Annotated in this window: 98 protein-coding genes and 1 pseudogene (1 of these 99 running past the window's edge); 42 read left to right on the top strand and 57 right to left on the bottom strand. The window is 46.8% G+C overall.

Going from position 1 to position 115,343, the window contains the following annotated elements; translation table 11 throughout:
- The 5 genes from QUA70_RS07400 to QUA70_RS07380 form a co-directional block, all read left to right on the top strand.
- Nucleotides 1–65: the 3' portion of an adenylate/guanylate cyclase domain-containing protein gene (locus tag QUA70_RS07400; RefSeq protein WP_333324939.1), read on the top strand. The gene continues 1,411 nt to the left of window position 1, outside the view; only the last 65 of its 1,476 coding nucleotides appear in the window; its start codon lies beyond the left edge, outside the window; its stop codon occupies nt 63–65.
- Between the two features lie 273 nt (nt 66–338).
- Nucleotides 339–491: a helix-turn-helix transcriptional regulator gene (locus QUA70_RS07395; RefSeq protein WP_333346005.1), complete on the top strand. Its 153-nt coding sequence runs from the start codon at nt 339–341 to the stop codon at nt 489–491.
- Nucleotides 492–533: 42 nt separating this feature from the next.
- Nucleotides 534–5,372: a PAS domain S-box protein gene (locus tag QUA70_RS07390; protein ID WP_333345871.1), complete on the top strand. Its 4,839-nt coding sequence runs from the start codon at nt 534–536 to the stop codon at nt 5,370–5,372.
- Between the two features lie 165 nt (nt 5,373–5,537).
- Nucleotides 5,538–7,187, top strand: a complete 1,650-nt coding sequence (locus tag QUA70_RS07385; protein ID WP_333324945.1) for an ABC transporter substrate-binding protein — start codon at nt 5,538–5,540, stop codon at nt 7,185–7,187.
- Between the two features lie 161 nt (nt 7,188–7,348).
- A complete protein-coding gene (locus QUA70_RS07380; RefSeq protein WP_333345874.1) occupies nt 7,349–8,008 on the top strand; it encodes a pentapeptide repeat-containing protein in 660 nt (219 codons plus the stop codon).
- A gap of 335 nt (nt 8,009–8,343) precedes the next feature.
- Here the strand turns inward: QUA70_RS07380 and QUA70_RS07375 are convergent, their stop codons facing one another.
- Together QUA70_RS07375 and QUA70_RS07370 are read right to left on the bottom strand one after the other, a co-directional pair.
- A complete protein-coding gene (locus QUA70_RS07375) occupies nt 8,344–8,724 on the bottom strand; it encodes a cupin domain-containing protein (RefSeq protein WP_445251617.1) in 381 nt (126 codons plus the stop codon).
- Nucleotides 8,725–8,809: 85 nt separating this feature from the next.
- Nucleotides 8,810–9,013 carry a hypothetical protein gene (locus tag QUA70_RS07370; RefSeq protein ID WP_333324949.1) on the bottom strand — a complete coding sequence of 68 codons (204 nt, stop codon included), beginning with the start codon at nt 9,011–9,013 and terminating at the stop codon, nt 8,810–8,812.
- Between the two features lie 509 nt (nt 9,014–9,522).
- Between QUA70_RS07370 and QUA70_RS07365 the strand changes: the two genes are divergently transcribed.
- A complete protein-coding gene (locus QUA70_RS07365) occupies nt 9,523–9,699 on the top strand; it encodes a hypothetical protein (protein WP_333345876.1) in 177 nt (58 codons plus the stop codon).
- Complete coding sequence (locus tag QUA70_RS07360) at nt 9,672–10,175, top strand: YetF domain-containing protein (RefSeq protein WP_333324953.1); 504 nt, start codon at nt 9,672–9,674, stop codon at nt 10,173–10,175. The genes QUA70_RS07365 and QUA70_RS07360 overlap by 28 nt, the downstream gene beginning before the upstream one ends.
- A 162-nt stretch (nt 10,176–10,337) precedes the next feature.
- On the opposite strand, the gene acnB is transcribed toward QUA70_RS07360, so the two are convergent.
- Entirely contained in the window at nt 10,338–12,953 is a 2,616-nt protein-coding gene (acnB, locus tag QUA70_RS07355) for a bifunctional aconitate hydratase 2/2-methylisocitrate dehydratase (RefSeq protein WP_333345879.1), read from the bottom strand.
- 152 nt (nt 12,954–13,105) lie between these two features.
- Between acnB and QUA70_RS07350 the strand changes: the two genes are divergently transcribed.
- Both QUA70_RS07350 and QUA70_RS07345 read left to right on the top strand, forming a co-directional pair.
- Nucleotides 13,106–13,429, top strand: coding sequence for a hypothetical protein (locus QUA70_RS07350; protein ID WP_333410354.1), 324 nt, complete (start codon nt 13,106–13,108; stop codon nt 13,427–13,429).
- A gap of 94 nt (nt 13,430–13,523) precedes the next feature.
- A complete protein-coding gene (locus QUA70_RS07345; RefSeq protein ID WP_333345882.1) occupies nt 13,524–17,654 on the top strand; it encodes an EAL domain-containing protein in 4,131 nt (1,376 codons plus the stop codon).
- A gap of 429 nt (nt 17,655–18,083) precedes the next feature.
- On the opposite strand, the gene QUA70_RS07340 is transcribed toward QUA70_RS07345, so the two are convergent.
- The 5 genes from QUA70_RS07340 to QUA70_RS07320 form a co-directional block, all read right to left on the bottom strand.
- Nucleotides 18,084–22,643, bottom strand: coding sequence for a PAS domain S-box protein (locus QUA70_RS07340; protein WP_333324959.1), 4,560 nt, complete (start codon nt 22,641–22,643; stop codon nt 18,084–18,086).
- A gap of 874 nt (nt 22,644–23,517) precedes the next feature.
- Nucleotides 23,518–24,471 (bottom strand): malate dehydrogenase, encoded by a 954-nt coding sequence (gene mdh / locus QUA70_RS07335; RefSeq protein WP_333324961.1) that lies wholly within the window; start codon nt 24,469–24,471, stop codon nt 23,518–23,520.
- A gap of 109 nt (nt 24,472–24,580) precedes the next feature.
- The gene (locus tag QUA70_RS07330) at nt 24,581–24,796 is read right to left on the bottom strand and encodes an NAD(P)H-quinone oxidoreductase subunit O (RefSeq protein WP_015178120.1); all 216 of its coding nucleotides are present in this window, start codon (nt 24,794–24,796) and stop codon (nt 24,581–24,583) included.
- A gap of 180 nt (nt 24,797–24,976) precedes the next feature.
- On the bottom strand, nt 24,977–25,909 hold the full coding sequence (locus QUA70_RS07325) for a DNA-formamidopyrimidine glycosylase (protein ID WP_333324963.1): 933 nt from the start codon (nt 25,907–25,909) through the stop codon (nt 24,977–24,979).
- A gap of 2 nt (nt 25,910–25,911) precedes the next feature.
- Complete coding sequence (locus QUA70_RS07320; protein WP_333324965.1) at nt 25,912–26,295, bottom strand: photosystem I reaction center subunit IV; 384 nt, start codon at nt 26,293–26,295, stop codon at nt 25,912–25,914.
- Nucleotides 26,296–26,581: 286 nt separating this feature from the next.
- Between QUA70_RS07320 and QUA70_RS07315 the strand changes: the two genes are divergently transcribed.
- Nucleotides 26,582–27,313: a dihydrofolate reductase family protein gene (locus QUA70_RS07315; protein ID WP_333324967.1), complete on the top strand. Its 732-nt coding sequence runs from the start codon at nt 26,582–26,584 to the stop codon at nt 27,311–27,313.
- Nucleotides 27,314–27,419: 106 nt separating this feature from the next.
- Nucleotides 27,420–28,616 carry a GNAT family N-acetyltransferase gene (locus QUA70_RS07310; protein WP_333345885.1) on the top strand — a complete coding sequence of 399 codons (1,197 nt, stop codon included), beginning with the start codon at nt 27,420–27,422 and terminating at the stop codon, nt 28,614–28,616.
- Nucleotides 28,617–28,950: 334 nt separating this feature from the next.
- Here QUA70_RS07310 and QUA70_RS07305 read toward each other — a convergent pair whose 3' ends face one another.
- Both QUA70_RS07305 and QUA70_RS07300 read right to left on the bottom strand, forming a co-directional pair.
- Nucleotides 28,951–29,517: a hypothetical protein gene (locus tag QUA70_RS07305; RefSeq protein WP_333324970.1), complete on the bottom strand. Its 567-nt coding sequence runs from the start codon at nt 29,515–29,517 to the stop codon at nt 28,951–28,953.
- A gap of 182 nt (nt 29,518–29,699) precedes the next feature.
- Nucleotides 29,700–31,064: an ATP-binding protein gene (locus tag QUA70_RS07300; protein WP_333345887.1), complete on the bottom strand. Its 1,365-nt coding sequence runs from the start codon at nt 31,062–31,064 to the stop codon at nt 29,700–29,702.
- Nucleotides 31,065–31,326: 262 nt separating this feature from the next.
- Here QUA70_RS07300 and QUA70_RS07295 point away from each other — a divergent pair, with 262 nt between their 5' ends.
- The 5 genes and pseudogenes from QUA70_RS07295 (at nt 31,327) to QUA70_RS07275 (ending at nt 36,130) form a co-directional block, all read left to right on the top strand.
- Nucleotides 31,327–32,172: a M48 family metalloprotease gene (locus tag QUA70_RS07295; protein ID WP_333345890.1), complete on the top strand. Its 846-nt coding sequence runs from the start codon at nt 31,327–31,329 to the stop codon at nt 32,170–32,172.
- A gap of 112 nt (nt 32,173–32,284) precedes the next feature.
- Entirely contained in the window at nt 32,285–32,758 is a 474-nt protein-coding gene (locus QUA70_RS07290) for a tryptophan-rich sensory protein (protein WP_333410352.1), read from the top strand.
- Between the two features lie 195 nt (nt 32,759–32,953).
- Nucleotides 32,954–34,822 (top strand): ATP-dependent zinc metalloprotease FtsH4, encoded by a 1,869-nt coding sequence (gene ftsH4, locus QUA70_RS07285; protein WP_333345896.1) that lies wholly within the window; start codon nt 32,954–32,956, stop codon nt 34,820–34,822.
- A gap of 309 nt (nt 34,823–35,131) precedes the next feature.
- Nucleotides 35,132–35,575: pseudogene (locus tag QUA70_RS07280) on the top strand (Tse2 family ADP-ribosyltransferase toxin).
- Nucleotides 35,576–35,605: 30 nt separating this feature from the next.
- Nucleotides 35,606–36,130 carry a hypothetical protein gene (locus QUA70_RS07275; RefSeq protein ID WP_333345902.1) on the top strand — a complete coding sequence of 175 codons (525 nt, stop codon included), beginning with the start codon at nt 35,606–35,608 and terminating at the stop codon, nt 36,128–36,130.
- A 181-nt stretch (nt 36,131–36,311) separates the two neighbouring features.
- On the opposite strand, the gene QUA70_RS07270 is transcribed toward QUA70_RS07275, so the two are convergent.
- From QUA70_RS07270 to QUA70_RS07215, 12 genes are all read right to left on the bottom strand, one after another.
- Nucleotides 36,312–37,208 carry a M48 family metalloprotease gene (locus QUA70_RS07270; RefSeq protein ID WP_333345904.1) on the bottom strand — a complete coding sequence of 299 codons (897 nt, stop codon included), beginning with the start codon at nt 37,206–37,208 and terminating at the stop codon, nt 36,312–36,314.
- A gap of 304 nt (nt 37,209–37,512) precedes the next feature.
- A complete protein-coding gene (locus QUA70_RS07265; protein ID WP_333324984.1) occupies nt 37,513–39,105 on the bottom strand; it encodes a B12-binding domain-containing radical SAM protein in 1,593 nt (530 codons plus the stop codon).
- 371 nt (nt 39,106–39,476) lie between these two features.
- The gene (locus tag QUA70_RS07260) at nt 39,477–40,442 is read right to left on the bottom strand and encodes an NAD(P)-dependent oxidoreductase (protein WP_333324986.1); all 966 of its coding nucleotides are present in this window, start codon (nt 40,440–40,442) and stop codon (nt 39,477–39,479) included.
- Between the two features lie 337 nt (nt 40,443–40,779).
- Complete coding sequence (hemE, locus tag QUA70_RS07255) at nt 40,780–41,844, bottom strand: uroporphyrinogen decarboxylase (protein WP_333345907.1); 1,065 nt, start codon at nt 41,842–41,844, stop codon at nt 40,780–40,782.
- A gap of 26 nt (nt 41,845–41,870) precedes the next feature.
- The gene (locus QUA70_RS07250) at nt 41,871–42,014 is read right to left on the bottom strand and encodes a hypothetical protein (RefSeq protein WP_333202345.1); all 144 of its coding nucleotides are present in this window, start codon (nt 42,012–42,014) and stop codon (nt 41,871–41,873) included.
- Nucleotides 42,015–42,179: 165 nt separating this feature from the next.
- Nucleotides 42,180–42,449, bottom strand: a complete 270-nt coding sequence (locus QUA70_RS07245) for a ParE family toxin-like protein (RefSeq protein WP_333345910.1) — start codon at nt 42,447–42,449, stop codon at nt 42,180–42,182.
- Nucleotides 42,446–42,643, bottom strand: coding sequence for a hypothetical protein (locus QUA70_RS07240; RefSeq protein ID WP_333255008.1), 198 nt, complete (start codon nt 42,641–42,643; stop codon nt 42,446–42,448). The genes QUA70_RS07245 and QUA70_RS07240 overlap by 4 nt, the downstream gene beginning before the upstream one ends.
- A gap of 320 nt (nt 42,644–42,963) precedes the next feature.
- Nucleotides 42,964–43,749: a hypothetical protein gene (locus tag QUA70_RS07235; protein ID WP_333324989.1), complete on the bottom strand. Its 786-nt coding sequence runs from the start codon at nt 43,747–43,749 to the stop codon at nt 42,964–42,966.
- A gap of 165 nt (nt 43,750–43,914) precedes the next feature.
- Nucleotides 43,915–44,844: an LD-carboxypeptidase gene (locus tag QUA70_RS07230; RefSeq protein ID WP_333345913.1), complete on the bottom strand. Its 930-nt coding sequence runs from the start codon at nt 44,842–44,844 to the stop codon at nt 43,915–43,917.
- A gap of 238 nt (nt 44,845–45,082) precedes the next feature.
- Nucleotides 45,083–45,844 (bottom strand): type I methionyl aminopeptidase, encoded by a 762-nt coding sequence (gene map / locus QUA70_RS07225; protein ID WP_333345916.1) that lies wholly within the window; start codon nt 45,842–45,844, stop codon nt 45,083–45,085.
- Between the two features lie 135 nt (nt 45,845–45,979).
- Nucleotides 45,980–47,065, bottom strand: a complete 1,086-nt coding sequence (locus QUA70_RS07220; protein WP_333345919.1) for a glycosyltransferase family 4 protein — start codon at nt 47,063–47,065, stop codon at nt 45,980–45,982.
- Nucleotides 47,066–47,170: 105 nt separating this feature from the next.
- Nucleotides 47,171–48,358 (bottom strand): HEAT repeat domain-containing protein, encoded by a 1,188-nt coding sequence (locus QUA70_RS07215; RefSeq protein WP_333324995.1) that lies wholly within the window; start codon nt 48,356–48,358, stop codon nt 47,171–47,173.
- A 914-nt stretch (nt 48,359–49,272) separates the two neighbouring features.
- Here QUA70_RS07215 and QUA70_RS07210 point away from each other — a divergent pair.
- Nucleotides 49,273–51,027, top strand: a complete 1,755-nt coding sequence (locus QUA70_RS07210; protein ID WP_333345922.1) for a CapA family protein — start codon at nt 49,273–49,275, stop codon at nt 51,025–51,027.
- 79 nt (nt 51,028–51,106) lie between these two features.
- Here the strand turns inward: QUA70_RS07210 and QUA70_RS07205 are convergent, their stop codons facing one another.
- The gene (locus tag QUA70_RS07205; protein WP_333345925.1) at nt 51,107–52,198 is read right to left on the bottom strand and encodes a PfkB family carbohydrate kinase; all 1,092 of its coding nucleotides are present in this window, start codon (nt 52,196–52,198) and stop codon (nt 51,107–51,109) included.
- A gap of 290 nt (nt 52,199–52,488) precedes the next feature.
- On the bottom strand, nt 52,489–53,040 hold the full coding sequence (locus QUA70_RS07200; protein WP_333345928.1) for a response regulator: 552 nt from the start codon (nt 53,038–53,040) through the stop codon (nt 52,489–52,491).
- 194 nt (nt 53,041–53,234) lie between these two features.
- Between QUA70_RS07200 and lipA the strand changes: the two genes are divergently transcribed.
- Nucleotides 53,235–54,191, top strand: a complete 957-nt coding sequence (gene lipA / locus QUA70_RS07195; RefSeq protein WP_333345931.1) for a lipoyl synthase — start codon at nt 53,235–53,237, stop codon at nt 54,189–54,191.
- A 126-nt stretch (nt 54,192–54,317) separates the two neighbouring features.
- On the top strand, nt 54,318–54,464 hold the full coding sequence (locus QUA70_RS07190) for a photosystem I protein PsaX (protein WP_333046472.1): 147 nt from the start codon (nt 54,318–54,320) through the stop codon (nt 54,462–54,464).
- A 253-nt stretch (nt 54,465–54,717) separates the two neighbouring features.
- On the opposite strand, the gene QUA70_RS07185 is transcribed toward QUA70_RS07190, so the two are convergent.
- On the bottom strand, nt 54,718–55,083 hold the full coding sequence (locus tag QUA70_RS07185; RefSeq protein WP_333325012.1) for a hypothetical protein: 366 nt from the start codon (nt 55,081–55,083) through the stop codon (nt 54,718–54,720).
- 78 nt (nt 55,084–55,161) lie between these two features.
- On the opposite strand from QUA70_RS07185, the gene QUA70_RS07180 reads away from it, so the two are divergent.
- A complete protein-coding gene (locus QUA70_RS07180; RefSeq protein ID WP_333325014.1) occupies nt 55,162–55,779 on the top strand; it encodes a DJ-1/PfpI family protein in 618 nt (205 codons plus the stop codon).
- 128 nt (nt 55,780–55,907) lie between these two features.
- Here QUA70_RS07180 and QUA70_RS07175 read toward each other — a convergent pair whose 3' ends face one another.
- Nucleotides 55,908–56,798 carry a sugar ABC transporter permease gene (locus QUA70_RS07175; RefSeq protein ID WP_333345934.1) on the bottom strand — a complete coding sequence of 297 codons (891 nt, stop codon included), beginning with the start codon at nt 56,796–56,798 and terminating at the stop codon, nt 55,908–55,910.
- A 59-nt stretch (nt 56,799–56,857) separates the two neighbouring features.
- Between QUA70_RS07175 and QUA70_RS07170 the strand changes: the two genes are divergently transcribed.
- The 3 genes from QUA70_RS07170 to QUA70_RS07160 all read left to right on the top strand — a co-directional run bounded on the left by QUA70_RS07170 (nt 56,858) and on the right by QUA70_RS07160 (nt 59,337).
- Entirely contained in the window at nt 56,858–57,433 is a 576-nt protein-coding gene (locus tag QUA70_RS07170; protein WP_333345937.1) for a GNAT family protein, read from the top strand.
- A 130-nt stretch (nt 57,434–57,563) separates the two neighbouring features.
- Nucleotides 57,564–58,235, top strand: coding sequence for a phosphoribosylglycinamide formyltransferase (gene purN, locus QUA70_RS07165; RefSeq protein WP_333345938.1), 672 nt, complete (start codon nt 57,564–57,566; stop codon nt 58,233–58,235).
- A complete protein-coding gene (locus tag QUA70_RS07160; RefSeq protein WP_333325023.1) occupies nt 58,228–59,337 on the top strand; it encodes a class I SAM-dependent methyltransferase in 1,110 nt (369 codons plus the stop codon). Before purN ends, QUA70_RS07160 begins: the two co-directional genes overlap by 8 nt.
- Before the next feature lie 102 nt (nt 59,338–59,439).
- On the opposite strand, the gene rlmN is transcribed toward QUA70_RS07160, so the two are convergent.
- Nucleotides 59,440–60,549, bottom strand: a complete 1,110-nt coding sequence (gene rlmN / locus QUA70_RS07155; RefSeq protein WP_333345940.1) for a 23S rRNA (adenine(2503)-C(2))-methyltransferase RlmN — start codon at nt 60,547–60,549, stop codon at nt 59,440–59,442.
- Between the two features lie 338 nt (nt 60,550–60,887).
- Here rlmN and lgt point away from each other — a divergent pair, with 338 nt between their 5' ends.
- The 4 genes from lgt to QUA70_RS07135 all read left to right on the top strand — a co-directional run bounded on the left by lgt (nt 60,888) and on the right by QUA70_RS07135 (nt 64,363).
- Nucleotides 60,888–61,781 (top strand): prolipoprotein diacylglyceryl transferase, encoded by an 894-nt coding sequence (lgt, locus tag QUA70_RS07150; RefSeq protein ID WP_333345943.1) that lies wholly within the window; start codon nt 60,888–60,890, stop codon nt 61,779–61,781.
- 120 nt (nt 61,782–61,901) lie between these two features.
- Entirely contained in the window at nt 61,902–62,708 is an 807-nt protein-coding gene (cobM, locus tag QUA70_RS07145) for a precorrin-4 C(11)-methyltransferase (protein WP_333345946.1), read from the top strand.
- Between the two features lie 183 nt (nt 62,709–62,891).
- Nucleotides 62,892–63,728, top strand: a complete 837-nt coding sequence (locus tag QUA70_RS07140) for a dienelactone hydrolase family protein (RefSeq protein WP_333345949.1) — start codon at nt 62,892–62,894, stop codon at nt 63,726–63,728.
- A 152-nt stretch (nt 63,729–63,880) separates the two neighbouring features.
- Complete coding sequence (locus QUA70_RS07135; protein ID WP_333046458.1) at nt 63,881–64,363, top strand: flavin reductase family protein; 483 nt, start codon at nt 63,881–63,883, stop codon at nt 64,361–64,363.
- A 77-nt stretch (nt 64,364–64,440) separates the two neighbouring features.
- Here QUA70_RS07135 and QUA70_RS07130 read toward each other — a convergent pair whose 3' ends face one another.
- Nucleotides 64,441–65,004 carry a pyroglutamyl-peptidase I family protein gene (locus tag QUA70_RS07130; RefSeq protein WP_445251618.1) on the bottom strand — a complete coding sequence of 188 codons (564 nt, stop codon included), beginning with the start codon at nt 65,002–65,004 and terminating at the stop codon, nt 64,441–64,443.
- Between QUA70_RS07130 and hisH the strand changes: the two genes are divergently transcribed.
- Entirely contained in the window at nt 64,994–65,629 is a 636-nt protein-coding gene (gene hisH / locus QUA70_RS07125) for an imidazole glycerol phosphate synthase subunit HisH (RefSeq protein WP_333345952.1), read from the top strand. The genes QUA70_RS07130 and hisH overlap by 11 nt on opposite strands.
- Here the strand turns inward: hisH and QUA70_RS07120 are convergent.
- Nucleotides 65,598–65,792 (bottom strand): hypothetical protein, encoded by a 195-nt coding sequence (locus QUA70_RS07120; protein WP_333345955.1) that lies wholly within the window; start codon nt 65,790–65,792, stop codon nt 65,598–65,600. The two genes, hisH and QUA70_RS07120, sit on opposite strands and share 32 nt — an antisense overlap.
- Nucleotides 65,793–65,857: 65 nt before the next feature.
- Here QUA70_RS07120 and rsmD point away from each other — a divergent pair, with 65 nt between their 5' ends.
- The 8 genes from rsmD (at nt 65,858) to hpsP (ending at nt 73,979) form a co-directional block, all read left to right on the top strand.
- Nucleotides 65,858–66,400 (top strand): 16S rRNA (guanine(966)-N(2))-methyltransferase RsmD, encoded by a 543-nt coding sequence (rsmD, locus tag QUA70_RS07115; RefSeq protein WP_333345958.1) that lies wholly within the window; start codon nt 65,858–65,860, stop codon nt 66,398–66,400.
- Nucleotides 66,401–66,656: 256 nt separating this feature from the next.
- Nucleotides 66,657–68,117 carry a phosphoglucosamine mutase gene (glmM, locus tag QUA70_RS07110; RefSeq protein ID WP_333346011.1) on the top strand — a complete coding sequence of 487 codons (1,461 nt, stop codon included), beginning with the start codon at nt 66,657–66,659 and terminating at the stop codon, nt 68,115–68,117.
- 229 nt (nt 68,118–68,346) lie between these two features.
- A complete protein-coding gene (locus QUA70_RS07105; RefSeq protein ID WP_333345961.1) occupies nt 68,347–69,993 on the top strand; it encodes a glycosyltransferase family 39 protein in 1,647 nt (548 codons plus the stop codon).
- An 18-nt stretch (nt 69,994–70,011) separates the two neighbouring features.
- Nucleotides 70,012–70,986, top strand: a complete 975-nt coding sequence (gene hpsN, locus QUA70_RS07100) for a hormogonium polysaccharide biosynthesis glycosyltransferase HpsN (RefSeq protein ID WP_333345964.1) — start codon at nt 70,012–70,014, stop codon at nt 70,984–70,986.
- A 30-nt stretch (nt 70,987–71,016) separates the two neighbouring features.
- Entirely contained in the window at nt 71,017–72,186 is a 1,170-nt protein-coding gene (hpsO, locus tag QUA70_RS07095; RefSeq protein ID WP_333345966.1) for a hormogonium polysaccharide biosynthesis glycosyltransferase HpsO, read from the top strand.
- A gap of 43 nt (nt 72,187–72,229) precedes the next feature.
- Complete coding sequence (locus QUA70_RS07090) at nt 72,230–72,577, top strand: hypothetical protein (protein ID WP_333325045.1); 348 nt, start codon at nt 72,230–72,232, stop codon at nt 72,575–72,577.
- Nucleotides 72,574–72,753, top strand: coding sequence for a hypothetical protein (locus tag QUA70_RS07085; RefSeq protein ID WP_333254950.1), 180 nt, complete (start codon nt 72,574–72,576; stop codon nt 72,751–72,753). The genes QUA70_RS07090 and QUA70_RS07085 overlap by 4 nt, the downstream gene beginning before the upstream one ends.
- 47 nt (nt 72,754–72,800) lie before the next feature.
- Nucleotides 72,801–73,979, top strand: coding sequence for a hormogonium polysaccharide biosynthesis glycosyltransferase HpsP (hpsP, locus tag QUA70_RS07080; protein WP_333345969.1), 1,179 nt, complete (start codon nt 72,801–72,803; stop codon nt 73,977–73,979).
- 12 nt (nt 73,980–73,991) lie between these two features.
- On the opposite strand, the gene QUA70_RS07075 is transcribed toward hpsP, so the two are convergent.
- The 5 genes from QUA70_RS07075 to QUA70_RS07055 form a co-directional block, all read right to left on the bottom strand.
- Nucleotides 73,992–75,971 carry a TerD family protein gene (locus QUA70_RS07075; protein ID WP_333410349.1) on the bottom strand — a complete coding sequence of 660 codons (1,980 nt, stop codon included), beginning with the start codon at nt 75,969–75,971 and terminating at the stop codon, nt 73,992–73,994.
- Between the two features lie 153 nt (nt 75,972–76,124).
- Complete coding sequence (locus QUA70_RS07070) at nt 76,125–76,340, bottom strand: hypothetical protein (RefSeq protein WP_333325051.1); 216 nt, start codon at nt 76,338–76,340, stop codon at nt 76,125–76,127.
- 33 nt (nt 76,341–76,373) lie between these two features.
- Nucleotides 76,374–76,940, bottom strand: a complete 567-nt coding sequence (locus QUA70_RS07065; RefSeq protein ID WP_333325053.1) for a TerD family protein — start codon at nt 76,938–76,940, stop codon at nt 76,374–76,376.
- Between the two features lie 227 nt (nt 76,941–77,167).
- Nucleotides 77,168–77,575 (bottom strand): DUF4359 domain-containing protein, encoded by a 408-nt coding sequence (locus tag QUA70_RS07060; protein WP_333410347.1) that lies wholly within the window; start codon nt 77,573–77,575, stop codon nt 77,168–77,170.
- A gap of 238 nt (nt 77,576–77,813) precedes the next feature.
- Nucleotides 77,814–78,779, bottom strand: a complete 966-nt coding sequence (locus QUA70_RS07055; protein ID WP_333214360.1) for a M48 family metallopeptidase — start codon at nt 78,777–78,779, stop codon at nt 77,814–77,816.
- A gap of 226 nt (nt 78,780–79,005) precedes the next feature.
- Here QUA70_RS07055 and QUA70_RS07050 point away from each other — a divergent pair, with 226 nt between their 5' ends.
- Complete coding sequence (locus tag QUA70_RS07050; protein WP_333325143.1) at nt 79,006–79,557, top strand: acireductone dioxygenase; 552 nt, start codon at nt 79,006–79,008, stop codon at nt 79,555–79,557.
- Nucleotides 79,558–79,642: 85 nt separating this feature from the next.
- On the opposite strand, the gene QUA70_RS07045 is transcribed toward QUA70_RS07050, so the two are convergent.
- A complete protein-coding gene (locus tag QUA70_RS07045; RefSeq protein ID WP_333325059.1) occupies nt 79,643–81,262 on the bottom strand; it encodes an NAD(P)/FAD-dependent oxidoreductase in 1,620 nt (539 codons plus the stop codon).
- A gap of 177 nt (nt 81,263–81,439) precedes the next feature.
- Here QUA70_RS07045 and QUA70_RS07040 point away from each other — a divergent pair, with 177 nt between their 5' ends.
- Nucleotides 81,440–82,045 carry a chorismate lyase gene (locus tag QUA70_RS07040; RefSeq protein ID WP_190738647.1) on the top strand — a complete coding sequence of 202 codons (606 nt, stop codon included), beginning with the start codon at nt 81,440–81,442 and terminating at the stop codon, nt 82,043–82,045.
- A gap of 175 nt (nt 82,046–82,220) precedes the next feature.
- On the opposite strand, the gene QUA70_RS07035 is transcribed toward QUA70_RS07040, so the two are convergent.
- The 15 genes from QUA70_RS07035 to QUA70_RS06965 form a co-directional block, all read right to left on the bottom strand.
- Nucleotides 82,221–83,519, bottom strand: a complete 1,299-nt coding sequence (locus QUA70_RS07035) for a cytochrome P450 (RefSeq protein ID WP_333345977.1) — start codon at nt 83,517–83,519, stop codon at nt 82,221–82,223.
- A 201-nt stretch (nt 83,520–83,720) separates the two neighbouring features.
- Nucleotides 83,721–87,131, bottom strand: a complete 3,411-nt coding sequence (locus QUA70_RS07030; protein ID WP_333325063.1) for a PAS domain S-box protein — start codon at nt 87,129–87,131, stop codon at nt 83,721–83,723.
- A 901-nt stretch (nt 87,132–88,032) separates the two neighbouring features.
- Nucleotides 88,033–90,066 (bottom strand): ABC transporter ATP-binding protein, encoded by a 2,034-nt coding sequence (locus tag QUA70_RS07025; RefSeq protein ID WP_333325065.1) that lies wholly within the window; start codon nt 90,064–90,066, stop codon nt 88,033–88,035.
- Between the two features lie 58 nt (nt 90,067–90,124).
- Nucleotides 90,125–91,336, bottom strand: coding sequence for a transposase (locus tag QUA70_RS07020; RefSeq protein ID WP_333325067.1), 1,212 nt, complete (start codon nt 91,334–91,336; stop codon nt 90,125–90,127).
- A 230-nt stretch (nt 91,337–91,566) separates the two neighbouring features.
- Nucleotides 91,567–92,076 (bottom strand): hypothetical protein, encoded by a 510-nt coding sequence (locus QUA70_RS07015; RefSeq protein WP_333325068.1) that lies wholly within the window; start codon nt 92,074–92,076, stop codon nt 91,567–91,569.
- 330 nt (nt 92,077–92,406) lie between these two features.
- On the bottom strand, nt 92,407–92,673 hold the full coding sequence (locus QUA70_RS07010) for a hypothetical protein (RefSeq protein ID WP_333325071.1): 267 nt from the start codon (nt 92,671–92,673) through the stop codon (nt 92,407–92,409).
- A gap of 99 nt (nt 92,674–92,772) precedes the next feature.
- Entirely contained in the window at nt 92,773–92,847 is a 75-nt protein-coding gene (locus QUA70_RS07005) for a hypothetical protein (protein WP_333410360.1), read from the bottom strand.
- Nucleotides 92,848–92,912: 65 nt separating this feature from the next.
- Entirely contained in the window at nt 92,913–93,209 is a 297-nt protein-coding gene (locus QUA70_RS07000; RefSeq protein WP_333325072.1) for a DUF3574 domain-containing protein, read from the bottom strand.
- Between the two features lie 317 nt (nt 93,210–93,526).
- On the bottom strand, nt 93,527–93,874 hold the full coding sequence (locus QUA70_RS06995) for a hypothetical protein (RefSeq protein ID WP_333325075.1): 348 nt from the start codon (nt 93,872–93,874) through the stop codon (nt 93,527–93,529).
- Between the two features lie 333 nt (nt 93,875–94,207).
- Nucleotides 94,208–95,290 carry an ABC transporter ATP-binding protein gene (locus QUA70_RS06990; RefSeq protein WP_333325077.1) on the bottom strand — a complete coding sequence of 361 codons (1,083 nt, stop codon included), beginning with the start codon at nt 95,288–95,290 and terminating at the stop codon, nt 94,208–94,210.
- A gap of 125 nt (nt 95,291–95,415) precedes the next feature.
- Nucleotides 95,416–96,279 carry a carbohydrate ABC transporter permease gene (locus QUA70_RS06985; RefSeq protein WP_333325080.1) on the bottom strand — a complete coding sequence of 288 codons (864 nt, stop codon included), beginning with the start codon at nt 96,277–96,279 and terminating at the stop codon, nt 95,416–95,418.
- Nucleotides 96,280–96,350: 71 nt separating this feature from the next.
- Nucleotides 96,351–97,259, bottom strand: a complete 909-nt coding sequence (locus QUA70_RS06980; protein ID WP_333325083.1) for a sugar ABC transporter permease — start codon at nt 97,257–97,259, stop codon at nt 96,351–96,353.
- A gap of 192 nt (nt 97,260–97,451) precedes the next feature.
- Complete coding sequence (locus QUA70_RS06975; protein ID WP_333325086.1) at nt 97,452–98,765, bottom strand: ABC transporter substrate-binding protein; 1,314 nt, start codon at nt 98,763–98,765, stop codon at nt 97,452–97,454.
- A gap of 185 nt (nt 98,766–98,950) precedes the next feature.
- On the bottom strand, nt 98,951–99,082 hold the full coding sequence (locus QUA70_RS06970; protein ID WP_333325088.1) for a hypothetical protein: 132 nt from the start codon (nt 99,080–99,082) through the stop codon (nt 98,951–98,953).
- A 382-nt stretch (nt 99,083–99,464) separates the two neighbouring features.
- Nucleotides 99,465–100,799 carry a DUF4912 domain-containing protein gene (locus QUA70_RS06965; RefSeq protein ID WP_333325091.1) on the bottom strand — a complete coding sequence of 445 codons (1,335 nt, stop codon included), beginning with the start codon at nt 100,797–100,799 and terminating at the stop codon, nt 99,465–99,467.
- A 761-nt stretch (nt 100,800–101,560) separates the two neighbouring features.
- On the opposite strand from QUA70_RS06965, the gene cysS reads away from it, so the two are divergent.
- Nucleotides 101,561–103,348 carry a cysteine--tRNA ligase gene (gene cysS, locus QUA70_RS06960; protein WP_333345980.1) on the top strand — a complete coding sequence of 596 codons (1,788 nt, stop codon included), beginning with the start codon at nt 101,561–101,563 and terminating at the stop codon, nt 103,346–103,348.
- Between the two features lie 91 nt (nt 103,349–103,439).
- Here cysS and QUA70_RS06955 read toward each other — a convergent pair whose 3' ends face one another.
- Together QUA70_RS06955 and QUA70_RS06950 are read right to left on the bottom strand one after the other, a co-directional pair.
- The gene (locus tag QUA70_RS06955; protein ID WP_333345983.1) at nt 103,440–104,390 is read right to left on the bottom strand and encodes an alpha/beta fold hydrolase; all 951 of its coding nucleotides are present in this window, start codon (nt 104,388–104,390) and stop codon (nt 103,440–103,442) included.
- A gap of 84 nt (nt 104,391–104,474) precedes the next feature.
- On the bottom strand, nt 104,475–104,729 hold the full coding sequence (locus QUA70_RS06950; protein ID WP_333345986.1) for a helix-turn-helix transcriptional regulator: 255 nt from the start codon (nt 104,727–104,729) through the stop codon (nt 104,475–104,477).
- Between the two features lie 80 nt (nt 104,730–104,809).
- Between QUA70_RS06950 and QUA70_RS06945 the strand changes: the two genes are divergently transcribed.
- The gene (locus QUA70_RS06945) at nt 104,810–105,922 is read left to right on the top strand and encodes an AI-2E family transporter (RefSeq protein ID WP_333345989.1); all 1,113 of its coding nucleotides are present in this window, start codon (nt 104,810–104,812) and stop codon (nt 105,920–105,922) included.
- A gap of 63 nt (nt 105,923–105,985) precedes the next feature.
- Here the strand turns inward: QUA70_RS06945 and QUA70_RS06940 are convergent, their stop codons facing one another.
- Nucleotides 105,986–106,921: an OmpA family protein gene (locus QUA70_RS06940; protein ID WP_333345992.1), complete on the bottom strand. Its 936-nt coding sequence runs from the start codon at nt 106,919–106,921 to the stop codon at nt 105,986–105,988.
- A 240-nt stretch (nt 106,922–107,161) separates the two neighbouring features.
- Here QUA70_RS06940 and QUA70_RS06935 point away from each other — a divergent pair, with 240 nt between their 5' ends.
- The gene (locus QUA70_RS06935; RefSeq protein WP_333325108.1) at nt 107,162–107,833 is read left to right on the top strand and encodes a hypothetical protein; all 672 of its coding nucleotides are present in this window, start codon (nt 107,162–107,164) and stop codon (nt 107,831–107,833) included.
- A 5-nt stretch (nt 107,834–107,838) separates the two neighbouring features.
- Nucleotides 107,839–109,917 carry an abortive infection protein gene (locus tag QUA70_RS06930; protein WP_333345995.1) on the top strand — a complete coding sequence of 693 codons (2,079 nt, stop codon included), beginning with the start codon at nt 107,839–107,841 and terminating at the stop codon, nt 109,915–109,917.
- 165 nt (nt 109,918–110,082) lie between these two features.
- Here the strand turns inward: QUA70_RS06930 and QUA70_RS06925 are convergent, their stop codons facing one another.
- The 4 genes from QUA70_RS06925 to QUA70_RS06910 all read right to left on the bottom strand — a co-directional run bounded on the left by QUA70_RS06925 (nt 110,083) and on the right by QUA70_RS06910 (nt 114,999).
- A complete protein-coding gene (locus tag QUA70_RS06925) occupies nt 110,083–111,285 on the bottom strand; it encodes a DUF4335 domain-containing protein (RefSeq protein ID WP_333325113.1) in 1,203 nt (400 codons plus the stop codon).
- Nucleotides 111,286–111,288: 3 nt separating this feature from the next.
- The gene (locus QUA70_RS06920) at nt 111,289–111,915 is read right to left on the bottom strand and encodes a DUF3038 domain-containing protein (protein ID WP_333345997.1); all 627 of its coding nucleotides are present in this window, start codon (nt 111,913–111,915) and stop codon (nt 111,289–111,291) included.
- A gap of 283 nt (nt 111,916–112,198) precedes the next feature.
- Nucleotides 112,199–112,705, bottom strand: a complete 507-nt coding sequence (locus tag QUA70_RS06915) for a hypothetical protein (RefSeq protein WP_333410345.1) — start codon at nt 112,703–112,705, stop codon at nt 112,199–112,201.
- 89 nt (nt 112,706–112,794) lie between these two features.
- Nucleotides 112,795–114,999, bottom strand: coding sequence for a cation:proton antiporter domain-containing protein (locus QUA70_RS06910; protein WP_333346003.1), 2,205 nt, complete (start codon nt 114,997–114,999; stop codon nt 112,795–112,797).
- Nucleotides 115,000–115,343: the final 344 nt, after the last annotated feature.

Raw genomic sequence — 115,343 nt, 5'->3', positions numbered from 1 at the left:
ATCAGGTAGCTCGCATTTACCTGAAACGCTGTCGGGATTGGCGATCGCTCCTCAAAGGAATTTAAAGCAACTTAGTCTATTTTAGATTTAAGATTGACTCCATATAGCAATCCTCGCATCATTTGTGAATTTCTTACTTTGTCAGAGCGGGTTCGGGGAGGGTTGGGGTGGGGTAAAAAATTTACGACTCCTGTAAGGATTGCTATAGATATTGAGAGAGATGACTGAGCTCTGGAATCTGTCAAAGGTGTAAAATATAAACAGCTTTATGCCTGTTACTTCGCAGGCTTCTCAACATAGAGCGGCTTAGGGCGGAAAAACCAGCGATCGGTAATTTGGTGCGAGAACGGCGGCCAGCGCTGAACCTGTCTCAGAAAAAGTTGGCGGATGAATTAGGGATGACCTTTCCCACGATTAATCGTTGGAAAAAGGGACACTCTAAGCCTTCTGGCTTGGAACTAAAGCAAATTTACATCTTGCTGGATGAGTAAGGCGCGGCGAGCAAGATATTTTTCGGATAAGGAGTACAAAGGGTGAGTTTTGAGGGAATCAACAGTATTTTCAGAGTTAGACTACTTCCCTATGGTGTGGCGACCCTCTCCGTGGCACTGGCACTGGGGCTAACGCGATTGCTTTTACCGTGGCTTTACCCAACCACGACGCCCCTGTTTTTCATCGCGGTGATTGTAAGTTCCTGGTATGGCAGTTTCGGGGCTGGGTTGCTGGCAACAATTTTATCCACGCTGGCAATCAACTATTTTTTTATTGAGCCGTTCTATTCCTTACAGATCGCTAATGTAGAGACAATTCTTCGGATCGGTATGTTTTCGATCGCCGCAGGATTGAGCGCTTCACTCAATCTATCGTGGCGCACTGCTATAAAAAATGCGAAAGCAGCCTTGCAAACTTTACAGGAGGCAAGGTCCCTAGAACAAAAGGCCCAGCTTCGGGGCCAAGTAGCACAAACTGCGGCGACTGCGGCAAAAGAACAGTTAGAAACCGTACTGTCTACCATCAACGATGGATTTTACATCCTCGATCGCGATTGGCGCTACACCTATGCCAACGATCGCTACTGTGAAATCGTTGGAATGCCGCGGTCAGCGATTCTGGGTCAGAACGTTTGGGAGTTATTTCCCGCTGCCGTTGACACCGATGCTTACGTGCAGTTTCATCGGGCAATGCGCGAACAAACGCCGCTCCAGTTTGATTATCTCTACTCACCTTGGAAGAGTTGGCATGACCATCGAATTTACCCTTCGCCCAGTGGGCTGACCGTTTTGCTTGCTGACATTACCGATCGCAAACAGGCAGAACTCATCCTAATCGAGCAGAAACGACTGCTGGAGTTGATCGCATTCGGACAGCCCCTAGACGACTGTCTGGCTGCCGTGTGTGACTCAGTATCCAGGCTGAATCCGGGTACCCGCGCGGGCTTCCTGCTAGCCGATGCTCAGCGGCTGACGTTTAAGAGATCCATTACTCCAGACTTTCCGCCGTCTTTTGGTGAAGGACTCCAAGGTGCTGCGATTAACGATTTGTGCATTGGAACCTGCGGCGAAGCAGTGTATAGCGGTCAGCCCGTGACCTGTGCCGACATGGCTAATGACGATCGCTGGTCGCAAGCATGGCGAAATTTATGCGTGGATCATGGCATTCTAGCCTGTCATTCTCAGCCCGTGTTCAGGCACGACAATCTACCTATGGGCTCGCTGATGCTGTGCTTTAGCGAGGCGCGGATGCCCACTGATTGGGAACATAAACTCGCCGAGTTCGGCACCCAAGTTGCCAGCATCGCCTTAGAGCGCGATCGATCGTTCCAGGCGTTGCGTGAGAGCGAAGAACAACTCCGACTGGCTTCCGAAGGCGGCAATTTGGGTTTGTGGTATTGGGATCTGGAAACAGACACGCTGAGTTTGACGGACATAGCCAAGGCGATGTTTGGTTTACCCGTCAATACGGCAATGTCGATGCAGGTGTTTTTAGAAGCCGTGCATCACGACGATCGCCCATTCGTTCACAGCGTCCTCACTGAGCTAAAAGCGAATCAACCGCTTACTGAAATTGAGTATCGGACGCTGTGGGCAGATGGCACGGTTCGTTGGATTTTGGCAAAGGGCGATTGCGCCTACAACGCTGATGGCATCATAATTTCGACGCGGGGCGTATTAATCGACATCAGCGATCGTCAACAAGCCGAAGAAGCGTTGCGTCAAAGCGAAGAGCAGAGTCGCAACATTCTAGAGAGTATTGATGATGGATTCTTTTCCCTTGATGAGAATTGGCGTTTCACTTACGTGAATCGGTCAGCGGAAATTCTGCTAGACCGCACTGCAAGCGATCTGATTGGGAAGAATGTGTGGGAAGAATTCCCCGGACTCAATGGCAGCGAGTTTGAGCGGGTTTATCGGCGTGTGGCAAACGAGCGCGTGGCTTTATCAGTCACGGCGTTTTATCCCTATCACGATCGGTGGTATGACGTTCGCACCTACCCTGCCGCGAACGGGATTACCATTTATTTCCGAAATGTTACCGATCGAAAACTGGCAGAGGAGGTATTGCAACAACGAGAAGCAGAACTTCGTTTAGTCACCAATGCCGTGCCTGCCTTGATTTCCTTTGTAGACTCAGACCAGCGCTATCGCTTCAACAATCGAGCATATGAAGAATGGTTTGGACATCCGGCAACGGAAATCTATGGCAAGCACCTCCAAGAGGTTTTAGGCGAAACTGGCTATGAAGGGATTCGTCCTTATGTTGAGCAAGTCTTGGCAGGACAGGAAGTGACCTTTGAAAGCCAAATTCCCTACAAAGATGGTGGAACTCGTTATATCAATGCGACCTATGTTCCCCGCTTCAATAGCCAGGGAAAAGTTGAAGGGTTTGTAGCGCTGGTCAACGATATCACCGATCGCAAACAAGCCGAAGCCACACTACGGGAGAGTGAGGCACGGTTCCGGCTGATGGCAGATGCCGCCCCGGTGCTGATTTGGATGGCCCGCACCGATAAACTCTGTAATTACTTCAACCTCCCGTGGCTAAACTTTACCGGACGGACGATCGAGCAAGAAAGTGGCAATGGTTGGACAGAAGGAGTCCACCCCGACGACCTCGATCGCTCTTTAGACACCTATGTGACTGCCTTTGATGCCCGTCAACCGTTCAAGATGGAATATCGCTTGAAACGCTGTGATGGCATATACCGTTGGGTGATGAATCAAGCTGTTCCTCGCTACGGATTGGAAGACCAGTTCTTGGGCTACATCGGCTCCTGTGTTGATATTGAAGACCACAAACAAGCTGAGGAAGCCCTGCGCGAGAGTGAATCCCGCCTCCGTCTGATCATTGAAAGCGCCAAAGATTATGCCATCTTCACCATCGACCTTAACGGCATCATTGCCAGTTGGAACTCAGGGGCAGAACGGCTGTTGGGCTATACCGAGACAGAAGCAATTGGTTGCCCCGCTCGGATGATCTTCACACCCGAAGATAACGAACAAGGACAATCCGAGTACGAGAGGCAAACGGCTCTACTGCAAGGACGGGCCGAAGACGAACGCTGGCACCTCCGCAAAGATGGGAATCGCTTTTGGGCCAGTGGATTGATGATGCCCCTGCTTAATGAAGCGGATTGTCCGCAGGGATTTGTCAAAATCATGCAGGACAAGACCGCACAACGGCAAGCAAGTGAGCGACTGCAATTGCTGTATGAAACTACCCGCGATCTGATGCAGACAGAACAGCCTCTGGCTTTGATGGACACGCTATTCCGCAAACTTGCAGTGCTACTCGATCTGCACTCTTACTACAACTTCATGGTGGAAGAAAAAGACAACCGCCCGATGTTGCATTTGAGAAACTATGATGGCATCTCTGAAGAAAGGGCGCAGGCGATCGCATGGATCGGATTAGGGGAATATCTCTGTGGATTGGTTGCCCACACGCAGCAGCAACTTGTCTTGAATCAAGCCCAACTCTCCACTCATCCGAAAGCTAAAGCCGTCTGTGAACTGGGCATCACGGCTTACGTGGGTCAACCGTTAATCGCTCAAGGACGATTATTAGGAACGCTCTCATTTGCCAGTCTGACTCGGACGCACTTCACGCCTGCTGAAATCGAGCTGCTGGGATCTATCTGTGACCAGATCGCGATCGCTCTGGAACGGGCAAACCTGAACGATTCACTCCAGCAGCAAGCGGAACAGCTAAGGCAGGCAAATCGCATCAAGGATGAGTTTTTAGCGGTACTATCCCATGAATTGCGATCGCCCCTCAATCCTATTTTGGGGTGGTCAAAGCTGCTGCAAACTGGCAAGCTGGATGCGGCCAAAACTGCACAGGCGTTAGCGACGATCGAACGCAATGCCAAGCTGCAAACTGAATTGATTGAAGATTTGCTTGATGTCTCGAAAATTCTCCAAGGCAAGCTCAGTCTTAATATTCGTCCAGTCGATTTAGCTTTAACTGTGGAATCGGCGATCGAAACTGTCAATTTGGCTGCTGTTGCCAAATCCATTGATATTCGGACTGTGTTAGATCCTCAGATCGGACAAATTTTGGGGGATTCGGGCCGTTTGCAGCAGATTGTCTGGAATCTTGTTTCCAATGCGGTCAAATTCACCTCAGCCGGGGGGCGCGTTGAGGTGAATTTGACTCGTGTTGGCAATCACGCTCAAATTACTGTGGCGGATACAGGGATTGGCATCGCACGGGAGTTTTTACCCTACGTGTTTGACTACTTCCGGCAAAAAGATGGCGCGACAACCCGCAATTTTGGTGGCTTGGGATTGGGGCTGGCGATCGTGCGGCATCTAGTCGAACTGCACGGTGGCAACGTTGGGGCAGAGAGCCAGGGTGAAGGGCTAGGGGCAACCTTTACCGTAAGACTGCCCCTATCAGGGAAGGTAAAGGGACAAGAAAACTCTCTTGCAGGACTTTCGGAACGATCGACTGCGGATGAACAGTTATCCGGGATGCGGATACTTGTGGTAGATGATGAGCCGGATATGCGAGAGTTGATTTCCTTTTTGCTAGAAGATGCAGGTGCAGAGGTACTGACTATTGCTGTCCCTCAAGAAGCCGTGACAGCGTTGACTAATTTCCAGCCCGATGTCCTGTTGAGCGACATTGGAATGCCGGGGATGGATGGCTATATGCTGTTGCAGCAAGTGCGAGCTCTGCCGCCCGAACGGGGTGGGCTGATTCCGGCGATCGCCCTGACTGCCTATGCGGGCGAGTTTAATCAACAGCAAGCTTTGCAAGCTGGATTTCACCGACATCTGGCAAAGCCGATCGAACCGGATCAATTAATTAAGACGATCGCCGCACTTCTTAGCAAGAACACTGATGACCCCGCAAGCTATAAAGAGTGAGCCGAAGGATCTCAAACCGATCGAACATCACCAAGCTTTTAAGTTGCTCTGGTTAGGCAGCGATATTTGTATTACAGGAGAATTTATCAATAAATCCGGTTTCTAGTCTAATAGTGCGTAAGTCCTGATAATATAATCAATAATTTGGAGTGTCAAAAAAAGACGATGGGAATTAACAAGCAGCAGCCTAGAATACATATAAAACCTTCAGTGATTAAAGCGATAGCTCTGTTCTGTCTGTGCTGCTTGTTAACTGCAAGTTGTGGACAAAGAACACGTCCATCGGTCACTGCGAGCGGCGAAAATGCTAATAACCGCGTTACTATTGGCACAACCTTGAAGTTGCGGACGATCGACCCTGCGGACGCTTACGAAATTATATCAGGGCAATTGCTGCAAAATTTGGGCGACACTCTCTATACTTACAAGTCGGGAACTACTGAGTTAATCCCCCATTTAGCTACAGCAATGCCAAAAGTTAGCCAAGACGGATTGACATATACAATCCCCTTGCGTCAAGGAGTTATTTTTCACGACGACACACCGTTTAACGCCGCAGCAATGGAGTTTTCCTTGCAGCGGTTTATCAAAAATGGCGGTCGTCCGGCTTTCTTGTTGAGTGATGCAGTAGAATCTGTGAAAGCGACGGGCGAATACGAATTAACTTTTCAACTCAAAAAGCCTTTTGCTGCTTTTCCTTCTCTGCTGACATTTGCTGGTAGTTGTGCAGTTTCTCCAAAAGCCTACGAGATTGGGGAGGGTAAATTTAAACCCGATACGTTTGTGGGAACGGGACGCTACAAGTTGGCGAAGTACGGCAGCGATTCTCTCAAGTTTGACGTGTTTGACAAGTATTGGGGGGAAAAGCCCGCTAATCAAGGAATTGACCTGTTGCTGCTTTCTAGTTCCTCAAATTTGTTCAATAGTTTTCGGACTGGTGCAGTTGATGTGGCTTATTTGTCTCTGGATGCAGACCAAGTTCAAAGCTTGGACGAGGGAGCAAAACAAGGGAAATGGCAGGAAATCGCGGGGGAAAGTAGTACAGTTAGTTACATGACGCTGAATACCAAGTCTAAACCGCTGGATAAGTTAGAAGTGAGACAGGCGATCGCTGCTGCGATGGATCGCCCCCTGATTAATGAGCGGGTACTGCGGGGACAAGCACAACCGCTTTACAGCCTGATTCCCACAACCTTCGACGTTCAAAAACCAGTTTTTAAAGAACTGTACGGCGATGCCAACAGCGCAAAGGCTAAGGAACTTTTAACGAAAGCGGGATACTCGGCAGCAAATCCTTTTGTTCTGCAACTTTGGTATCCTTCAGCTTCCACAAAACGAGCTTTAGTGGCGAGTACGATCGAGGCGCAAGCTAAACTCAAAATGGACGGGATAATGCAGGTAGAAATTAACAGCGTTGAATCTCCGACTTTGTTTCAAAACATAGAGAAGGGTATTTATCCTGCGGTTTTAGTGGATTGGTACGCCGACTTTTTCGATGCCGACAATTACATTCAGCCGTTTTTGGATTGTGCCACGGGTTCTGCCGCCGGGGGCTGTGAAAAGGGTGCTAGTCAAGGTCAGGGTTCGTTTTATTATAGCGATCGGGTAAATCAACTGATCGACAAGCAACGAAAAGAAGCAAACCCCCAAACCCGCAAAGCCCTGTTTGCCGAAATTCAAGACATACTGGGTCAAGATGTACCTTTCATCCCTCTTTGGCAGGATAAGGACTATACTTTTGCTCAGAACAGCATTACCGGCGTCCGTCTCGAACCGACGCAATCTTTTCCTTTTTGGTTCCTGAAAAAGCAATAATTCTTTACAAGAATTTCTAGGAGTTGAAACGTCAATAATTATTGCATAGTTTGTGCACAATAGGGTGATGATTGTCACAGTTTATCAAAGAGACTGATCACCCTAACCTCTTTAATGATGTGGGATATTATTAAAAGAGAGATATTGCTGAGGGTGGGTATATGAAACTTGGAATTTTAACAACAACAGGGCTGCTAATTGCGATGGGGTTGGCATCGGGAGTAAAGGCAGAAAACGTATCCCACGTCAAGCAATTATTAGAAACTAAAAAATGTAGCCAATGTGACTTGACAGGAGCGCAGCTTGCTGGTATGAATCTGAGCGGGGCAGATTTGAGCGGTGCGAATCTCAGAGGTGCAAATTTGAATGGTGCAAATTTGGACGAAGCCAAACTGAACGAAGCAAATCTGAAACAAGCTAAATTGCAAGGTGCGAGTTTAATTGGGGCTAAAATGCACGGGGCTAATTTGGAGGGTGCTGATTTGAGTCGCGCTAATCTGAGTCTGGCAGGTTTAGTGATTGCCACTTTGAAAAATACCAACCTCACCAGCGCTAATTTAATCGGCGCTAATTTAGAAAGTGCCAATTTGGCGGGTGCGAACCTGAAAAATGCTCGTCAGTCTGTAGCGAATTTAGCTAATGTCAGCCTCAGAGGTGGCAGTTTGTCGGGAATAGACGTACAGGGAGTCAACTTGCGGGATGCAAATTTGACCAATGCAAATTTGAATGGTGCAAATTTGAACGGCTCGGACTTGACTGGTGCTAATTTAAAGAATGCCAATATGGCAAATGTAGATTTGAAAAACGCTTCTTTGCCGTAGGACGATCGCCAATTGCTATATCAAATTCTGGTGCTTAAAAAACTTAATATAATAATGTAGGGGCAATTCTGAAATTGCCCCTACATTTTTAATGGTAGGATTTATCTGAGTTCCGATCGCTGCGTAGGTCAATCGATTTTAGATTTTAGATTTTAGATTAAAGAATTGAAGCATTGACCCCACGGATAAATTCGGGGGGCAAGTTTCATCGGATACAGGTTTTTTATTTTTCGACGGATGAATCCGGGGGCTTGTATCCTGGATGATGAAGGTCATGGTTCGGTGTGCGACGCTTTTCCCTGGCCTCTGCGATTGTTTCATATTTTGATGTCGGATCAATCTTCCTCGTGAGCATCTAGGGCAAAGCGGATAATGTCATCATCGCCGAGGTATTCGCCATTTTGGATTTCAATCATCACCAGGGGAATAACGCCGGGATTTTCTACGCGATGAGCAGTATTCATCGGAACGTAGGTTGACTGTTTCTGCATGAGAATCGTCTCTTTGTCGTCGCAGATAACTTTAGCGGTACCGGAGACGACTACCCAGTGCTCGCTGCGGTGATAGTGCATTTGGGTGCTGATGTGATGCCCCGGCTTGACTTCAATGCGATTGATCTTGTAACGATCGCCCGCGTCTATGACTGTAACTTGACCCCAGTAGCGGGTTTGTGTGCGATCGTCAATTTTTTCGCTTGTCTCCACTGTTTCCACCATCCTGTTTATTTCGCCAACGGTGTCTGTAAAAATATCTTTAGTTGAAAGTATAGCAGGGATAGGGTAAGTGCGATCGATTTAAACATTACTCAATTAGCCGCCACTCGCGAGCATCAACAAATTGCGACCAATGCCCCACATTTTTTGTAGCAATTATCAACTCATGCCCTTCATTTGCTACCGAAATGGGCTGAGCTGCCAAAATCACGTCTGCCTCAAGTGCCTTGGGGTCAGCAGTTGGTCTTACTCTCCGTCGTGCTTGCGCCCACAACTGTGCCACCAGAAGCATTGTTTTTGTGGAAAATAGGAAGGTAGCTAATCGCTATTTTGAGTTGGTCAAACCGTGATATACCAGCCATTTAGTCCGCACGAATTAACTCGCGACGCACCTCATAATCAGCGCTTTTAGGTAACACGGCTTCCTAGCCTCTGTCTGGCAAAAAGTCTAACCAAAAATGATCTCAAGTAAATTCGGCCAGTATTCTTTGGGGAGTTTCTCAATTTCCCGAACTAGCCAAGGCATAGAACTTTCTGAGGCTAAAACAGAATTAGCTTGACAAGATTCGCTTTCTTTACCCTGTTATGAGGTAGCTGGGGATGCTTGGGGAGATGAAGCAAATCTAGCTTGCGGGAGTTCGGTTCCTTTGATTTGGTCTGTCAGAATTATCTGCCTTTTATTCATTCATATTGTAGTCGATCGCGACTTACGCACGTGGAGGTCAGAAACCCGGTTTTTTTGCATCCAGGACTGCATTAACAAGGTGCCTCCGATCGCAAAATCCCAATAATCGCCCCAAAATGAAAGTCGGATGCACCCTACAACTTGACATCGACCCTTCTGCTACACTGACAATGGAAACTAACAGAGCCCGCGACATCAAGCAGACGAAGCATCTAGCACTGGCGCAGCAGCAAAGTGCCCAAAATAATAACGGCGAAATAAAAATATGTTTGTTGACAATTGGTTTGAATTGATTCGGATTTTGACGATCGGCGTTTCCGCTTACGTCGTGCTGATTTGTTTGTTGCTAGTCTCCGGCAAGCGAACTCTGTCGAAGTGGAATGCCTTCGATTTCATCGTTACCATCGCCCTCGGTTCGACGCTGGCGACTGTCATCATGTCAAAAGACGTTTCGCTCGTCGAGGGCATTTTCGGACTAGGCTTACTCATCGGGCTGCAATTCATCGTCACGTGGCTTGCGGTGCGGGTAAAGTGGGTAAAAAATCTCATCAAAGCCGAACCTACTATGCTGCTCAGCCAAGGCCAATTTCTGCCTGTGGCGATGCGGCAGCAGCGCGTGGGTGAATCGGAAATTCGGGCGGCGATTCGGGGGACTGGCAGCGCGTCGATCGAAGAAATCGAAGCAGTCGTGCTGGAAACCGACGGCAGCATGAGCGTTGTCAAAAAATCTCCGAACAATTCGCGATCGGCTCTCAAAGATGTAGCTTAGTCGATCTTTAAATTCAATGGATGCTCGAATTATTTGTGAGCTTGCCATTGACAGTTAAAGATAGTCTCTACAGGAATTACGATCGATGGACGGGCTCTGATATTAATAATTTTATAAACAAAAAGCTTATAAACAAAAGGCGGGCAATTGCCCGCCTTTTACTTACTTGCTCAACACACCATCTGGAATTCCCAAAATATCCTCAATTCGAGGCATATCTTCCAAAGCAATCACTCTGCCTTCATCCTCAAAACCAGCAATTTGATCGAAATTCAAATACCGATACAAATCACCAGCAAAAGGATCGATTCTCTTCGACACAACGTCATTGTATTCTTGGACTGTAGGAATGCGACCTAACAGCGAACAAACGGCCGCCAATTCCGCCGAACCGAGATAAACTTGTGCATCTTTGCCCATGCGGTTGTTAAAGTTACGAGTAGAAGTTGAAAAAACCGTTGTCGCATCTTTAACCCGCGCTTGATTGCCCATACAAAGACTGCAACCGGGCATTTCTGTACGCGCTCCAGCAGCTCCAAAAATACTGTAATAACCTTCTTCTTTGAGTTGCTGTTCGTCCATCCGAGTTGGCGGACAAATCCACAGGCGAGTTTTCACTTCTCCTGCACCTTCCAACACCTTCGCAGTGGCGCGGTAGTGACCGATATTTGTCATGCAGGAACCGACAAATACTTCGTCAACGCGATCGCCCGCAACCTCACTCAACAACTTAACATTATCCGGGTCATTCGGAGCAGCCACAATAGGCTCTTTAATCTCGTTTAAATCGATCTCAATTATCTCCACATATTCCGCATCAGCATCAGCCTCCAGCAGTACCGGATTTGCCAGCCATTCCTCCATCTTCGCTACCCGGCGCATCATCGTCCGCGCATCTTGATAGCCCCGCGCCACCATGTTTTTCAGCAGCGCGACATTGGAACGAATGTACTCGGAAACAGTCTCCACACTCAATTTAATCGTGCATCCGGCGCAAGAACGCTCGGCGGAGGCATCGGTCAATTCAAAAGCCTGCTCGACCTTCAAATCGGGCAAACCTTCAATCTCCATAATCCGCCCAGAAAAGACATTTTTCTTATTCTGTTTCGAGACTGTCAGCAAACCTTTTTGAATGGCTACATAGGGAATTGCATTCACAACATCCCTGAGCGTTACTCCCGGCTGCAATTCACCTTTAAACCGCACTAAAACTGATTCCGGCATATCCAAAGGCATGACGCCCAAGGCCGCAGCAAATGCCACCAATCCCGAACCCGCAGGAAAGGAAATTCCTAAAGGAAAACGAGTGTGAGAATCGCCACCAGTTCCCACTGTATCCGGCAATAACATTCGGTTCAGCCAAGAGTGAATAATGCCGTCTCCGGGACGCAAAGCTATGCCGGCGCGCTGTGACATGAAATCGGGCAATTCATGGTGAGTTTTGACATCAACAGGTTTTGGATAAGCGGCGGTGTGGCAGAAACTTTGAATTACCAAATCGGCGCTAAATCCCAAACAAGCAAGTTCTTTCAATTCGTCCCGAGTCATCGGCCCGGTGGTATCTTGCGATCCGACTGTTGTCATGACTGGTTCGCAGGATGTACCGGGACGAACCCCGGACAAACCGCAAGCTTTGCCTACCATTTTTTGTGCTAAAGTGAAGCCTTTGCCCGTATCTACTGGGATTGTAGGGCGGGTAAAAATAGTGCTGGGTTCTAGTCCTAAAGCTGCGCGGGTTTTGTCGGTTAAAGTTCGTCCAATTAATAGGGGAATTCGGCCACCGGCGCGAACTTCGTCTAGAATTGTGTCGGGTTTGAGGGTGAATGTGGAGATAATTTCTCCGGCTTCATTGGTGATTTCGCCTTTGTAGGGATGGATGGTAATTACCATTCCTGTTTCCATTTTGGAGACATCGCATTCGATCGGCAAAGCGCCGGAATCTTCAGCGGTATTGAAGAAAATCGGGGCGATCGCACTTCCTAAAATATAACCGCCACTGCGCTTGTTCGGCACAAACGGAATATCATTGCCAATGTGCCACAGCACAGAATTAATCGCCGATTTCCGCGACGAACCAGTACCGACAACATCACCAACATAGGCTACGGGATGGCCTTTTTGCTTCAATTCTGCAATGGTTTGCAAAGCCCCTGGCATCTTACTTTCCAGCATCGCCAAAGCGTGTAGGGGAATGTCCGGCCGCGTGGTAGCATGAGGTGCGGGCGACAAGTCGTCAGTATTGGTTTCTCCAGGAACTTTGAAGACTGTAACGGTAATCGCTTCTGGCAACACAGGACGACCCGTAAACCACTCGGCATCCGCCCAAGAATCGACTACTTGTTTGGCGTAGGGATTGGTATCAGACAAAGCTATAACGTCGTGGAAAGCGTCGAATACTAACAGGGTTTTGCTCAGTGCCCGGGCGGCGGTGGCGGGAATGGCGACTTCGGCAGTGGGATTAAGTAAATCGATTAAAGATTGGACGTTGTAACCGCCCATCATTGTTCCCAGCAGGTAAACTGCCCATTTGGGAGCAATTAGGGGGCTGTGGATTTCGCCTTTAGCAATGCCAGTTAAAAAACCAGCTTTGACGTAGGCGGCGCTGTCTACTCCGGGCGGGACGCGATCGCGCAATAATTCTATTAAGGTTTCTTCTTCTGTTGCCGGCGGATTTTTCAGCAGTTCACACAGTTCTGACGTTTGCTGGGCGTCTAGCGGCAGGGGTGGAATTCCCTCATGGGCTCGTTCGGCAGCGGTACGGCGGTAAGATTCAAGCATTTCTCCTCTCTCCTGGGATAGTATTCGGTGGTTGTTTGTAGGTGACTTTACTTTTTAGATTAGGAGCTTCCGCTGCACATTGGGTAAAGTACCTCGCTCTTATCAAAACTTAACGCAACTTTAAAAACAGTAGATTGTCATACCAAAGACAGATGTGGTCTTTAACGGGAGAGCAGCGTATCAAACTTCAGCCGAGCAGTTTAGGGGCGTTGATTTGCATAGTTCTGGTTAAGATTAATGTGTTGTGGGCTACTGTAGATCCTCCTCTGCATCCATCCCTGACAACTAAAGCTAGGGAAGCATTTGTCAATCAGCAATTATGCTCAAAATTTACTCGGATTTTGCGTCGAAAACTCAGATTGGGGCGATCGAGGAATCATGCCGATCGCAATATTTATGCCCACTCACTCCCAAATCGCGAATTTTCCACTCCTAGAAAAGCAGTTATTTTGAGTAATCTTACTGATTGCAAATGAAATTAAGTCTTCAGTTGTTACCAATGCTCTGCACCTGAAATCGTCATTTACCACAAGTTTAAAAAAGTTGTCCTGCTAATGGATCGATTAAACAATGGAAAGTTTTATCCCTAAAAACTCTGAAGACTGTCACGGCTGGGCCTCCAAGCCAGACTTGTACAAAGAGCCGCAAGGAACCAAAGAATTACTGCTGACGATCGCCCACTCGATGCCGATGCCCCTGATCGTCAGCAGTCTGGCGGACAGCACAATTCTTTATAGCAACGATTTATGCCGTCAGGCTTTCGGGTTCACAGCATTCAAGTCGATCGAGCGCCAAAAAGCCGAAATGCTCTACCACAACCCCGCAGACCGTCAGGAACTGCTGGTGCGGCTCGCCCGCAACGGACTGGTCCGCGAGACAGAAGTCCGCCTCAAAAAAGGTGACGGCACGCTGTTTTGGGCAAGTGTATCGATGGGATATGTGACATTGCTGTCAGGAAAAGCTGTTCTGTCGGTGTTCAGCGATATTACGGATCGCAAGCGAGCGGCCGCGAAGGAGCAGGAATTGCTCACGTCAATCCACTTGCGGGCCCGCCAGCAAGCGGCCGTCGCTTACTTGGGGCAGCAGGCCCTGGCAGAAACAGATTTATCTGGACTGATGGACAAAGCGGCGGTTTTAATTGCTCAAACCCTGGACGTTGATTATTGCCAGTTGTTAGAACTGTTGCCCTCTGGTCATGCTTTTATGCTGCGAGCGGGGGTTGGCTGGCAGCCGGGCCTCGTCGGCAGCGCTACTGTTGCCGCTTCTGCCCGATCGCAAGCCGGTTACACATTGCTAGTGGGCGAACCGACAATCGTCGAAGATTTGCGGGTGGAAACGCGCTTTAGCGAGTTGCCACTGCTGCACAACCACCGGGCTGTCAGTGGCGTTACTGTGATCATTCCCGGCAATCGAGGACTGGGGAGCAACTGGGGACAACCAGAACCAACGAACAGTTCCTCCTCGCAGGCCTGGGGCATTTTGGGGGTTCATACCAGCCAAAGGCGGGTTTTCAGTCAAGATGATGTTTATTTTGTAGAAGCGATCGCCAACGTGTTAGCTGCGGCGATCGAGCGCATTTTATCGCAAGAGCGCTTACAAATGATGGAACGGGCGATCGAAAGTTGCAGTAACGGCATTGCAATCACCGACGCGACCGTTGCAGATAATCCGATTATTTATGTCAATCCCAGTTTTGAGCGGATCACCGGTTATCGCAGAGACGAGTTAATGGGAAAAAATTGCCGATTTTTGCAGGGCACCGACACGGACACCGCCGCTGCCAAACAATTGCGAATTGCGATTGAAGAAGGCAGAGAATCTCAAGTTATCTTGCGTAACTTTCGGAAAGACGGCACGCCTTTTTGGCACGAACTGTCGATCGCTCCGGTGTACAACTCGCGGCGACACTTAACCCACTTTATTGGAGTGCAAACAGACATTACCGACCGCCAGCGATCGGAAGAAGAATTATTTTTAAATTCTCAAGCTTTAGCAACTTTTAGCGCTAATCTCAAACACTTGCACCGGATTACAACTTATCATTATCAAAACTTTGAAGAACTGGTTGAGGATTATCTAACAGCAGGCTGTTTGATGTTTGGACTTTCTATGGGAATCATGGCTGAAGTTGACAGCGAGACTTTTATTGTCCGAGCAGCGAAAACAGATTTACAATACTTCGTGCGAGGCTTAGAATTGAACCTCAGCGATACTTACTGCGCGGCCGTCATTAAACTTAATAAAACAGTTGCGTATTCTCATATAGGAGGAGATATTGAGATGCGCGAACATCCTGCTTATCAGAATTGCCAGTCGGAATCTTACATCGGAACGCCGATATTTGTTAACAATAAAACTTACGGTACCTTGAGCTTTAGTTCGCGAGAGATCAAAAAAAGAAAGTTCAAGTACGAGGAAATAGAAATTATAGAATTGATGGCTCAAAGTATTGGCAAAATTCTGGCAGTTCACCTAATGGAAATCGAACGCCAGCAAGCCGAAAAAGAGCGCTGCGAGTTGATAGTATCTCTCAAAGAAAGTGAAGAACGCTATCGCCGTTTAGTAGAACTCTCTCCCGAAGCGATCGCCGTTCACAGTCAAGGGAAAATCGCCTACATCAATGCTGCCGGCGCGAAACTCCTCGGTGCGAGTTCTCCCGAGGCGCTAATCGGCTTTCCGGTACTGCATTTCGTCCATCCAAACTATGTGGAAACAGCCAGAGAGCGCATTCGGCTAGTCGAGCAAGAAAATCAGCCGCTCGACCTTGCCGAACAAAAACTGATGCGGCTCGACGGACAAATAATAGACGTTGAAATGGCCGGCATCCCCGCTACTTATCAAGGCTCCACTGCCGCCCAGATTATCATCCGAGATGTCACCGAGCGCAAGCGAGTAGAACAGCAACTGCTGCACGGCGCTTTTCACGATGCGCTGACGGGTTTGCCCAACCGCGTTTTGTTCATCGACAGGCTAGGACAAGCCATCCGCCGAGCCAATCAGTCCCCCGATTACAAATTTGGTTTACTTTTCCTAGATTTAGACCGCTTCAAAGTAGTTAATGATTCTTTAGGACACGTTTTAGGCGACAAACTGCTAATCGCCCTCGCGGAGCGACTGCAAACCTGCGTCCGGGTTTCTGATACCGTCGCCCGGCTGGGGGGAGACGAATTCACCATTCTGCTAGACCACATTCCGAGCCTCAGCGACGCTATCCTGGCAGCTAAAAAAATACAAAAAGAACTGACTAGGCCGTTTCATATCGAAGCGCACGAAGTATTTACCACCGCTAGCATTGGCATTGTTTTCAGTAGAGGCGAAGGAGCCGACAGTGGCCAATCGAATTCGTACACTCACCCCGAAGAATTCCTACGCGATGCTGACATTGCTATGTACCGTGCTAAAGCTTTGGGCAAGGCCCGGCACGAAGTGTTTAATTTGGCGATGCACGACCACACTATGTCGCTGTTGCAGTTAGAAACTGACCTGCGGTTGGCTATTTTGGGCAAGGAGGAATTAGGAGAGAGCAAGGATCAATGTTCGCACTTTATGTTGCACTACCAACCGATTGTTTCGCTCGCCAGCGGTGCGATCGAAGGTTTTGAGGCTTTGGTGCGCTGGTACCACCCGCTTCGGGGTCTAGTTCCGCCGTCTACTTTTATCCCTGTAGCTGAAGAAACAGGTTTGATCGTGCCTCTGGGAGCCTGGGTGCTGCGGGAAGCTTGTCAGCAATTGCGGATTTGGCAAGAAATGTTAACCGAGGAACAGGGAAGAAGTCGAATGGAAGTCGGAACAAGGCACTTCGACTCCCTTCGCCTTCACTCAGGGCAAGTCGCTCAGGGTAACAAAAAGGAAGAAGGCGCTTCGACTTCGCTCAGGGTAACAACAGGGAAGAGAGCAACGGGCAATGTAGGGGATTTAACTGATGTAACGGATACAGGGAATGAGGAACACGGAACTTGTACTGAGCGTAGCCCAAGTATTGGTCACAGGGAAGAAAGAATCGCTAAAAAATTACCAATTCCCGGTTACCAATTCCCGATTACCGATTTCCACTCCGCTATTACCAATTCCCAATTCCCCATTACCAATACTTCGGCTACGTTCAGTACAAGTTCCCAGGTACCAATTCCGAATTTTAAATTACCCATTATTGATCCTTCGCAATTAACAATGAGCGTCAATCTCTCTCCTAAACAGTTAGGTATGCCGAATTTAATCGAGGAAATCGATGACATTTTAGCAGAAACGGGCTGCGATCCAAGCTGTTTAAAATTGGAGATTACTGAAAGTGCGATCGTGGAAAATGTGAAGAAAGCCAATATTGTGCTAGCCCAATTAAAAAGTAGAAATATTCGATTGTCGATCGACGATTTCGGTACTGGCTATTCGTCTTTGAGTTACTTGCACCGTTTTCCGCTGGATACACTGAAGATCGATCGCTCTTTTGTGAGCCGCTTGGGGGCTGCCGAAAATGGTGACGACGGGGGTCAGCCTTTGCAGATTGTGAGGGCGATCGTAACTTTGGCTCACAATTTGGGATTAAATGCGATCGCCGAAGGTGTAGAGACAGGCGAACAGTTAGCACAGCTTCGAGAACTAGACTGCGAATTAGCTCAGGGATATTGGTTTTCTAAACCTTTGGACAGTTCCGCAGTGACAGAAATGCTGACCAATCTCGGTAATAGAGCAATTATGGACTGAGTGAGGGACAGATTGGTAAATAGTGCGTCACCCTGTGAAGACATTTTTGCTACAAACTCACAATCTCAAAACAGATGCACCAGGGAATAAATGGTGCATCAAAATTAGATTGTCGGTAATGATATCAAATCTGTTAGCATCGGAATTATTCATATATCTATTCTCTTCATCTGCGTGAATCCGCGTTAATCCCTTGTTATCTGCGGCCCGATAAATTCTCTTTTTTTAACCGCAGATGAGGGCAGATAAACACAGATTTACGCAGATGAATTCTATCAATTCCGGCTGCACCGTCCGTGATTGTTGACTATTGACTGGATTTTACGCCTGACGATGCTACCGGATTTGAGATGGTTGAAAATTCCCAGACTGACGCACAGTAACGCTTTCGCAATTGCCAATTGCCGATTACAACTTACCAATTCCCCATTAACAAGTAGCTTTGAGGGGAATCTCGATCGCCAATTCTGCACCCTGTCCCGGCGAAGAAGTGCATTTCAGCGACCCGTTGTGTCTGTCTGTAACAATTTGATAGCTAATCGACAAGCCCATCCCAGTGCCTTTACCCACAGGTTTAGTGGTAAAAAACGGGTCAAAAAGCCGAGTGCCGACAGTCTCCGGTATTCCCGGCCCGTTGTCAGCAATCCGAATGATTACCTTGCCCGCTGGCGATATTTCAGTGCGGATGCGGATGTGGCTCGGCTGTTCCCGCATTTCCTCAGCAGAACGCCGCAGATCCCGTTCTTCCAAAGCATCCAAAGCATTGCTCAAGATGTTCATAAATACTTGATTTAACTGTCCGGCATAACATTCTACTAAGGGCAGTTGAGCGTATTCTTTAATCACCTCAATTTCGGGATGATTGTGTTTAGCTTTGAGCCGGTGCTGCAAAATCATCAGGGTGCTATCTATGCCGTCGTGGATGTTGACTGCTTTCATTTCCGCTTCGTCCATGCGGGAAAATGTGCGGAGAGAAGCAACTATTTGTTGAATTCTGTCTGCACCGACTTTCATTGAAGAAAGCAACTTTGGTAAGTCTTCCATCAGAAATTCAAGTTCAATATTGTCTATTTCCTCTTGAATTTCCGGGACGGGATCGGGATAGTGATTTTGGTAAAGTTCGATTAGGTGTAGCAAGTCTTGGGTATAGTCGTTGGCGTGGGTGAGGTTGCCGTAAATAAAGTTAACTGGGTTGTTGATTTCGTGGGCTACTCCTGCCACCAGTTGACCGAGAGATGACATTTTTTCGTTTTGAATTAACTGCGATTGAGCGCTGGTTAATTGCTGCAAAGTTTGCTCTAATTCGCGAGCTTTATTGCGAGTTTGGGCGTAAAGATCGGCTTGGTTGAGGGCGATCGCCAATTGAACTGTAACTGCTTGCAATAATTCTACTTCGCCCTCACTCCAGGGTCGCACAGCAGCGGAGTGGGCGCAGGTAACAACGCTCACTACTCCCGAAAGTGCCTGTATCGGAATTGCCAACACAGATCGGTAGCCCAGAGAGTTAAGAGACCTTCTCCAAACATGATCTGCCACTGTTTCGACATCATCCACCTGCAGCATTTCCATATGCAAGAGCTTTTCTCCCATAGAAGCTAAGTCGGAAGCTTGATAGCAACCTATTAAATCGGGAAGTTCGGGGAGGCGAGATTCTTTAATAATTTCCCAGAAAGCATCCTCCCCGTCGCCACGATACCAGGCAAAATTGCAGCGATCGATCTGCAGGAAAGCGCGAATTTCTTGGACGGCGACAGCAATAATGCTGTCGAAATCGAGGGAATTGCGAATTTGAGCGGTGAGACTGTTGAGCAATTTTTCTCGCTCTGCCTGCTGTCTGAGTCGGGCTTCCGATCGCCTCAAGGCAATTTCTCCCCGCTTGCGATCGGTAATGTCTTCAGTGACAGCTAATAGATATTGCGGTTTGCCATCAGCATCGAGTATTGCTGTTTTCTTTGTGTGAAATATTCGCGATTCTCCTTGGCCCGTTTCAATCTCTTCTTCGGCGATTTCTACAATTTGCCCGCAGTTGAGCACTTCCCGGTCTTTGGCGGTGAAAACATCAGCTTGTTCTTTTGGGAAACAGTCGTAATCATTTTTGCCCATAACTTCTGCTGCACTGAAACCAAGCAACTCTTCGGCTACTGGGTTCCACAGTACAAACCGCAGTTCTTGGGCCTCCTTGGCAACTACTGCGACGGGTATGGTGTTGAGCACGGATTCCATAAACTGTTGAGCCTGTTGCAGTTCTGCTTCTGCCTGTTTGCGATCGCTAATATCTCGGACGTTGGCAATGATGCTGAGATTGCCGTTGAGATGAATTCTGGACAGGGCAATTTCTGCATCAAAAGTTGAACCGTCGTTGGGACGCCTCGCTTTCCATTCCACGCGGGGTGTTTCGCCTGCTAATACTCTTTCCCACAGTTCTCCCATTTGTTCAATGGGATTGTCGCCGCTTGAATAGTCGTTTTTAATTGATAATTTTGTTGCTTGTTCGGGGCTAACTCCGTACATTTCTAACATTCGATTATTGACATCGAGAATGTTGCCTTCTAAATCGTGAATCAAGATAGCATCGTAGACATTGTTAAATATTGTTCGCAGGTTTTGCTCGGAAACTTGCAGCGCTGCTTCTGCCTGTTTGCGATCGCCAATTTCTTGTTCTAACTGGGCGACTGCTTGGGAAAGTTCGGCCGTGCGATCGCTCACTCTGTCTTCTAACTCGACTGCTGCTTGCCGTAGTGCTGCTTCGGCGACTTTGCGATCGGTAATGTCAAGCGCCGTACCGAACAATTTTAGCACTTTGCCACTGGCATCGGTTTCGGCGCGGCCTACGGCGTTGAGATGCCGCAGCGTGCCGTCGGGACGGCAAAGGCGGAGGTCCAAATCAAAGGGGATGCCTGCTGCGAGTCCCCGCTGCACTTGAGTCTGCCACAATTCCAAATCTTCTGGATGGATCAGAGCGATCTGTTCGGCTAGGTTGGGGGCAAAGGCGGCCGGTTCGAGTCCGAAGATGCGGAAGAGTTCCTCTGACCAAGTGACGGTTCCCATTGTTGCGTCGAGTTCCCAATTACCGACGTGGGCGAGTCTCTGGGCTTCTTTTAGCTGCCGCTGGCTGTTGCGGATGGCTGTTTCGGCAACTTTGCGATCGGTAATGTCGAACAATACGCCACAAAATATTATTTCGCCACTCTCGTTGCGGGTGGGCATGGAGTCGCCCTGCCACCAGCGAATTTCGCCGTCGGGCTTGACTAACCGCCCTTCATAGTGCCACAGGGAAAGGTTTTCTACGGCTTCGGAGACGGAGGCGATGTAGCTTTCCAAGTCTTCGGGGTGGACGCGGGAAATGAATGTATTCATGTCTTGCGTCATTTCGGCTGCTGTGACGCCGCTGATATCGAAGATGCGATCGCTCATGTAGTCAATGCGCCAAACTCCGTCGCGGTTGCAAAACTGGAACAAGGCTCCGGGCATGGTGGCTGCGATCGTCCGAAACTTGGTTTCGCTGACGCTGAGTGCGGCAAAAGTCTGTTGCAGTTCGGCCGTGCGTGCTTCTACTCTGCGCTCTAGTTCTGCGTTGGCGTGTTGCAATGCGGCTTCTGCGCGCTTGCGATCTGTAATGTCGGTGGCTGTACCGGTGGTGCCGAGGAAGTTGCCGGTTTCATCGTAGAGGGCGATCGCGTTAAACATCAAATGTTTCATGCTGCCGTCTTTGGCAAGGTGGGTGCTTTCGTACTGGAAAACTGATTCTCCGGCAAACAGGCGGGCGAAAACTTCTAAATCTTTCTGGCTTTGTTCTGGTGTCGCAAAGTCGGAGAACGGCCTACCGATCATTTCTTCTGGTTCGTAACCGTAGATGTACTTAACTGCTGGGTTGACGAAGGTGTAGCGTCCTGAAGCATCGACCGACCAAATCATGTCTTGGGAGGTTTCTACCAGGCTACGGTATTTGGTTTCGCTGGCTTTGACGGCTTCTTCTGCTTGTTTGCGTTCCGTCATGTCGCGGGATACACCGACAGTCATGGCAACTTGGCCATCTTGATTGCGGATGGGTGTTTTGACTGTGCTGAACAGCCGCACTTCTCCGTCGTAGCGCGTCACCGGTTCTTCGGAAATGTGCAAAGTCTCTCCAGTTTCAAAAACGAAGGCGTCATCTTTGATGTACTGGAGAGTATTGTCGGGATCGGCGAAAGGTGCGTCTACGAGGCCTTGAAGTTCCTGTTCAGTCATGCCGTAATAGTGGCGGAACGCTTGATTTGCCCAAAGAATTTTGGATTTGGGGCCTTTGACTAATACCATATCGCCGATCGAGTCGAGAATTTGGTGATATTTTTGCTCGCTGTCGCGGAGTTTCTGCTGCGCGACTTCGATTTCTGCTATTTGCCTCTGGGTTTGCAAGTGCAGTTCGGCTTGGTGGATGGCAATTGCTAAATGGTCGCCTACTTGTCTAGCAAATTCGATTTCGTCTTCTTGCCACTGGCGGGGTTGACCGCAGGAGTGAATGCACAGCAATCCCCACAAATGTTTTCCTTGCAGTAGGGGTACGACTAAGTTTGCTCGGATTTGAAATCGCTTGAGGATTTTGAGGTGGCACGGGCTCAACCGGGCTTTGTAGATGTCCGTGACTGCTTGAACGTAACCTTTGGCATAGTGGGTGGCAAATTGTTCGCCGAAGCAGTAGTCGCGGACTCTGGTTCCCAAAGATGGGCTGTATTGGGGCAGTACGTCTTCGGACACTACTTCGCCCTCATTCCATTCCGATTCGGGAAGAAAGCGGTAGACGGCGACTCGATCGGCATTTAGGAGTTGCCGGACTTCGGTGGCTGTGATTTTGAATATTGTTTCTAAGTCTAGGGATTCACGAATTTTGCTAATAACTCCCATCAGCGCTTGCAGCTTTTTGAACCAGGTTTGAGACTGCGTTTCTCTTTCTAGGTGAGCTAGTTTCTCCCGCAGGTTGATTACTTCGTGATACAGGTATTCATGAAACATAATTCTTTTTATTTAGTTATTTTGCGTTTTGGTATCGAGGTTGATGGCATCTCAATAGCGCTCTGCAAGTTGAGCCTGGTAACTCAAAAAGGCAAAGAACATATTCTCTTCCTTCTGCTCCACTTAGCAGCTACTCACGCTGCATTTCCGTATTTTTTCTAGATTGAATGGTCAATCGAGCATCTTAGCTCCTGTATATTTACTGAAAAAAGGCATAACTTGCTACGTCATAAATTGTCAATTATTGATAAGTATGATAACAAAACTTACACATAAACCCGGTTTCTTAACGTAATTAAGTCCGGGAAGTTCCGAAAGTGGAAACAAGAAACCCGGTTCCATTGCGCGATCGGGAGGAGCGTCCCTGACTAATGTTGACATTTTTTTTGCTTCCCTTCGGTTGCAATTGTCACCTTTTTATTATTACCGCCAAAAGGATAATTTTCGTATAAACTCGCATTTCCCTTTCTACCTTTAAAGTGCAACCGTGTGGTTCTGCCATACTATCGCGAGTGAGAGATAACCCAAAACCAACTGCTTGTTGGTTTAGTCAAGAAAACATGGAAGATTATTGCTTAAATTTTTAGAGAAATTCCGATGCCATTGTCGCGAAGAAAAAATTTAACTGGTTTTGCCAATTTTTGCTCTATTACCAAAAATTTTAGAGTACAATGTTGTGTTTATCGCTCGGTTCATTGCTACCCATTTTTCTGCTTTTGAAATACAGCATAACAAGCATGATTAATAATATTTATCAAAGCGAAGTTTAAATCCTCGAAGCCAACTTACGACAGCGCTCGCCCTGTCATACTCAATATAAGTTATTATATTGAAGTGGCTAGCAGGCTGCTGTGATCGACGAATTGCTACAAGCTTAAGAAGCAGTTTTCAGTATTGCCTTCGCTTCCTCAATATTTTGGGCAACCAATTTGCCCGACTCGATAAAGGCTGCTCTTTCAGTATCGCTGAGTTCGAGTTCCACTATTTGTTCGACTCCCTGATATCCCAAGCGGGAGGGCACTCCTAAAAAGATATCTTGCACGCCGTATTCGCCGTGCAAATAAACGCAGCAAGGCAACAGTCGCGACTGATTAAATAAAATAGATTCTACCATCAAACAGACAGAAGATGCGGGGGCAAAATAAGCACTACCACTCTTCATCAATTCTACAATTTCTGCGCCGCCGTGGCGAGTCCGCTGTACGAGTCGATCGATCGCCCCAGCATCCATAAGTTGATTGATGGGAATACCGTTGACAGTAGAATAGCGGGGCAAAGGAACCATCAAATCGCCATGAGAACCGATGACAGTTGCATTGACTTCAGCATTTGAAACGCCCAATTCCATGGCAATAAAAGTTTGAAAGCGGGCGGAGTCGAGAACTCCCCCCATACCCATGACTCGGTTTTTTGGCAAATCCGCTGCTTCCCAAGCTAAATAAGTCATGATATCTAGGGGATTTGTGACTGTGATTAAGATTGCTTCGGGAGAATGCTCGATCGCCTGTTTTGTAGCTTCCGTGACAATTCGAGCATTGATTTTAATTAAATCTTCTCGATTGATACCGGGTTTGCGCGGAACTCCGGCGGCAATTACTATGATATTTGAGTTTGCCGTATCTGTATAATCATTTGTACCGACAATTTGGCGATCGTGGCGTTCCACTCCCCTGGCTTCCATCAAATCCAAAGCAACGCCCTGTGGCCAACCCTCCACAATATCTAGCAATACTACATCTGCCAGATTTTTCTCAGCAATTCGCTGGGCTAACGTACTGCCGACTTTGCCTGCACCAATAATTGATACGCGGTTTGATGGAGAATTCATTGGATTTTAGATTTTAGATTTTAGATTTTAGCAATCAGCTTAATTCGGGAAAGGTGCGCGGTGTGCACCCTTCGCTACATTAAGAACCGTGATGTTTAGTTTTGGTGAGTTACTTAAAATCTTCGAGTTGGTCTACCCGCAGCCAAATATTGGGGGTGGGTACTTTGCCAAATTTGACGAAGGCATAGTCGCCGCGAACATCCATCACTTCGCCCTTTGTTTCAAATATATACGAGGAAAAGCGCTGGTCGCTGGCTTTGGCTTCTAGACTGTTTTCCAATTTTTCGCGTACAGCGCGAACTATACTGCCTTTTTTGATTGCCATAACTTGCTTTGTTTAGTTTAAAAAACTATACAAATTTTAATCTAGATTGGCCTTGAAAGTCACTCGGCGATTGAAATCGCTACTAAACAAACGAAGTCCGCCTACGCGGACTAATGAATAAAGGGGTGCGATTCCTGAGGTAAATCTAAAATCTAAAGCCTAAAATCCATTGACTGCTTCCTATGTCTGACAAATGGGGCAAAAATGAGTCGATCGCCCTGCTAATTTTATCCGATCGATAGTTGTGGAGCAAGTGCGGCAGGGTTGACCGGCGCGATTGTACACCCAAGCGACGCCACCGTAGTTGCCGTTGACACCTTGGACGTTGAGAAAATTGCTAAAAGTGGTGCCACCGGAGTCGATCGCCTTCTGTAAAACTTGAATAATAGCTGTATGGATGCGCCCAATTTGCTCTGCGGTCAAATCCGCGCACAGAGTTGTGGGCATCACTCCCGACAAAAACAAAGTTTCGTCTGCGTAAATATTGCCCAAACCAGCTATCAGTGCCTGGTCTAGCAAAGCTGTTTTTATGGGTCGCGCCCGCCGTTGCAGCTTGCGGGTCAAATATTCTGTTGTAAACTCGTCGGAAAACGGTTCGGGGCCTAAGAGTTTCAGACCGATGACAGTGCTGGAAACCTCGGTTTCTGGCGGCACGTACCACATTTGCCCGAAGGTGCGCTGGTCTACAAACCGCAGTTCTTGGTTTCCCTCAAAAAACAGCCGCACTCGCGCGTGTTTTTGCAGGGGTTCGGATCGGTTCACCCACAGCAGTTGCCCGGTCATTCGCAGGTGAACGCCCAACCAACCGGCTTTTGAAGGAAGGAGGAAGGAAGAAGGAAGAGGGGAAGACCTTGGAGTTTGATCCCTAAATTCTCCCCCTTTCCCCTTCTCTCTTTCTCCTTCTGGGAATTGAGATAGTTCTGCCAGTAGATATTTGCCGCGTCTGTACCAGCGGGCGATCGACTTTCCTTTGAGTTTTGTCAAAAAATCGGTCGCAGAGATTGAGCGGGCGATCGTGCTGTTTAACAACACGTCCCCGCCCAACATTTCTCGATCGAGGGTTGCTTGATTCAAACCCCGGCAAATAGTTTCAACTTCTGGCAGTTCTGGCACAATTAGCGTTGTTCTGTTCCTTGACCTTGAGGCGAACCTTGGACGGTGCCGGGGGTTTCGGAGCCCGCTTTGCTGTCCGCGGTAGTTTTCGGCTGCTGCGAGGGGCTACCCTGGCCGGTTTGCCGAGTTTTCTCGTCGAGCGTGGTTTGTTTGCCGCCGGAAGCTACTGGAGTCCCTGTTTTCGATTTTGCTGTAGGTCCTGCCACTACCACTAATTCGCTTTCGGCGTAGTTGTTGGTGTTGACGCCTGCATAATTTACGTTGTTAAAGCGAACGATAACTGGGTATTTAATGCCGCTTTGGTCTACCGTAGCAACGGTGCCCACTTGTTGATACCAGTAGGATTCTTTGCGGAGAATCCGGACTGTAGAACCGCGTTGAACCATGAGCTTTTTTTCCTTTGCGATGAATAAACGGATCAAGCCATTTTTTTTACTCTAGTCGATCGCGCGACGCATTTAAAGTCTGCAACGGATTTTTTACCTCTCACGTCGTTTTTTGTCTGCTGTTTGTAAAGAAAAGTAAATACTTTGCTAGGGCGATCGCTGCGGTTGCAAAATAAATAAACCCACATTATCCGTCAAATAAAAGCAGTACGATCGAGTTGAAAACAAACTTTACAAATAGTTGTGAATTGCTACAGTTTAATGTTCTGGGAAATTCTGATAAGTTATGACTGAACCTCACGCAACAGTAATACTCGCGATTAGTGCGGACGGTAAAATAGCAGATGCAGTCCGATCGCCCGCGAGATTCGGTTCTGCCAACGACAAATCCCACCTCGAACAGCAAGTAGCAGCAAGTGACGCCGTTTTGTTCGGCAACGGCACGTTACAGGCTTATGGGACGACGATGAGAGTGATTTCGCCGGAATTGCTCAAACAGAGGGAACTGCAAGGGAAGCCCCCACAACCGGTGCAAATTGTGTGTTCGCGATCGTCCCAATTTGACCCAAACTTGCGATTTTTTCAGCAACCGGTACCTCGCTGGCTGCTGACGGGGCAAGACAGTAGGGAAACGGCATTGCCGTCTCCTCTTCCGACGAAAGACGGGGAAACGGCGATGTTTCCCTACCCCATGACAAACAGTAAGTTCGATCGAATTATCTATGCGAAAACCGCAGGTGGAGAGATTGATTGGATTGATGCGTTTCAACAGCTAGCAAGCTTCGGTATCAAACGCTTGGCGATTCTGGGTGGGGGAAAACTCGTAGCGTCTGTGCTGGCTGGAGGCTTGGTAGACGAACTTTGGCTGACGGTGTGCCCGTTAATTTTGGGCGGGGCGGATGCACCGACACCAGTGGAGGGAAAGGGTTTTTTGGCGGATGTAGCTTTGAAATTGGAACTGTTGGCGGTTAAACAGGTGGGACAAGAGGTATTTTTGCATTATCGGGTCGATCGGTAGTCCCGCATTTTAACTGGTTCCCCGGCAGAGGCTGTTAACAAATGTCGAACAGGGGAAATTATATTAACTTAAATGAAGTTCGATCGCTCTACGCTCAAATCTCCCTATGCTGAAACAGCCAAAACCTGAATATTCTGTAGCCTGGATTAGCAAAATAGGCGAAATCCCGCAAGCGTCGTGGGATGCCTTGGCGATGCCACTAAAAACTCCATTTCTCGAATGGGATTGGCTTAACAATCTCGAAGTCTCGGGCAGTGCGACAGGTAAAACCGGTTGGCTACCGCATCACTTAACAGTCTGGCGAGACAAACAGTTGATTGCTTGTGCCCCACTTTATGTCAAAAGTCACAGCTACGGCGAATTTGTATTCGATAATCAGTGGGCCGATTTAGCCCAACGTTTGGGTGTTCACTATTATCCGAAATTGATGGGAATGACGCCGTTTACTCCGGCTGAAGGCTATCGGTTTTTGATTGCCGAGGGGGAAGATGAAGACGAGTTAACGGGAGTAATGGTAAGCGCGATCGACCATTTTTGCGATCGCCACAATATCTCCGGTTGCAATTTCCTTTATGTCGCTCCCGAATGGCGCGAAAGAATGGAACGCCACGGTTTCAGCAGTTGGCTGCACCACAGCTATATTTGGCAAAATCAAGGCTATCAAAATTTTGACAATTATTTAGGCGCATTTAATGCCAACCAGCGCCGCAATATCAAGCGCGAACGCAAAGCAGTTGACCAAGCTGGTTTGTTGGTAAAAACGCTGACTGGCGATGAAATTCCACAAGCCATGTTTGGTCAAATGTATGCTTTTTATGAGAATACTTGCGACAAATTTGGTTGGTGGGGCAGCAAGTATCTGACTAAGCGATTTTTTGAACAGTTGCACCACAATTATCGCGATCGAGTTTTATTTGTAGCCGCCTACGACAAGGAAGATGAGAGACAGCCGGTGGGTATGTCTTTTTGTTTGTATAAGGGCGATCGACTGTACGGGCGTTATTGGGGAAGTTTGCAGGAAATCGACTGCTTGCACTTCGATGCTTGCTACTATACGCCGATCGAATGGGCGATCGATCACGGCATCCAAAGCTTCGATCCGGGGGCCGGTGGCAGGCACAAAAAACGGCGCGGCTTTCCAGCTACGCCAAATTATAGTTTGCACCGATTTTATAACAACCGTCTTGCCCAAATTCTCAAGTCTTATATCGGTCAAATCAACGAAAGAGAACAGGAAGAAATTGATGCAGTCAACGAGGATTTACCTTTTACTAAGTTACCTCCTTTGTTACTCGGCGAGTGACGGTTGACTGGGGATTGGGAAGTGGAAATTAGTAACAGCCCCTCGGTGTCAACCTAATACTAAAACCCTGTGTATATCTCGTTTGTATCGAAGTTTCGATCCCCCTAAATCTCCCTTAAGAAGGGGACTTGGAATGCTCTTTCCCCTTTATTAATGGGAGTTATAGGGGAGGTAAGAATAGTCTTGTCCCACCCCCTACTCCCCTTATTAAGAGGGGCTAGGGGGGATCGAAACTCAAATATAAACGATATTTATTATGGATTTTAGTCTTAAGTTGACACGAATGGTAACACTCAACAGTCAACAGTCAACCGTCAACCGTCAACTAATTAAACTAATTCAAAATTACCTTGCCATCTTCCTGAATTTGCAGCGATTTTGTATCAGCGTCCAACTCAGTTGTCGCGCCGAAACTGACTTGCAACATTCCCGGCATCGCGGTTGCTTGGGGGCGAACCAGCAGCAATCCGCCGTCTGGGCGCTGGTAAGTGAGGGTGATTGGCACTTGGATGGTTTTCAGCAAAATTTCCGATTGTTCGCCCAGAGTGCGCGGCTGGGTCACGCCTACAATTTGATAATTGATGACAGCATTGGTGGTATTCACCAGTTTAATTACTATCATGCCTTCGGCAGGCGTAACTCGCGCACTGGGCATGGGGAAGCGGGCAGGCGCGTCTGTGGGTGTAGAGGGCATCCCGCTGAGGCCCGGACTTGCAGCCGGAGTTGGTTCGCTGACGGGTTCTTCAGTGGCTGCGGGAGTCTCAGCAGGTTGGGAAACGGGTTTTCCTTGTTGGGGCGGTGGGCCGCCGGCCTGGGAAAGTGTTGCGAGACTAACGAGTAAACCTCCGCAGGTGGCTGCTAGCAAGCTGATTTTTTTTAACGGTAGATTGTGGCGAAACATAAATAACTCCTCACAAGTTCGATCGAGGTTTTCCAACAACGTTTATGTTAATCTATGGCGGAATTGAATTTTAATAGTTGGGTTTGGCCGCGAGGTAGGAAGAATAAGGGTTTGAGGGGTAGATTTTTTTTAAACCGCAGAGGGCGCAGAGGGCGCAGAGGAAGAGAGGAGGAGGGGAAGTTTTAGGGGTGAGATGCTTCTGATTTGTGGGCGGGGAGGGTGACGATAACGGCTGTACCTCGATCGACTTGGCTGTCAATGCGGATTTGGCCGCGGTGATTTTCGACAATTGCTTTGGCGATGGCTAATCCTAAACCGGAACCGGCGGCGCTGCGGTGGGTTCGGGCGGGATCTGCGCGGTAGAATCGATCGAACAAATGCGGCAGGGCTTCTGCGGAAATCCCGATGCCGGTGTCTGTTACTTTGATTTGCAGCGCTGGATTTAAGATCGGCGAATTTCTTTTGTTTTTAGCTGCAAGTTGCAATTCTACTTGAATTTGACCGCCAGAGGGCGTGTACTGCACGGCGTTGCTGATGATATTGGTAAACAGTCGGGCTAGTTGATCCCAGTCGCCCAAGAGTGTAAAGTTGTCCTCAGCCTTGGGCAGATCGACAATTTCCAAAGAAAGAGAGAGATTTTGGGTTGTGGCGATCGCCTGTTGTTCTTCAATTACCTCCATCAGCAAAGCATCGAGGGGAACCTCAATCCACTGCTGCTGCACGATACCGCTGTCTTGTCTGGCTAAAAACAGCAAATCATCAACCAAGCGCCCCAAGCGGCGGGTGAGGCGTTCGATAACTTGTAGCTGTTGGTGTTGCTGCGGTTCGATATCCGGTTCGGCCAAAGCTACTTGGACGTTGGTTTGAATAGTGGCGATCGGATTTCTGAGTTCGTGAGAAGCATCAGCGGTAAACTGTTTGAGACGCCCGTAAGACTCCCGTATCGGTGCCATCGCCAATCCCGACAGCAGCCAGCCAATAGCTGCAACGCAAATTAGAGTTAAACCCGCGCCCAAAATCAAATCGAGAATTAATTGGCGGATGGGTTTTGTCACTTCAAACCAAGGATGGCTGACTCGTAAATATCCCAGGACTTGGCGGCCGGTTTCTACTCGCTGCGTTACTTGTCTGAGGGAATAGTTTTGATCGGACTGCAACTTATTATTAATTATCCAAACTGTTTCGCCGGTGCGGTTAGCGTGAATGGGAATATTCAGCGGTTCCGATAATGTAGACCACAGCAATTCGCCCGTAGGACTGAACCATTCTAAATCAATGTGGTCATCTTCTACTGCATCGGTGCTATCTCGAAAACTGGCTTGAATATTAACTTGCAACTTATTTTGATCTTTGGTAGTAGGGAAAGTTGGCGGCTCAATAACGAGAGTTCGCTCTATTACTTCGACAACATGATTGAGGGTGTCATCAATGCGATCGATCAAAGTATTGCGGACGTAGAAATAGAAACCTGTGGCGAATACAAGTAATAATACAGCAGTAACGGCAGTGTACCAAATAGCGAGGCGGCGGCGGGTAGCTTGAAACATATTGCGAAGGAAGTTCGGCAACGGATTGTGTAATTGATTCAACAGATTTAACCGATTTAATAACTATAACGTCCTTCTATTATCTTCTTCTCTTCTTCTCTTCCTTCGTGCCCTTCGCGCCTTCGCGGTTAGTTAAAAAAAGCCTTGTTCGCAAATCATCAAAAAAAATGTCTAACAAGTTTCCATTTTTGATACTTCAGACAGATGTGGAGAGAGCTGTCACCCTAGTATTCTAAGCGCGAAACTTTTTAGGTAAAAGCCTGTGACCAAGTTTTTATTCCGGGCCGCGATCGGGCTATTAATGGCATTTTTTGGGGCAATCACCTATTTTACAAACGACGTAGAAAATCCGGTAACTGGAGAGAGACAGCGGGTGCAGCTTTCTCCCCGCCAAGAGATAGTTTTGGGATTGCAGGCGCGAGATCAAATGGCCGCCAAGCACGGGGGGCTTTATCCCAGCCAGAGTATTCAGCAGTATCTCGATCGAGTCGGCGAACGAGTTGTCAACGGTTCGGTGGCGAAACAAGCGGGTTATCCGTTTGAATTCCACCTGCTGCGAGACGCCCAAACTGTCAATGCTTTTGCTTTACCGGGGGGACAAGTTTTCATTACTGCGGGGCTGCTGCGGCGGCTGAATTCGGAGGCTCAGTTGGCCGCTATACTCGGACACGAAGCCGGTCACGTTGTGGGGCGCCACGGTGCAGAACACTTGGCAAAACAGCAGTTCGGCAGGTCTTTGGTAACGGCGGTTGGGGTGGCTACTAGCGACGATCGCGGGGGCGGGCAGCAGGCAGCATTAATTGCTCAAGCTGTCAATCAAGTTGTCGGTTTGCGGTACGGTAGATCGGATGAACTTGAGAGCGATCAGCTCGGTTTTCGGTTTATGACGGAAGCGGGTTACGATCCTAGAGCTATTGTTGAGGTGATGCAAATTCTCGGTGCCGCTAGGAAGGGCGAAGCGCCGCCGGAGTTTTTGAGTTCTCACCCAAACCCTGAAAACCGAGTTGAAAAGTTGCAAGCTTTAATCGCGCAAAATTTCCCTAACGGCGTTCCAGCTAATTTGGTGTCTGGACGCGATGAGTTTGCTAAGAATGTGTTGTCTCCCTAGCAAGAATTACATCGAGCTTCACAAAACTTCATGCTAAAGGCCGATATAAGTTGGATGGTAATTTGGCACGATCGACTTAATGAGCGATCGAGCAATTGGAAAGTTGAAAACCATGATTGAATCTTGGATGATTATCGGCGGCGTGACTTTCTTAGTCGCGTTCGGTACTCTGTTTTTTAAACTGCGCGATATTAACTGGGCAGTCAAACTTGAAAGACCGGATTGGATGTTTTTTGAGCCTGCTATTCCGTTAATTTGGACGGTGATTTTTGCTTGCGGGGCCGGCAGCGCTACTTTCGTGTGGGAACATGAGCCAGGGAGCATTAAAACTTGGCTGCTGATGGCTTTGTACTTGCTTTTAGAAGTTGTAACAGTTGCTTATATTCCCACTACTCTCAGAGCCAAAAGTCTCAAAGTAGGGACAATGTTGGGAGGGGCTGGCGAGATTGTGGGAGCTGTGTTGACATTGGCTGTTTTGCCGATTTCTCAAACCGCGGGTTTGTTACTTTTGCCTTACGTGATTTGGGGTGCGATCGGCACTTATACCACTTGGGAAATGATTCAGCTAAACCCAGAATCTGCATAAATATTCGGTGTGGAAGGCGCACCCTACTAAGGCACATCGCAGCGGTTAGTTAAAAAAAACATTGTTAATAGTAGCACATTCTTGCTGCTGGGTTAACCGACCGATCGAGTGAGGAAATCCGCTTAACAGTGTGTGCGTAGTTGATGAGAAAATAGATGAATTAAACTGGTTAAAGTTAAAGGATGATAGTTATCAATGGCAATTAAAGACCAGCCCCAACCACCTCGTTTTCGACAAATTAGCAATATCTTGTTATTGCTCTCAAGTCTGTTTATACTGGCAAATATCTTTTTGCCAAATTTGTTCGGGCCACAAATTCCGCAAGTGCCTTACAGCTTGTTCGTTCATCAGGTTCAAGAACAAGATGTAGCGCGAGCTTCGGTAGGCCAAAGTGAAATTCGCTACCAACTAAAAGGCGAAGGCGACCAACCCGGTCAAGTGCTGTCAACGACACCGATTTTTGACCTAGAACTGCCTAAACTTTTACAAGAAAAAGGCGTTGAATTTGCGGCAACTCCTCCTTCCAAAAATGGCTGGATTGGCAGTGTTTTAAGCTGGGTGGTGCCGCCGCTGATTTTTGTGGCGATTTTTCAATTTTTTATGAACCGGGGCGGTGGCGGGCCACAGGGTGCACTTTCGATCGGCAAAAGCAAAGCTAAGGTCTATGTAGAAGGCGAATCGGCGAAAATTACTTTTGCTGATGTGGCCGGAGTTGAAGAGGCTAAAACTGAATTAGTCGAAGTTGTGGAATTCCTGAAAACTCCCGACAGATTTACGGCAATCGGTGCGAGAATTCCGAAAGGCGTGCTGTTAGTTGGGCCTCCGGGAACTGGCAAAACTCTGTTAGCAAAAGCAGTAGCTGGTGAAGCTGGCGTGCCGTTTTTTAGCATCTCGGGTTCGGAGTTTGTTGAACTTTTTGTAGGTGTTGGTTCTGCAAGAGTGAGAGATTTATTCGAGCAGGCTAAGAAACAGGCTCCTTGTATTATTTTCATTGATGAATTGGATGCGATCGGCAAATCTCGTAGCAGTAACGCTAGCTTCGGTGGGAATGACGAACGCGAACAAACTCTCAATCAATTGTTAACTGAAATGGATGGTTTTGCTGCGGGCAATACTACGGTAATTGTGTTGGCTGCAACTAACCGCCCAGAAAGTTTGGATGCTGCTTTGTTGCGTCCTGGTCGTTTCGATCGCCAAGTTTTGGTCGATCGCCCCGATTTATCTGGCCGCGAAGAAATTTTGAACATTCACTCTCAAAAAGTGAAGTTGGGCCCGGATATTGACTTGAAGGCAGTTGCCACTCGCACCCCTGGTTTTTCGGGCGCAGATTTGGCAAATTTGGTCAATGAAGCTGCTTTGTTGGCGGCCCGCAACAAACGACTAACTGTAGCGCAGGAAGACTTTTTTGAGGCGTTTGAGCGCGTTGTGGCCGGCTTGGAAAAGAAAAGCCGGGTGCTCAATGAAAAAGAGAAAAAGATTGTGGCTTACCACGAAGTCGGACACGCGATGGTTGGTGCCGCACTGACCGGCGGCGGCGAAGTTGCGAAAATCTCGATCGTCCCGCGCGGTATGGCAGCATTGGGTTACACGTTGCAAGTACCGACAGAAGACCGTTTCTTGTTAGATGAATCGGAGTTGCGCGGTCAAATTGCTACACTGCTTGGAGGGCGATCGGCTGAGGAAGTCGTTTTTGGTAGCATTACTACTGGTGCTTCAAATGACTTGCAAAGGGCGACTGATTTAGCTGAACGGATGGTGACAACTTACGGGATGAGTAAGGTTTTGGGGCCTCTAGCTTACGATCGAGGTCAACAAGCAATGTTCCTCAACGATGGTATGGGAAATGCCCGCCGCGCTGTAAGTGCTCAGACTGCTGAGGCGATCGACCAAGAAGTGAAGGAAATTGTCGAAACTGCACATCAGCAAGCTTTGGATATTCTGAAAGCAAATCGGGAATTGTTGGAAACAATTACGCAGAAACTGTTGGAAACTGAGGTGGTGGAAGGTGATGCACTTCGCGAATTCCTCGGTCAAGTGCGGCCTTTAGATAAGGTTGCGGCTTGAGTTTAATAGGGTTTAATTAAACCGCAGATGAACGCAGATGATTCCAAATCATCTGCGTTTTGCGATCGCACTCCAGGATGAGCCGACTGAAACAGACAACGGCAAACGGACAAACCCGCGTTTGTGCGATCGCAAGTAATTGTATTAAGGGAGAGCAATCACAGGGCGCTCTCCCTGATACTCAAATCAAAATAAATGAGCAGTGACATCTCACGAATTAGCTGCAACAACAAAGAGCGATCGCATCCAACCAATACAGAAATTACATTATGATTGGTTGGGCGATCGAGTTGGGCTGATAAAAGGCTAATGGCAAGACTCTATTATCGAGGCATGGCAGAAGAAAACGGTAAACCCAAAATGGGACGCAGCGCGAGGCTACTGGGAGTCAGACCCAGTATTGACATTGATGTTTAGCAAGTACCCAAAGACTGGTTGGATGAACAAGGTTATTTACTACCAGAAACAGGGCGCAAGTCTTCACAGGAGTCTGTCACTGTAGCCATTACAAACACAAAAGGAATGTCTGTATCCCTCTCTATCGAAGGCTTACAACAATTCCGCAAACCCCCAAAATTTGGCGGAACAGGAAAAGATCCTCTTTGGCAGATTGACGACAGCAAGATCGTCGGAGATATTGAAGCTGTGCAAGATAGTCCAACTCATGTCAGTATTTTGCCAAGCGCTACAATGCTTTTAGAGAAATATGAAGCAGCCCTGGCCCAGACACAGAACGAATGGGAGAAAGTTTGATAGTTTAATTTAGTCAACGGGAGAACAGCAATGGCATGGGTGTTTAGCTTATCGGCTGAATGTGGCACAAAGCAATCTGAAGCACAGCAATTTGCTCAATATTTCAATGAAATTTCCTGGGTAATCTCAAACGGTAGACATTCCCAATGTCGGGCAGAAAGTTTTCAGGATATAGAAGAAAATTGGTGGTGTCGTGTTTGTCCAAGTGGCCTCAGTGAGATTGGGATTGACACTCCAGAAAGTGCTTATTTAATGACGGAAATAGGTATACTTCTGTATCAGAGTTTGCGGTTTTCTCCACCGTTTCGGTATGCTTTAGTTGGTATGGAAGTAGATGAGTTTAGAACCTACAGCGAATTGATTAAAGAGCCTGCCTTGGTTTTTCCTGGATTGGTTTTAGCTGAAGCTGTTTGGCAAGCAACGGGAGCATCTTCGGTTTTTCGATCGTTCAGCCTTGGATATGTTTGGAAGCCCTATGAAGGTGAAGTTTATAGACCACTACTAGCATCACCGGACTTAAAGAACAAGCTTGATGAATTGCTGAGCGTGGGGTAAATCCTTTCAATGGAGGCATCACCCCTCACAGTAAATACCAAACTGTGCGATGTTTGCAGAAATAGCGATCGCCCCTACCTATCGAATTAGTCGCTCCATACAGTTACCATTATAAACATACAGAAACCCGGTTGCTTCAAAACACCGGGTTTCTCCATATTGTTGCTGCATTGTCGATCGCTCAAACTCCGTTTATGTAAGCCATAACTGGAGTACCTTGCTGCTGCTGCGCGATTTCCAAAAGGCGCTGAATCCGCTCCTCTGTCGGTGGGTGAGTGCGGAAAAGTGACTGCAAACCTTTAGTCGAAAAAGGATTCACAATGAGCAGCGGCGACATCGCAGGATTGCCGTGCATGGGAATTTCATGACCCATTTTCTCCAATTTTTGCAGCGCGTTTGCTAAGCCGATCGGGTTATTGGTAATTTCCACCGCACCGCTGTCTGCTGCAAATTCCCTCGTCCGAGAAATCGCCATTTGAATTACGGTTGCTGATAGCGGTGCTAAAATGATTAAAAATAGCAAACCAAACGGATTCGGGCCTTGTCTGCTATCCCGCGTTACCGGGCCGTAAAGTGCTCCAAAAGTCAGAATTCGCCCGATAAATGTAATTGCACCGGCAATTGTTCCTGCAACTGCTTGAGTGAGGGTGTCGCGGTTGCGGATGTGCGTCAGTTCGTGCGCTAAAACGCCTTCTAATTCTTCGCGAGAAAGCAGTTTGATGATGCCTTCAGTAACTGCTATTGTCGCGTGTTCCGGGTCTCTCCCTGTGGCGAATGCGTTCGGAGATTGAGTAGGAACTAGAAATATTTTCGGCACCGGAATTTGCGCTTTTTCGCTCAGCGATGCTACCATATCGTAGATTTCTGGTGCTTCACTGCGGGCGATCGGCTGAGCGCGGTAAGCCATTAACGCTGCCGTGTCGGAATAGTACCAAGAGCTAAAACTTGAGAAGGCGGCTAGTGCTAAACCGATGTAAAGTCCTTGCTCGTTGCCGATTAAATAATAACTTCCTAAAACGAGAAGGCCGCTTAGGAGTCCTAAGAGAGCGGCTGTTCTGAGTTGATTTGTTCCTAACATGGCGGGTGGAGGGCGATCGATATTTTGATATTTTTGAGCTTATTATTAGATTTTCATACTTGGGGGCGATCGCGTCTCTATCTGCCGAAATAACTGCTGCCGCCAATAGTAGTATTTCACCTTTTCAGTGAAAAACGGGGAATCCGTCGGAAGGCTCTCTCGCCTGCTCTCAAGAGGCTGCTGAGCCGCAGGATATGACATTTCCAGCCAGAACCTGGAAACGAGATTAAAAATAAAATAAACGCAGACTATCTTACATTCATCTGCGTTTACCTGCGTTTATCTGCGGTTGAATTCTCGAACCCTAAACCGCTTGCACTTGCTTTTCCTCAACAGAAACAGGTTCTTGATATACAGTTTGAGACTCATTAGCCAAAAACTCAGCCAATTGAGCTTCGATTTCATCCCTCACAATCTGGCGGTATTCGAGGAAATGCTCGTTGTGAGCACACACAGTTAAGTAATGATCCCAAACCGCAGGATTGCGCTTGAAAATGCTGAACAAATGATGCCAGAACTTCCAGCGAGTGCTGCGCTTGACTCCTTGCCGCCAAACCACAGTTAGCAGCGCCCGCAAATCGATCCAACTGGGAACTCTTGCAGGTATATTTGCTGTAGGCGCACCCAGCATCAAGAAGTGGCGATAGGTGCGGTCTAAATATTTCTCAGCATCGTACACATCAGAAAATGCTTGGACATATTCCCTAGCGATATCTTCTAGCGGCCGCGTGGGAATGAAGTTCATCAAAGTAGTCTGGTTGAGGTTGCCCGATTTGTCGCGCAACCGCCCTTCTTTTGCGAGTCTGTGGGACAATGCAGTATGAGGCAAAGCTTGGAGCATTCCAAAGGTTGTACTCGGAATTGCAGCAGCTTCGGCAAAGTCTACAATGCGCTGACCGGCACCGGGTTTTTCGCCGTCGAATCCAATGATAAATCCGGCCATTACTCGCAAACCAGTTTTCGCAATCAACTCTACCGATTCTATCAGGGAATTGCGGGTATTTTGGAATTTCTTGGTCATTTGCAAGCTTTCTTCATCGGGAGTTTCAATTCCCAGAAACACTGCATTGAAATTGCAAGCTACCATCATCTCCATCAATTCTTGGTCTTGGGCTAAATCGATGGATGCTTCGGTGTTGAAAGTAAACGGGAATTTGTGTTCCTCTTGCCAAACTTTTAAGTCTTTTAGTAACAGTTTGACACTTCGTTTGTTGCCGATAAAGTTGTCGTCTACCATGAACACGCCGCGCCGCCAGCCCAAGTTGTAGAGATAGTCTAATTCTGCGATCAATTGTTGGGGGTTTTTGGTGCGGGGTTTGCGCCCGTAGAGGACGATTATGTCGCAGAATTCGCACTGGAAAGGACAGCCTCGGGAAAATTGAATTGACATTGAGTCGTAGGCGTCTAATTCCAGCAAATCGAAGCGGGGAACTGGGGTTGTGGTAACATCTGGTTTTACGCCGTCCGATCGATAAATTCCACTTTTTTCGCCCCGTTGTATTGCTTCGACGAACATCGGCAAGGTGATTTCGCCTTCGTCGAGAATCAGGTAATCTATGCCCGCTGCTTGAGGTTCTTCGGGTACTGAAGTCGGGTAAGGGCCGCCGCAAGCTACGGATTTACCGCGCCGTTTTGCTTCGCGAATTATGTCTAGCAAATCTTCTTTTTGGACAATCATGGCGGAGAGAATAACGAGCTCTGCCCATTCCCATTCTGCTTCGGTGATTTGTCTGATGTTGCGATCAACTAACTTAAACTCCCATTCTTGGGGTAAAATAGCGGCTACTGTTACCAAACCCAGCGGTGGCAGCAGAACTTTACGATCGACTAATTCTAGGATTTTCTCGTAAGACCAAAATGTTTTCGGAAACAGCGGGTAAACTAGAAGAACTCGCATTATATGTTAAACCTCACATCAGTAAACAACTTGCGATCGGCCTGGCGTGTTTGAGAGTTCGATCGACTCTCAAGACTTAATGTTAAGGCTAAAATTACGATCTTGCACTCGATCGAATATCGGGCGAGGGGTGAGACCCCCTAAGACAAAGATCGTCAGCGCAATTTTTAGCTTGCAGTTCCCTGTTAAAGTTTGCAAATGCTGATATCTTATCGTATTTGACCCTTAATTGACGATAATCGCATTTAAAAAGCATGGGACTAAGGCAAAAAAGAATTTGAAAAACTTACATTATTCGTAAAATGCGCCTCGGCGCACCCTATATATATCTCGTAAGGTACACATTCCCTCTTCCCTGTTCCCTTTTCCTTCTAATTTGAATCTTTGCCGGGAATCCCGCTAGTTCTTAACATATCGGCAACTGTGCCGCAGTAACTCGGCATTCCTATGCTTTCGGGATTCACAAGATTTTGATAGGTAAAATGGCGGTAGCTGATGCAAAATCTATCCCAAGCAGCCACCTGAATTCGGAACAGCCAAATAAAGAAATCCGCCAGCCAAGGTGACAGAGTAATCCGAAAAAATATGTTTTTATTCAAATACTGGCAAGCTTGTTCTACCACTTCGTTAGCTGTAATCGCCGGATTTCCTAGCACAAAATGTCGCGGTTCCTCGGAAGCCGGCGGATGTTCAACTAAATAATTAACTACTTTAGCAATATCTGCGCCGTGGATGAAGTGAAAACTGCCATCTGCCTTAAACCAGCGAATCAAACCAATCCATTTGGCGACAAGTGGCAGGCCAGATGACAAGTGAGAGACTGGTTTTTCTGCGTCTCCTCCCAATACTAATGTCGGGTAAAGTGCGGTAATTGGAGGCACATTTGTCAAAGCTGACAAATGCACCATGCAGTTGTATTTTGAGCTAATATAATCCGTCCCCAGTTCCCCGGCTTCTTTGAGCAAATTGTTGTCTCTACCGAGAATACTGGCCGTTGAAAAATAAATTACTTGTTGGCAAGTCTGTGGGGAAAGTAGTTGAATTAGGCGCAGAGTTTTGGTTACGTTAACGTCAAACACTTCTTGAGTTCCTCCCCAAGCAGTGGCAGCTAAAATTGCGACATTAATTGTTTGCAGAAGTTCGGCGTGTCGATCGATATCTCGCATATCGCCTTGTAATATATGGATGCCAGGGCGGGCTTTCCAATCAAATTTTAATTTTTCGGGGTTGCGAACTAATAAGTAAAGTTCGTGGTTTGTCTCTTGAATCAAAGTTTCGGCCATGTAGTGACCGATACAGCCACTTGCACCCGTCACAAAAATTTTTTTGGAGTTCATTTTGCCGCAGGAGAAGAGGGAAGGATTCGACGCTTTTTCAACGGTAGGGATAGGGCATTGCCTATTAGTGTCAACTTAAGCCTAAAGTCCATGAGGAATATCGCTTTTATTCGAGTCCTGATCCCCCTAAATCCCCCTTCTTAAGGGGAGTAGGGGTTGACTTTGAGTCCTTCCTGTCCCCCCCTTATTAAGGGGGGCTAGGGGGGATCTAGACTTTGATACAAACAAAAGAGACGGTCGGTTTTACGTTAAGTTGACACCAATGGGCATTGCCGTCTCCCTACAAATATCAGGTGCAATTAACCGGATGCGATGGGATTCTACAATCGAAATCAAATCAAGCAGCAACTGCAAGCAATTTGTCGGCTTGTTTTGCGGTTTCAAAGAAGAAACGCACGTTATCTTCGGGAGTTCCGGGTAACACGCCGTGTCCCAAGTTGAGGATGTGTCCGCGATGGCCGGCTTTGCGAATTGTATCAAGAATTCGATCGCGAATAAACGCTTGAGAACCAAACAACACGCCGGGATCGAGATTTCCCTGAACGTTCATGTTTGGGCCCAAACGCTTGCGCGCGTCGGCCATATCAACTGTCCAATCGACGCTGATAATATCAGCGCCGGATTTTGTCATGCGTTCGAGGAGGCCGGCACTTCCAGTGACTAAGAGAATTAGCGGTGTGTCGGGATGGGTTTTTTTGACTTGCTCGAATACTTGTTTCTGGTAAGGTAAAGCGAAGGTGTCGTAGTCCTGCGGGGAGAGTTGGCCGGCCCAGGAGTCGAACATTTGCACGACTTGCGCGCCGCAGTCGATTTGATAGCGCATGTAAACGGCGATCGCATCGGCGAATTTTGACAGCAACTGATGCAGTAAAGTTGGATCGGAAAATGCCATGTTTTTGATGATGGCATAATCCTTAGAACCTTTGCCCTCAACCGCATAGGCCGCCAGCGTCCACGGCGCGCCCACAAAACCGAGCACGGTGGATTTGTTGCCGACTTCCTCGCGCAGGGATTTCAGGATTGTTTTGATAAACGGCAAGCTTTCTTCCGGGTTCAGCGGTTGCAGGTTGTCGATTTGCTGCTGAGTGCGGATGGGTGCGTGGATAATCGGGCCTTTGCCTTCGGCGATGTCCATGTCGATGCCCAAACCCGGCATGGGGGTGACAATATCGGAAAACAGAATTACGCCGTCGGGTTGAAACGCGCGCCACGGCTGAAGGGAAACTTCGATCGCAACTTCGGGAATTTCGGAACGTTCGCGAAACGAGGGATACTTTTCTCGCAAATCTCGATAAGCCTTCATGTAGCGGCCGGCTTGGCGCATCATCCACACGGGCGGGCGGTCTAGGGTTTCGCCGCGGGCTGCCCGCAACAACAAGGGAACTTCATTTAATGCCGACATTTTAACTTTTCTCTACCTTAGATATTTCAATGCCTTTGGTAGCTTACCACTGTGCGATCGTCCTTTTTGACAAAAAATTCATCTGTCAGCGGGGAGGGAGATGAGGGGAGTGGCTGAGTTCGATTTTGGGCGATCGGGATTTGGTTGGTTGCGAGGCTGGCAAATGACATCTAAAATCCTTCCACTGTAGGGGGTTTATAATGGAAGTCTCCTCACTCGCAGGGCAAACTAATTGAATGGAAACGCTACGTGCAAACCGCACATTTTATTTACTTTACCTCTCTACTCGCCGGGGAGACTAATTAAACGTCTATTATCACACTCGATCGGCGGCTTTATTTCTGAGCTAATATTGCATCGTAATCCCCATGAGTCCCTATCCAAAACCCGACAATACCTTCAGGTTTCTCAACTCCCAAAGCTCTGTAACTATCGCCTACTCGCACCGATTGCAATTGCTTTAGCCTGCCAACTTTTTTAAAATGCAGCGAAGGGTGATACGGGTCGCCTTTGAGTAATTCGTAATTTTTATCGGCTAAGGCTTGTATTTCTTTAGGTAGCTGGTGATAGCAGTGCCAAGAACGCGGTAGAGTCAGATGCTTCATAACACTTTAGCCAATCCCGCTTCATACTCTGCATCGACTTCATCAAGTAGCGCATCTAACCGCCCATCCTCCAAATCGTCTTCAATTTGCCTATCCCAAACCTGTTGGCGATACTCTATCAGCCAAGCAGTGAGTTCGGATAGTTCCTTAACTGACAAGTTCATAATTGCTGTTTCAAGTTCTTTAACGCTCATACATTTTGCCACATCATTAATATTATTAATTAACCAATAATACTGAACGCACGGGTAGTCATAAACCAGGTTTTTTCCGAAAGACGCGTTGCAGCCCACAGATGAGCGTAAAAAACCCGGTTTCGAGGAGTCGGAGTGCGTCGATAAGCTGTCACGCATTTAAATTGTATATTCAGGGCGGGCGGGCCGCCAAACCCCTACTCCCCACAAGACTTTGATTTTTTTTGACAGACATTTTAAATGCCGCAACAGCTTACGCAAAGAAACCGGGTTTCTACGAAGAAACCCGGTTTCTGATCCCGCGCTAGAGTTTGACCTCCTTACCTCGTCACGCACACTCCGCCCACGGATACGCGACATTGATCGCGGCGCTCATCGAACCTCCTATTATCATCCAGCCTCGCCGAATCTAAATCTCTAGTCCGCGAATTGTAGTAATAATCTCCCGCCGGAAAGTTTCTAGTCGGCACAGCGCAGTAAGTCGAGTCTTGATTATTATCGTCAAACCTGACTCTCACCATAGAACGTCTCTCGCGACAATCAACAGACCGCAAGCCAAAATCATCTTGCAGAATCTGTGCTCTGTCATATTGACCGTCATATCGATCGTTATCTCGCCCGGTGTACCAATCGTCCCGCGAATTGCGAGATCGTCTGTCGCCCCCATCAATTCCCGCAACTTCCAGGGTATAGCTACCGCCTCTGGCAGCATCTTTTGCTAATACTAAAAGCTTGTAATCGCCACTACGGGGAATTTGATAATTAAAAGAACGGTCTTGCGTAAAAGCGACTTGTTTGTTGTTCCCGTAAAACAGCACCATGACGGGAGTAAAACCGCTACTTCTATCTGTATCTAAAAACACTTCAATGTTGTCGCCTTCGCGAGCGCTGAATGTGTATTCTTGACCACGCAATTCTTCCGTCGGAGAACCCGGAACCCACATATTCCGAAAACGGTAGATGGGGGAAGTGCGGCGAATTACTCCGGCAACGCGATCGTTATTCCGTATCTGTTGGCCAATAGCACTTGAGGAAATCCCCGTAAGTGCCAGTCCGGTAACTAGCACAGCGGCAGCAATACTGTTTAACAAGTTGTGTGTTCTCATATCAACCTCTGGAAAAATTTAAAATCTTTTTGCTTTCTTTGCGCCGACATTTGCATACACAATCCATTTTAAATGTAATTTCTGCCAACCGTGTCAACCTCACCTAACGGGACTATTGAGCGGGTGCAAAATCTCATGTTAAAGTTATAGACGTTGATCCCTAATTTAAAGTTGCGATCGATCGCCGCAAATCAGCAATCCCGAATCAGCGTCGAGACTCGCCATAATTCCCATAGGTAAAGCAGCGTTAACTCCCTCGTGCCCGAAGGGCAAATCCGAGACAATGGGAATATTCAAGTCCCCCAGCCGATCGCGCAAAACTTCTTCAATGCTAAAACTGGGAATACTCGGGTCAATCTCGCAGCGGCTGAAACGCCCCAAAGCAATGCCCCGCACGCCTGCGAAAGCCCCTGCCATCCGCCACAAAGTCAGCATTCGATCGACCCTGTAAGGAGCCTCAGAAACATCCTCAAATGCGAGAATAACCCCGGTCAAATCCGGTTGATACGGGGTTCCGAGCAAATGAGAAGCAACCGTCAGATTCGCCGGAAATAGAGGCCCGGTGGCTTGTCCGCTGCCCCATCCTTTACCTTGCAAAGATTGTAAGGGACGACCTTCTATGCAGTCAAAAAGTCGATCGACAGACCAATCCGGTTCCGCAGCCAAAGTTGTCAGCATCGGCCCGTGAACACCCCAAACACCCAATTTAGCCTGATTCCACAGCAAAGCAGTAATATCTGAAAAGCCGATTAACCATTTCGGCGAATGGGAATCGGGAGTTGGAAACTGGGACTTTTCCGCCTTTCCCACATTTCCTTTTTCCAAAAGTCGAGTGCTGCCGAAACCGCCTCGAACACAGAGAATACCGCGACAATCCGGGTCATTGAGGGCATCTGCCAACTGTCGGACGCGGTTTTCGTCGGAACCTGCCAAATAGCCCCAGCGATCGTCAAAACCCGGTGTTAATTCAATTCGATAGCCGCGGGATTTCCAAATTTCTACACCCTTTTCAAAGTTGGTTGATTCTCGCAAAGTGCCACTAGGGGCAATTACTTTGAGCAAATCTCCTGGTTGCAGAAATTTTATGTTAGTCATTAGTAGGTTGATTGTTGACTGTTGACTGTTGACTGTTGACTGTTTGCTGTTGATTGTTAACCTTTGGCTTTTTGTTTTAGTGAGTTAAGATAGGCATTAAGTTGTGGTGAAAGTTCATTTAATAAAGGATGCACTCGATCGATTTGTTCTTGAGTCAAAAGATTGCGAGCGATAGTTGAGGGCAAACCATTGACGGTTAACCGTCAACCGTCAACGGTCAACTGTCAACCGTCAACAATTAAGGTAAAGTCAGAATTTCTACCCCAGAATCAGTCACAGCCAGAGTGTGCTCGAATTGAGCCGAAAGCTTTCCATCTTGCGTGATAGCAGTCCAACCATCGGCGAGAATTTCCACTTCCCAAGTGCCCTCATTAATCATTGGCTCGATCGTAAAAACCATGCCTTGTCTGAGCTTCTTCCCCGTGCCCCGCTTACCGTAGTGCAAAATTTCCGGTTCGGTGTGAAAAACGCGGTGAACGCCGTGTCCCGCAAAATTTCGCACTACCGAAAAACCCTGTGCTTCAGCATATTCTTGAATCGCTGCACCGATGTCACCGGTACGAGCACCCGGTTTGACTTCGGCAATTCCTCTTCTTAAACATTCCTCGGTTACTTCAACTAACTTTTTCGCTACAGGTGAAGGTTTTCCCACAAAAAAAGTCTTGGAAGCATCCCCATGATAACCATCAACTAAAGGCGTTACATCAATATTAATAATGTCCCCTTCTTTAAGAATTTGTTTCGCATTGGGGATGCCGTGACAGACTACTTCATTGACGCTAGCACACAGAGATTTGGGAAATCCTTTATAGCCTAGGGGAGCGCTCTTTGCTCCGTGTGCCAAAGTCCAGCGTTCGGCTTCATCGTTAATTTCTAGAGTGCTTACTCCCGGTTTAACCATTGGTTCGAGATGTAGCAGAAGTTCGGCCGCTAAACGGCCGGCTTGGCGCATTTTTTCGATTTCTCTACTGGATAAAAGCACTAAACGTTCGGTTGCCATAGTTTTTTTCGGTTTTCTTTTTTGTGGTCGATTAAGAGTTTATTTAACTCACTTTTAGAAGATATTTGAATTGCTGTTCAATAAAGTTGTAAGGTGCGTCAGTCAGCGGATATTTCTAAAAATGTGCCAGTATTATTACTGACGCCCCCTACTACGAGTGATAGATTGGAACCAGTGTTCAAAACGATCGCCCAAAGCTTCCAAAGAGTATTCTACCTCTACTTGTCGCCGGCAAGCGCTGCGGTCAATTTGGTCTAAGCGGGCGATCGCACCTACCAAGCCATTTACGCTATCAGGAGCCACTAAAAAGCCCGTCAGTCCGTCTCTCACAATTTCCGCTGGCCCCCCGCGCTCGTAAGCAATCACAGGCACACCGCACGCTAAAGCCTCGATCGCGACATTTCCGAAAGCTTCCACCCAACGTGGTGTCATCAACAATGCTTGACACTCTCGGACTTGTTCTTGCATTTGAGTTGTGGTCAGAAACCCTAAATATTCTACCGGAGCATCCGGGTAATCTGCACAAATTTTTTGCCAATAATCCTCATCTTGCATTTTGCCCATAATTTTCAGGGGAATGCCTGTAATTTTCGCTGCTGCTACTGCATCTTCTAAGCCTTTCTCCGGGGCGATGCGGCCTAGCCAAGCTAATTTAGACTGCGGTTGGTCGCAAAATTGGTACAGGGATAAATCTATGCCATTTCCCAACAACTGACATTCATCAGCAAAGGCGAATGTTTTGGCTTGAGAAGCGGTGTGAACTCCGATCGTACCAGGAAACTGAACGGCGGTTTGTCCGGCGATGCGATCGAGGGCTGCGGAAAGGGAGCCCATGCTGATCAAATGTGCGATCGGAGTCCTAAAAAATGGTGTCAAATAAAACGGCAGCCAATCGTAGGCAAAATTAACAATGACATCCCATTCATCCTGAACTTGGCGAGCATATTCCCACATATTCGCCAGCACAGAATCGGCGGGCATCACAATAGGATCATTGTAATCTTGTGTTTGGGCGGTTACTTGCAAATCCCCCGTTATTTCGATTACTGGAATTGATTTTAACACTGAACCTATCGGCGCTACAACTGCTATTTTATGGCCGCGATTCTGCAATTCTTTAGCAATGTTAAGGACTGTAAGTTCGACACCGCCACCCAACCCCGAACCTAGTTGACCGACCGAAGTTGACAGGAACAATAGTTTTAAAGTGTTATTAGTCATTAGTCATTAGTCATTAATCAGCATTCACTAATTTTAACATAATCTAAATTATTAATTTCCCCTTTCAAATCTCAAGTTCAAATTATTTGAAAATTGCGACATTTATTAATCCATCCCAGAACGCGGACGGAGGCGGTTCAACTGATTGATTGCCCAGCGAGCAGTTTCCTGAACTTCTGGATCTGGATCGTCCGTCGCACGGTGCAACAAGTAACTGATTTGATTCACCAATTCGTAAATCCGCGTCAAGTCGCGAATTGCATTTTTACGCACTTCGGGATTTTCATTTTGCAGCGAAATTGACCACGCATTATTCATGGGTTTGAGCGTGCGAATGCCAATTTCCGAGAGACTTGCCAAAATTAAACTGTACTGCTTGGAGTCGGAATTTGGTAGCAAATCGAGCAACGGCTCAACTGCTCTGGAATCTCCCCGCTGGCCTAGTTCCCAAATTGCTTTGCCTCTCTTTGCCGGATTTAGCTGCTGCAAATCTTCAATCAGTGCTTCAATAATATCAACTTTAGGTCTACCATCCGTTTCGGGAAGGGAAATACCTTTCTTCTTCGCTAGGGAATCGGTTTGATTAGTTGTTTCGGGAATGTTGAAACCTGTGTTGCTGTATCCGTTGCTGTGAGTTTCTAAGGGCGAGGTGTCGGAATTAATTCGATCGCCCTCGACTACTGCATCGTCGGATTCTGATTCCCCGGATTCCAGGATAAAAGATCGATCGCTGCTCTCGATACTGTGGCCTTTTGGCAAATCAAAAGGGTAGGGCAAGGCTGACAGCGACTGTCGCCCCGAAGAAGTCTCTTTCGGTCTACTTTCGTGCGAGTTTGTAGGAGAATCTGGATTAGTAAATTGAGAGTTTCTTTGGTTGTGGCGATCAAATCTTCCTCGTCTTCGCTTAGAATAATTTGACTCGTCACTGCTAACTAATTTGATCATGATAAATACTGCCGCTGCCGTGACGACAACTGCTGCCAAACCCAACATTAAGAACCCCCGCTGACGAGACAAAATGACGATCAAATTGGATACCGATTTCGGGATCTTAGAATTAGATTTGGACGTTTTGGACGGCTGAGATTTGTTTTTATCGGGCGCTGGAGACGGTTTTGGAGGCTTGGAATCCTGGCGATCGTCCGGGGGAGAGTTTGCCTGAGCAATTTCTTGGGAAACAGCCCGGTAGGAGGCATTGAGTACCTGGTGCCCTCCGTCGGCACTTGGACTGAACGCAGCGCCCAGACAGGCAATGCAGGTGAACAAACATACAGAGGAGCGGTAATGCGCCATAAGACTCAATCCGGGTTTTGAGAGGCAACGCCGCATGACGAGCTTTAGTTTAACCTTGAGTTAGCTCGATCCTAGCTGCTATGGGCTTAACTAACTCACTAATAGCACCAGACTAACGAAAAACCCTGGTTGAGAGGGCACCGAGCCAGCTCTCATAAGCACAATTGTGTCATTGACGTGCAACTCCTTTAAATAATTAGTTTAATTAGTTTAAAACGAACAACTACATCGGCGGCCGCGACTTTAGCAGCGGCATCCCGAAAGTTGATTGCAGCTAATCTCACCTACGTGCAGCGTGCGGTGCAGGCCCCGCAGCGCAGCACTGCGGGGGCGCTAGCAGACGATTGTGGCTCGCCGTCGATTTCTCACTAATAGCGTGGCATGACCAAGAGTTTAACAAGCTTCTGAGCCTGGCGGTCGATCGTTTTTGTCTTAATTTGGGCCCAAGTGGGACAGGGGGATTGGCACTGGAAACGAGAAACCGCATTTTTGAGCGGATTCTTGGCTGCTAAACCCAATATTTTCAGTACATTCGAGGACGCACTCTCGATCGAAGAAACCGGGTTTTTTTACCAAAAATGCTGTAAGAAAGAGAGCGCTGATTTGACCAATGTTAATTTCAAGGGGGGGAATTATGGCGGATAGAAGTGTTTGGGCGATCGCCTAAGATAACCGTTAGGAAATATTGTATTCAGCAAGCAAGGGCCAAAAATCATACTATCTTGTAAAAGAAGGGTCGGATTTAGTTAGAAGCTATAGTGAGAGCGAGTATACCCTTTCACGCACGCGCCCTCTCCCCACGTTCTGTTTATTTGTACATACTTACTTAAGTTAAATCTATGGGTATTTAATGCTGTGCCACCAAATTTGATATAAGATCGAGCTAAATTTCTAGTGTGAGAGTAGAGGCGTTTGTGAGCCAACAAGATATTTTAAATTTAGCAAAAGAAGGCGATGCCAGGGCGATCGCATTTCTGATCGGCCAAGCACTCCAAAGCTTCGGCGTCACGGCTAAAGCCAGCCGCGAAAATGACACCCTGCACCTGCTGCTGGAAGCAGAACATTTACCTGCAGAAGAAGCCTGTCTCCGAGTCGCCGTCAAAGGGTTGCAGCGGCTGCAACCAAATAACCTTTACTCAGTGACAGTTTACGGGCGGCAGGGCGGTCAGCAATTGCCCGCTTGGACTCAGACGGTAGAATTAAAAAAACGCTTGACTTCCGAACCCGTGAGTGCATTAGTTGCCGTGAATGCAGCAGTAGCCGCGAGTGCAGCAGTAGCCGCGAGTCTACCCGCTTCTCCCATTCCTGTGACTTTGCCCAAGCTAGAAAAACCTCAAAATGTCACAACTGCGCCCCCTCAAACACCAGAACAATCTCCGCTCCAACCCCCTAAAACCCCCACTCCAAAACCCCCAAACCAAAGGCAGCAAAAGCAATCACCCCAGCCAGAGTTAGCCCGCACTAAAACTAAAAAATCTGGGCTGTCAGTCGGTGCTCTGAGTCTAATTCTCGTGCCGATATCCGGCTTTGTTCTGGCTTCTCAATTTTACAAATCCCCAACCACCGCTACTAATAACCCTCTCACGTCAAAGCCTGCGGTACAAGAAGTGAGCTCGACACCCGCGCCTGCACCCGCAGCCAAACCCCTTCCCGCTCCAAAATCGCCCTCCCCGGCTGCCAAAAAACCTGCCACTGTGCCCGCCACTGTCAGCATCAAAGCAGTTGGCGACATGATCCCCGGCACAAATTATCCCTACAACAAACTGCCGGCAAAAAAAGAGATGTTATTAGAGTCGGTAAAACCGTACCTCAAAGGAGCTGATATTCTATTTGGCAATTTTGAAAGCACGATGACCGATTATCCTTACAGTTCCAAAGCAGGCGGCGGACGAATGCTGTTTGCCTTTCGGACGCCTCCGAGTTATGCGAAAATTTTCAAAGATGTTGGTTTTGATATTTTGAGTATTGCCAACAATCACTCTTACGATTTTAACGAGCAAGGATTTAATGACACGATTAAAAACATCGACAGCAATGGCATGAAGGCTGTTGGCAAAAGAGATCAAATTGTTTATCAAAATGTCAAGGGGGTGAATTTTGCATTTATCGGTTTCAGCAACTACGGCGAAGTTCACAATTCTTTGCTGGAACTGAAAGCAGGATCAGAAGTTGTCAAAAAAGCTAAGGAAAAGGCTGATATTGTAGTGATATCAGTTCATGCTGGAGCTGAAGGAACGGGTGCTCAGAATGTGAGAAATAAAACTGAGTTTTTTTACGGAGAAAACCGGGGAAATATGGTGTTGTTTTCGCGGACGATGATTGATGCGGGAGCAGATTTGATTTTGGGACATGGCCCGCACGTTCCCCGAGCGATGGAACTTTATAAAGGGAAATTGATTGCTTATTCCCTGGGAAATTTTTTGGGTTATCGCACTTTGTCCACAGCAGGAGCACTCGGTAAATCTCTAATTTTGGATGTGAAAATGACTCCGCAAGGGGATTTTGTTTCTGGTAAGATTATCCCCATCCAACTTGACGGGCGAGGTGTTCCGGCTGTTGATAACAATTTTAGGACTGTGGGGTTGATTGACCGTTTGACAAAGAGCGATTTTCCCAATAGCGGTTTGACAATTGATGACAAGGGACAAATTTTGAAAAAGAGTAAGTAGTTATTGGGAATTGGGAATTATTACTTGTTCCCAGGATCTGCATGGGAACAAGTAATAATCAATCACCAATTACAACTGATTAGTGATCAATCATCGTTTTCAAAGCTTCTTTCATTTCGTCTGCTGTCGTCGTTGCTGTACCGAATTGACGCACGACAATACTAGCCGCCAAATTGCCCAAAACTGCCGCTTCCCAACCAGATGCACCGACGCACAAAGCTAAAGTCATTGCTGCTACGACTGTATCTCCAGCACCGGTTACGTCGAATACATCAGTCTTGTTAAAAGGGGGAATGTCCCAACTTTGAATGGCAAATTCCCCCTTTTCACAAATGGATGTTGGAGAAGGTGAATTTTTGATTTCTTCGCCGTTCACCCTTTCAAACAAAGTCATCCCTTCTTCGCCGCGAGTAATCAGGATTTTTTGAGCTTGAGTTAAGTTCAATAAATCTCGTCCTGCTTGCATTAAAGTTTGAGGGTTTTTGATAGCATATCCGACGGCTTGCTCGGCTTCGGGCAAGTTCGGAGTAAATAACATTGCTCCAGAATATCGCTGCAAATTGGTTTGAGCATCGACAATTGTTTTGCCGGGAACCACTGCCGATTCGATCGCCAAACGAGTCAAAACTCCGTCGCCGTAGTCGGAACAAACCACTGCATCTACTGTCGGTATTTGCTGCCGGATGTAGTCTGCCAGTTGCAACTGCAAATCTAAATCCGGCAACTCGTCCGATTTGCGATCGACTCGGACAATTTGCTGAGTCACCGACTGCCGCGCGTGCCCGGAAATTCGAGTTTTGGTAACAGTTGGACGCTGCGAATCGATTAAAATCCCAGCCGTATCAATTCCCGCCGCCTCAAAAATACCGCACAAAGCCTTTCCCTGGTCGTCTTTTCCCACCAAACCAGCAACTTTTACTTTGCCTCCCAGTTTGGCTAAATTGTAGACAGCATTTGCGCCACCTCCGGGTAGTTGCCGAGTATTTTCGTAGCGCAAAATCAACACAGGTGCTTCGCGGGAAATTCGCTCTACTTGTCCGGTAAGAAACTCGTCCAAGGTCAAATCTCCGATCGCTAATACCTGCGCTTGATCGAAGCAGTCTAATCTTTTCAATAATTGCTCTGTTGAGGCACGCAGTTGAGGCAAAAAATCGGAATAGTCGTTAGTCATTAACCAAAAAAATGAGACTGAGGAGTTAATAATTGAGTGTGGAACGAGCGGGAATTAAAAATCCTAATATTAATTAATAATTAATTTCCTCCCTTGTTTTATTTTTAACTTTTAATTGATTTTCTCACTGGAATTTTGAGAAACCAGTTGCAGGCTATTGGTGATCGCACTCGCTCAAACAATTTTGCAAAAGAATGAATGCCGATCAAAACGCAGCCATTGAGACTCAATAAAAAGTTTCACGGTGTGGAAGTTTCCTTCTACATAAGTGCCTTCAAAAAACAGCAGAATTATTTCAATTTCTGCTTGATGATCGTAATCACCTGAGTCATTTGTTTTTTGAGTGCATCAATTTCCGCTTGCATTTTCGCCATTTTCAGAGTCATCGCCTGAATTTCGGCCTCGCCTCCTCCAGAAGTTGGTGCAGCGGCGGCGGCTGGGGCTTCCGGTACCGGTTTCTTTTTGGCCAGTACCATCGCCGATTTGATCGCCTCGGTTAGCTGCTTCTTCTCAAAGGGTTTGGCGATAAAGGCAAAAAAATGCTTCTCGAAGGGTTTCGGAATTTTTTCCATCACCTCTTCTTCGCGCCCCGACATGATCACCAAAGGTATCTTAGAAAGCTCCGGATGGGCTTGCACTTTTTGATACACTTCCCAACCACTGACTTTGGGCAGTAGGAAATCTAACATAATTAGATTTGGCCGGGCTTGACGAATCAGTTTGAGTCCCTCTTCGCCGTCTTTTGCTTCTAGAACTTCAAAGTTACCCTGAGGCAACATCTCTCGGACTCGGACCCGGATGACTTTACTGTCATCGATTACCAAGATTTTTTGACCAGCCACGACTGACTCCTTCAGTAATGAGTGATGATTCGCAACCTTCAGTATATCCCTAACCGAATTCTACCCAGAATTCTGCGCGAGTTTAGTTTTGCGGCACCTCGGCGCGATTCTGATTTCGGGTGAGACTGCTACAACTTCAGGGGCTTTGATTTCGGATACGATCGAAGGAATTAACTCGATCGCCACTTAATTATATGTCGCCCCAAATTCCTCAAACTCCTACTGTCAAATTAATTGCCGCCCAAATGCGGGGTGAAATCGAGGCGATGCCGCAGTGGTTGCGTAGGCCCGTTGGCAAAGCTAGCGAACTTTCGCAAGTGCAAAAAATTATCAAACAGCGGCAAATTCACACGATTTGCGAGGAGGGCAGATGTCCCAACCGGGGCGAGTGCTACGCGCAAAAAACGGCGACTTTTTTGTTGATGGGGCAGACTTGCACCCGTGCTTGTGCTTTTTGTCAAGTAGATAAAGGTCATTCTCCGATGCCGCTAGACCCGGAGGAACCGCAAAAGGTGGCGGAGGCGGTGCAGTTGTTGGGTTTGCGCTATGCGGTGCTGACTTCGGTGGCGAGGGATGATTTGCCGGATGGGGGTGCGGGTTGGTTTGCAAGGACGATCGCCCAAATCCGCCTTTTGAACCCGGATACTGAAGTTGAGGTGCTGACGCCGGATTTTTGGGGGGGAATCGGGAGGAGTTCAGAGGGGGAGAATTCCGGGCTCGATGAGTTGCAGCGACAGCGGATTCGCACGGTAGTGGAGGCTACACCGGCTTGTTACAACCACAATATTGAGACAGTGCGTCGGTTGCAAGGGCCGGTGCGGAGGGGGGCCAAGTACGATCGCTCGATCGACGTTCTGCGTATTGTTAAGCAATATGACCCAACTATTCCCACCAAATCCGGTTTGATGTTGGGACACGGGGAAACCGAAGCCGAGATAGTCGAAGCGATGGTCGATTTGCGGGATGCCAAGTGCGATCGACTCACCCTCGGTCAATACATGAGACCATCTCTAGAGCACCTCCCAGTGCGTAAATACTGGACGCCAGCCGAATTTGACCGTTTCGGGTCGATCGCGCGGGAGATGGGGTTTGAGCGCGTGCGATCGGGGCCTCTCGTCCGCAGTTCCTACCACGCCGGAGAGAGCGATTGAAATTAATCTCAATTCAACTCGGTATAAACTCCTTGTTACAAAAAATAACTCTAGAGGATTGTGCATAAGTGCGACGCTCTCTGCTATTTGTAAATAGAGTGACATTATCAATTAGGAGCTTTACCTATGCCAGAGATAGCGAAGAACCAATTAAAATCCGAGTCCGTGATGAAAACGGGCAAATTCCCTTACCCATTTCGCGCAGGCTGGTTTCTGTTGCTGTTAGCAATCAATTTTGTGGTTGCAGCCTTTTATTTCCATATCATTGAATAGTTCTGCAAGTTGACTTTTAGCAGACCCTGCTTTTCTCGACCTCAACGTCGGAGAGTGGCAGAGAAGGAGAGGGGGAGAGTTTTGAGTTTTGAGTTGGCGAGAATATGACTTCATCCTTGTAACTAATGACTACTGACTTCTTCCCTCTTCCCTTGAACCTCTTCCTTCTGACTCCTGACTCCCTACTTTTGCTCAATAATTAATCCGTGTATCCGTCTCGCGCCTTCCTTCTTCCTTCTTCCTTCTTCCTTCTCTAGCGATTTCTCGACGCTTCTAGCTTTGACAAGCGCTCTTGAATTTTAATAACATCTTGCTTAGTTTCAATTGCCAAAGTTGCTAAATTGTCAAACATCGGGTCTCCCGACAGCGGTCTAGAATTTGTGCGACCCGAACCTGAAGGGGAAGGAGACTGAGGCCGGTTAACTCTAGAACCTTGGTTCTGCAAGCTGTAGATTTGTCCCCTGAGTTCAGAAATTTGCCTTTCTAATTGAGTAATGCGAAACTCTAATTGAGTTGTGGATTGAGCGGGCGTAACAATTGGCGCAACAGCAATTGCTAAGGCGCAAGCCAGACATAAAAGACAAATTGTTAGGGCGCGATGGCGAATATTTTTCGGCATAGCTTTAATAATTTAAATTATACCTTTTCTACGATAACAAATCGCCGAGATTTTTTGCCTCTATCAGAAGTAGGTCTTATGGCAACTTGGAACGTAGCTATTTTAATGTTCGATGATGTCGAGGTACTGGACTTTGCAGGCCCTTTTGAAGTATTTTCGGTGACATCAGAATTAAGTAAGGGCGATTCCCTTCGGGATAGCTTCGCTTCACGACCTTTTGCAGTCTCTACCGTAGCCGAACATCCCGGTGCTGTCAACGCCCGCAATGGTTTGAGTGTAAATCCCGACTGCACCATTTCCGATTGTCCGCCACCAGATATTTTAATTGTACCGGGAGGACAAGGTACAAGAAAGTTAATCGATAATTCAGGAGTTATTAACTGGATAAAAGATTGTGCGCGAACAGCAGAATTAGTGCTTTCTGTCTGTACGGGTTCGCTGCTTTTGGCAAAAGCTGGTTTATTGGAAGGTTTGGAAGCAACTACACACCATCGGGCCTTGGAGTTATTGAGAGAATTAGCTCCCAACACAACTATTATCGAAAATCAGCGATTTGTAGATAACGGCAAAATCATCACTTCTGGGGGAATTGCTGCGGGAATTGATATGTCTTTGCACGTTGTCTGCAAACTTTTGGGTACAGCGCAAGCTGAAAAAACAGCAGAGCACATGGAGTATAAAATTGGGAATTGGTAATTGGGCAATGGGCATGGTTAATTGTATAATTTGCGCCTAGGGGCGGGTTTTACCAACCATCATGCCTAAAACAAACAATCTCGTAAACCCACCCCGCCCATACACAAAGAATGCTACCCAATGTTATATCAAGCATCTTCGCCCCAAACTTTTAGTTGTAAATAGACTAATATCAAAGCTACAGCCATCAGGAAAGTTGCCGCTGCGGCTGCATAGCCAAAATCAAATTGCGAAAAAGCTTGCTCGTAAATATAATAAACTAGCAAATTAGTAGAGTTCAAAGGGCCGCCGCCGGTGATGACGTAAACTTGCTCGAAACTCCGCAGAGTAAAAATAGCAGTAGTCACGGTAGCAAATACTAAAGTTGGCCGCAAACCGGGTAAAGTGATGTACAAAAATTGCTGCCAAGCATTAGCTCCATCCAATTCTGCGGCTTCGTAACGATTTACCGGAATTGCTTGCAATCCTGCTAAAAATACTACCATATTAAAGCCTAATTGCTTCCAAACACTGAGCAGAATTATCACAGGCATTGCCCAAACTGTGCTACTCAGCCAAGGAATTGGATTTAAGCCGATCGCACTTAGGGCATTATTCACCGGGCCTTCGGTTTGAAACAACCACCGCCAACCCAACCCCACTGCAACTAAAGAGGTAATCGAAGGAATAAAATAAGCGGTGCGGAGAGTTCCTCGCCAAGCAAACGAGCGATTTAGCAAAACTGCCAAACCCAAAGGAATTACTAAACTGGGAATGACTGTAGCAGTAGTAAAATAGAGCGTGTTTTGGAGAATTTGCCAGAAATCCGGGTTTGTGACTAGACGCCAGTAGTTGTTGAAGCCAATCCAACGCACTCCCGACTGGGTAAAGCTGCCGCTGGTAAAGCTGAGGTAAAATAAATAGGCGATCGGCCAAATCAAAAAAGTACCCAGAAACAGCAAAGCCGGGGCCAGAAAAGTCCAAGCTGCGATCGCATCATTATCCAACCAGTTAAAACGCCCAAATTTAATCCGAACCATTGGCTTGTAAATTTTAGCTTTTAGTTTTAAATGGTATCACATTATAGGGCAATCTCAAAATGAACCTTCTCGATATATTAGCCAATTTACCTACTATAGAAACTGAAAGGCTGCTACTCCGAAAAATAACTTTAAATGATGCCAGCGATATGTTTGAGTATGCTTGCAACCCCGAAGTATCAGAATACACAATGTGGTCAACTCACACCTCGCTCGAAGACACTAAATACTTTCTCAAGTCACTTACAAGAATGTACAAAAAACGCGAGCTGGTAGATTGGGGAATCGTCCACAAAGCCGAGAAAAAGTTTATCGGGACTTGCGGATTTGTGGAATGGAGTATGACGCACAGCCGCGCGGAAATTGGCTACGCACTTTCGCGAAAATATTGGGGCGAGGGATACATGAGCGAGGCTGTCAATGCAGTTATTGAATTCGGTTTTCGGGAGATGTTGCTAAATCGAATTGTGGCTCGATGTGAAGTTAACAATATTGCTTCGGCTCGGGTGATGGAAAAAGTGGGGATGCAATTGGAAGGGATATTGCGACAGCAGCTATTTGTCAAAGGCCGATATTGGGATCTAAAACTTTATTCGATTCTCAGGGAAGAGTTTTTTGAGAATATTGTAGAATAGGAGTGGATCAGTAGTCAGCGACAAAAAATAATATACTTAGGATTTACGCAATATCTCCATGTAGAGTGCGACCAAGCACACCTTACCCTTTACCTGTATTGTAGTAGACGAGTGAATAGTTTTTATCTTTATGACCGCTAATCCAGTATCTGTTAATTCCAATGCCTGCCTGATTTCTCCTGAGATTGGCAAAAGTGCGATCGCTCCGGCTCATCCTCCATTAAAATTAGGAGTTTTAGCATCAGGAAGCGGCAGCAACTTCGAGGTAATTGCCCAAGCCATCCAAAATCAACAACTCAACGCTCAAATCCCAGTATTAATTTACAACAACCCCGAAGCCAAAGCCGCCGTCAGAGCCGAAAAATACGGCATTCCCTCGATTCTTCTCAATCACCGCGACTGCAAAAGCCGCGAAGAATTAGATACAAAAATTGTCAAAACTTTTCAAGAATATGATGTAGAATGGGTAGTGATGGCGGGTTGGATGCGAATTGTTACTAAAGTTTTGTTTGATGCTTTTCCCGATCGCGTAATTAACCTTCACCCCAGCTTACTGCCGAGTTTCCCAGGAATTCGCGCCGTCGAGCAAGCACTGGCCGCCAAGGTTAAAATCACCGGATGTACGGTGCATATCGCCCGTTTAGAAGTAGACAGCGGGCCGATTTTAATGCAGGCTGCGGTGCCGGTATTGCCTGAAGATACCGCAGAAACGCTGCACGCTCGAATTCAGGTGCAAGAGCACAAGATTATGCTCGGTGCGATCGCACTTATTGCCGAATCTAATCGAAACTATTGTGACTAAAAACCTCACCAGTGCCGCATCTATCCCCCAATTGCCCGTCAGCCAATCACCCGAAACAAGCCCGCCGCTGACAGACTCGAATCGCCTGAAATTAATTCTCAAAGAAAGGCTCAAAAAGAACATCGGCATCAAGGGAGAATTATATCTCCCTTGCTTGCCATCGATGCTAGACGACTATCTTAAATTACTGTCAGACTTCTTAACCATCCTCGGACAAAACATCAATGCTTCCCAAACCGAAAACTTCCGAACATTAATCGCCAATGCCTTAGCAGAAGGATTCAAAAATTCCCCCCACGCTAATCTCATAGTCTCATATTTTCCCGCCAATTCCCAAAGCGGTTTAGCCGGCGGCATTACTCTGAATACCAAGATTCAAGTCGAATCGATGGCCCAGAAATATCATAGCTGGCCGGATATTCGCCCCGAACCTTTATTCGGCAGCCATCCCGATGCCAAAGTTATCGCCATTGCCGCCGAATTAGGCGAACCGGGAAAAGCACCTATTTTAGATGTTGGTGCGGGCCCAGGGCGCAATAGTTTGCCTTTAGCAAGGTTAGGTCATTCCGTGGATGCGATCGAACTAACACCCATATTTGCCGAAAAACTATCAGCAGCAGCAACCGCCGAAAACTTGCCGATAAATGTCACCCAAGGCGACGTTTTAGACCCATTATTGAGGATGAAAACTTATCGGTACAAATTAGCCATTGCTACCGAAGTTCTCTCTCACTTCCGTTATCCCGAACAAATTCGTCTTTTCCTCGGCAAAATGTCCGATGCCGTGTTAAGCGGCGGATTTATCTTATTCAGCACTTTCTTAGCAGTAGATGGGTACGAACCCGACGAGATGGCAAAACAAATGTCTGAATTGTGTTGGTCTTATCTGATTACCAGACAAGAATTGCAAGCAGCAATAGAGGGTTTGCCGTTAGAAATTATTTCTGATGAATCTGTGATTCAATACGAACAAAAACATTTGCCTGACTCGGCGTGGCCACCTACACCTTGGTTTGTCAGTTGGGCTAGCGGGCGGGATTTATTTTCGGTGCAACAAACACCGCCGTTAGAGTTGCGGTGGATACTTGTTAAACGCTTGTAAGCTAAAATAGTATGGTGCGTCAGGATGTAGTTTCTCAATAATTGATACAATAACGCACTCTGACGCACCATACGACAACTTTTAGGGGTTAAAAATAAAATTCTAAACCTCGGATGCCCGCAATTGTCCGCAGGCTGCATCTGCTTCTAAGCCGCGAGAATACCGCACGCTAACTGCAATTTTCTTCTCCTTCAAAACCGCAACAAAACTGTTAATTCGATTGGGAGTCGGGCGCTGATATTCAGCTTCCTGAATCGGATTGTAAGGAATCAAATTGACGTGACACTGAAAACCGCGCAACTGACTAGCTAACTCGGCTGCGTGTTCCGGTAAGTCATTCACATTAGCTAAAAGCACGTACTCAAAGCTCAATCTGCGCCCGGTCGATCGCACATATTCCCGACATTCTGCGATTAACTCACCCAAAGGATAAGGGCGGGCGCTAGGAATTAACTCTTCCCGCAATCTTTGATTAGAAGCGTGGAGGCTGACGGCGAGGGTAACTTGCAGTTGATGTTCGGCTAGTTGGCTGATGCGATTGCGAATTCCAACTGTGGAAATGGTGATGTTTCGCTGTCCAATTCCTACGTCTTGATTCAAACACTTGACAGCAGCTACAACATTATCGAAATTCAGCAGGGGTTCGCCCATTCCCATAAATACGATGTGGCTGACTCGGCGGCCGAAATCTTGCTGTACAGTCAAGACTTGATCGACGATTTCGTGTTTTTCTAAATTGCGCTTGAAACCGCCTTTTCCGGTAGCGCAAAAGTCGCAGCCCATCGCGCAGCCAACTTGGGCTGAGACGCACACAGTCAGGCGTTTATCGGTGGGAATGCCTACTGTTTCAATGATTTGACCGTCTGCCAATTTTAAGAGATACTTTACGGTGGCGTCTGGTGCGACCGATCGATAGTGAATGGTCGATCGCCCGATCGGAATTTTAGCAACAGTCTCGCGCCACTGTTTCGAGAATACAGAAATGTCAGAGATCGATCGCGCACCTTTCTCATAAATCCACTGGTACAACTGCTTTCCGCGATAAGCAGGTTGCCCGTTTTGCTGCACCCACTCCGTTAACTCAGCTAAACTCGCCCCCAGCAAGGGCGGAATGTTACCCGACTCAACAGCCAAAGCAGCAGTCTTGCGAGACTGATTCGCGCCCTTGGAATTACCAGAAGAGTACACCTGAGAAACGGAAGTAGGAGACATAGGTCATTAGAAAATTTAAAGCCACTCTCTATATTAAAACTTCTCGACCAAAGCTGCCGTTAATCCTCAAAAAGGTGAAGTCTCGATCCCCCTAAATCCCTCTTAATCAGGGGGAATTTGAGAATAATCCGGTTCCCCCCTTAAAAAAGGGGGTTAGGGGGCTCTTATTGTGGACTCACAAAGAAAACTCCAGACACCAATGTCCGCAACAAAGTTAATTTTTGGCAAAATTCCCCCAATATTGCGTGTAAATGACCATACCCACCTAAAATAAACTCTGGAGTTTGTTAAAAGGTGTGCAAATTTGACAGCTTTCCCTCACAATTAATGCAACTTTTATGGTGCTAAATATTCTTGCGCTGCCCTTAGCGTTTCAATTTACATCGCCGGGCCCAATTATCTTTCAACTTGGCCCCGTAGCCATTCGCTGGTACGGGCTGTTAATAGCTTCTGCCGTATTGATTGGGGTGAGTCTGTCCCAATACTTGGCCCAAAAACGCCGCGTCAACCCGGAATTGTTGGGTGATTTAGCAATTTGGCTGGTTCTGGGCGCTATTCCCTGCGCTCGAATTTATTACGTGGCTTTTGAGTGGGAGCAATACTCCCAGAGGCCTGAAGATATTATTGCGATTTGGAAAGGCGGAATTGCTATTCACGGGGCGATTTTGGGCGGCACGATCGCAGCTTTAATTTTTGCGAAAATCCAGCGAGTTTCTTTTTGGCAATTGGCAGATTTAATCGCGCCTTCGGCAATTCTCGGTCAGGCGATCGGACGCTGGGGAAATTTCTTTAACTCGGAAGCTTTTGGCAGTCCTACGGATTTGCCCTGGAAACTTTATATTCCCCCCAGCAGCCGCCCGCCCGCCTACGCTAATTTTGAATACTTCCACCCCACATTTCTCTACGAATCCCTGTGGAATTTGACAGTATTTGGGTTGCTTCTGACTTTGTTTTTTCGCGATTTGCAGGGCAAAATTCGCTTGAAAATTGGTGCTTTATTTTTGGTTTATATCGCAGCTTACAGTTCCGGTCGAGTATGGATTGAAGGGTTGCGGACTGATAGTTTGATGTTCGGGCCACTGCGGGCTGCACAGATGGTAAGCTTGACTGGGATTGTTTTAGGGTTGGGCGGGTTAGCTTGGCTTTATTTGCTCGATCGACCTTTACCCGATGTTGTCTCCCCCAATAGCGATCGGGCAAATATCGCTCACAAATCCCCAGAGGATCAATAAAAAACCCCAGAGAGGTTAGTCTCTAGGGTTCAAAACCAGGGTGCATCTACCATCTCTTACTTCCAACCAAAATAGGTACATCCGGAAGCGTCCGTAAATTTAGCAAATTTTTTAGCAGCAATGAGTTTGACAGAGATTGAATCCCTAATTCCAGGGGTATACATTGTAGGTGCAGGCCCGGGAGACCCGGATTTGTTGACTGTTAAGGCTCAAAAATTACTGGCTGCGGCCGATGTCATATTATTTGCTGATTCGCTAGTTCCAGAGCAAATTTTGCAGGGTGTGCGCGCGGATGCTGAAGTGATCCAAACTGCGGATAAGACCCTCGAAGAGATTGTACCTTTGATGGTGGAACGAGTGCGCGAGGGGAAAAGCGTCGTCCGCCTCCATTCCGGCGATCCCTGTCTCTACGGGGCCGTCGGCGAACAAATGCAAGCTTTGGCATCGGAGGGAATTGCTTTTGAGGTAATCCCGGGAATTAGCGCTTTTCAACTTGCCGCAGCTAAACTTAAAATTGAGTTGACAGTTCCGGGAGTTGTGCAGACAATTATTTTGACGCGAATTAGCGGCAGAACAGAAGTACCGGAACGCGAAGAATTGGCGAGTTTAGCGGCTCATCAAGCGAGTTTGTGTCTGTATTTGAGCGCCCGCCATGTCGAACAAGCTCAAGCTAAATTGATGGAACATTACCCATCGGATTTGCCTGTAGCGATTTGTTATCGGTTGGGCTGGCCGGATGAAAAAATTGTGCTAGTTCCCCTTGACAAAATGGCAGTTGCTACCCGCGCAAATAATTTGATCAGAACGACAATGTATGTCATTAGTCCGGCGTTGGGAAAATCAGCAGAAGGGCGATCGCGCTTGTACCATCCAGAGCACGATCGGCTTTTCCGACCCTCGAAGGAAGTTCGGCAACGGATTTTGTAACGGATGTAACGGATGTCAGAAAGAAGAAAGTTCGGCAACGGATTCTGTAACGGATGTAACGGATGTAACGGATGTCAGTCCGATGGAAGTCGGAAGAGGGAAGAAGGAGCAATTATGAAATAACCAATTACCAATTCCCAATTCCCCAATTCCCCAATCTAAAATCTAAAATCTAAAATCGCCATGACTGATTTAACTCGCAGACAATTTATCATTGTCACCGCATTAAGCGCCGGATTTACCTTAGCAGTTCATCCTATTGCGGCTGCCGTTATCAATACGGATGCTGCTGGTTTAGTTGCAGGTGAGGTAAAAATTCCCGTAAAAGACGGCTCAATTCCAGCCTACAGAGCAATGCCAGCCAGCGGCAGCAATTTTCCAGTAATTTTAGTAATTCAAGAAATCTTCGGAGTTCACGCGCACCTTCAAGATATTTGCCGCCGTTTGGCAAAATTAGGTTATTTAGCGATCGCCCCAGAAATGTTTGCCCGTCAAGGTGATGTTTCTAAAATCACCGACATTCAAGAAATTAGGAGTAAAGTTGTCTCGAAAGTTCCTGACGCTCAAGTTATGTCCGATTTAGATGCAACCGTAGATTGGGCACAAAAGTCAGGAAAAGGCAATATTAATAAGTTGGGAATTACAGGATTTTGCTGGGGTGGCAGAATTGTTTGGTTGTACTCTTCCCACAACCCGAAAGTCAAAGCTGGAGTGGCTTGGTACGGGCGTGTAGTTGGCAATTCTACGGCTTTAACTCCCAAACAGCCGATCGACATTGCAGCAACTTTGAAAGTGCCTGTCTTGGGGCTTTACGGCGGCAAAGACGAGGGAATTCCCAACGATACAGTCGAGAAAATGCGGGAAGTTCTCAAAACTGGCAGCAGCGGTTCCGAAATTGTGCTTTATCCAGATGCGCCGCACGCTTTTAACGCCGACTATCGCCCCAGTTACCGGGAAAAAGAAGCTCAGGATGCTTGGAAACGGATGCAAGATTGGTTTAAAAAGTATGGAGTTTCATAATAGTTGTGAGTTGTTAATTTTGACTTAAAACTGGTATCAAGTTTGGGATCGAAAAAGGCAATATTAGCGAATAGCCCTTAAGACAGGTGGGTTTGTGGGCCTGACATTGGTAAACTGAGCGGTGTAGAATTATCGATCGAACAGGTAAGCCCGTGCTAGACGAACAAGCTAAAAAGACCATCTTGCGGAAAATCCCTCACGGATTGTACATCTGCGGTGTCAAAGACGGGGAGGAAGTCAACGGTTTCACCGCTAGCTGGGTGATGCAATCTTCCTTTACCCCTCCCTTAGTTGTCAACTGCGTCAAGCAAGACTCCAAATCCCACGGCATGATCAAAGCCAGCGGTGTCTTTGCTTTGAGTTTCCTAGAAGCAGGGCAAAAAGAGTTAGCCCAGAAATTCTTTAAGCAGCAGCGCCGCGTTGGCAATAAATTTGAGGATGTAGAATTTTATCCCGGCGCGGAAACTGGTTGTCCGATTATCTCAGACTCTCTGGGTTACATCGAGTGCAAAGTTGTCGGCGCTGTGGAACACGGGGATCACACGGTTTATGTGGGAGAAGTTTTGGCAGCCGGCGTCCACCGAGAAGGCAATCCGTTGCTGCTAGAAAGCACCGGTTGGAATTACGGCGGCTAAAGACTTGGCAGTTGGCAACTGGCAGTTGTCAGTTGTCAGTTGTCAGTTGGCAGTTGTCAGTTGTTAGTTGTCAGTTGTTAAGGGAGGCGAGTTAAAATTAATAAAAAATCGGCGACAATCTTGTCGGTGTTTTCATCAGTTAAAATTGGTACGTGTACGAAAATACATTTGGTGCTAAGTTTAGAATCTGCAAGGTGTTTTAAAACCGCATAATATAGGGCTTCGCATACAAACTTTCCGGCTTCGTGACTGATTTCTGTTGCAGCTAAATCAGCGACTAGCGGTTCGAGATTAACTGCTGTTTTCAGAATGTCGCTATCGCAGCAAGCGCAAGATTCTACGGTTAATTTTTGCCGACTTTCGGCCATGCCGCAGCAGATAATAGTGTCGGGTTGGAGTTGGTTGATTTGGGCGATCGCTAAATTAGGTGCTCGCTGAAAATCTACTGGCAGTTTCCTCAAAAAAGTTAGGGAATCAGGCAAAGATTTGATATGGGAAATCTTGGCTAATAAGTCGTCCGAAGAGTTGGATTTCTGATGGGGAAGCCAAGTATCAAATGAGGTTAGCAGGATTTTCGCCGTCATATTTGTGCAATAATACTGATATTGATAATATAAGGCAAGTAAGTCAATGTCTGTCATTGCAGTAGTAGACTATGACATGGGCAATCTGCACTCGGTCTGTAAAGGCTTGGAAAATGTGGGTGCAGTGCCAAAAATTACAGATTCTCCTGCTATAATCGAGCAGGCTGATGCGGTGGTTTTGCCGGGAGTTGGTTCGTTTGACCCGGCAATGCAGAATTTACGATCGCGCAATTTGATAGAACCGATAAAAAGGGCGATCGCCTCTGGAAAACCTTTTTTAGGCATTTGTTTGGGTTTGCAAATTCTGTTTGAAAGTTCCGAAGAAGGCGTAGAACCGGGATTGGGGGTTATTGCGGGAAAAGTGCGCCGATTTCGCTCGGAACCGGGTTTGACAATTCCGCACATGGGATGGAATCAATTGCAATTTACTCAGCCGGATGTGCCGCTGTGGCAAAATTTACCGTCTGATCCTTGGGTTTATTTCGTGCATTCTTATTATGTCGATCCAGTTGATTTGGAAGTGCGATCGGCAATGGTGACTCACGGTAGTCAAAACGTGACGGCGGCTATAGCTAAAGACAATCTGATGGCCGTGCAATTTCACCCGGAAAAGTCTTCGAGTACGGGATTGCAAATGCTGTCAAATTTTGTCAGTCTGGTGAGGGAAAAAGTACCTGCTTAGGTGGCATGAATCTTGAAAAACCCGGTAGATTGCCGAAACCGGGTTTGACATTTTTAAAAGTCTTCTTCCTTCTTCCGACTTCCATCGAACTGACATCCGTTACATCCTCAGAAAGCGAATCCGTTGCCGAACTTCCTTCTTCCGACTTCCATCGGACTGACATCCATTACATCCGTTACATCCGTTACATCCGTTACAAAATCCGTTGCCGAACTTCCTTCTCCCTAAATGACTTTAAGAATCTGTGGCAATCGCCAAATCAAAACCCTGCCGGGACTCGCAACTCGCCCTACACCTTCGCGAGTCAGAGAAGCTTTATTTAATATTTGGCAAGGGACTATCGCAGATTGCAGATGGCTTGACATTTGTACCGGCAGCGGTTCGATGGGTGCAGAAGCTTTGTGTCGTCAAGCCGCGAGTGTCACTGGCATCGAACAGTCGGCGAAAGCTTGTGCGATTATCCGCGAAAACTGGGAGCAAGTAGCAGACTCGTCCCAAACCTTCCAAATATTGCGGGGAAACGCGACGGCGAAATTGGCGGCACTAGCGGGGCAGCAGTTCGATCGCATTTACTTCGATCCGCCCTACGCCAGCGACTTGTACGAACCTGTGTTAAACACGATCGCCAGCCAAGAAATGCTAGCACCAAACGGGGAAATGGCCGTCGAACACAGCCCGGAGCGATCGACACAACCGATTTCCGGTCTAGAAATTTGCCGCCACAAAGTATACGGCAACACAGCATTAACCTTCTACACACGCAGTGCCTGACAGGCTCAAACAGCAGCAGCATCATTCCTCGACGCAAAAAGAAACCGGGTTTCATGGCGTTGGCGCGCCCCGGACTCCAAGTTTTTCCCTTGGATACAATACAAATTTTTCCGATGAAGTTAAGCTTTGTGCGTAGGTTGTCAGAGCAAGTTGCTTGAGCAATCGACGAAATAAATGGAGTTTAGGCTGAAAATAAAGACTTTCAGTTGTAACATGAACCCAAAGTGTGAGTGTGAATATTCCTAAAGGAGTGAATATGGTTCAGACACCTTCGCGCCCTCGTGGCAGCGAGTTTCCGGCTGCTAACTCGGTACAGCCAGTCAAACGCGATACGATTATGCTGGGAGATAGCCTCTCCCTGCCAAATACAAAACTCTTCGGCACAGACGGCATTCGCGGGAAAGTCGGAGAATTGCTGAATGCACCCTTAGCCCTGCAAGTGGGCTTCTGGGCTGGACAAGTTCTACGCCAAAATACCCCCAACCAGGGGCCTGTGATTTTGGGGCAAGACAGCAGGAATTCCAGCGATATGCTGGCAATGGCACTGTCAGCGGGTTTGACGGCCGCCGGTTTGGAAGTGTGGAATTTGGGATTGTGCCCCACTCCCTGCGTTGCTTATCTGGCAAGCGTTTCGGAGTCGGTTGGCGGAGTGATGATTTCGGCTTCTCACAATCCCCCAGAAGACAACGGCATTAAGTTTTTCGGCTCAAATGGCTCTAAGCTGTCGCAGCAGTTGCAGGAACAAATCGAAGCGGGAATCCGGGGGGCAAAGGTTCCGGTTGCTAGCTTGGCTTGGGGACACCACTACCATCGGTCTGAGTTGGTTAAAGATTATGCCACTTCCCTCTGTGATTCGCTGCAACAGATGAATTTGGAGGGAATGCGGATTGTTTTGGATTTAGCTTGGGGGGCTGCCGCGGGTTTGGGGCCGCAGGTGTTCGCGCAAATGGGGGCGGAGGTGATCTGTTTGCACGACTCTCCTGATGGATCTCGTATTAATGTTAACTGCGGTTCTACTCATCTCGACAGTTTGCAAGCGGCTGTTTTGGAACACAATGCCGATTTTGGATTTGCTTTTGACGGCGATGCCGATCGAGTTTTGTGTGTTGACAACCAAGGTCGAGCGATTGACGGCGATTACATTCTTTATCTGTGGGGCCGGCAGTTGCGCGACTCCGAACAGTTACCATCCAATTTAATTATTTCTACTGTAATGGCTAACCTCGGCTTCGAGCGAGCTTGGGAAGAATTGGGCGGCAAACTAACTAGAACCGACGTGGGAGATCAGTACGTTCACGCTGAAATGCAGCGCACTGGTGCGATGTTGGGCGGCGAACAGTCTGGACATATTCTTTGTCCGCATTACGGTATTAGCGGCGACGGTTTGCTGACAGCTTTGCATTTGGCTTCGCTGGTGCGCCAGTCCGGGCAATCTTTGGCACAATTGGTGAGTGGCAGTTTCCAAACTTATCCGCAGTTGCTGCGAAATATTCGGGTGGACGATCGCGAAAAACGCCTGAAATGGCAGGAGTGCGAGGCAATGCAAAGTGCGATCGAACGTGCTACAACAGCAATGGGCGAACAGGGACGGGTTTTGGTGCGCGCTTCTGGCACTGAACCGCTAATCCGAGTTATGGTGGAAGCTGCCAGCGCCGAATTGGCTAATTTCTGGACTGAAAATTTAGTTTTAGCCGTTCAGCAACACATAGCTATCTGATGGAAATGGGGAATTAATCTGAAGGAAGAAGGAAGAAGGAAGAAGGAAGTTCGGCAACGGATTCTGTAACGGATGTAACGGATGTAACGGATGTCAGGAAGAAGGAAGAAGCCTCTAGATAAATATAGGGGATATTGAAACCCATTTCTTATTCTTTATTCCCTCCGGCTTATTCCCTCTCTCCTAAATAACTAAATCCTTCTTTCTTCATTTCCCCATTTCTGATTGTATGAACACCAACTCAATTCAAAATGGGCGGCTGCATCGAATTTCGTTAAAATTTTTAATTGTTGTCATATTAATAACGGGGATATGGTTTCGCTTTACTAATCTGGATCGCAAAGTCTACTCGTTCGACGAATCTATCACCTCGCTGCGAATTTCTGGCTACACTTGGACGGAAATGGTGCAGCAAGATTTTCAATCCAAAACAATTAGCGTCGCAGATTTGCAGCGGAAATACCAGCAGATAAATCCCGAAAAGACTTGGTGGGATACTGTTAAAGGTTTAGCTACAGAAGAACCTCAACTATCGCCGCTGTATTTTATTTTAGCCCGATTTTGGGTGCAGTTGTTCGGCCCGCAAGTGGCGACTGTCAGAAGTCTTTCAGCTTGGATTAGTTTGTTAGTTTTTCCCAGCGTTTATTGGCTGTGCTGGGAATTATTTCGCTCTGCGTCTGTGGGATGGATGGCTGTTACAATCGTCGCTGTTTCACCCTTTCACGTCTTGTACGCGCAAGAGGCAAGACCCTACATGATGTTTGCAGTTCTCGCCTTGCTGTCGAATGCAATTCTGCTGCGGGCGTTAGCGAAGCCCTCGAAGAGGATCGCCCTACAAAATTCTCCGACAACATCTAAATTGAGTAAGGCTGTTTGGTCTATTTATGCGATCGCCCTGACTTTAGGACTTTATTCTAGTTTATTATTTTTTTTAGTAGTATTCGCCCACGGCATTTATGTAATTATAAGAGAGAATTGGCGTTTTGGCAAAACATTAATTACTTATTTAGTAGCTACCGTGATAGCAATAATTCTTTTTACTCCTTGGATTTTGGTATTACTTGAGAACGCGCCAAAAATCGAAGCAACAGTAGGCTTACCCCGCCTTTCCCTATCTTTCATATCTTCACTTAAACCTTTAATTATCATCACCTGCCGAATATTTATCGACACGCATTGGGCGGGCGGAATTATCAAATTTGGTTCGAGCGGTATTGCTACAGATTTAATCAGACTGATTGTAGCCGCCCTACTGCTGTTAGCGATCGCACATTCAATATACTCGCTCTGCCGCTCAACTCCCAAACGAGTTTGGCTGTTTCTATTGACAGCGATCGGAATTACAGCGATAGTATTGATAGCAGTGCGAGGCGTTGCCCATCGCTATCTGGTTCCCTATATTTTAGCAATCCAGATAGCTGTTGCCTATCTATTCACCGCTAAAATTAAAGTCGCTACCAATCCCCGCCAACAAAAACTGTGGCAGCTCGGTTTAATAGCCATAATATCGAGTGGAATAGTTTCTTGTGCTGTCAGCTCACAGTCGCAACTTTGGTGGAACAAATATCCTTCTAGCACTAAATACAATCCCCAAGTAGCCGCGATTGTCAATCAAGCCCAAAAACCTTTAGTAATCAGTCACGGAGGCAACAACATCACAGGAAAAATACTGTCTCTCAGCTATCTGCTGAAGCCGCAAACACAGCTTTTGCTAGCAGTTAAACCTGAACAAGTCAAAATTCCTGATGGTTTTAGCGATGTATTTCTCTACCGAGCTACAGAAGCATTGCAATTTGAACTAGAAAAAGTGCAAAAATATAAAATCACACCAATTTACAAACCGGGCGATGTCTGGCTTTGGCGTTTAGAGAAATAATGAAACTGGCAACTGCAAATGATGATTTCTGTTGTGATACCCACCTACAACCGCGAGCAACCCCTGCGAGAGACATTGGCTGATGCGATTCGGCAAAATTACCCGAATTTTGAAGTGCTGGTAATCGATCAAACTCGCACCCACGAATCGGAAACTCAAGTTTATTTAGAGGAATTGGCAAATGCTGGCAAAATTCGGTGGTTTCGAGTAGATTGGGCAAGTTTACCCGCAGCTCGAAATTATGCAGTGCGCCGCGCAGTTGGAGATATTATTTTATTTATTGATGATGATGTACAATTGCCAGATGGTTTTTTGGAGGCTCACGCTGACAACTATTTAGAAAAACCCGATGTGGGATGTGTGGCGGGCCGGGTTTTTGACAGAATGAAACTGGATAATTCTGGAGGCGATTTGACGATCGAATATTTGCCCTCAGAAGCGATGGATGCAGGCATTGCCTGGTATTTTATCGATTTGGTGCATACAGTAAAACCGCAGCAGGTGCTTTCGGCTAGAGGCTGTAATATGTCATTTCGCCGACAGGTTTTTGCCGAGTGCGCGCTGAGGTTTGACGAGCGGTTTGCAGGGAGTGCGGTGCGGGAGGAGTCGGATTTTTGTTTGAGATTGCGATCGACTGGCATGAAAATTTGGTACGATCCCAATGCGTGTTTAGTTCACTTGGGGGAAGAGAGCGGCGGGTGTCACGATGTCAGCACGCGATCGATCGAATATCAAATCACATTTTATCACAATCACTTTTTAATGGGATTGAAAAATTTAACAGCCTTTCAATGCCTGCGATTTTTTGCCAAACTCTTTGATTGCCACGTTTTGGGAAATCCGCCTTGTTATAAAAGCCACTCGCCCCTTAAAATTATAACTAGATTTGCTTTTTATATCTTGGGTTTTCTCAGTGCTATAAATACACTAATTCAATCTCTGTGGAATGATGGACAAATTTACAGCCATCAGGACAACATTAACCCTCAATAATTACCTATTCCCCTTCGCCCTTCCCAATAAATGAGAATTCTCGTGGCTAGTCACACCTATATTGTGGACATTAATCGGGAAAAATTCAAGATATTAGCCAACCTAGAACCCGATATTGAAGTAACACTTGTAGTGCCACAGCGTTGGAAACCCGGAGGCGTACAAAATAAAATTATAGAAACGCAATTTTATCAAAAGGGTTCATTTCAAGTAATTCCTGTCTCCAATTTTAGTCAAAACAATCAAGGATTGCTAAGCTTTGGCACTGATTTAATTAAAGTTTTGCAAAATTTTAGACCCCAGATAATCCAAGTTGAACAAGGTTCAAAATCCCTCGCTTGTGCTCAATTAATTTTCCTAAATAAATTGCTCAAACTCCAAGCCAAAAATATATTATTTACTTGGTGGAATCTGCCTTATCAATTGAATTGGCCAATTTCAGTCTTAGAAAATTACAATCTTCGGCACACCGACGGAATTATTGCAGGTAACTTAGATGGAGCTAAAATTTTGCGGCAGCGGGGCTATGAAGGTGCGGTAAAAGTAATGCCACAACTCGGAGTAGATGAAACTTTGTTTTGCCGCACTGGTAAAGACGCTGATTTATCGCGCGGGTTCGGCATTGAACCGACCGATTTTGTGGTAGGGTTTGTAGGGCGATTTGTCGAAGAAAAAGGATTGTTGACTTTAGCTGAGGCCTTAGCCGGGTTGAAAAAAAGTCCTTGGAAGTGGCTGTTAGTAGGGCAAGGAAAATTGCGGACGCACCTCGCCGAAAAATGTATGGAATGGGGAATCAGCGACCGAATAATCTGGGTAGAAAGCGTTTCCCACGAAGAAATTCCCCCCTACATTAACTTAATGAACTGTTTGGTATTGCCCTCGCAAACCAGCTATAAATTCAAAACTTTGACCACTGTGGGCTGGAAAGAACAATTCGGTCACGTTTTAATTGAAGCGATGGCCTGTCACATTCCGGTTATTGGTTCCGACTGCGGGGAAATTCCCCATGTCATCGGCGATGCGGGGTTATTATTCCCAGAAGGAGATGCAGGGGTTTTGCGCGAGTGTTTGCAGCAATTGATGGAGCGGCGGGAGTTGGCGGCTGAGTTGGGCGATCGGGGTTATCATAGAGCGATGAGCAATTATACCAATCAAGCTTTAGCTGAGCAGTTGTTGGAATTTTACAAAGAATTGTTGTAACTTTTAGCAGTATAATGCAAGTGTTAAATAAAAGCTGTAGTAAATGTCTATTCCTCCCGACCTACGCTCTTTGGTTGACGAACTCTACCAGGTACTACACGAGACCGAACGCCAAGCAACGCAGGGACTTTTTGCACTTAGAACAGCAATGTCTCTTTTTCCAGAAAATGAAATACTGATGCAATACTTTTCTTCTATCAGTAATTTTCAATTCTGCGTATCAGGTGTTCGCTTACAAGCAGAGCACATTGTGGGCAATGTATTGATGGCTGGTGTGCCCGATGAAGATGTTCACAAAGCAGGAGATTATTTAGCAGCATTGCTACGTATGGCTCCTGAAGCGAGAATTATGATAGACAAAGTAATTGAGAGATTAGAAGCATTACCATGAAACAATTACCAGATGAAAGCCAACTCCTGGAAATCCTTGAAATTGTAAAAGCTGCGGAAGCCAAAGCCAGTGAAATGTATGAATTTTCCAAGACAATGGCTCACAATACCCAAATTACAGCCACAAAGAGAGAGGAAGCGGAGCAGCTAGACGGGCTGCCTTTTCCAGATAATTAAATTTGTCATGGGAGAGGTTGATATTTTGATTGAAAGAACTATCCCCCATGCGAATTATCCAAATTATCCCCTCCATTTCGCTCGTCTACGGCGGGCCAAGTCAAATGGTGCTGGGACTTTCTGCGGCCCTCGCTTCCCGAGGTATTGATCTCACAATTATCACCACAGATTCTAACGGAGATATCGGTCAACATCCCTTAGATGTCCCCTTAAATCAACCAATACAACAAAACGGCTATCAGATTATTTATTTCCGCTGTTATCCCTGGCGCAGATATAAATTTTCATTCTCGTTATTGCAGTGGTTAAATGAAAATGCGCGACAATTTGACCTGGCTCACATTCACGCTATTTTCTCACCAGTAACTACCTTTGCTGCCGCAATTGCTAGATATCGCCAGTTACCGTATATTATCCGTCCCTGCGGTATGCTTGACCCCGCCGATTTGCAGAAAAAAAAGCGCTTAAAACAGATTTATGCAGCAGTTTTAGAACGCCCTAATTTAGCAGGTGCAGCCGCCATTCATTTCACAAGTAAAGAAGAGGCTAAAATCTCAGAAAGATTTGGTTTGGACTGCACCGGCAAGATACCCGTGGCACGGGATTTGGTGATTCCATTGGGGGTGACAGCAGGTTTGTTTCCTAAGAAATTGCGAGAATCTCAAGTGCCAATCATCTTATTTATGTCGCGAATTGAACCTAAAAAAGGGCTTGAGTTGCTAATTCCAGCATTAGAAAGTATTTTAGGATCGGGGATAGAGTTTCACTTTATTTTAGCTGGTTCAAATCCCCAAGATGCGGATTATGAAATAAAAATTAAAGTACAAATTCAGAATTCACTTTTAGCTAAATACACAACAATAACGGGCTTTGTAAGCGGTGATTTAAAAATTGAACTATTGACCAACGCCGACTTATTTGTCTTGCCTTCTTATTACGAAAACTTTGGCATTGCTGTAGCAGAAGCGATGGCCGCAGGTGTACCTGTCGCCATTTCCGATCGCATACATATTGCGGAAGACATACAGCAAGCAGAAGCTGGTTGGGTGGGGCCTTTGGAAGTAGGAGCGATCGCCAATTCAATCAAATCAGCACTTCTCAATCCACAAGAGCGCCAACGGCGGGGATTGAACGGCCAAGAGTATGCCAAAAAGCATTATAACTGGGAGGCGATCGCCCAGCAAACCCTCGATGCTTACCAGCAGATTTTGTCATCTACTAACTAATGCGACAGCGGTTTACCTTCTGCTTCTTCGCCTGCTGCGAGTTCTTGTGCTGGTGCTATCAGAATTTTCCGGCGATATTTTTTCGGGGCTGCTATTGCTTTTAATATTAGTAGAGTCAGATTTTGAGGCATCAATCGCCGATTTTCTTCTAATTATAATCGGAACATTAATATATCGACCGCAGCGCCGACCAAAGGAGTCTATGTTCCTTCGATAATCGCAGATTGCAGCCTCTGCAATCGGTTCTTGACAATCATTAATAAAGCTTTGTGCTAATTGGTAATTCTTGCCGTCTCCCTGCTTTGAGAAAAGTTCTCCAGCTTGTTGAAAGTCTGCTACTGCTTGCGATTTAGTTCCCAACATACAGCGAATAGCTCCTCGTTCCAAATAAGCCAAACCATAATTAGGATTAACGCGAATAGCTTGTTCGTAATCCCCGATCGCTTTTTGGTTGTTTCCCAATTCATAGTATGCTTGACCGCGACCGAAATAAGCTTCTGCCAAGTTAGGATTAAATTGCAGCGCTCGATCGTAATTGTAAATTGCCTGCTGCTTGTTTCCCTGTTGGCCAGTAGCAATCCCCAATCCGAGGTAAGCTTGAGGTATGTTCGGATTCAGCGCTAAAGCCTGAGTAAAATTGGCGATCGCCCCCGGAACATCGCCCTTTTGAACTTTCAAAGAACCTTGGTTGCTAAAATTTGCAGCTTTTTGAGCGATCGCCACTCTTTGACTGATAACAGCGCGATTAGCTCGGTAATTAGATAACTTATTTTGAGCTAGATTATAAACAGGCGTACGTGAATCGATCGCTTCTAAAAGTGCGATCGCCTGTTGCCATTTACTTTGCGACTGCTGCCAAACTTCCATCGGATGAGGCGGTTTTTGCACAACCACAGCAGCTTCCATTGCCAATTGTTGAGCTTTTTCTAGACTTTCTGCCGCCTGTAAATTTTGCGCTACTGGAACCAAACTCGGGCGCAGTTGCAGCAAATCTGCTCTAGCTTGTTGATACCCAAAGCCAGGGAAGTTAGGAATTTTCTCTAAATTGGCGATCGTTTTTTTAAGTCGTTTATCGAAACTTCTGAGCAGATTTACATCGGTTACTTTCGCTGCATTCTGCGTTTCCACTGCCAGTATTTTTGCTTGCTTCAGCGTTTCATTTCCCGATCGTATAAAGGCGCTCATCCCTGCACCTGTCCCCAACATCAAAACCCCTAAACTTGCTAATAAAGCTGCGGGTATTTTGCGGCTTCGCGAATTATTAACTTGATTGTTAATTCGTAATGGCTGTACCCTTCGAGTCTGACGAGATTGTTGCGCTTCCGGTTCGGGCTCCACCTCCAACTCCCAAGCCGGCAACTGCAAATCATCTGCTGCTGTTCCCGCTGCCAACTCGTGAGTAATTGGAGAAATATTATTGCTATTTCCGCTGTCATACTTGTCAACCAAACTCTGCAATCCTGCTTGATATCCTTCTCCTCCTGCCTGAAATCTCCACTCTCCATTCTTTCTATACAAACGACCAAACTCTACAGCAGTCTCTCGCGAAAAGTTGTCTTTTAATTCATACCGAACCAGCTCGTTTCCTGTATCTACATTGCAAATTTTGATAAAACTATTTTTGATATTGCTAAAATTTGCCTTGATTTTATCTGCTTTGTGAATAGTAACCGCAAAAGTTATTTCCTCAATTTCCGGATTGATTTTCTCTAAAATAACGCCGTAAATACTCTTATTCTCTTGACCTCGGTTGTTTTTGTCAGAAATCGATTGCAGTACCGAACCGTCACAGGATTGAAGATTATTATAAAAGATAAAATATTTATCATTAGGTAGTTTTCCGTCAGCACCTAGCATAAAAGCAGAGACATCTATTTCGTAGCTTTGTCCTGCCTCTGTCATCTGCCAACCGAGGGCGATCGCCATTTTTTTTAAACCTGGGGCTTCTTGAGAGATATTAAATCTCTCACCCTTACTTAATTGCATTGCCATGTGCTGATTTGTTAAATATAAAATTTTATACTACTCATCTTAAGGTTAAGTGGCACAAGAAGTTCTTTAATTAATGAAATTTAACAGAGTTTCTCTAATCGCGGGCTTGATTAAAAATATCTGCTGCCTGTATCGGAATTTATCGAGATTTACTTAGAGAGAATTACCTAAGTGAAAACCGGGCTTGCTGCCCCAAGCGGTTTCTACAATTGAACTTAATTTGACATTAGTTTGGAGCATTTTCAGAACTAAGTGGCAATGTAACAAAGTTACCAAAAGCTCCAGACGAGACTGTTCCGCTTCCGGTTCTGACTCCACCTCCAACTCCCCAGCCGACAACTGCAAATCATCTGCTGTTCCCGCTGCCAACTCGTGAGTAAGGGGAGCACTTTTATTACTCTTTTAGCTGCAATACTTATCCACAAAACTCTGCAATCCTGCCTGATATCCTGCTCCTACCGCTTGAAATCTCCACTCTCCATTCTTTCTATACAAGCGACCAAATTCTACAGCAGTCTCTCGCGAAAAATTCTCTTTTAATTCATAACGAACAAGTTCGTTTTCTGTATCCAAACTGTAAATCTTGATAAAAGCATTTTTGATATTGCTAAAATTTGCATTAATTTTATCTGCTTCGTCAATAGTGACAACAAAAGTTATTTCCTCAATTTCAGGATTAACTCTTTTTAAGATAACGCCGTAAATCGTTTTATTCTCTTGACTTCGGTTGTTTTTATCCCGAATCACTTGCAGTACCGCACTGTCACAGGATTGCAGATTATTGTAAAAGATCAAATATTTATCGTTAGGTATTTTGCCGTCAGCACCTAGCATAAAGGCAGAGACATCAATTTCGTAGCTTTGTCCTGCCTCTGTCACCTGCCAACCGAGGGCTATCGCCATTTTTTTTAAACCGGGCGCTTCTTTAGAGATATTAAATCTCTCACCCTTACTTAATTGCATTGCCATCGGCTTATTTGTTAAACATCAAACTTTATAGCGTTCATGTTAATATTAAGTGGGACAATAACTTTTCTTCTTTAAGAAAACTTAATATTTTGTCTATAATAGCGTGCCTCATTAAAAATATGTGCTGCAGCTCTCCGAATTTATTGAGATTTACTGAGAGAGAATTACGTAAGCAAAAACCGGGCTTTCTACAAAACCCGGTTTCAACAATTGAACTTAATTTGACTCTAATTTGGAGCATTTTCAGAACTAGGTGGCAGCGTCACGAAATTCCCAAAAGCTCCAACCGTTTGATAGCTTTTTTTGCCTAATTCAGTTGTGTAAATACTGGCAACGCCTAAATTTTGACGCTGCGTTGTATTGTCAAGCAAGCTTTCGATCGTGTCCCGTTGCGAAGTCAGTAAATTCTTGCAACTGCCGATCAAAGTATCTGTAATGCCGCTCCAAGCTTTAGGCACGCGAGAATCCTTGCACACAGTGCTTTCCAACTCGGTTTGGAGTACGCCGGAAGCATAAGTTAGGTATTTGTCTCTCCCAGGATTTGTAAATGCCATGCCGGCTGCCAGAAGAGTCAGGGCGATCGCGACTTTCCCCACATTGCCGAAAAAATTAGAAGTTGACTTGTGAGTATTCATTGGTTTATCAATAATCATTTTTTTTAGCCCCGTTGATTTATAAGCTTCTCTTGATTTAAACTACACCTCCTTAGAAACAGATTTCCGAAAGGAGGGGACAGTTTTTAGATTGGAGGCCAGTTGCGAGTAAGTCTCTCACTGGTTTACCTTCCTTTTACGTTTCCCCCTCCCTCAAATCCGGTAAATCTTCAACAAAACATTTAGCTGGTTCCCAGGCACAGCCTGGAGACGAGAAAACTTAGTTTCGCTTTGATTTTTGCCGATCGATCTCCCGCTGCAACTCTTCAATCTGACGGCGCAAAGCCTCCGTCTCGCTGTTAGGGGTTTGCGACTTCACATCAACCGCACCCTCAGCTACAGCCCGCTTGTAGTTCCCCAGCTTAATTTGGCGGTATTCCTCAGAACTTGCCCAGTCTCGCAAATACCGCAGGCGTTCCACCGGGAAAGGGTGACTCAGCATCACGCCCTGGCCGCCGTTGTAGAGTAAAAATTTATACACTTGGTTGAGATTGTCTCGATCGAGCTCTTGATAATTGTCAGACTGGCGGATAAATTCTTGCAAACTGCATTGATCGGCATATTTACTGCTAACTCCGGCCAGTTGCATCATCGTCTTCATAACACTGTTCAAGTCATCCGTCACCAACAAAGCCGCCCGATCCGCCGACAATTCTGCCTTGCGCCGCCACTCGTAAAAAGCGAAAATTAAACCGCTACCGACCATATTTCCCAGCCCGAAAGTCATCTCGCCAATTGTCGATGCGACGCTCATCGCCCACATCGCCATTTGATTTAAAGTTGGATGGCCGCATTTAATGTGTCCCAACTCGTGAGCCAAGACTACCCGGAGTTCCGCCTCGTCCAACAAGTCTAAAAGACCAGTGTTTAATACTACATAAGGCTGGTTTTTTCCCAGGGCATAGCTGTTAACTGAGGGATTCTGAGAAACAAACAAACCCGGTTCTGGAAAAACATCTAAAGCCTGCACGCACTCCCGAAATATATGATAAATGCTGGCATATTGGCGTGGGCCGACTTGAATGCTATTTCCCATTAGGTAAACGAATTGCGGTCGTTCGTAGACAAATTCTACAAATTTGCTGGCAATTAAATCAAATCCAGGCACGCTCCGCAATGCTGCTTCGGCTTGCCGATCGAGGGGATGCTGAAATGCTTCGCTAGAAATTCCCGTATAAGTAGGCATAGTTGTTGCAAAAGTTACATTTAAGATATCAGGATTGCCGATCGCTGCTGGTGCTAGCTGGCGCCTGACTTATAATATTATCGCGACAAATATTGAACTGTTGTGGAACAGGCCGAAAAGCCTGTTCAAATTAGCGTTAAAATTGTGGTTCTGGTACAGGCGCGATCGACAAACATCTTTCACAGTGCCTGTGTATCGCCTCACCCAAAAATTGGAACGTGCAAACATGGCTATCCTGCAACTCGAAAACGGTACAACCTACACTCAACAGAGCGACATTACCCGAGAACTCGCTTCCTTAAACATTCAACTCAACCGCTGGCCCGTGGGTGACAGCGCTGAAATTCAAAATTTGTTAGCTAAAGATGCTCTTGACGACAATCAAAAAGAGCAAGTGCTGCAAGCCCTCGACGGCTACTTTCAACAGTTGTCGGAAAGTGCAGGCTATCAGGATCGCGACTTAATCGTACTGCACCCAGACATTCCCAACATCGACACCATGCTGTCCAAATTCAACAAGTGCCACATCCACACCGATGATGAAGTCCGCTATATCGTAGCAGGCGAGGGCATTTTCGGCTTCGTGCGACCCGACGGCAGCCAAGTCGAACTCACAGTGCAGCCGGAAGAATTTATCAACGTGCCGGCGAATACAGAACACTGGTTTTATTTGACAGCAGCCCGGAAAATTAAAGCGGTGCGCTATTTTATCACCAAAGAAGGCTGGACGCCGGAGTATACCGATACGGAAATTCGATCGCGTTTAGCTGCTGTTTGAACAGAGTTGACTGTTGACGGCTGACGGTTGACAGTTGACAGTTGACGGCAATCTTCAAATCATCTAAAAATCCTCAAATCCAGCCTCAAATTTTGTGGTTTGAAGATCGCAAGATGCTCAAAGCAACCGCCTCCGCCACCTTAATCCCATCAATCCCCGCCGACAGGATTCCACCCGCATATCCTGCACCTTCCCCAGCAGGATAAAGACCTTCTGTATTCAAACTTTGATAATCTTCCTTGCGTTTAATCCGAATTGGTGAAGAAGTCCGCGTTTCCACACCAGTTAAAACCGCATCATCCATCGCAAATCCTTTAATCTGTTTGTCAAAAGCCGGAAGTGCTTCGCGGATGGCTGCGATCGCATAATCTGGCAAACTTTCGCTCAAATCAGTCATCACAACTCCCGGCGTATAAGACGGCTGCACACTGCCTAGCGCCGTGGAAGGGCGATTTGCCAAAAAATCACCCACAAGCTGCCCAGGGGCGTTGTAAGTGCCACCTCCTAACTCAAATGCCCGTTCTTCTAGGCGACGTTGAAACTCAATTCCTGCTAAGGGATGACCCGGATAATCCTCCGGCGTGATACCCACCACAATCCCGCTGTTAGCATTGCGTTCATTGCGAGAATATTGGCTCATCCCATTCGTGACAACTCGCCCCGGTTCTGACGCAGCAGCCACTACCAAACCACCGGGACACATACAGAAACTATATACAGAACGATTGTTTTGGCAATGGTGAACCAGTTTGTAATCGGCGGCGCCCAAAAGCTTATGGCCCGCGCGATCGCCAAAACGACAGCGATCAATGATAGTTTGGGGATGTTCGACCCGAAAACCAATAGAAAATGGTTTTGCTTCGATGTAAACCCCGCGCGAAAACAACATTTCAAAAGTATCGCGGGCGCTGTGTCCCACCGCCAGAACTATATAATTACTAGCAATATATTCTCCACTGGCGAGGGTAAGTCCCTGCACTTTTCCATTTTCAATGTGGATATCTTCCACACGAGTTTGAAACCTAATCTCTCCGCCTAATGATTCTATTTGGGCGCGAATACTTTGGACAATTCCCACCAGTTTGAACGTACCAATATGCGGTTTATTAATATATAAAATTTCCGGTGAAGCTCCCGCATTCACAAGTTCCGTCAGCACCTTGCGTCCATAATGCTGAGGATCTTTAACTTGGCTGTAGAGTTTGCCATCGGAAAAAGTACCCGCACCACCTTCGCCAAACTGGGCGTTAGATTCTGGGTTGAATTCTGCTTTTTTCTTCCAAAATCCAAAGGTATCAACCGTGCGATCGCGCACGGCTTTTCCGCGTTCTAAAAGGATGGGACGAAACCCCATTTGTGCCAGCATCAGACCGGCAAACATACCGCACGGCCCTGTACCAATCACAATGGGGCGAATCGTCAAATTGCTGGGGGCTTTGGCTACTAAGCGATAACTCGTGTCTGGCGTCACCATTACATGAGGATCTTTTTTGAAGCGTTGGAGAAGTTGCTTTTCCTGTGTCGTCTCTACATCCAGAATATAGACAAGGAGGATTTCTCCTTTTTTACGAGCATCGTAGCTGCGCTTGAAGATGGAATAGCCGAGCAATTCTTCGGGGGGAATTTGCAGCTTTTTGACTAGCGCGCTGGCGATCGCATCTTGAGGATGATCTAGGGGGAGTTTTATTTCGGTTATTCGTAACATATAGCGGAAGGAAGAAGGAAGAAGGAAGAAGGAAGAATAAAAATCCCGAACATAAGTATTATAACTATTTAAGCGGACATCCTATGGGCGATCGTCATCGGTCGATCGACTTTAGATTGTAGATTTTAGATTGAAGAAACGTTATAATAAGCAAAAAATTAAGTTTTGTAAAGACCCTTGACTGCAACATTTACACCCAAAAACAGCCGCACCTGGCACGCTCTCAACCCCCTGTGGCAAGGAGCCGAAGACGCAGTACAGAAGGGTTTGCCCCACACCAAGCTCGCACCGGCGTGGCAAATACTGCTCCTCGGCGACGGTTCCCCCACCCGTCACCTGCAACTGCTGACAGGGGAACCGACAGAAGTTGATGTCATCGATATGTCTTTAGTGGGTGAAGACGCAGACGGCGCGCCGGAGCAAATTGTAGCCGTTCCGGGGCCTCGTCTGCGCCGACAAGTGTGGCTGCGAACTGCTTCTGGACAGCGTTTAGCCTATGCGACTTCTTGGTGGGAAGCGAGTCACGTAGATGAATATTTGCAAAATAAATCTTTGCCAATTTGGGCCAGTTTAGCGCGGCTGCGGACAGAATTGTATCGCGATGTGCAGGGCATTTATTGCGGTGATTCGGTAGCCTTGGAGTCAGCTTTTGAACAGTCGGGGCCTTTTTGGGGGCGACACTATTTGTTTTGGCATCACGGGAAGCCCTTGACTCTGATTTATGAGGTTTTTTCTCCTTATTTAACTAAGTATTTGGGGCCGATGCAATTGGATGTTGATTGAGACTGAGATATTGCACCATTATCAATCAGGCTTTCAGGGCGGGCTAGAAGCCCAACCCCTACTCCCCACAAGAACTTTACCTATTGTGGAACGGGCATCTTGTGGCTTTCAGGGCGGGCTAGAAGCCCACCCACAAGAAAATTTACCGATTGTGGAACAGGCATCTTGCCTGTTCTTAAGAATAGTTCCGCTGAAATTTAACTCGCAAACCGTCGCGCGGATGAGGAATCGGTACTGTGATTAAATTCAAATCTTGATCCGGCAACAGATCCCATTCAAAATCCCGAACAATCCTTGCTGCAAACAACTTCATCTCTAACCGAGCAAATTCTTTGCCCAAACATTCTCGCAAACCGCCGCCAAAGGGCACGTAACTGAAAGGTTTAGCCGATCGCTCGGAGCTAAATCGATCGGGATCGAAGCGATCGGGTTCAGGATAAAGTTGACTATCCTGATGGGTTTGATTAATCTCAGAAAGCACACTCCAACCCTTGGGAATTTCATAGCCGCCGAACTCACAAGCATTAATAACTGTCCGAAAAATACCTCCCACCGGTGGAACTAAACGCAGCACTTCTCGCAGTACCTGTTCTAAATAGGTCATTTGTTTGAGTTGTTCCAGGGTTAGCGGTTCCGTAGCGGGGAACTGCTGCTGTTCGGCGCGGACTTTTGCCATCACATCGGGATTTTGAGCTAGGAGAAGACAAAAAGAGGCGATCGCCGAAGTCAGAGTCTCGTGTCCCGCAAACAGCAGCAACAGCACTTGATCTTTTAACTCATCCAAACTCAAACTATTTCCCTCGTCATCGCGAGCCGAAATCAGCAAACTCAAAGCATCATTGCCACTAGGGGTTCCTTGCTGGCGATCGCGAATAATCTTTTCCAGTTCTGCTAACAGTAACTTTCTGCCCTTTTTAGCTTTGCCAAACCGAGTAAAAGGCAAATCCCAAGGGATAGAAAATAAACCCTTGGCAAATGTTTCAAAATTATGTCCTAGCGCCGTTTCCGAACCATTATCAATCCCAACTAACAACTTACCCGCCACATCAAAAGTATAATTTCTCAGTTCCGGATACCAAGTCATGGTTTCCATTTTTGCCCATTTTTCCAAATAGCGCTGAGTGATATCTTCCATCGCGCCGATGTAGCCAACCAAAGCTCGCGGCTGAAACGCTTGGTACATCAACTTGCGCCGATTTATGTGGTTAGCACCCGTTTGCAACGCCAAGGAAAGCGGCCCTAAAAGCGCTTTCGTACTCGGAGGAAAACTCACAACAAAATATTGGTTGTCATTGCTTAAAACAAACAAGTTAGCCTCTTGGCCACACATAAACACGGTTGGCTGTCCGAAAATGCTGCTTTTGAAAATGGGCCCGTACTGCTGGTGGCGTTTTTTGGCAAATTGGGAATCTTGCAAAAAGTTGAGGGTATCGCCAATTAGGGGTAAACCTAAACTGCCGGGAGGTAATGCCATTTGTGAGTGGTGATTTGTGATTTGTGATTTTTAATATCATATCAATTTTAGTTGTGGGGTGGGCAATACGCACCCGACCAATTTCTGGTAAAATAACTTTTATCTGTTTGTAGCCTCTAGGGTGGGTCAGTCTTAAGGTTAGTACAAAAAACTCTGGTTTTTCCAACTGACGCACCTTACTAATTTTGCCGACCAACCAATTTAATTTTCTGTCCTTTTAATCGGAATCTCGATTATAAATTCAGTGCCTTTCCCCACCACCGAGAAACACTTAATTTCACCTTTATGTTTTTCGACAATAATTGAATGGGAAATCGCTAAACCCATCCCCGTTCCAGAACCGATCGGTTTTGTAGTATAGAAGGGGTCAAATATCCGCTGCTTGACTTGCTCGGTGATACCTGCACCGTTATCAGCAATTCTAATCACAGCCAGAGTACCTTCAACCTCTGTACGAATGCGGATAATTCCCTGCTTTTCGAGCGGTTGTTGTAAAACGTCAATAGCGTTAGCGATAATATTCATAAACACCTGATTCAACAGTCCGGCGTAGCACTCCACCCGTGGCAATTGTCCGTATTCTTTAACGAGTTGAATTGCGGGGCTATCGGGCTGAACTTTCAGACGGTGTTCTAAAATCATCAATGTGCTGTCGATGCCTTCGTGAATGTTAACCTTTTTCATGTCAGATTCATCAAGGCGAGAGAAATTCCGCAAACTCCTCACGATATCCCGGATGCGAGTAGCTCCCATCTGCATAGAAGACAGCATTTTCGGCAAGTCGTCTAGCAAGAAATCCATTTCTAACACCTCTATTTCCTCCTGAAGAGCTGCAGAAGGTTCCGGGTATTCATCTCGATACATTTGCAGCAGTTTCATTAGGTTTGTGGTGTATTCTTCTGTGTAGGTAAGATTGCCGAAAATAAATGTGACCGGGTTATTGATTTCGTGGGCGATTCCTGCTACCATCTGACCGAGACTAGACATTTTTTCTGCCTGTACGAGTTGAGTTTGAGCTTGCTGGAGTTCGCACAGAGTTACTTCAAGTTTTGCAGCTTGTTCTTGGGCTACCCGAGCTGAGTCGACGCTTTTAGTGTAAAGTTCAGATTGACTGATGGCGATCGCCAATTGATCGCCAATTGCCTCCACTAACTCCACTTCCTCTTTTGTCCACTTGCGTACCTCGCTGCAAGAAACGCAGCCAACAACACCAGTTAAACCCCCGGCACTTTTAATCGGTAAATCCAAGACAGACTTGCAACCAAGCTCCAAAAAGAATTTTTGTTCTACGGGATCGCTGAGAGTTGCAACATCATCTATTTGATAAACTTCCAAATTAGCGATTTTTTGCGGCAGCGTACCCGTTATGTCAGCAGGGAAATAACCCAAAAGAGAGAACAAATCATCATTTTTAGCTTCGTGGACGACATCCCAAGCAGGTGGCGAAGCATCTGGCAAATACCAGATAAACACACAGCGATCGACTTGCAGCAAGTCGCGAATCTGCTGCACAGTTGTTGCCAAAATAGTATCTAAGTCTAGAGATTCGCGGATATTGCTAGCTAGCTGGTTCAGCAGTGCTTCCTGCTCCGCTAACTTGCGGAATCGCGCTTCCGAAGCTTGCAATTTTCGTTGAGCTTCTTTTTGTTGTGTAACGTCCAAACCCAAACCGATTAAGCCTATCGCGGTGCCGTTGGCCTCTTTTACCTTAGCTTTAATTACCTCTAAATGGTGATTTTTACCGTCAGCAAACTGAATAATTTCATCAGCATAAAAAGGAGTATCTTGACTCCAGACTTGCACGTCAGACGCCATGCAGTTAGCAAATGCTTCCGCTCCCAAAATTTCTGAAGAGTGAGATGCTGCCAAAAATCTTTCTTCAGGAACGTTCACAGATTCGCAAAAAGTTTTGTTAACCAACAGCATCTTGCCTTTAGTGTCAGTCAGCCACACCCAAATGGGAGCGTTGTCAATAATTGCCCTCAAGGTTTGCTTTTGTCTGGCGAGAGCTTCTTCTGTTTGTTTGCGCTTAATTCCCAGGGCGATCGCATCCGCTACCGAGGCAAAAGCCACCAGCGTTGATTCCTTCAACTTGTGCCGAGAAAATAGAGCGATTACTCCCACTAACTGATTGTCAACAATTAGCGGATATCCCGCAAAAGCCACCATTCCTTCTCGTGAGGCCCATTCTTTGTCGTGAAGTCGGGGATCTTCTTGCACAGAATTAGTGATGTGAGGTTTTCGCTCCAGGGCGATTAAACCAATCTTGAACTCGCCGACAGCAATGCGGGTGTAAGCGCCGTCAATGCCAGTATATATCCCCGCGCTTGCTTCCAGTTCCAATACATTTTCCTCTTCATTCAGCGTCCAAATCCGAGCAAAGGCAGCATCCAAATGGCGCACAACTGCATCGGCGCAATATTGTAAAGTTGCAAGCAAAGTCTGGTTTTGAGTTAGAGCAATTCCCACATCTGCTGTGAATACAGAAAGTTTCAATTGTTCTGCTAAAGCTTGTTCTGCTATTTTGCGCTCTGTAATGTCCGTAGCAGCACCAAGACGCTGCTTAATTTTTCCGTCCTCTGTTCTGCTAAATACAATATTCCGGCTGACTAACCAGTGCCAACAATTCTGTCGATCGCGTACCCGGTATTCGTACTCAATAACTTCGCCGTCGGGAGCATTTTCTAATTGCTGAAAATATCCGGGAAATTTAGCTAAGTCGTCAGGGTGGATGATGGTGGGCAGTAGATTGCTGCCCATGTTTTCAACTTCTGCGCTCGTATAGCCGAGGGTGTCACTGATTTCGCGGTTGCTGTAGACATTTCGCTGCTCACTTTCATCGTAAACAAAGAGAAGATTCGGACTGGTATTGGCAATTCGCTCAACAAAACGCTGACTCTCTTGCAGCGCTGCTTCTGCTTGTTTTTGAGCGGTAATGTCGCGGCCGACACCATAGATCAATTCTTCCTCGTAGAAACGGGTAGCAGTCCAGGCTATCCACTTGTAAGAACCGTTGCGACAGCGCCAGCGGTTTTCAAACCCAACGGTATTATTCCCCGCAGCAATACTTTCAGCTTCTTTTAAAGTAGTTTCGCGATCGTCTGGATGCACGAATTCAAGGAAGAGTTGGCCAACCATTTCTCCTGGGGAATAGCCGAGTATTTTTTCTGCTGCTGGGTTGATGCGTTTTACATAACCGTCAAAACCAAGGACGCACAGCAGATCTAGCGACAGGCTAAAAAAGCGATCGCACCCGTCGGGATTGCTGGATGGGCGATCGTCCGCTAGGGCCGAAGAAGCGTTTGAGCGCGCCGATACCGCGAAAAATACAATATTTGTTATGGCCAAAAATCCCAGGGCGAGTGGGCTATCGTAGAAATTATCACCGCTGCCAGCTACCAGCCACCCGTTTAACACCAGCAGTACAATTATCAAAATTGAGAATACACTGCCAGGGGCGATCGGCGCTACGCTGATTTTTTTTTCATACTGCTTTCTAGATTCTGCTTTTTGTATTGTGGTGACTGCTGCCGTAATTTTTCTCCACAACACTTGCAGCAATTTCACCAATTTAGTGCTTTTGGATTCTTCTAGTGGAACTGAATGTTTCATTTTTTTACTCTAGAGTTACTTTGAGTTTTGCTGATTTTAAAAAAATTACACTAAAGATTTTTAAATATTATAAATATTTCCTATTTTGCGAACTCTAGTATTGGATAATTGCGTAAATTTACGCAACACAAGCCGATAATTAAGTGTTGTTACGGAAGTAGCAACCAATCTCTTTTTAGCTGGGGTACGCATTTTCTAATTTTTCCGACTCATAGAGAGAGTTTACTTATAATACTACGCGACATATTGTTGTTAGTCATTGGACATTTGGCCTAATTTAGCTAGTCCTGGACGCACAAACTCGCACTCCTGGGTGCAGAACCTAATTATGTAGGCTGCGCCTGAAGCTGCTTACCGCGTTAGAGTAGCGTGTTATACCCCAGTTTTTTCGTCTAGAAATAACTGGGTTTGATGTAGGAAAATACTGCGTGGAGCGCCCTGGCTGTGGGTTGAAAAACCGGGAATATTAGTCAAGTTCAAGCAGGTTGAATTTGACCATAAATTATGAAGTTAAAATAAAGATCAACTGCTAATTTGTGAAGAAAAAATGAAAAAAATCTTCGTAAGCTGTTCTGGATTTAAATTTTATGTCAAAAAACAATACAACTCTTGTGGGGAGTAGGGGTTGGGCGTCTCGCCCGCCTCGAATATGCAATTTAAATGCGCGACAGGTTAGCAGTTTTTCGTTGCCCGATATGTTCGCGCGTCAGCCCTAATTAGTACAGGACTTACGCACAGCCTCAATATATAGTGTTTTGTAAGGGCAAACCCCCCGTGGTTGCCCCCATACATGGGATGATTGCGTCAGTCCTATAGTAATTGGGAACTTGTACGATCATCGTGTAGCCGAAGTATTGGTAGCGGGCAATTGGTACTTGATACGAGTTTAAAACACTAGATATTAATTTTGTTCTGATTCATCTGCAGGCGATGGGGCCCAAGCAGCTTGGCGACCTAGTTGCTGTTGCCGAATTCGCTCCAAATTCCCCGCAGGAATAGCAGCTATAAGTTGTCGCGTGTAAGCTTGCTGCGGTTGGCGGTAAATGCGCTCGGCAGTGCCAATTTCCTCGATTTTACCTTTGTTCATGACGATCGCCCGATCGCTCATAAACTTGACCACGCTCAAATCGTGAGAAATAAAAATATAAGTCAGTCCAAACTCTGTTTGCAACTCCTTCAGCAAATTTAAAACTTGCGCCTGCACCGACACATCTAATGCGGAAACGGACTCATCGCAAATAATAAACTTAGGATTCAAAGCCAAAGCTCTAGCAATACAAATTCGCTGCCGCTGTCCGCCCGAAAACTCGTGAGGGTAGCGCCGCATAAAATCGGGATTTAAACCCACTCTCTCCAACACATAAGCCGCGCGATCGCGCTGTTCTTTTTGGTTCTTACCAAAGCGGTGAATCACCATCGGTTCCATCACCGCATCCCCAATATTCAGGCGCGGATCCAGAGAACTAAAAGGGTCTTGAAAAATGATTTGCAGATCGCGCCGCAGCCACCGCAATTTGCGATCGTACTCTTTTTGCATCCGATAATTAGCCATCCACTGCGATGCCGAACTACTTTTCGCAGGAGGCGTAATTTCTTGACCTTCAAAAAACACTTTACCGCTGGCGATCGGAATTAATTGCAGCAAAGCTCTCGCCAAAGTTGATTTCCCGCAGCCAGACTCGCCCACCAAACCCAAAGTCTCGCCCGGATAAACCTCAAAAGAAATATCGTTTACCGCCATAAACAAGCGTTGAGTTTCGCCAAACATCCCCTGCACCGGAAAACCGACGCGCAAGTTATTAACAGCTAGCAAAGGGCCGGAAATATGCGGCAGCCGAGGCGGTTTTCCTGTTACAAAAGCGGGATTTTCCCCGCTGTTGTCGCTGTCTAAATCGGCATTTTTCTCGACAATTACTAATTCGCCGCTAGCATTTGTGGTGACATCCATAAAATCGGAAACGGTCGGCAAGCGGCGCATTTGCCGATCAAGAGTTGGGCGGCAAGCTAATAGACCTTTTGTGTAAGGATGTTGGGGATTGCTGAAAATTTGTTCGATCGCACCGCACTCAACAATCTTGCCTCGGTACATCACCGCCACCGTATCGCCAATTTCAGCAATGACGCCCAAATCGTGGGTAATAAAAATCATTGCCATGCCTCTAGAGTCTCGCAACTCGCGCAGCAAAGCTAAGATTGTTGCCTGCACGGTTACGTCCAAAGCCGTGGTCGGTTCATCAGCAATTAATAAAGTTGGATTGCAAGAAATGGCCATTGCAATCATCACGCGCTGAATTTGGCCGCCTGAGAGTTCGTGGGGATAGCGATCGAGCATAGCTTGTTTTTGGCCGTTGACGAGCTGCATCAAATCGCGATCGTCCTCCATAACTGCTTGATTCCCCGCAGCAGCCCGGGAGTGCTCTTGCTGCAAAGCCAAACACCGCTGCCTGAGCTCATCGTCGCCCGGTAGCAGCTTCACTTCTTGCAGCAGAGAAGCAGCTTTGCGCCGCGCTTCTGTCTGCGACACCTTTTGGTGCAAACAAATGGCTTCTGTGAGTTGAAATCCGATCGTATAAACGGGATTGAGCGAACTCATCGGCTCTTGAAAAATCGTCGCAATCTGGCTGCCCCGGTATGTTTGTTTTTCCCTGTCCGGCATTTCCAGCAGATTCACAGGCCCATTGCTAGCGCCGTCTTTTGTCGAATAAAACCAAATTTCGCCATCGATTTTCGTTGACGAACTCGACAGCAAACCCATAACAGCGAGGGATGTTACCGATTTTCCCGATCCCGACTCTCCCACGATGCCCAGAGTTTGCCCTCGCTTGACCTCAAACGAAATGCCGTCAACCGCTTTGACTGTTGCAGACGCATCGCCTGCGTCCGCAGATTGAAATTCAACTCGCAGGTTGCGAACTTCTAGGACGGTTTCACTCATGGAGGTCTATGGCAAAAGTTAAATGGAGATTAAGTGGATTGTAGCAGGGCCTGGTAAATTACCCAGCACTGACCTGAGTACAGGTACAGTGTGGGCTTTCAATAGCCCTGAAATGATCTTGCACATTGCAAAACAATCTCGAACCTTCGGGCTTATTTACGAAAGCCCCAATAGCAGCAATATTCTTACTGCCGTTTAAGTCGGCATCACCTTTCCATCCACAATGACCACAAGCGAACTTTTTCCCATTCCTATAAGACTCACCCTTTACAGGATGAATGTGATTGCACTTGTGGCACATTTTGCTGGTGTATCTAGGCTCAACAAACAGAATCTTTACGCTATGCTTTATAGCTTTGTAGATGAGGAATTGACGCAACTGAAAGAACGCCCAGCTATTACTAAGTCTCCGCTCTTTCTGCGAGCGTGGCTGCTGATTTGTGCGTTCCCTAATTCCCGTCAAATCTTCCAAAGCGATAACTTGATTTTTGTTTTGAGCGTTGGTTACGATTACGATACGGTGACTGATAGTGTGATTTACTAAGGTCTGAAAGCGTTTTTCCTTGCCCGACAACCGTTTCAACAATTCTCGACATCTACGCCGAGAGCTGCGTGTGCCTTTCGTGGCTTTTCGCTGGATATTTGCTCTCAACTTGGCATAATGATTTCTAACTTTGGTAATTTGTTTACCGCTAAATGTATCTCCATCAGAAGTAACTGCAATATCAGTCCTACCCAAATCACAGCCCAAAACTTGATTGCTGGGTGGAGGATCGGCTGGCTGAGATTCAAGCTGAATATTAAGATAGTAACTGCCATTTTTGCGTTTGCACAAAGTAGCCGTCTTGGGGTTTTGACCTTTCAATAATCCAAGTTTGTAGTTCCCGATAGCCAGTGCAAACCGCTCCCTACCACCAGTAGTAGTCAAACTTACTGTCCAATCTTTTTCCCTAAAAGAAAAGATACGGGGATCGTAAGTGACGCTAGTAGGAGCAAATTTGTTAACAGGCTTCCCATCTTTTTTAGCTGTTTTTCTGTTGCCAGAAACCCGTCTAATAGCATGGATTGCCAACTGCGCCGAGAGTCCAAACATATCTCTGACATTGTTATATACCAAGGATTGCATCGCCAATTCATTTGTCCGAGTTGGCGACACAGTTTGATTCACATATTCACAAGCACTCGCGAACGCCTGAAGGGTTGCATCAATTTTGATGGACTGCTCAGGCGCTACTTGGAGCTTGCAAGATACTGTCAGGACTTGTTTCATGACAAGATTGTATCAGGTATTGAAGGCAGAAGGCACGGGGAAAGTTTTAAGATTGCTTCGTTCCTCGCGAAGCGTGGCAATCTGAAAACTCAGAGCTAGTTATAGCGGCTCTCAATCAGGTGAGGTACTCGCCGGCTTTCTTACCAATTCCCCAATCGAAAATCGAAAATCCCAATCAGTACCTCACTCAATTGACAATTGCGATAAGTGCCTTCTGCCTGCACTTTTCCTTAAAAACCGATGACTTGAGTGTCAGCAGGCAGTGCAGTGGCCTCGGAGACCTTTTTAAACACAGTTGCCTGCTCGTTTAAGGAATTAGGTCTGGCCTGTCCGGGATTAGTGCCTTGCAACTGAAGGCGCATTTGACCTTCGGGAGTCAATTCAAAAACAGTCTCAACGGTTTCTGTGCTGCTGAGGCCGACATCAATGTGCATCGGTTTTTCACCGAGATTAACTTTGTACCTCATTTCTTTGGCGCGGGCTGCTCCGTCGGGGCCTTTAGCCATGAGAAACAATTTGCCTTCTGGGGCAAAGACGAAGGTGAAAGACTGACCGGAGGGGACTGTGCCTTGCCATTGACCTAGGAGTTGCGTGTCAATGTTGCTGGCGGCCGGGGCTGTAGCTTGAGCAATTGTTGGTGCTGCTGCGGATGCCGGGCCGAGTGAGGTGTTGAAGCTAATGAGGATGCCCAAGCAAAGGCTACCTGCGATCGCTTTACCAATCATTTTTGAATTAGACATGAGACCGATCTAAAAATTGGTTATTTGTTTTGTACACTGTAGCGGTAAAACCGTACTTTGTTTAGTTTAAATCTCTTTTAGGGATAGATATAGTTTGAGGTTCAAACCTGCAACGCAGTTGTCATCCCCGGACTAAAGCTTTTCCTGAGCTTGTTGAAGGGTCACGGGGCTTTCAGTTTTTTTTATTGTAAAATCCAATACAAATCCGGCTTAAGCTGCACAGTTCGCTGTTCTGAGTTGATTGTTTTTAACTCAAAACAGCTAATTGACTATTGGCTTCGATCGCACCCCCAGATAGTTTGGCCGATCAATTACATTAATAGTCTTTCATTAATTTTTTTCAGTATCGGGTTCGACTTGTTCTGTCGGAGATTCCGGCGCGGGTTCCTGTGGATTTCGCGATCGTTTCATGCGATCCAATGCCTCTGCGTAAGACCAAGCCACGCTCACAAGAAAAGCTTTCGCCATGCCGGACAAATTTTGTGTATCCTCGCTTTTGGGCGGTTCAGCTTTTCGGTTGCCGTCGTTCATCATGTTTTTGTTTTCTCCCGGCCAGGTTTTTTTAGCGACTTGTTGCAGTCTGCGATCGATACCCACCAATTATGATTTTTATTGCACCCGCACCCTACTTATCTTTGAGGGTATGACCTTGATTAGCACAAATAATATCATAAATACGCTGATTCGATGACCGCATCAGAAAGAAACCTTCACTTCGCTGGTTGCCCGCAGCACCGACTCTTGCAGAAAAGTGCGCTTGTAAGGTTCGATAACTTGATTAATAGCTTGATTTTTTTCTAGCTACTTTCATAAATTAAAATAACTATTTTAGAGTTTTATCTAATCCGAACTCCCGATCTCTTGAGCAACTGCCCAGAGTCCTCTAATACGGTTAGCCCTTCCCGAAACCGAGGGGTAATAACTGCCTTGACAAATTCCTGCCATTCTGATTCAGAAATTGTCTTGCCTCCCGGTTTAGTTAAGCCAAAATACAGTTCATCTTTGAGGAGATTTGTTTGCTTGGCATTAGTATCTGAAGTTTCACGAAGTTGAGCGCGGGCAAGTGTTGCCGGACAAACAGGCAGGATGAACAGCAGGCCGGTCAGGCAAAGACTGTGAAGATGTTTATTCATCTCACATCTTGCACCATTCTCGCTTAACGGGCTCTGGGGCCCGTTCCACAAAAGATAAATTTTCTTGTGGAACAGGCCGGAAAGCCTGTTCATAAAAGGCTAATTGAGAATGGTGCAACGTATGAGTTCATAGGACTTCGTTTGAGTCTTGAGCGCTTTCAACCGCCGAGTCTTATAAACGGGGTTTGTCACCCAAATTTGATATAATTTAACATAAAACGCTTCCCACCCAAAAACCCAGTTTCACAAGAGAAACCGGGTTTTTGAATGTCAGTCCTAGTTTATTTATGCTCGCCTACTTGCTTGCGTCTGCCCTATTAATCCTTTAATTCGCGGATACTTCTCTTAGCAGTGTCTTGGTACATCTCGCCGAATTCTTTCACGGCTGCTCCTGCTTCTTGCCCAATCTTCTGAGCTCGATCGCCCGGAGAGTCTGAGGTTTCGCGAGCTTCTTGTCTCCATTCCCGCGTTGTTTGGGGTCTTTCAGTATTGTTTAGATCCGCTTTTGAGCTGGCTTGCGTGCCGAAAGCTTTGTTACTATGTCCCGCATCAACATTGGTGGTCAGCAGCAGAAAACCGACCAGGACAACACTCAAAAAACTCTTGATTTGAAAGCCCTTAAGCAGGGAACTGATGCGAGCAATGGCTGTGGAAATCAAATTCATCTCGGTAATACTCCCTAAGTTGATTGGTGATAATTTTCAACATTTTTTCATCAAATTGACTCGCTCCAAAATCCGTAGCTAATGCGAGGGTAAGCCAACTTAGCTTCAACTTGCGATTAACCACCTAAAGCGAGTTATAGGTTAGCGATAAAATCTGGTATACACGCTACCTATGTGTCAGCCAATTAGCTTTTTCACACATGAATATCACGTTAACAGCAGGCAAATAGTTCTACCTCTAACTAAAGTCATAACTTAGTTATAAGCAAAAAAAATATTTTTCAGCACAGGGTTAGACAATTTTTAATCAATCATGCTATGCAGGGAAAATTTTTATTGCAAGCGATCGCCCGTTTTCACGTCAAACCAGTGCAGCAACTGAGGCGGAAAAACCAGCTCTACAATTTCTGAATTCCAGTGGCGGTCATTGGGCAGCAAAGCCCGCACCGTTACAGAGTCCACACCTTTAACTCGGACGCTAACTAAATTTTGCATTCCCAAGTTTTCCACTAAATAAACCTCACCTTTAATTGCCTCTGAACCCGGCAGCTTGCCGGCCTCTACATCTGCAAAGCCGACGTGTTCCGGGCGAATTCCCAATACAATTTCTGGAGGCACAGTCGGCATATTTGGGAGTGGAACTCGAAAATCCCCCAACTGAGCAAAATTGCCCTGGCATTTAAGCACGAGCAAATTCATTTGCGGGCTGCCCACAAAACCAGCTACAAACTGATTTGCAGGACGAGTATAAATTAAGTGTGGCGGATCGAGCTGCTGCACGTTGCCACTGTTGAGAACTGCGACTTTGGTAGAAAGCGTCATGGCTTCGGTTTGGTCGTGAGTTACGTACACTACAGGAGCTTTTTGGGAGGAAAATAATTGTTTGAGTTCGGCCCTAACTTTTTCCCGTAATAATGCGTCGAGATTGCTCAAAGGTTCGTCGAGCAAAAATACTTCCGGTTGGCGCACTAATGCGCGGCCGAGGGCTACTCGCTGCCGCTGTCCGCCTGATAGTTTTCCTGGTTTGCGATCGATTAATTCCGTCAATCCGAGGGATGCTGCAACTTCTGTCACTAACCGATTGATTTCACCGGAGGAGATTTTGCGAAGTTTGAGGCTCGATGCCATATTCTCGTATACTGTCATGTGCGGATAAAGCGCGTAACTTTGAAAAACCATTGCAATATCGCGATCGCCCGGTCTGAGATAAGTGACATCGCGATCGCCAATTCTAATCTCGCCCCTAGTCGGCTGTTCCAACCCTGCAATTAACCGCAGCGTCGTAGATTTGCCACACCCCGACGGCCCCAACAAAGTCAGAAATTCCCCTTCGCTGACATCCAAACTAATGTCTTTTACGGGAACAACTTTAGGGCTGTAGGTTTTATTGAGGTTTTTTAGTTGCAGTTTTGCCATGATTTTTAAAGTGTTGAGTGTTGACTGTTGACTGTTGACTGTTGACTGTGTTGTTTGACTCGTTTCCAGGCAGAGCCTAGGAACCAGTTCAATCTAAAATCTAAAATCTAAAATCTAAAATCGATTTATCCTTTTACCGCCCCCGCAGTTAAACCCTGAACGATGCGCCGCTGGAACACCAAAACCAGCAAAACCAAGGGCAAAGTTCCCAAAACGGTAGCTGCGGCGATCGGGCCGTAAGGAATCTCAAATACTGACACCCCGCTAAGTTGAGCCGTGGCGACGGGGATTGTTTTGAGAGATTCGCGAGTCATAAATGTTAGTGCAAAAATAAACTCGTTCCAAGCTGAAATAAATGTCAAAATTCCAGTTGTGACTAACGCGGGAAATGTCATCGGTAGCACGATTTGCCACAGCATTTGGAAAGTGTTGTATCCGTCAACTTTAGCGGCATCTTCCAAATCTTTTGGCAACTGTTGAAAGAAACTTCGCATCACCAAAATTGTCAGGGGCAGATTGATCGCAGTGTAAGGAATAATTAAGGCTAAATAATTATTGCCTAAATTCAAAGCTTTGACAATTTCCAGCAGTCCCAAAAATAGCAGCACCGCCGGAAATAGGGTAACTATCGTCACAGTTGCCAGGATGATTCTCTCGCCCCACAACCGCAACCTGGCCAAAGCGTAAGCTGCGGGAGCGCCTACTGCTAAACACAGTAATGTTGAAGTAATGGAAACAAAAGCGCTATTTAAAATGTAAAGTGCAAACGGGCGGCGCTGGAATAGGGACAGGTAATGCTCGAAAGTAATTCGTTTGGGAATGTAGACGTTGGGAATCGCGGAAATATCTGCATTTACTTTAAAAGAAGTTAGCACCTGCCAGATAATAGGTGCGAGGAAATATGCCACAATTAAGAGCGCTGAGATTGGCAAGATTAATTGCCGGATGTCAAAGGTTTTTTTGCTAGGTTGTTCGCGGGCGATCGACATAATTTATACAAATGAAAGGAACGTGCAACTGTTGGTTATCTAAAATTCAAAATCCAAAATCTAAAATCGTCTTAGTTTCCTCCTGCTGCATTAGTGCGGGCTCTCGATAACAGGTAAGCGGCGATCGCAACTGCTGCCACTAACAGCAAAAAAGTACACACCACCAAAGCCGCGCCATACCCAAAGTCTAAATACCTCATTACCGTGCTGTAAATGTAGATAGAAACCGTCTCCGTTGCCCCCGCCGGTCCCCCTCCCGTCATCACCTGAATCAAGTCAAAAATGCCGAAAGATTGGGCAAATCGAAACAGCAAAGCAATCACAATTTGCGGCATCAGCAGGGGCACGGTAACTTGACGGAAACTCTGCCAGCTACTCGCGCCGTCAATAGCGTGTGCTTCGTACAAATCACCTGGAATTGATTGCAATCCCGCTAGTAAAAGCAAGCTGACAAAGGGCGTAGTTTTCCAGACATCGGCTGTAATCACTGCCATCATTGCCAAAGTCGGATCTCCCAACCAGCTAATGCTATTTTGAATCAATCCCAAACGCCTCAAAATGTCGTTAATTACGCCGTATTGGTCGTTAAAAATCCACGCCCAAGCTACTCCCATCAATGCAGTCGGCAGCGCCCAAGGTAGTAGGGAGATTGTGCGAACAATGCCACGCCCTGTGAAAGATTGATTTAAAACTAAGGCAATGCCCATACCGAGAATTAATTCCAGTAAAACAGAGGCGACTGTAAATACTGTGGTGTTGCCTAAAGTTTGCCAGAAACGCCCGTCGCCTAACATTCGACTGTAGTTAGCAAAACCGGAAAAAACCAGTTTTAATTCTGTACCGAGGTTTTGGGTGAATAAACTCAGCCAAAAAGCGCGTAATATTGGGTAAGCAAATACTAGGATCAGAATTATCAAAGCTGGTGCTACTAATATCCATCCGGTTTTTTGTTCGCGCTGTCGCATCTTGTCTAATTGCATATTGTTCACCTTTATTTAATTTATTTTTGGGCGGGCTAGAAGCCCAACCCCTACTCCCCACAATAGAATTAGCTTTTGTGGAACAGGCAAGATGCCTGTTTCTAACTCTTTGTGGAACAGGCAAGATGCCTGTTTCTAACTCTTTGTGGAACAGGCAAGATGCCTGTTTCTGACAGAGGCAAGATGTCAAATTTACGAAGCTTGGGGTTGTTTCAAACTGCCTAATAAATTGCGAGTTTCGCTAGCTGCTGCTTTCATTGCTTGTTCTGCACTCATTCTCCCGGTAAAAGCTGAACTCAAATAACGCTGCAAAATATCAGAAGCTTGAGCGTATTGTGCCAGGGGCGGGCGCAAAGCTGACCGTTCCACTACTTTTAGCAGTTGCGGGTAGTGGGGATATTTGGCGACTATTTCTTTGTTGGTAAATAGGGATTTGTAACTGGGAATTAAACCTGTTTCTAAAATAAATTTGCGTTGGGTTTCCTCGCTGGTAAGGTACTGAATTGCTTTCCAGGCTTGTTCTGGATGTTTTGAGGTTTTGGCAATTCCCCAGCCCCAGCCGCCCAAGCAGGAACCGCCTGTTTTACCCGTACTGCTGAGCATTGGCTCGATCGCAATTTTGCCTCTAACATTCGATCCTTCGGCATTTGCCAGCTTCCAAACATACGGCCAGTTTCGCAAAAACAGCGCTTTGCCATTTTGAAACAACAGCCGGGTTTCTTCTTCGCCGTAGGTGGTGACACCCGGAGGAGAAATGCCCGAGGCGATCGTATTTTTGAGAAATTCCACTGCTTTAATTGCTTCTGGTTTATCTAACCCAACTTCAAAAGTTTGAGGGTTTGCCCAGAAGCCGCCGAAACCGGAAAGCACCTCGACAAACATCGCAGAGACTCCCTCGTATTGTTTGCCTTGCCACAGATAACCCCAAGTTGCTTTTCCCTGTTTTTGCAAGTTTTGAGATATTTTTACCATCTCTTCAAAGGTTTTCGGCGCTGGAATTTTCGCTTGTTCTAAAATGTCTTTGCGGTAGTAAAGCATTCCGGCATCGGAAGCGTGGGGAATTCGGTAAAGTTTGCCCCGATACCGTCCGCCTTCGACGTTACCTTGGATGAATTTTGATAGTTGTTCGGGGGAAATTCTGTCTGTCAAATCGCTTACCCAACCTGCGGCTGCAAATTTGGGAACCCAGACAATATCCATGTTGATGATGTCGTAGGGCGATTCGCCTAAAAGAAAGGCAGATGTGTAAAGATTTTCTATGAGGTTGCTGTCAAAAGGCCCTTCTATGAGGTTGATGCGAATGTCGGGGTTTTTCTGTTCAAATTCTTTGACAAAGGGTCTCCAGTTAACAAGGTCTTGACCTTGCATTAACATGGTGAGCACGACTGGCTGTTGAGTCAGTGCCGGCAGAATAAATAAAAGCAAGACGGTGGCTAATGTGACAGCGAATAAGGCTAAAAGGCGAGGCTTCTGCCTTCGTTGCGGCGGGGAATTTATTTTTTGCATTTGTTTTTGAGAAGTGGCTGTGCGATCGCCTTATTTCTCTGATAACTCGCTTTCTTTTGTTTCGCTGGATTTAGCGAGTTTGTGCAATAAAAATTTAAGTAAACTTTAGCTTACTTAATAATGCTTGAGTGAAGAACCCAAATTTTGATTTAACAATCTTGATCGCGAGTTAAGCCAACATCTATCTACAGATAGATATTGAGATAATTGTCTAATATAGCAGTTGTCAATCGGATGAAACTCACATCTTGCACCATTGTCAAGAACAGGCAAGATGCCTGTTCCACAATGAAATTCATCTCTTGTGGAACAGGCATCTTGCCTGTTCCTAAACAAGTAATTAAGAATGGTGCAATATCTCAGATGAAACAAAGTAGGGACTTATGCCCAGCCTAATTCCCTACAAAGGCTCGCATACAATCTATATTTATCCCTATTTTTAAGAATTGGTATAACTTTTGCCGATCGCCCGACCCACGATCTATTCTGCTATAAAAACCCGGTTTCTGAGTAAGTCCTAAATACAAAAAACACCGCTCCTCAAAACAGGAGAACGGTGCATAGGGGGTGTTATGGGTTGTTGTCTGGGATTAACCTTAACAAATCACGATCGGCTGAGGCTATGGCTTGTGATGGTTCAAAAATTGGCACAAACCTGAATGATTGCCCGCCGCTCGATCGACCTTTCTACCTTTGGGATTAGCCCAACCATTCGACCACAGCATCTTGCTTGCTATTGGTGCGCCGTTCTGGGGTTTCGCGGTTGAATTTCAAGTGGATGGCGCGGTTTTGTTCACCGTCTGCTGCTACTGCAAAAATCGGATAGTCGATTAAGCCGTCTTGGAAGGACATCTGGAAGCGGAAAGTGCCGTCAGCATTGAGTTTAATCGGCTGTCCGCCTACGTAGACTGTGGCGTCGGGCTCGGTGGCGCCGTAGACGATCAGTTCGGCGTCAGCAACTAACCAGAACTGGCGGGGGCGCATCGGGGCGGCGAAGCCAACTCCCGACATACCAACACCTGACATACCGAAACCGGACATCGTGAGGCCCGACATACCGACACCCGACATGGTGAGGCCGGACATACCGACACCCGACGCGGTGAGGCCGGACATGGTGGGAGCCGCCCACATTCCGACGCCGGAGGGGAACACGTAGGAACTGAGAGCTTGTTCGTGGATGCCGACTTGCTGGACCGAACCGGCGACGTGCTGCATGGAACCGAAGATAGAACCCGCTACCCGCAGGGATTCGGCAGATTCTGCCATGCCGAAGATTTGTTCGTATATAGCATTTTCGGTGCTGAAACCGAAGCCATTGGCTGCTTGTGCCATTTTCTTTGCCGGAGGAACCAGTTCGGCGAAGGTTTTGCCTTGCAACTCTTCTTCCCAATCGAGGGTGATGAATTGATCTTCAATCCAGTCGCTGGGATAGACGGGAGGAACGCGGACTTGGGCCGATCGAGCTAATACCAGCCAGCGGCCATCTGCACAGCGGTAGCCGATGTCGATCGCGTAGTCCCGATCGCTCACGGGGATTGGCACGTACCATTCCCGCGCCAGTTCGTCGCAGGGATATTCTTGAATGCTGTGCGGGCTTTGGATGTCGAGGTTAACATCTGTAACGTCGTAGATCCGCAGGGCGAGTTGCTGTCCTCCTTGGCGGCGCAATTCTTCTTTGCGAGCGTTGGGAATGTCCCAGTAAGTGTAAGCCCATTCTGGGTCGCGGGGCATTAAAACAACCCGGCTTTCGCCGTAGCCGTTGGGCAAATCTGCTAAACCTTCATCTACAGACGACAAAGAACCACCTGTTCTATCTTCTTGACCGAGTTCAAACTTTGCTGCTTCCACTGCTTCTTGTGCCTCTAGTTTGCGAGATGGGCTGTAGGAAAATTTGGTGCGCTGAATTTCTTGAATTGATGCCAGGAGTTGCGATTTCCGCATCCGGCTGTAGCGAGAGACTCCACATTCGCTAGCAACTCTGCGGAGTTGTCGCAAAGTCATCTCTTCTAATGGTGGGCGTTCTTTTGCCATGAGTTTGTTCTCCACTAATTTGGGATGGCGGGTTAGATTTTTCCGTTCAACACAAATGTGTTGAATTTTTGAGTTAGAAACTCTTTTAAATGCAAATATTATCGAGCTTCCAAATCTCTCCAACCTTTGAAGCCTTGCTTGTTTTTAGCTTGTCTTGTCCCCAATGCGATCGGGGGTTTGGACTTATTGGCTTCTGCGCGCACCGTCCGATCTAAATAAAGCTTTATCTGTCGATTCTTGATTGACAAGATCGATTTTGTGAGTGCGACCGGTGCTGCTAGCAACGCTGTGCTGGCAGCACACGCGCTATTCGACTCCCAGGGCTGCTTAATCCAAGCATTTCTTTGGGATCGCTTTGTCATGACTTAATGTTGCAGACAAGTTGCGATCGGGTCAAGGGGTCTTTTGCCTCAATCCTGGGTAGTTATACGCATTTTCGTGAGTTTGGGGATCAATATGTCAAGATTTCATGACAATGCGGTGCCAGCGGGGATCGTCCCAGAAACTATTGTCAAGATTCCCTGACATAAATTAGATGTAAGATTGAGTCGGCTGGGGCGGTAGTATAGATAGAAGAGATTGAGTACCAAATTTCCTAGGCTGGCACTTCGGCGATCGCAACTACAAACCAACAGTCCTGAACGCAAAAATGGTTTGACGCGCTACTCATACAGATAAGGTGGGCACTGCACACCCTACACATAGACGTTCTGCGTAAATCTTGTAAAATCTAAAATCTAAAATCTAAAATCTAAAATCGAATGACTCTAACGCTTTACAACAGCTTGACCCGTCGCGAATCACCTTTTGAGCCCCTCGAACCAGGAAAGGTGCGGATGTACTGCTGCGGCGTTACGGTATACGATTACTGCCACGTCGGCCACGCCCGCGCTTACATTGTGTGGGACATGGTGCGTCGCTATCTGATGTGGCGGGGATACGATGTGCGCTACGTGCAGAATTTTACAGATATTGACGACAAAATTCTCAACCGCGCCCGCGAAACCAATTCCACAATGGAAGCCGTGGCGGAACGCTTCATCCATGAATATTTCGTAGATATGGAGAAGCTGAATATTCTCGAAGCCGATGAATATCCCCGCGCCACCCATACAATGGACGGCATTAAACGGCTGATTCACGAATTAGAAAATAAAGGTTATGCCTATGCTTCCGGCGGCGACGTTTACTACAACGTGAGGCAGTTTGCCGATTACGGAAAACTTTCCGGCCGCAAGTTGGAAGAAATGCAAGCCGGGGCTAGCGGGAGATTAGAAACTGAAGAAATAGAAGCTCAAAAAAAGCAAGATTCCTCTGATTTTGCTCTGTGGAAAAGCGCTAAACCGGGAGAACCTGCTTGGGATTCATCTTGGGGAAAAGGCCGCCCCGGATGGCACATCGAATGTTCGGCTATGGTGCGCGATTGCTTGGGCGAAACTATTGACATTCACTGCGGCGGTTCCGATTTAACTTTTCCGCACCATGAAAACGAAATTGCTCAATCTGAAGCCGCCACTGGCAAGTCACTTGCTAATTATTGGATGCACAATGCTTTTGTGACTGTCAATGGCAAAAAGATGTCGAAATCTTTGCACAATTTTATTACCATTCGCGATTTGTTGGATGGGAATTGGTCGGGCGATACAGCTTTGGAAGGAAGCCAGAAGTCAAAAGCGGTGGAACCGATGGCGGTGAGGCTGTTTGTGTTAACAGCGCACTACCGGAGTCAAATTGATTTTACCGAAGAGGCGATCGCCTCTGCAAAAAATGGCTGGCACACTCTTAAAGAAAGCCTACTTTTTGGTGATTTGCACGGTTCCCAATTGGACTGGGATTCAGATAAAATTCTGAAATCGCCCATAGGGGAGAGTGAGGCTGTACAGCAATTTAGAGCAGCGATGGATGATGATTTCAATACTCCTAATGCTTTAGCTGTTGTGTTTGAATTGGCGAAGGAATTGCGGCGCGAAAGCAATATAATTGTACATGGGGGAAAAACGGAAATGCCTTCGGAAGTGTTGCAACAAAAGTGGCAGACTCTGGTTAAGTTAGCCGAAGTTTTAGGATTTAGAAAACCCAGACTCGTCCCGCTAAGTGCGACTATCAATATCCCTTCCGCATCTTTCAGTATTAATAAATTTGAAATCATTAGCGGATTAACTGATGAGGAGATTGAGGTGATGATTCAGCAGCGGAAAGATGCCCGAAAAGCTAAGAATTTCGCTGAGGGCGATCGCATTCGCAACGAACTTAAGGATCGGGGCATTACTCTGATCGATCAAAAAGATGGTACAACAACTTGGAGTCGCCCCAGACACCACGTGCTAAGTGGGGATATCGATCTCGATCTCAAATTGTCCGGTATTGGTGAAAGTAAAATCATTAGGGGATTAACTGATAAGGAGATTGAGGTGATGATTCAGCAGCGGAAGGATGCCCGAAAGGCTAAGAATTTCGCTGAGGGCGATCGCATTGACAACGAACTTAAGGATCGGGGCATTACTCTGATCGATCAAAAAGATGGTACAACAATTTGGCATCGCAGTTGAAATTTAGAGTTTTTTAACCGCAGATGAACGCGGATAAACGCAGATGAAATTCCATCCGCCTTCATCTGTGTTCATCTGCTGATATCTACGGTTAAAAACTCCCATTCACAAACTCCGCAACAGCCGCGACAAATTCTGCGGTTGATTCGTAGGGCAAAACATTGCGCCCCGGCATTAATAAACCTTCCGCATTAGGAAAATGGGCTAAATATTGCGCTAATCTTTCATCCGGTTTCTCTTCCTTACCCGCTTGACTGATGCTTGAGGCTTTTTCTCCCATCACAATGAGTGCGGGTCGATCGAACTTTTGAATCGTACCGCTGTAATCCTGGCGCCAAAACCCCGCTAAAAACGAGAAAACCGCGTGCCGGCTGTCAGGATTTGCCGCCCCAGCCTGCAAAGCATCCAACCATTGGCTGTCAACTTGTGCCGCATCGCCAAACAGTTGTTTCACAGAAAAAGAACGCAAAAACTCAGCGCGTCTGGCGTAGCGATAAAAAGCGTTTCCCAACGGAGAATTTAACAAATTCCAGACAATTCGTTGCTGTCTTTCTGTCGAATGTTTGTTCATCACCGCCCAAGCTGGAGGCCCTGCGAGAACTAAGCCACGAATTAAATTGGAGCCGCTTTCCTGTTGCATTTTTGCTAAAGCCAAGGCTACAGACAGTAAAGCACCTTGCACGAGTACGATCGCAGGTTTTTTGACTACAGTTTCCAAGAAATACTGCAACTGTGCGGCCCAATCGTCAGGATAGCAAGCCACAGCAGGCATTTCGCAATCGCCGCAGCCCAAAAGGTCGGGATTATAAATTGGATTAGTGTTCCCTGCTTTGTACCAACTCTCACAAAATCTATGCCAAAAGATTCTTGACAAACCAACTCCTATCGGATGAATTAATAACAAAGGGATGCTATCTTCTGTCGCAGTAGTTGGGTGGTAAATCTCGTAAGCACAGCGATAATTTTGCCATTCGTAAAACAGCGTTGGGGATTTTATAGACGAAATGGCGGACAAATCTTGGGTTGAATATTGCGGCTGCATATTAATCTTTTAATTTTTAATGTACTATGCTACGACAATGCGAGTTTGAGCTTGGACATTTGGTTGCGAGTGGGCAATACGAATCTATACATTGCTGCCGAGTGCGTTGAGAAAACTAAATAGGCGTTCTGTAGAGAACTCGGATAATTTACCGCGCATTAGTGCTAATATCTTGGGTCGATCGATTCCTAAGAGCTTTTCTGCTTCAGTCTGGCTTAGTTGGCGTTCGGAAATTAACTCACTGATTTGATGAGCTAGTTGTGCCTTAATCAATAATTCATCAGGATTGGGGAGCCATAAGTCAGCAAAGACATTCCCACTGCTTGAATGCACTTTCATAATCTTAATTGTAACTTATATCATATCGTTTATTATAAAATCAAGGCTGAGACGAGCGCCAAAAATATAATTACTTCATCATGTCAGAACAGCGGATAACCATTTCTTTACCTAACTTGCTGCTGATTGTAGCATCGTCCTTGCTGCTAGTGCTGCTGTGGCAATTGCGGAGCCTGCTAGTAATTCTAATGATATCAGTCGTGCTGGCCGCATCGATCGTCCCGATCGTTAATTGGGCCGAAACCATGCGAGTTCCCCGCTGGCTGGCGGTGATTATGGTTTATTTAACTCTCATCGGCGGATTTAGCGGGACGGTAGTGTTAATCGGCCCCACGGTAATCGAACAAATAGAGTTACTGCTGCGGCAGTTACCAGTTTATGTCGAAAGTTTGCGAACTGTGGCAACTAATGTATTGAGTCGGTTGAGCGACGACGCCCCAGCCTTGGTGGGTCAGTTGGTGGACACTCAATCGCTGACTAATTGGCTGATTCGATCGAGCCAACAACTGGTTTTGCGATCGTACAGTTTAACGAGAGGCATTCTAGGCGGGGTCTTCAGCCTAGTTTTAGCATTATTTATTTCAGGTTACATGGTTGCCGACAGCGACACATTAATCAAAAGTTTGGTGCAGTTTTTTCCGAAACCTTGGGATGCAAGATTAGCCTCACAAGCGGCGCCAATCGGTCAAAGAATGGGGAGTTATATTCGCGGGCGAGTGTTAGTTTCGGGCATTTTAGGGATATTTATTACCACAGGTTTGAGCGTTTTGGGAATGCCGGAATTTGCTTTAGGCTTGGGTGCGATCGCAGGTGTGACAAACCTGATTCCATTCATCGGGCCAGTATTGGGAGCAGTACCAGCATTAATTGTAGCATTAGCTAAAGGTGGCTGGGTACTTGTGTGGGTATTGCTGTTATTTGTAATCATCCAAAACTTGGAAACTTACGTACTCGATCCTTTGCTGGTTGGTTCATCGGTTGGTGTGCATCCTTTATATCAATTGCTGTCTGTATTGGGAGGCGTTCAAGTATTGGGAATTATCGGAGCTGTAATTGTACCGCCTTGGTTTGCGGGAGTGGCAGCTTTGATTGAGAACTTGTATTTAAAACCGAAACTTATGAGCGAACATCGAGAGACAATAAATCAAGCCAAAAATAATTCTGACTTGCCGCCTGTTACGCCTTCGGCGTGACACTAACTACCTCCTAGACAATTCAACAGAGTATCTACAAATTCGCCGACTAAAGACTAAAAACTAAGGACTAATTGCCACTTCAATGCGGCGGTTGCGCTGCCGATTAGTATCAGAACTATTATCTACCGAAGGGCTACTTTCTCCATAGCCGATCGCCACCCAATGATACTTCTGACCGAGCACACCCGACAAATACTGCACCACAGCCTGAGCCCGCGCAAACGACACATTGCGATTGTCCGCCGCTTCCCCCGCGTCGTCAGTATGGCCGGCAACCCGCACCGTCGCCCCCTCGTGATTGCCCAACTCCGCCACCAAATTGTCCAAAATCGCATTAGTTCCCGCGCGCAAAGAAATGCTGCCAGTATCAAACAAAACATCGCTGGGCAGAGTCACCATCAGCCCATCCCCCCCAAACACCGGATTATTGGCATTCTGTGGCGCAGTATTCACAGTTTCAGGGTTCAGACTGGGGCTGCTGCCGATCGCCGGTAAAGCAGGAACAGGACTTGCCGCCGTTTCCGGCCCCGCCAATTCGCGCGACATCAACTGCAAACGCTTTTCCAAAGTTTCCGTCGGGCGGCTGCTGCCCAACTGACTCTCCAAAGCCGCCGTGCGACCAATCAGCGCGTTGAGTTCGCCCTGCAACTGTCTCAAATCCGACTGCAATTTCTCTCTCTGGGCAGGACTGACTGTTGACTGGGAGGTTGGTGTAGCGGTTGGTGGCGGCAGCGCCGGAATTTGCCTTGCTGGGGCGCGTTTCGGGCTGGAGGTCAAATTTTGAGTTACACGCAGCAATCTCTCTGCCAGCGGCATCTCCGTCGCCCCTGACGGATAAATTTGAGCGATCGCCATCCCCAACACCCACGCAAAACCGCTGCCCACCCCCAGCAGCAGCAGTCGAAAAATCAGCGACAGTACAAGCAAACCTTTTCCCCGCGACTTGGAGACGCGACTGGGGGGGATTGAAGGTTTTTGGTTAAAAGATCGCGTCATATTTCATCCCTCTCGGTGTACAGACCAGATTAATTTCGATACTATCTTACCTATCCGATTTGAAATTTTAGATTTTAGATTTTAGATTTGTCCTCCCATCTCAAATCTAAAAAAGAAACCCGGTTTCTATAAATCTGGGGTTTGGTGGCGAAGCATTGAGGCAGAAACCGGGTGTCTAATCCGTTGCGTGCCAGCCTGAATCTGTTGGATAATTCAGTAAAACTTTTGGAAAAAAAACCGATGACTGACCCTTTAAATAGCCCTTATCCCGTTCCTTGGGAATGGATTAGTGCCACTCATGTTAAAGTGAGCTCAACTGGCGGCACAGGCCTCCGCTATTATCGCAGTCCATCCCTAGTATCAACTAACGGCCAATACGCAGCTTACAGTCGAATTGAGTTGCAAGTGCAGCCGGAATTCTCCCGGTGTCGGGTTAGCAGCGTCATGTTTGTGGAAAATCTCAAAACCGGCGAACTGCAAACAGTGGCGGCTGCTTCGCCACTGGCGGAAAGTGGGATGTATGGTAGCGATGATACAGATATGTCCGGGACGATCGCCATTTTAGTGCCTGTTTCTTGGAATCAAGACGGTTCCCGCATTCTCGCCCGCGAATTTGAAGCACTTTTCAACTCTTCCGATATGTCCGACTACGGTGTCATTTGGGACAAAAATGATAATTACACTTATACCGTTGCTCCCGCTCGCAGTCTTTACACTCATGCTGTATTGTTGGGTTGGAGTCAAGTTTGTCCCGGAAAAGTTCTGTTCCGCGCAGGAAATTTGGGCGATCGATCTTGGCCTCTTTGTGCAGTTGATATGACAGGGCAAACGGTAGCAGTCACCGAGGACAAACCCCTAGTTTTCGGCAGTCAAGCCAGCACAGACTGGATCGAACCTAAAACTCGTTTTTAGATATTATGGCGGCATTTTCTTTGATCGGGCCAACAATTTTTTTAGTGTCAGGTCAGTCTTTCAACCAATTCATTTTGACCCTGGGGCTGATTATTTTAGCTGTTGTTTTTGGTTTAACAGCATTTATTTTTATTCGCATTTTCTTCAATTGGTTGCAGGCGAAATTGGAGAACCGTCGCCTTTTTTTTGGCCGCTCGTTCACAAGAAACACTGGTCATTTAACCGCTGATATTTCACAACCTGAAAAGGTTTTTTTAGAACCTCGATTCGTAGAAAGTGACGGCAATTTAACTGCTACTATTTTTGGAGGCAAAAGCGATATTTCAGCAGCGCTTGAGCCGGAGATAATTTGCGATAATTCGGCATCAGTTGCCTATCTCTACAAGCCGATCGCTCTTTGGCACGGGCGCTTAATTTTGCCGTCACACGAACAGCGCCAGCCCTACGGTACAGTGTTTTTTGAAGTAATCAATGCCCCCAAAAAATATCAAAACTTTATTGGCAAAACAGCATTTTTGAAATGGAGTACAAATCGCGAAGTACAGTTTTTTGCCCACGCAGTAACGCAGGATATCAACTTCACAAAACAGGCTAAAGATAGTAAAAAATCTGGCAACATTCATCCAGATAGATTGAACGGCTGGCGAAATGTAGGCCCTTTAGAAACTCTAGCAGGCAGCAGACTCGAAGACAGCGTGACTGTGATGCTACGCAGGCCAGTAATTGCGATTAATTATAGCAGCAGCGATCGCCATGAACTCACGATCGATCGCGAACCAGTACAAATTATCGGACGTTTCTGCGCCTTAGTCTCAATTTTACAGAGAAAAGAAGCCGACAGCGACAAATTTATTGTCCGGCATTTCAACAAAACATCTCAACAATTTGACAGCGCAGCCGAAATCATTCGGATTCCGCAAGTACAGCCAGACAAAAATGGCGTAGCGAGGTCTACCAATCACCTGATCGAAAAATCGCCATTAAATTCAGACGGCTGGTACATTTACGGCGAAAGAGACGAAGACAGTATATTTGTAGTGCAGGCAATCGAACCCCGCAAAATTGCCCAATTAACACCCGATGAAACACATTTCGGTTTAAAAAAATCTCTGGCTTATTTAAGCAGCAAAAATTGGGAAAATACACCAGCACAAAAAGGGCAAGCAAAAAGAGTATTGTTAACCCCAAATGATGCTACAGAAAACGCTTCCATCTCTCCTTGGCAAGAAGGAGATATCGGGATAGTGATTCACAGTTTCGGGGGTATCGGTGGCAAAAAAGGCGAACGGCCACCGCTGGGAATTGTCACCGGACATTTTGCTTTCGGAGTAGCAAAAGTGGTGCGCGATCGCTTTACCAGCGAACTGCGTTTTGACATAGAATACAAACAAGTTTACGCCCACAATCCCGACGGAATTGTTGCCGGTTCCAGCAAATGGCAAAGCTACATGGGAGACTTGCAGCGCGGCTGGTTGGGCGATCGCCCGGTTTGCGATATCATCTGTAAATTAGACTGCGTGTGTTGCGACTACGATTTTGACGGCATCACCTTGTCGCCTTTAACCGAATTAAACCAGCAACTAGATATCATGATGGCCCGTTACCGCAGCGGAGACGGCACCGGCGCAAGTTTAGTGACGCCAGCAACTTCTTGCGTCCAAGATTCAAGTCAGGCAATTTACGCGACAATTAAAAAAATCACTTCCGAAATAGAGTCAAATCCTCAGATTCAAGACTGGTTGAAAACACATCCCACCGATGCACAAACCCAAAGATTTCACCAGTTAGTAGCATTAGGAGAAAGTTTAGAAACAGTATTAATGCCCCTCGGTATTGTTCGTCCAGATTGGCGCAAAAATTCCAGATTAGCGGGGATTGATTCTGAATTGAAAAAAACCTTTTTTGTTGGTATAGCAACCCTGATAAAAGCTGCTATTAGTTACCGCACAATGTTGCCGAGGCGCACCCAAGATGAAATCGCCAAAGTTTTATTAAAACAAGGAGCATTTTTGTGGATAATTCGCACCAATCAAGTCGGAGGATTTGACCCAGATATTGAGCCGATCGCACCTACAGGCTTTTGAGGAATTGGTTTGTAGATGATTCGGCGATTGAAATCGATACTAGAAAAACAAAGTCTGCCTCCGCAGACTAAGAGATTGAGAGGGGTATTAAAGCCGGATTTGGTATCAGTCAACAGTCAACCGTTAACAGTCAACAGTCAACCGTTAACAGTCAACAATCAACCATTACCAAGGAGTGACTAGAACATTGCCGTCTGGTGCCAAAACTACACGGAAATCAGCCAGCGCTTCCGCAGGTGGCCGGGTGCCAACCGGTTTGTAAAGCAACTCAGACAACGGCGTTTCGGATCTCTCGACTGCTGCCGAATTCTCCGACTTGTAACCGACAATCGCCCCGTCTTGGGCCACACTCACCCGATAAACCAACTCCGCATCAACCGGAGGCTGATTCTTCACAACTCCGTCAATTTGCTGGGAAAGTTTGCCCCTCAAAAGCTCAATTTGCCCTGGATCGGTAATGGGCACGGCTGCTGCTTCAGGGCTTGCCAAACCTTCAGCAACAGGACTGGGCGTGCTTTCGGGCGAAGTATTCGACTGCGGTGTGGCCAACGGTGAATCGTCCGACTGCGGTGTGGCCAACGGTGAAGCGTCCGGCTGCGGCGCGGGGATCGGAGTCGGCGAAAGCGATTCAGCGTTCGGAGTTTGAGTCCCAGGCAGCAAACCGTCAGCAGGGGGCGTGGGATTGGGATTAGGCGAACCCGATCCGCCCGGATTCGGTGTCCCCTGATTCTGGCCTGCAGGATTGGGCTGCGGCACCGGATCTCTCTGGCGCTGGACTTCCGGCACCGGCACCAAGAAAAATGCCATCGCAGCCAAAGCCAAACTCGACACCCCCACCACAGCAGGTAAAGTCCGCTTTGCCAAAGGTTCGGCCGACTTGATATAACGCTTGGAAATTGGGGTTAATTGCAGCGACAATTCCGGCAGCGTCTGCGTGTCGGCAAAAAACTGATCGATCGCCTCTACCAAGTCAAATAGCTGTACCGTCGTCAAATCTACTTTTGCCGACAGTTCTGTTTTTTGATCGATTTGGGTTGCGCTGCCTGTGGAGGTGGGTAGAACGGTCAACCGATGCACGTTGCCGTCAATTCTGTGTAACTGCACCATACCCACATTCGGGCCGTAGCGATCGGGATAATGCACTCCGCTCATAAATTCTTGAGCGTAGCTGCTGACGGCCCTCACCAAGCTTTCAAAAAAGTCTCGTCCCCCGCTTAGGGGCTCGCCGAGACCGTTCACATAGCATTCAGCGCTCATTAATATGGAAAGCACCGGTCGTATATCTAACTGGCTGGCTGCCGATCCATCGCTCAACCCTTCTAGAACCAGGGTGCAATTTGGCAGACTGTACTGACGCCTAATAGTCATTTTTTATTCAACTTCTCCATCAAACAGGCTAACCCAGAAGCGCTGCATTCCGGCTGTGCCTGTACAAAATAGCAGTTTGCTCAACAAGTTCAAAGCTAGTTCGTTGAGCTTGTCGTCGGAATCGTAAGCTGCAACTAGCGATCGCTTGGGGTTCATGCGCGATCGAAAGTGAGCTCGAAAGCGTTCTAAATACTCGGCCAGCAGCAGGTTCTGGTTGAGGGGGATATTTTTCGATTGCAACTGCTGCGAGTCTAGCAGCAACTGCCGAATTGTCGCGGTTAACTTGCGCGCCATATTACAGGCGATCGCCACCAGCGCTTTTGCCTCCACAATGGTAAGCGAGCGGCGCTGCGTGTAGCGTCTCAGCGGGTTAGTATTACGCATCAGCCAAAGGGCAACCCGATTTTTGATAATTGATTCCAATTCCAGGTCCTTTGACACTGCCAGCATTTCTTCCGCACCTCCGAGATACAAGGCTTCGATCGCCAGCAACATCAAGTCAATTTGCAATCTGGCCCGGCGGGGACACCCGCCATCGTTCGGCGACAAGTCTGGCAAACTGTCTAAAATTAACGGGTTTGACTGGGTAAGCGAAGTTTCTGACGGCATTAAGATCACGGCAACATCCATTCCAAACAAACTATACGGGCACGGGGGGTCTTGAGCAAGACAAATTCTCAACCAAGAACTTCTCTGGGATACTTTATTTTTATCATTAACTTTTAGGTATATTTTCAATTTAGCAGCAACCGACCGTCGTGGGCGAGTTCCGGCGGCCGGAGTTCGATCGCCCACTCCCCCACCACCGCCCCGCCCCGCTTTGTGATTCCTTGCTTCCTTACGGGAGAAGGGGAGAGTCGGAAAGCGACAAAGAATTACCCATTTCCCATTTCTTATTTCCTATGGGGATCGATCAATGTTCCTGCTTCTGGGGTTGCACCGCCGCTTCTCTTTGAGCCGTAAAATCACTAGCAGCCGCCCCATCGGTAAGACTAATTTTTCCCTTGAGGCTTTCTTGCTCGACAATTCCGCGCATTTTAACAGAACTGTTTTGACCGGTTGCTGTGGAGTCGCTGCAACCCGCTAAATTAGGAACCGCACCCGACAAGTTCAATCCTTGAGTTTCCCACTTACCAAGTAGAGAAGGTTTCCCTTGAGCTGTTTTTTCCCTGCCCTCCCTGCTGCCCGATCGCAAATTACCGCTCAAATAAACACCCGATTGCTCGATTGTCAATACCAAAGCATCAGATTTAAGACATTCGGGCAAATTTTTAGGATCGAAGCGATAATTTCCCGCAATTGCCGGAGGAGCGTTTAAATTTGTTTCGCCATAAGCAGTTACTACTTTAAACAGCAGTGAAACTGAGCCGATCGCAATCCCGTAAAAGGCTAGCGATTTGAGGCTTAAATGATTCATCATCTTGGTAATTAGTAATTTGGAATTGGGCATCAAAAACAATCAACTGTCAACTGCCAACTGTCAACTGTCAACCGTCAACCGTCAACTGACTACATTTGAGGAAGTACCGATGCCAAGTGCGATCGCACTCTAACGTAACACCGCGCAATCAGCAGCGAAGAATGACACTGCACAGCCAATTCATCAGTATACTGTCCCAAAGTTTGGCGCTCAATTCCCCACTCCCGACTCGTACCCGCAATAGTCAAATCAGCATTAGCAGAAGCCGCCACCACGGCTTGAATTGGCTCAGCAGCCTCCACAATCGGAGTTTCAATGCGCGCTCGTACATCAACCGGCAACTGATCCATCACCCGCTGAAACTCATAACTCAGCTCGTTTTCAGCTTCCCCGTCAACCGCCACCCGCAGCACCGTCAAACGGCGTTCCTCGCTATTTACTAACAGTCTCAGCGCCAATTCTAACCCCAAATCATCGTGAATGTTTGCCGCGTAAGGTACTAACAAGTTATTCAACCTTTCCCGGCCTCTGTCAACAAAAATTGCTACATCCACCTTAGCGTTGCTGAGAATTTGGCCGACACGCCCTCCCAAACGGTTGCTGCTAAAAGTAGGTCTGTGCCATCCTACTAAAATCAAATCCGCGCGATCGATCTCCGCAATTTGGGCCGTTTCCCGGGCTACATCATTAGTAACCCGAATGATGGGATGTACAAATTTTCGCCCCTCTGGCAGTTCCAAACTATCAATCAATTCTGATAATTTCGAGCGGCGCTCTTGAATAATGCGATCGGCTTCCGCAGGCATACTTTTAAAGGCATAGTCATCATTTAATTCTATCAAACTCAGAGGATGAACCGCCGCCAACTGTAAATCGTCACCACCCATACCCGCAGCCGGCTGCGCTAGCGCTACAGCTAGTCGCAGTAAACCTTTCTGCGTGCTGGGATTGGCAACCGGTACTAAAATTCGATAAGTGGGCAGCAATTTGCTAGCAGTTTCTTCGCTGCTGTCAGCAATTTGTGAATCTTCTAATTCTGAATCCTCAGAGTTAACTTCTGAAATATCTAATCTAATTAACCGTTTTGGATAAGTCCACTCCAACAGCGGCGAAGTCATAAAAGTTGTCACTAAAGCCATGATGACTAACATCGTAAATAGCAGCGGCGAAATTACCCCCAAGGAAAGACCGATATTCAGCACAATTAGTTCAGTCAAACCACGAGTATTCATCAGCCATCCCAGCGCTGAAGCTTCGCGGTTGTTGATGCCACAAACTCTCGCCGCAACGTAAGTGCCGACGTATTTGCCGACAATTGCCACTCCCAAAACTGCGGCGCACAGCAGCCACAATTCGGGAGTGTTGAGCAAGCCGATTTGAGTCCGCAACCCGCTATAAGCAAAAAATATGGGCAGCAGAAATATTAGTACAAAATCTTCGGTTTTTTCTGCTAATTCTCTGGTTAATCCCGCATTCTTAGGCATGGCAGCACCCAGCAAAAATGCACCGAAGATTAAATGAATGCCGATCCATTCAGTAATTAAGGCCGAAGCTACAACTCCCATGTAAATTCCCGACAGCACTAACTGTGTTAATCTGCCAGTGCGGTTGTAGTGTTTGGAAAGTCGCTGCAAGAACCAGCGGACTACAGTCAGCATGAAACCGATGTAAATTAAAGATGCAATAATTGTCGGCAAAGCGCCTAACATCGAGTTAGTTCGAGTAACTGCGATCGCTACTGCTAACAAACACCACGCCGTCACGTCATCTACCGCAGCGCAAGTCAAGGCCAGCGTCCCCAATTTTGTATTCTGCAAGTTGTGCTCTGTAATAATTCTGGCCAGCACCGGAAAGGCCGTAATTGACATCGCAGCGCCCAAAAACAAAGCAAAGGCGGTAAAGGAAACGCTATTATTTGAAACGATGGGATACAGCAGCAGTGCGAGCAAGCTTCCCAGGGAAAACGGCACTAGAATGCTGACGTGTGAAGTTAAAATCGCGATATCTAAATTGCTTTTTAGGTACTTTGGATTCAGTTCCAAACCAATCAAAAACATGAAAAATATTAACCCCACCTCAGATAGCACGTTGAGGAAGGGAACGGCCTCGGCTGGAAAAAGTGCTGTTGCTAAATCTGGTGCAACTAAGCCAAACAGAGAAGGCCCAAGCATAATTCCTGCTACAATTTCTCCAATGACTTGAGGTTGTTTGATCGCTCGAAATCCTAAACCTACAAGTCTCGAAAGTGCGATGACAATTAGAACTTCAAGCAGAACGAGAATGGGTATGGGCATGACGTTTTTAGCTTTGGGATTTTTGCGGATCGAGAGGGCAGGGTACTAAAGCTGACTGAATTGCCGATCAAAAAAAATGGATACCAGCTCGATCGAAGGTAGAAGGCACAAGAGGCCCACCAACAACGCCATTCTCTCACAAGCGAACAAAGGCTTTGGCAACCTCCCACCTGCATTTTTCGTTTTTAAGAAGCGCTTGCGAGTAACTTTAACCGCAGCGTACACACCCCGCACCCCACCCGCGCACTAAATCTCACCTCCGGGTGCGTTAGAGTCGATAGGGGCGTTGCCACCCCTACCTCTCCTTCAGAACCGTGCGTGAGACTTTCACCTCACACGGCTCC

It is taken from the genome of Microcoleus sp. LAD1_D5 (assembly GCF_036702115.1).
Lineage (GTDB): Bacteria > Cyanobacteriota > Cyanobacteriia > Cyanobacteriales > Microcoleaceae > Microcoleus.
The sequence above is the reverse complement of the archived record's forward strand: the minus strand, read 5'-3'. Positions and strand labels throughout refer to the sequence as shown.

Bases quoted from the DNA above. Each gene is read 5' to 3' on its own strand.
- QUA70_RS07385 (WP_333324945.1), top strand. From the start codon at position 5,538: ATGGGAATTAACAAGCAGCAGCCTAGAATACATATAAAACCTTCAGTG.
- QUA70_RS07380 (WP_333345874.1), top strand. From the start codon at position 7,349: ATGAAACTTGGAATTTTAACAACAACAGGGCTGCTAATTGCGATGGGG.
- QUA70_RS07375 (WP_445251617.1), bottom strand. From the start codon at position 8,724: ATGGTGGAAACAGTGGAGACAAGCGAAAAAATTGACGATCGCACACAA.
- QUA70_RS07370 (WP_333324949.1), bottom strand. From the start codon at position 9,013: ATGCTTCTGGTGGCACAGTTGTGGGCGCAAGCACGACGGAGAGTAAGA.
- QUA70_RS07365 (WP_333345876.1), top strand. From the start codon at position 9,523: ATGAAAGTCGGATGCACCCTACAACTTGACATCGACCCTTCTGCTACA.
- QUA70_RS07360 (WP_333324953.1), top strand. From the start codon at position 9,672: ATGTTTGTTGACAATTGGTTTGAATTGATTCGGATTTTGACGATCGGC.
- acnB (WP_333345879.1), bottom strand. From the start codon at position 12,953: ATGCTTGAATCTTACCGCCGTACCGCTGCCGAACGAGCCCATGAGGGA.
- QUA70_RS07350 (WP_333410354.1), top strand. From the start codon at position 13,106: ATGTGGTCTTTAACGGGAGAGCAGCGTATCAAACTTCAGCCGAGCAGT.
- QUA70_RS07345 (WP_333345882.1), top strand. From the start codon at position 13,524: ATGGAAAGTTTTATCCCTAAAAACTCTGAAGACTGTCACGGCTGGGCC.
- QUA70_RS07340 (WP_333324959.1), bottom strand. From the start codon at position 22,643: ATGTTTCATGAATACCTGTATCACGAAGTAATCAACCTGCGGGAGAAA.
- mdh (WP_333324961.1), bottom strand. From the start codon at position 24,471: ATGAATTCTCCATCAAACCGCGTATCAATTATTGGTGCAGGCAAAGTC.
- QUA70_RS07330 (WP_015178120.1), bottom strand. From the start codon at position 24,796: ATGGCAATCAAAAAAGGCAGTATAGTTCGCGCTGTACGCGAAAAATTG.
- QUA70_RS07320 (WP_333324965.1), bottom strand. From the start codon at position 26,295: ATGGTTCAACGCGGTTCTACAGTCCGGATTCTCCGCAAAGAATCCTAC.
- QUA70_RS07315 (WP_333324967.1), top strand. From the start codon at position 26,582: ATGACTGAACCTCACGCAACAGTAATACTCGCGATTAGTGCGGACGGT.
- QUA70_RS07310 (WP_333345885.1), top strand. From the start codon at position 27,420: ATGCTGAAACAGCCAAAACCTGAATATTCTGTAGCCTGGATTAGCAAA.
- QUA70_RS07305 (WP_333324970.1), bottom strand. From the start codon at position 29,517: ATGTTTCGCCACAATCTACCGTTAAAAAAAATCAGCTTGCTAGCAGCC.
- QUA70_RS07300 (WP_333345887.1), bottom strand. From the start codon at position 31,064: ATGTTTCAAGCTACCCGCCGCCGCCTCGCTATTTGGTACACTGCCGTT.
- QUA70_RS07290 (WP_333410352.1), top strand. From the start codon at position 32,285: ATGATTGAATCTTGGATGATTATCGGCGGCGTGACTTTCTTAGTCGCG.
- ftsH4 (WP_333345896.1), top strand. From the start codon at position 32,954: ATGGCAATTAAAGACCAGCCCCAACCACCTCGTTTTCGACAAATTAGC.
- QUA70_RS07275 (WP_333345902.1), top strand. From the start codon at position 35,606: ATGGCATGGGTGTTTAGCTTATCGGCTGAATGTGGCACAAAGCAATCT.
- QUA70_RS07270 (WP_333345904.1), bottom strand. From the start codon at position 37,208: ATGTTAGGAACAAATCAACTCAGAACAGCCGCTCTCTTAGGACTCCTA.
- QUA70_RS07265 (WP_333324984.1), bottom strand. From the start codon at position 39,105: ATGCGAGTTCTTCTAGTTTACCCGCTGTTTCCGAAAACATTTTGGTCT.
- QUA70_RS07260 (WP_333324986.1), bottom strand. From the start codon at position 40,442: ATGAACTCCAAAAAAATTTTTGTGACGGGTGCAAGTGGCTGTATCGGT.
- hemE (WP_333345907.1), bottom strand. From the start codon at position 41,844: ATGTCGGCATTAAATGAAGTTCCCTTGTTGTTGCGGGCAGCCCGCGGC.
- QUA70_RS07250 (WP_333202345.1), bottom strand. From the start codon at position 42,014: ATGTCATTTGCCAGCCTCGCAACCAACCAAATCCCGATCGCCCAAAAT.
- QUA70_RS07245 (WP_333345910.1), bottom strand. From the start codon at position 42,449: ATGAAGCATCTGACTCTACCGCGTTCTTGGCACTGCTATCACCAGCTA.
- QUA70_RS07240 (WP_333255008.1), bottom strand. From the start codon at position 42,643: ATGAGCGTTAAAGAACTTGAAACAGCAATTATGAACTTGTCAGTTAAG.
- QUA70_RS07235 (WP_333324989.1), bottom strand. From the start codon at position 43,749: ATGAGAACACACAACTTGTTAAACAGTATTGCTGCCGCTGTGCTAGTT.
- QUA70_RS07230 (WP_333345913.1), bottom strand. From the start codon at position 44,844: ATGACTAACATAAAATTTCTGCAACCAGGAGATTTGCTCAAAGTAATT.
- map (WP_333345916.1), bottom strand. From the start codon at position 45,844: ATGGCAACCGAACGTTTAGTGCTTTTATCCAGTAGAGAAATCGAAAAA.
- QUA70_RS07220 (WP_333345919.1), bottom strand. From the start codon at position 47,065: ATGACTAATAACACTTTAAAACTATTGTTCCTGTCAACTTCGGTCGGT.
- QUA70_RS07215 (WP_333324995.1), bottom strand. From the start codon at position 48,358: ATGGCGCATTACCGCTCCTCTGTATGTTTGTTCACCTGCATTGCCTGT.
- QUA70_RS07205 (WP_333345925.1), bottom strand. From the start codon at position 52,198: ATGACTAACGACTATTCCGATTTTTTGCCTCAACTGCGTGCCTCAACA.
- lipA (WP_333345931.1), top strand. From the start codon at position 53,235: ATGTCGCCCCAAATTCCTCAAACTCCTACTGTCAAATTAATTGCCGCC.
- QUA70_RS07190 (WP_333046472.1), top strand. From the start codon at position 54,318: ATGCCAGAGATAGCGAAGAACCAATTAAAATCCGAGTCCGTGATGAAA.
- QUA70_RS07185 (WP_333325012.1), bottom strand. From the start codon at position 55,083: ATGCCGAAAAATATTCGCCATCGCGCCCTAACAATTTGTCTTTTATGT.
- QUA70_RS07180 (WP_333325014.1), top strand. From the start codon at position 55,162: ATGGCAACTTGGAACGTAGCTATTTTAATGTTCGATGATGTCGAGGTA.
- QUA70_RS07175 (WP_333345934.1), bottom strand. From the start codon at position 56,798: ATGGTTCGGATTAAATTTGGGCGTTTTAACTGGTTGGATAATGATGCG.
- QUA70_RS07170 (WP_333345937.1), top strand. From the start codon at position 56,858: ATGAACCTTCTCGATATATTAGCCAATTTACCTACTATAGAAACTGAA.
- purN (WP_333345938.1), top strand. From the start codon at position 57,564: ATGACCGCTAATCCAGTATCTGTTAATTCCAATGCCTGCCTGATTTCT.
- rlmN (WP_333345940.1), bottom strand. From the start codon at position 60,549: ATGTCTCCTACTTCCGTTTCTCAGGTGTACTCTTCTGGTAATTCCAAG.
- lgt (WP_333345943.1), top strand. From the start codon at position 60,888: ATGGTGCTAAATATTCTTGCGCTGCCCTTAGCGTTTCAATTTACATCG.
- cobM (WP_333345946.1), top strand. From the start codon at position 61,902: ATGAGTTTGACAGAGATTGAATCCCTAATTCCAGGGGTATACATTGTA.
- QUA70_RS07140 (WP_333345949.1), top strand. From the start codon at position 62,892: ATGACTGATTTAACTCGCAGACAATTTATCATTGTCACCGCATTAAGC.
- hisH (WP_333345952.1), top strand. From the start codon at position 64,994: ATGTCTGTCATTGCAGTAGTAGACTATGACATGGGCAATCTGCACTCG.
- QUA70_RS07130 (WP_445251618.1), bottom strand. From the start codon at position 65,004: ATGACAGACATTGACTTACTTGCCTTATATTATCAATATCAGTATTAT.
- QUA70_RS07120 (WP_333345955.1), bottom strand. From the start codon at position 65,792: ATGTCAGTCCGATGGAAGTCGGAAGAAGGAAGTTCGGCAACGGATTCG.
- rsmD (WP_333345958.1), top strand. From the start codon at position 65,858: ATGACTTTAAGAATCTGTGGCAATCGCCAAATCAAAACCCTGCCGGGA.
- glmM (WP_333346011.1), top strand. From the start codon at position 66,657: ATGGTTCAGACACCTTCGCGCCCTCGTGGCAGCGAGTTTCCGGCTGCT.
- QUA70_RS07105 (WP_333345961.1), top strand. From the start codon at position 68,347: ATGAACACCAACTCAATTCAAAATGGGCGGCTGCATCGAATTTCGTTA.
- hpsN (WP_333345964.1), top strand. From the start codon at position 70,012: ATGATGATTTCTGTTGTGATACCCACCTACAACCGCGAGCAACCCCTG.
- hpsO (WP_333345966.1), top strand. From the start codon at position 71,017: ATGAGAATTCTCGTGGCTAGTCACACCTATATTGTGGACATTAATCGG.
- QUA70_RS07090 (WP_333325045.1), top strand. From the start codon at position 72,230: ATGTCTATTCCTCCCGACCTACGCTCTTTGGTTGACGAACTCTACCAG.
- QUA70_RS07085 (WP_333254950.1), top strand. From the start codon at position 72,574: ATGAAACAATTACCAGATGAAAGCCAACTCCTGGAAATCCTTGAAATT.
- hpsP (WP_333345969.1), top strand. From the start codon at position 72,801: ATGCGAATTATCCAAATTATCCCCTCCATTTCGCTCGTCTACGGCGGG.
- QUA70_RS07075 (WP_333410349.1), bottom strand. From the start codon at position 75,971: ATGGCAATGCAATTAAGTAAGGGTGAGAGATTTAATATCTCTCAAGAA.
- QUA70_RS07065 (WP_333325053.1), bottom strand. From the start codon at position 76,940: ATGGCAATGCAATTAAGTAAGGGTGAGAGATTTAATATCTCTAAAGAA.
- QUA70_RS07060 (WP_333410347.1), bottom strand. From the start codon at position 77,575: ATGAATACTCACAAGTCAACTTCTAATTTTTTCGGCAATGTGGGGAAA.
- QUA70_RS07055 (WP_333214360.1), bottom strand. From the start codon at position 78,779: ATGCCTACTTATACGGGAATTTCTAGCGAAGCATTTCAGCATCCCCTC.
- QUA70_RS07050 (WP_333325143.1), top strand. From the start codon at position 79,006: ATGGCTATCCTGCAACTCGAAAACGGTACAACCTACACTCAACAGAGC.
- QUA70_RS07045 (WP_333325059.1), bottom strand. From the start codon at position 81,262: ATGTTACGAATAACCGAAATAAAACTCCCCCTAGATCATCCTCAAGAT.
- QUA70_RS07035 (WP_333345977.1), bottom strand. From the start codon at position 83,519: ATGGCATTACCTCCCGGCAGTTTAGGTTTACCCCTAATTGGCGATACC.
- QUA70_RS07030 (WP_333325063.1), bottom strand. From the start codon at position 87,131: ATGAAACATTCAGTTCCACTAGAAGAATCCAAAAGCACTAAATTGGTG.
- QUA70_RS07025 (WP_333325065.1), bottom strand. From the start codon at position 90,066: ATGAGTGAAACCGTCCTAGAAGTTCGCAACCTGCGAGTTGAATTTCAA.
- QUA70_RS07020 (WP_333325067.1), bottom strand. From the start codon at position 91,336: ATGAAACAAGTCCTGACAGTATCTTGCAAGCTCCAAGTAGCGCCTGAG.
- QUA70_RS07015 (WP_333325068.1), bottom strand. From the start codon at position 92,076: ATGTCTAATTCAAAAATGATTGGTAAAGCGATCGCAGGTAGCCTTTGC.
- QUA70_RS07000 (WP_333325072.1), bottom strand. From the start codon at position 93,209: ATGAATAAACATCTTCACAGTCTTTGCCTGACCGGCCTGCTGTTCATC.
- QUA70_RS06995 (WP_333325075.1), bottom strand. From the start codon at position 93,874: ATGAATTTGATTTCCACAGCCATTGCTCGCATCAGTTCCCTGCTTAAG.
- QUA70_RS06990 (WP_333325077.1), bottom strand. From the start codon at position 95,290: ATGGCAAAACTGCAACTAAAAAACCTCAATAAAACCTACAGCCCTAAA.
- QUA70_RS06985 (WP_333325080.1), bottom strand. From the start codon at position 96,279: ATGTCGATCGCCCGCGAACAACCTAGCAAAAAAACCTTTGACATCCGG.
- QUA70_RS06980 (WP_333325083.1), bottom strand. From the start codon at position 97,259: ATGCAATTAGACAAGATGCGACAGCGCGAACAAAAAACCGGATGGATA.
- QUA70_RS06975 (WP_333325086.1), bottom strand. From the start codon at position 98,765: ATGCAAAAAATAAATTCCCCGCCGCAACGAAGGCAGAAGCCTCGCCTT.
- QUA70_RS06970 (WP_333325088.1), bottom strand. From the start codon at position 99,082: ATGCCTGTTCCACAAGAGATGAATTTCATTGTGGAACAGGCATCTTGC.
- QUA70_RS06965 (WP_333325091.1), bottom strand. From the start codon at position 100,799: ATGGCAAAAGAACGCCCACCATTAGAAGAGATGACTTTGCGACAACTC.
- cysS (WP_333345980.1), top strand. From the start codon at position 101,561: ATGACTCTAACGCTTTACAACAGCTTGACCCGTCGCGAATCACCTTTT.
- QUA70_RS06955 (WP_333345983.1), bottom strand. From the start codon at position 104,390: ATGCAGCCGCAATATTCAACCCAAGATTTGTCCGCCATTTCGTCTATA.
- QUA70_RS06950 (WP_333345986.1), bottom strand. From the start codon at position 104,729: ATGAAAGTGCATTCAAGCAGTGGGAATGTCTTTGCTGACTTATGGCTC.
- QUA70_RS06945 (WP_333345989.1), top strand. From the start codon at position 104,810: ATGTCAGAACAGCGGATAACCATTTCTTTACCTAACTTGCTGCTGATT.
- QUA70_RS06940 (WP_333345992.1), bottom strand. From the start codon at position 106,921: ATGACGCGATCTTTTAACCAAAAACCTTCAATCCCCCCCAGTCGCGTC.
- QUA70_RS06935 (WP_333325108.1), top strand. From the start codon at position 107,162: ATGACTGACCCTTTAAATAGCCCTTATCCCGTTCCTTGGGAATGGATT.
- QUA70_RS06930 (WP_333345995.1), top strand. From the start codon at position 107,839: ATGGCGGCATTTTCTTTGATCGGGCCAACAATTTTTTTAGTGTCAGGT.
- QUA70_RS06925 (WP_333325113.1), bottom strand. From the start codon at position 111,285: ATGACTATTAGGCGTCAGTACAGTCTGCCAAATTGCACCCTGGTTCTA.
- QUA70_RS06920 (WP_333345997.1), bottom strand. From the start codon at position 111,915: ATGGATGTTGCCGTGATCTTAATGCCGTCAGAAACTTCGCTTACCCAG.
- QUA70_RS06915 (WP_333410345.1), bottom strand. From the start codon at position 112,705: ATGATGAATCATTTAAGCCTCAAATCGCTAGCCTTTTACGGGATTGCG.
- QUA70_RS06910 (WP_333346003.1), bottom strand. From the start codon at position 114,999: ATGCCCATACCCATTCTCGTTCTGCTTGAAGTTCTAATTGTCATCGCA.